The sequence below is a fragment of the Lactobacillus rizhaonensis genome, from assembly GCF_036246345.1.
GTDB classification, from domain to species: Bacteria; Bacillota; Bacilli; order Lactobacillales; family Lactobacillaceae; genus Lactobacillus; species Lactobacillus rizhaonensis.
On sequence record NZ_BTTV01000003.1, the window covers coordinates 57,672 to 173,014 of the forward strand.

At 36.2% G+C, this 115,343-nt stretch carries 115 protein-coding genes, 2 tRNA genes and 1 riboswitch (2 of these 118 cut by a window edge); of the genes, 103 read left to right on the plus strand and 14 right to left on the minus strand.

The features are described from left to right. Together AAA915_RS04835 and AAA915_RS04840 are read right to left on the minus strand one after the other, a co-directional pair. On the minus strand, window positions 1-186 hold the start of the coding sequence (locus tag AAA915_RS04835; RefSeq protein WP_338200906.1) for a GntR family transcriptional regulator. It extends 552 nt beyond the left edge of the window; the window shows 186 of its 738 coding nt (coding positions 1-186); the start codon lies at window positions 184-186; its stop codon lies beyond the left edge, outside the window. Between the two features lie 647 nt (window positions 187-833). Beyond that, window positions 834-2,192 (minus strand): HD domain-containing protein, encoded by a 1,359-nt coding sequence (locus AAA915_RS04840; RefSeq protein ID WP_338200904.1) that lies wholly within the window; start codon window positions 2,190-2,192, stop codon window positions 834-836. 197 nt (window positions 2,193-2,389) lie between these two features. Here AAA915_RS04840 and AAA915_RS04845 point away from each other — a divergent pair, with 197 nt between their 5' ends. From AAA915_RS04845 to scrK, 9 genes are all read left to right on the plus strand, one after another. Further along, on the plus strand, window positions 2,390-3,220 hold the full coding sequence (locus AAA915_RS04845; RefSeq protein WP_338200902.1) for a helix-turn-helix domain-containing protein: 831 nt from the start codon (window positions 2,390-2,392) through the stop codon (window positions 3,218-3,220). 630 nt (window positions 3,221-3,850) lie between these two features. After that, entirely contained in the window at window positions 3,851-5,455 is a 1,605-nt protein-coding gene (locus AAA915_RS04850; RefSeq protein ID WP_338200900.1) for an ABC transporter ATP-binding protein, read from the plus strand. Between the two features lie 131 nt (window positions 5,456-5,586). Beyond that, on the plus strand, window positions 5,587-6,792 hold the full coding sequence (locus tag AAA915_RS04855) for an MFS transporter (RefSeq protein ID WP_338200898.1): 1,206 nt from the start codon (window positions 5,587-5,589) through the stop codon (window positions 6,790-6,792). A gap of 96 nt (window positions 6,793-6,888) precedes the next feature. After that, entirely contained in the window at window positions 6,889-7,293 is a 405-nt protein-coding gene (locus AAA915_RS04860; protein ID WP_338200896.1) for a DUF1934 family protein, read from the plus strand. Between the two features lie 47 nt (window positions 7,294-7,340). Continuing rightward, a complete protein-coding gene (gene rpoE, locus AAA915_RS04865) occupies window positions 7,341-7,895 on the plus strand; it encodes a DNA-directed RNA polymerase subunit delta (protein WP_338200894.1) in 555 nt (184 codons plus the stop codon). Between the two features lie 126 nt (window positions 7,896-8,021). Next, window positions 8,022-9,641 carry a CTP synthase gene (locus tag AAA915_RS04870; RefSeq protein ID WP_046325416.1) on the plus strand — a complete coding sequence of 540 codons (1,620 nt, stop codon included), beginning with the start codon at window positions 8,022-8,024 and terminating at the stop codon, window positions 9,639-9,641. Between the two features lie 129 nt (window positions 9,642-9,770). Further along, window positions 9,771-11,045 carry a UDP-N-acetylglucosamine 1-carboxyvinyltransferase gene (locus AAA915_RS04875; protein WP_338200891.1) on the plus strand — a complete coding sequence of 425 codons (1,275 nt, stop codon included), beginning with the start codon at window positions 9,771-9,773 and terminating at the stop codon, window positions 11,043-11,045. A gap of 160 nt (window positions 11,046-11,205) precedes the next feature. Continuing rightward, window positions 11,206-11,832 carry a hypothetical protein gene (locus tag AAA915_RS04880; RefSeq protein ID WP_338200889.1) on the plus strand — a complete coding sequence of 209 codons (627 nt, stop codon included), beginning with the start codon at window positions 11,206-11,208 and terminating at the stop codon, window positions 11,830-11,832. A 270-nt stretch (window positions 11,833-12,102) separates the two neighbouring features. Next, complete coding sequence (gene scrK / locus AAA915_RS04885) at window positions 12,103-12,975, plus strand: fructokinase ScrK (RefSeq protein ID WP_338200887.1); 873 nt, start codon at window positions 12,103-12,105, stop codon at window positions 12,973-12,975. A 90-nt stretch (window positions 12,976-13,065) separates the two neighbouring features. Here scrK and AAA915_RS04890 read toward each other — a convergent pair whose 3' ends face one another. Beyond that, on the minus strand, window positions 13,066-13,884 hold the full coding sequence (locus AAA915_RS04890; protein WP_338200885.1) for an AraC family transcriptional regulator: 819 nt from the start codon (window positions 13,882-13,884) through the stop codon (window positions 13,066-13,068). Window positions 13,885-14,054: 170 nt separating this feature from the next. On the opposite strand from AAA915_RS04890, the gene AAA915_RS04895 reads away from it, so the two are divergent. Both AAA915_RS04895 and AAA915_RS04900 read left to right on the plus strand, forming a co-directional pair. Next, on the plus strand, window positions 14,055-15,353 hold the full coding sequence (locus AAA915_RS04895) for a PTS sugar transporter subunit IIC (RefSeq protein WP_338200883.1): 1,299 nt from the start codon (window positions 14,055-14,057) through the stop codon (window positions 15,351-15,353). A 23-nt stretch (window positions 15,354-15,376) separates the two neighbouring features. Then, window positions 15,377-16,852 (plus strand): glycoside hydrolase family 1 protein, encoded by a 1,476-nt coding sequence (locus AAA915_RS04900; RefSeq protein WP_338200881.1) that lies wholly within the window; start codon window positions 15,377-15,379, stop codon window positions 16,850-16,852. Window positions 16,853-16,914: 62 nt separating this feature from the next. Here AAA915_RS04900 and AAA915_RS04905 read toward each other — a convergent pair whose 3' ends face one another. Next, window positions 16,915-18,330, minus strand: coding sequence for a C69 family dipeptidase (locus tag AAA915_RS04905; protein WP_338200879.1), 1,416 nt, complete (start codon window positions 18,328-18,330; stop codon window positions 16,915-16,917). Window positions 18,331-18,531: 201 nt separating this feature from the next. Between AAA915_RS04905 and AAA915_RS04910 the strand changes: the two genes are divergently transcribed. Continuing rightward, complete coding sequence (locus tag AAA915_RS04910) at window positions 18,532-18,705, plus strand: helix-turn-helix transcriptional regulator (RefSeq protein ID WP_338200877.1); 174 nt, start codon at window positions 18,532-18,534, stop codon at window positions 18,703-18,705. Window positions 18,706-18,870: 165 nt separating this feature from the next. Next, a complete protein-coding gene (locus AAA915_RS04915; RefSeq protein WP_338200875.1) occupies window positions 18,871-19,749 on the plus strand; it encodes a phosphotransferase in 879 nt (292 codons plus the stop codon). A 78-nt stretch (window positions 19,750-19,827) separates the two neighbouring features. Here the strand turns inward: AAA915_RS04915 and AAA915_RS04920 are convergent, their stop codons facing one another. Together AAA915_RS04920 and AAA915_RS04925 are read right to left on the minus strand one after the other, a co-directional pair. After that, window positions 19,828-21,141 (minus strand): nucleobase:cation symporter-2 family protein, encoded by a 1,314-nt coding sequence (locus tag AAA915_RS04920; RefSeq protein ID WP_338200873.1) that lies wholly within the window; start codon window positions 21,139-21,141, stop codon window positions 19,828-19,830. Further along, window positions 21,141-21,719 (minus strand): xanthine phosphoribosyltransferase, encoded by a 579-nt coding sequence (locus tag AAA915_RS04925; protein ID WP_338200871.1) that lies wholly within the window; start codon window positions 21,717-21,719, stop codon window positions 21,141-21,143. The genes AAA915_RS04920 and AAA915_RS04925 overlap by 1 nt, the downstream gene beginning before the upstream one ends. 81 nt (window positions 21,720-21,800) lie before the next feature. Continuing rightward, window positions 21,801-21,898, minus strand: a riboswitch (purine riboswitch). Between the two features lie 183 nt (window positions 21,899-22,081). On the opposite strand from AAA915_RS04925, the gene guaA reads away from it, so the two are divergent. The 10 genes from guaA to AAA915_RS04970 all read left to right on the plus strand — a co-directional run bounded on the left by guaA (window position 22,082) and on the right by AAA915_RS04970 (window position 34,334). Continuing rightward, window positions 22,082-23,638 (plus strand): glutamine-hydrolyzing GMP synthase, encoded by a 1,557-nt coding sequence (guaA, locus tag AAA915_RS04930; protein WP_338207477.1) that lies wholly within the window; start codon window positions 22,082-22,084, stop codon window positions 23,636-23,638. A 187-nt stretch (window positions 23,639-23,825) separates the two neighbouring features. Then, the gene (locus AAA915_RS04935) at window positions 23,826-24,056 is read left to right on the plus strand and encodes a hypothetical protein (RefSeq protein ID WP_294830291.1); all 231 of its coding nucleotides are present in this window, start codon (window positions 23,826-23,828) and stop codon (window positions 24,054-24,056) included. After that, complete coding sequence (locus AAA915_RS04940; RefSeq protein WP_294830289.1) at window positions 24,041-24,460, plus strand: SIR2 family protein; 420 nt, start codon at window positions 24,041-24,043, stop codon at window positions 24,458-24,460. The genes AAA915_RS04935 and AAA915_RS04940 overlap by 16 nt, the downstream gene beginning before the upstream one ends. Window positions 24,461-24,489: 29 nt before the next feature. Next, window positions 24,490-24,564 (plus strand): hypothetical protein, encoded by a 75-nt coding sequence (locus AAA915_RS09230; RefSeq protein WP_366125387.1) that lies wholly within the window; start codon window positions 24,490-24,492, stop codon window positions 24,562-24,564. Window positions 24,565-24,632: 68 nt separating this feature from the next. Further along, complete coding sequence (locus AAA915_RS04945) at window positions 24,633-25,220, plus strand: hypothetical protein (RefSeq protein ID WP_294830288.1); 588 nt, start codon at window positions 24,633-24,635, stop codon at window positions 25,218-25,220. Window positions 25,221-25,516: 296 nt separating this feature from the next. After that, entirely contained in the window at window positions 25,517-27,433 is a 1,917-nt protein-coding gene (locus AAA915_RS04950; protein ID WP_294830286.1) for a site-specific DNA-methyltransferase, read from the plus strand. Further along, on the plus strand, window positions 27,433-30,057 hold the full coding sequence (locus tag AAA915_RS04955) for a DEAD/DEAH box helicase family protein (RefSeq protein ID WP_294830284.1): 2,625 nt from the start codon (window positions 27,433-27,435) through the stop codon (window positions 30,055-30,057). The genes AAA915_RS04950 and AAA915_RS04955 overlap by 1 nt, the downstream gene beginning before the upstream one ends. 50 nt (window positions 30,058-30,107) lie before the next feature. Then, complete coding sequence (gene budA, locus AAA915_RS04960; protein ID WP_294830282.1) at window positions 30,108-30,818, plus strand: acetolactate decarboxylase; 711 nt, start codon at window positions 30,108-30,110, stop codon at window positions 30,816-30,818. 347 nt (window positions 30,819-31,165) lie between these two features. Continuing rightward, entirely contained in the window at window positions 31,166-32,767 is a 1,602-nt protein-coding gene (locus AAA915_RS04965) for an ATP-binding cassette domain-containing protein (protein WP_338200865.1), read from the plus strand. Beyond that, window positions 32,757-34,334, plus strand: a complete 1,578-nt coding sequence (locus AAA915_RS04970) for an ATP-binding cassette domain-containing protein (protein WP_294830278.1) — start codon at window positions 32,757-32,759, stop codon at window positions 34,332-34,334. The genes AAA915_RS04965 and AAA915_RS04970 overlap by 11 nt, the downstream gene beginning before the upstream one ends. Window positions 34,335-34,378: 44 nt before the next feature. Here the strand turns inward: AAA915_RS04970 and AAA915_RS04975 are convergent, their stop codons facing one another. After that, window positions 34,379-35,458: a GntR family transcriptional regulator gene (locus tag AAA915_RS04975; protein WP_294830276.1), complete on the minus strand. Its 1,080-nt coding sequence runs from the start codon at window positions 35,456-35,458 to the stop codon at window positions 34,379-34,381. 381 nt (window positions 35,459-35,839) lie between these two features. On the opposite strand from AAA915_RS04975, the gene AAA915_RS04980 reads away from it, so the two are divergent. The 11 genes from AAA915_RS04980 (at window position 35,840) to AAA915_RS05030 (ending at window position 47,325) form a co-directional block, all read left to right on the plus strand. After that, a complete protein-coding gene (locus AAA915_RS04980) occupies window positions 35,840-37,444 on the plus strand; it encodes a xylulokinase (protein WP_294830274.1) in 1,605 nt (534 codons plus the stop codon). Continuing rightward, window positions 37,445-38,173 carry an L-ribulose-5-phosphate 4-epimerase gene (locus tag AAA915_RS04985; protein WP_294830272.1) on the plus strand — a complete coding sequence of 243 codons (729 nt, stop codon included), beginning with the start codon at window positions 37,445-37,447 and terminating at the stop codon, window positions 38,171-38,173. It abuts the gene before it with no gap. A 22-nt stretch (window positions 38,174-38,195) separates the two neighbouring features. Continuing rightward, complete coding sequence (locus AAA915_RS04990; RefSeq protein ID WP_294830270.1) at window positions 38,196-39,167, plus strand: glycoside hydrolase family 43 protein; 972 nt, start codon at window positions 38,196-38,198, stop codon at window positions 39,165-39,167. 17 nt (window positions 39,168-39,184) lie between these two features. Beyond that, window positions 39,185-40,471, plus strand: a complete 1,287-nt coding sequence (locus AAA915_RS04995; protein WP_294830268.1) for an oligosaccharide MFS transporter — start codon at window positions 39,185-39,187, stop codon at window positions 40,469-40,471. Beyond that, window positions 40,471-41,964, plus strand: coding sequence for an arabinosylfuranosidase ArfA (gene arfA / locus AAA915_RS05000; RefSeq protein WP_294830266.1), 1,494 nt, complete (start codon window positions 40,471-40,473; stop codon window positions 41,962-41,964). The genes AAA915_RS04995 and arfA overlap by 1 nt, the downstream gene beginning before the upstream one ends. Window positions 41,965-42,021: 57 nt before the next feature. Beyond that, window positions 42,022-43,446 (plus strand): L-arabinose isomerase, encoded by a 1,425-nt coding sequence (gene araA, locus AAA915_RS05005; RefSeq protein ID WP_294830264.1) that lies wholly within the window; start codon window positions 42,022-42,024, stop codon window positions 43,444-43,446. Window positions 43,447-43,572: 126 nt separating this feature from the next. Further along, a complete protein-coding gene (locus tag AAA915_RS05010) occupies window positions 43,573-44,610 on the plus strand; it encodes an aldose epimerase family protein (protein ID WP_294830262.1) in 1,038 nt (345 codons plus the stop codon). Window positions 44,611-44,776: 166 nt separating this feature from the next. Further along, complete coding sequence (locus AAA915_RS05015) at window positions 44,777-45,631, plus strand: ABC transporter ATP-binding protein (RefSeq protein ID WP_294830259.1); 855 nt, start codon at window positions 44,777-44,779, stop codon at window positions 45,629-45,631. After that, a complete protein-coding gene (locus AAA915_RS05020; protein WP_294830257.1) occupies window positions 45,632-46,477 on the plus strand; it encodes an ABC transporter permease in 846 nt (281 codons plus the stop codon). 1 nt (window position 46,478) lies between these two features. Continuing rightward, the gene (locus tag AAA915_RS05025) at window positions 46,479-46,928 is read left to right on the plus strand and encodes a LytTR family DNA-binding domain-containing protein (RefSeq protein ID WP_294830256.1); all 450 of its coding nucleotides are present in this window, start codon (window positions 46,479-46,481) and stop codon (window positions 46,926-46,928) included. Between the two features lies 1 nt (window position 46,929). Further along, window positions 46,930-47,325, plus strand: coding sequence for a DUF3021 domain-containing protein (locus tag AAA915_RS05030; protein WP_294830254.1), 396 nt, complete (start codon window positions 46,930-46,932; stop codon window positions 47,323-47,325). A 211-nt stretch (window positions 47,326-47,536) separates the two neighbouring features. On the opposite strand, the gene AAA915_RS05035 is transcribed toward AAA915_RS05030, so the two are convergent. Beyond that, complete coding sequence (locus AAA915_RS05035; protein WP_294830252.1) at window positions 47,537-48,844, minus strand: APC family permease; 1,308 nt, start codon at window positions 48,842-48,844, stop codon at window positions 47,537-47,539. A gap of 199 nt (window positions 48,845-49,043) precedes the next feature. Here AAA915_RS05035 and rbsK point away from each other — a divergent pair, with 199 nt between their 5' ends. Both rbsK and AAA915_RS05045 read left to right on the plus strand, forming a co-directional pair. Further along, the gene (gene rbsK, locus AAA915_RS05040; RefSeq protein WP_294830250.1) at window positions 49,044-49,949 is read left to right on the plus strand and encodes a ribokinase; all 906 of its coding nucleotides are present in this window, start codon (window positions 49,044-49,046) and stop codon (window positions 49,947-49,949) included. A gap of 147 nt (window positions 49,950-50,096) precedes the next feature. After that, complete coding sequence (locus tag AAA915_RS05045) at window positions 50,097-51,005, plus strand: L-lactate dehydrogenase (protein WP_294830249.1); 909 nt, start codon at window positions 50,097-50,099, stop codon at window positions 51,003-51,005. Between the two features lie 163 nt (window positions 51,006-51,168). On the opposite strand, the gene AAA915_RS05050 is transcribed toward AAA915_RS05045, so the two are convergent. Further along, window positions 51,169-52,590, minus strand: coding sequence for a PTS transporter subunit EIIC (locus AAA915_RS05050; protein WP_294830248.1), 1,422 nt, complete (start codon window positions 52,588-52,590; stop codon window positions 51,169-51,171). Next, complete coding sequence (locus tag AAA915_RS05055; protein ID WP_294830246.1) at window positions 52,583-54,040, minus strand: glycoside hydrolase family 1 protein; 1,458 nt, start codon at window positions 54,038-54,040, stop codon at window positions 52,583-52,585. Before AAA915_RS05055 ends, AAA915_RS05050 begins: the two co-directional genes overlap by 8 nt. A gap of 131 nt (window positions 54,041-54,171) precedes the next feature. Between AAA915_RS05055 and AAA915_RS05060 the strand changes: the two genes are divergently transcribed. The 10 genes from AAA915_RS05060 to alr all read left to right on the plus strand — a co-directional run bounded on the left by AAA915_RS05060 (window position 54,172) and on the right by alr (window position 63,217). Continuing rightward, window positions 54,172-54,948, plus strand: a complete 777-nt coding sequence (locus AAA915_RS05060) for a MurR/RpiR family transcriptional regulator (RefSeq protein WP_294830243.1) — start codon at window positions 54,172-54,174, stop codon at window positions 54,946-54,948. A gap of 435 nt (window positions 54,949-55,383) precedes the next feature. Continuing rightward, a complete protein-coding gene (locus AAA915_RS05065; RefSeq protein WP_294603917.1) occupies window positions 55,384-56,043 on the plus strand; it encodes an amino acid ABC transporter permease in 660 nt (219 codons plus the stop codon). Next, window positions 56,024-56,701: an amino acid ABC transporter permease gene (locus AAA915_RS05070; RefSeq protein ID WP_294830241.1), complete on the plus strand. Its 678-nt coding sequence runs from the start codon at window positions 56,024-56,026 to the stop codon at window positions 56,699-56,701. The genes AAA915_RS05065 and AAA915_RS05070 overlap by 20 nt, the downstream gene beginning before the upstream one ends. A gap of 5 nt (window positions 56,702-56,706) precedes the next feature. Beyond that, window positions 56,707-57,447 carry an amino acid ABC transporter ATP-binding protein gene (locus AAA915_RS05075; RefSeq protein WP_294830239.1) on the plus strand — a complete coding sequence of 247 codons (741 nt, stop codon included), beginning with the start codon at window positions 56,707-56,709 and terminating at the stop codon, window positions 57,445-57,447. Window positions 57,448-57,457: 10 nt separating this feature from the next. Next, the gene (locus tag AAA915_RS05080; RefSeq protein WP_294830237.1) at window positions 57,458-58,303 is read left to right on the plus strand and encodes a transporter substrate-binding domain-containing protein; all 846 of its coding nucleotides are present in this window, start codon (window positions 57,458-57,460) and stop codon (window positions 58,301-58,303) included. 115 nt (window positions 58,304-58,418) lie between these two features. Next, complete coding sequence (locus tag AAA915_RS05085; RefSeq protein ID WP_046325385.1) at window positions 58,419-58,667, plus strand: type B 50S ribosomal protein L31; 249 nt, start codon at window positions 58,419-58,421, stop codon at window positions 58,665-58,667. Window positions 58,668-58,797: 130 nt separating this feature from the next. Continuing rightward, a complete protein-coding gene (locus tag AAA915_RS05090; protein WP_294830235.1) occupies window positions 58,798-60,165 on the plus strand; it encodes a UDP-N-acetylmuramoyl-tripeptide--D-alanyl-D-alanine ligase in 1,368 nt (455 codons plus the stop codon). 10 nt (window positions 60,166-60,175) lie between these two features. Beyond that, window positions 60,176-61,657, plus strand: a complete 1,482-nt coding sequence (gene cshA, locus AAA915_RS05095) for a degradosome RNA helicase CshA (RefSeq protein ID WP_294830233.1) — start codon at window positions 60,176-60,178, stop codon at window positions 61,655-61,657. A 75-nt stretch (window positions 61,658-61,732) separates the two neighbouring features. Continuing rightward, window positions 61,733-62,086 (plus strand): holo-ACP synthase, encoded by a 354-nt coding sequence (gene acpS, locus AAA915_RS05100; protein ID WP_294830231.1) that lies wholly within the window; start codon window positions 61,733-61,735, stop codon window positions 62,084-62,086. A 3-nt stretch (window positions 62,087-62,089) separates the two neighbouring features. Continuing rightward, window positions 62,090-63,217, plus strand: a complete 1,128-nt coding sequence (gene alr / locus AAA915_RS05105; RefSeq protein WP_338200848.1) for an alanine racemase — start codon at window positions 62,090-62,092, stop codon at window positions 63,215-63,217. Between the two features lie 51 nt (window positions 63,218-63,268). On the opposite strand, the gene cbpA is transcribed toward alr, so the two are convergent. Beyond that, complete coding sequence (gene cbpA, locus AAA915_RS05110; RefSeq protein ID WP_294757198.1) at window positions 63,269-63,976, minus strand: cyclic di-AMP binding protein CbpA; 708 nt, start codon at window positions 63,974-63,976, stop codon at window positions 63,269-63,271. A gap of 226 nt (window positions 63,977-64,202) precedes the next feature. Here cbpA and pth point away from each other — a divergent pair, with 226 nt between their 5' ends. From pth to lysS, 12 genes are all read left to right on the plus strand, one after another. Further along, entirely contained in the window at window positions 64,203-64,769 is a 567-nt protein-coding gene (gene pth / locus AAA915_RS05115) for an aminoacyl-tRNA hydrolase (RefSeq protein WP_294830227.1), read from the plus strand. 1 nt (window position 64,770) lies between these two features. Beyond that, complete coding sequence (gene mfd, locus AAA915_RS05120; RefSeq protein ID WP_338200844.1) at window positions 64,771-68,265, plus strand: transcription-repair coupling factor; 3,495 nt, start codon at window positions 64,771-64,773, stop codon at window positions 68,263-68,265. A gap of 8 nt (window positions 68,266-68,273) precedes the next feature. Beyond that, window positions 68,274-68,516, plus strand: coding sequence for an RNA-binding S4 domain-containing protein (locus tag AAA915_RS05125; RefSeq protein WP_046325375.1), 243 nt, complete (start codon window positions 68,274-68,276; stop codon window positions 68,514-68,516). Between the two features lie 75 nt (window positions 68,517-68,591). Continuing rightward, window positions 68,592-68,969, plus strand: coding sequence for an FtsB family cell division protein (locus AAA915_RS05130; RefSeq protein WP_294603957.1), 378 nt, complete (start codon window positions 68,592-68,594; stop codon window positions 68,967-68,969). Beyond that, the gene (locus tag AAA915_RS05135; RefSeq protein WP_338200842.1) at window positions 68,969-69,334 is read left to right on the plus strand and encodes a S1 RNA-binding domain-containing protein; all 366 of its coding nucleotides are present in this window, start codon (window positions 68,969-68,971) and stop codon (window positions 69,332-69,334) included. The genes AAA915_RS05130 and AAA915_RS05135 overlap by 1 nt, the downstream gene beginning before the upstream one ends. Next, the gene (gene tilS / locus AAA915_RS05140) at window positions 69,324-70,580 is read left to right on the plus strand and encodes a tRNA lysidine(34) synthetase TilS (RefSeq protein WP_338200840.1); all 1,257 of its coding nucleotides are present in this window, start codon (window positions 69,324-69,326) and stop codon (window positions 70,578-70,580) included. The genes AAA915_RS05135 and tilS overlap by 11 nt, the downstream gene beginning before the upstream one ends. Before the next feature lie 86 nt (window positions 70,581-70,666). Next, window positions 70,667-72,922 (plus strand): ATP-dependent zinc metalloprotease FtsH, encoded by a 2,256-nt coding sequence (gene ftsH, locus AAA915_RS05145; protein WP_338200838.1) that lies wholly within the window; start codon window positions 70,667-70,669, stop codon window positions 72,920-72,922. Window positions 72,923-72,968: 46 nt separating this feature from the next. After that, entirely contained in the window at window positions 72,969-73,844 is an 876-nt protein-coding gene (hslO, locus tag AAA915_RS05150; RefSeq protein WP_294603944.1) for an Hsp33 family molecular chaperone HslO, read from the plus strand. 69 nt (window positions 73,845-73,913) lie between these two features. Further along, on the plus strand, window positions 73,914-75,488 hold the full coding sequence (locus AAA915_RS05155) for an ATP-binding cassette domain-containing protein (RefSeq protein WP_338200835.1): 1,575 nt from the start codon (window positions 73,914-73,916) through the stop codon (window positions 75,486-75,488). 111 nt (window positions 75,489-75,599) lie between these two features. Beyond that, on the plus strand, window positions 75,600-76,220 hold the full coding sequence (locus tag AAA915_RS05160; RefSeq protein WP_338200833.1) for a histidine phosphatase family protein: 621 nt from the start codon (window positions 75,600-75,602) through the stop codon (window positions 76,218-76,220). Window positions 76,221-76,331: 111 nt separating this feature from the next. Continuing rightward, window positions 76,332-77,351, plus strand: a complete 1,020-nt coding sequence (gene dusB, locus AAA915_RS05165; protein WP_338200831.1) for a tRNA dihydrouridine synthase DusB — start codon at window positions 76,332-76,334, stop codon at window positions 77,349-77,351. Window positions 77,352-77,368: 17 nt separating this feature from the next. Continuing rightward, window positions 77,369-78,910 carry a lysine--tRNA ligase gene (lysS, locus tag AAA915_RS05170; RefSeq protein WP_338207478.1) on the plus strand — a complete coding sequence of 514 codons (1,542 nt, stop codon included), beginning with the start codon at window positions 77,369-77,371 and terminating at the stop codon, window positions 78,908-78,910. Window positions 78,911-78,978: 68 nt separating this feature from the next. On the opposite strand, the gene AAA915_RS05175 is transcribed toward lysS, so the two are convergent. Continuing rightward, window positions 78,979-79,797 carry a DUF2785 domain-containing protein gene (locus tag AAA915_RS05175; RefSeq protein WP_338200827.1) on the minus strand — a complete coding sequence of 273 codons (819 nt, stop codon included), beginning with the start codon at window positions 79,795-79,797 and terminating at the stop codon, window positions 78,979-78,981. A gap of 194 nt (window positions 79,798-79,991) precedes the next feature. On the opposite strand from AAA915_RS05175, the gene AAA915_RS05180 reads away from it, so the two are divergent. The 6 genes from AAA915_RS05180 to AAA915_RS05205 all read left to right on the plus strand — a co-directional run bounded on the left by AAA915_RS05180 (window position 79,992) and on the right by AAA915_RS05205 (window position 91,167). After that, window positions 79,992-80,063, plus strand: a tRNA-Gly gene (locus tag AAA915_RS05180). Window positions 80,064-80,106: 43 nt separating this feature from the next. Then, a tRNA-Pro gene (locus tag AAA915_RS05185) sits at window positions 80,107-80,180 on the plus strand. 285 nt (window positions 80,181-80,465) lie between these two features. After that, entirely contained in the window at window positions 80,466-82,961 is a 2,496-nt protein-coding gene (locus AAA915_RS05190; RefSeq protein WP_338200937.1) for an ATP-dependent Clp protease ATP-binding subunit, read from the plus strand. A gap of 210 nt (window positions 82,962-83,171) precedes the next feature. Beyond that, window positions 83,172-86,810 (plus strand): DNA-directed RNA polymerase subunit beta, encoded by a 3,639-nt coding sequence (gene rpoB / locus AAA915_RS05195; protein WP_338200825.1) that lies wholly within the window; start codon window positions 83,172-83,174, stop codon window positions 86,808-86,810. A 16-nt stretch (window positions 86,811-86,826) separates the two neighbouring features. Next, entirely contained in the window at window positions 86,827-90,486 is a 3,660-nt protein-coding gene (rpoC, locus tag AAA915_RS05200) for a DNA-directed RNA polymerase subunit beta' (protein ID WP_338200823.1), read from the plus strand. A 165-nt stretch (window positions 90,487-90,651) separates the two neighbouring features. Beyond that, entirely contained in the window at window positions 90,652-91,167 is a 516-nt protein-coding gene (locus AAA915_RS05205) for an ECF transporter S component (protein WP_338200821.1), read from the plus strand. A gap of 66 nt (window positions 91,168-91,233) precedes the next feature. Here AAA915_RS05205 and AAA915_RS05210 read toward each other — a convergent pair whose 3' ends face one another. After that, on the minus strand, window positions 91,234-91,923 hold the full coding sequence (locus tag AAA915_RS05210) for a prepilin peptidase (protein WP_338200819.1): 690 nt from the start codon (window positions 91,921-91,923) through the stop codon (window positions 91,234-91,236). A gap of 184 nt (window positions 91,924-92,107) precedes the next feature. On the opposite strand from AAA915_RS05210, the gene rpsL reads away from it, so the two are divergent. The 39 genes from rpsL (at window position 92,108) to AAA915_RS05405 (ending at window position 114,484) form a co-directional block, all read left to right on the plus strand. Continuing rightward, window positions 92,108-92,515, plus strand: coding sequence for a 30S ribosomal protein S12 (gene rpsL / locus AAA915_RS05215; protein ID WP_046325359.1), 408 nt, complete (start codon window positions 92,108-92,110; stop codon window positions 92,513-92,515). A gap of 14 nt (window positions 92,516-92,529) precedes the next feature. Beyond that, window positions 92,530-93,000, plus strand: a complete 471-nt coding sequence (gene rpsG, locus AAA915_RS05220; protein ID WP_034980476.1) for a 30S ribosomal protein S7 — start codon at window positions 92,530-92,532, stop codon at window positions 92,998-93,000. A gap of 24 nt (window positions 93,001-93,024) precedes the next feature. Then, the gene (fusA, locus tag AAA915_RS05225; protein ID WP_338200815.1) at window positions 93,025-95,118 is read left to right on the plus strand and encodes an elongation factor G; all 2,094 of its coding nucleotides are present in this window, start codon (window positions 93,025-93,027) and stop codon (window positions 95,116-95,118) included. Window positions 95,119-95,593: 475 nt separating this feature from the next. Next, window positions 95,594-95,902, plus strand: a complete 309-nt coding sequence (rpsJ, locus tag AAA915_RS05230; RefSeq protein WP_045928455.1) for a 30S ribosomal protein S10 — start codon at window positions 95,594-95,596, stop codon at window positions 95,900-95,902. 24 nt (window positions 95,903-95,926) lie between these two features. Beyond that, window positions 95,927-96,556 (plus strand): 50S ribosomal protein L3, encoded by a 630-nt coding sequence (gene rplC / locus AAA915_RS05235; RefSeq protein ID WP_122026350.1) that lies wholly within the window; start codon window positions 95,927-95,929, stop codon window positions 96,554-96,556. A gap of 14 nt (window positions 96,557-96,570) precedes the next feature. Beyond that, window positions 96,571-97,203 (plus strand): 50S ribosomal protein L4, encoded by a 633-nt coding sequence (rplD, locus tag AAA915_RS05240; protein WP_338200810.1) that lies wholly within the window; start codon window positions 96,571-96,573, stop codon window positions 97,201-97,203. Beyond that, a complete protein-coding gene (rplW, locus tag AAA915_RS05245; protein ID WP_294955780.1) occupies window positions 97,200-97,511 on the plus strand; it encodes a 50S ribosomal protein L23 in 312 nt (103 codons plus the stop codon). Before rplD ends, rplW begins: the two co-directional genes overlap by 4 nt. A 15-nt stretch (window positions 97,512-97,526) precedes the next feature. Next, entirely contained in the window at window positions 97,527-98,363 is an 837-nt protein-coding gene (rplB, locus tag AAA915_RS05250; RefSeq protein ID WP_034980459.1) for a 50S ribosomal protein L2, read from the plus strand. An 18-nt stretch (window positions 98,364-98,381) separates the two neighbouring features. Beyond that, complete coding sequence (gene rpsS, locus AAA915_RS05255) at window positions 98,382-98,663, plus strand: 30S ribosomal protein S19 (RefSeq protein WP_034980456.1); 282 nt, start codon at window positions 98,382-98,384, stop codon at window positions 98,661-98,663. Window positions 98,664-98,682: 19 nt separating this feature from the next. Further along, the gene (gene rplV / locus AAA915_RS05260) at window positions 98,683-99,036 is read left to right on the plus strand and encodes a 50S ribosomal protein L22 (protein ID WP_034980453.1); all 354 of its coding nucleotides are present in this window, start codon (window positions 98,683-98,685) and stop codon (window positions 99,034-99,036) included. 13 nt (window positions 99,037-99,049) lie between these two features. Continuing rightward, window positions 99,050-99,721: a 30S ribosomal protein S3 gene (gene rpsC, locus AAA915_RS05265; protein ID WP_046325354.1), complete on the plus strand. Its 672-nt coding sequence runs from the start codon at window positions 99,050-99,052 to the stop codon at window positions 99,719-99,721. Next, a complete protein-coding gene (rplP, locus tag AAA915_RS05270) occupies window positions 99,721-100,161 on the plus strand; it encodes a 50S ribosomal protein L16 (protein WP_046325353.1) in 441 nt (146 codons plus the stop codon). Before rpsC ends, rplP begins: the two co-directional genes overlap by 1 nt. After that, window positions 100,151-100,348, plus strand: a complete 198-nt coding sequence (gene rpmC / locus AAA915_RS05275) for a 50S ribosomal protein L29 (RefSeq protein ID WP_046325352.1) — start codon at window positions 100,151-100,153, stop codon at window positions 100,346-100,348. Before rplP ends, rpmC begins: the two co-directional genes overlap by 11 nt. 18 nt (window positions 100,349-100,366) lie before the next feature. Beyond that, window positions 100,367-100,633, plus strand: a complete 267-nt coding sequence (gene rpsQ, locus AAA915_RS05280; protein ID WP_034980439.1) for a 30S ribosomal protein S17 — start codon at window positions 100,367-100,369, stop codon at window positions 100,631-100,633. A 32-nt stretch (window positions 100,634-100,665) separates the two neighbouring features. Further along, window positions 100,666-101,034 carry a 50S ribosomal protein L14 gene (gene rplN / locus AAA915_RS05285; protein WP_034980437.1) on the plus strand — a complete coding sequence of 123 codons (369 nt, stop codon included), beginning with the start codon at window positions 100,666-100,668 and terminating at the stop codon, window positions 101,032-101,034. 16 nt (window positions 101,035-101,050) lie between these two features. Beyond that, entirely contained in the window at window positions 101,051-101,314 is a 264-nt protein-coding gene (gene rplX / locus AAA915_RS05290) for a 50S ribosomal protein L24 (protein ID WP_046325351.1), read from the plus strand. A gap of 14 nt (window positions 101,315-101,328) precedes the next feature. Then, window positions 101,329-101,871, plus strand: a complete 543-nt coding sequence (gene rplE, locus AAA915_RS05295; RefSeq protein WP_046325350.1) for a 50S ribosomal protein L5 — start codon at window positions 101,329-101,331, stop codon at window positions 101,869-101,871. Between the two features lie 12 nt (window positions 101,872-101,883). Then, window positions 101,884-102,069: a type Z 30S ribosomal protein S14 gene (locus AAA915_RS05300; protein ID WP_034980430.1), complete on the plus strand. Its 186-nt coding sequence runs from the start codon at window positions 101,884-101,886 to the stop codon at window positions 102,067-102,069. 22 nt (window positions 102,070-102,091) lie between these two features. After that, complete coding sequence (gene rpsH, locus AAA915_RS05305; RefSeq protein ID WP_122037886.1) at window positions 102,092-102,490, plus strand: 30S ribosomal protein S8; 399 nt, start codon at window positions 102,092-102,094, stop codon at window positions 102,488-102,490. A 24-nt stretch (window positions 102,491-102,514) separates the two neighbouring features. Next, complete coding sequence (rplF, locus tag AAA915_RS05310) at window positions 102,515-103,045, plus strand: 50S ribosomal protein L6 (protein WP_034980425.1); 531 nt, start codon at window positions 102,515-102,517, stop codon at window positions 103,043-103,045. 23 nt (window positions 103,046-103,068) lie between these two features. Then, entirely contained in the window at window positions 103,069-103,428 is a 360-nt protein-coding gene (gene rplR / locus AAA915_RS05315; RefSeq protein WP_046325348.1) for a 50S ribosomal protein L18, read from the plus strand. Between the two features lie 16 nt (window positions 103,429-103,444). Continuing rightward, window positions 103,445-103,951, plus strand: coding sequence for a 30S ribosomal protein S5 (rpsE, locus tag AAA915_RS05320; protein ID WP_046325347.1), 507 nt, complete (start codon window positions 103,445-103,447; stop codon window positions 103,949-103,951). 13 nt (window positions 103,952-103,964) lie between these two features. After that, window positions 103,965-104,150 carry a 50S ribosomal protein L30 gene (gene rpmD, locus AAA915_RS05325; RefSeq protein ID WP_038523718.1) on the plus strand — a complete coding sequence of 62 codons (186 nt, stop codon included), beginning with the start codon at window positions 103,965-103,967 and terminating at the stop codon, window positions 104,148-104,150. A 23-nt stretch (window positions 104,151-104,173) separates the two neighbouring features. After that, a complete protein-coding gene (rplO, locus tag AAA915_RS05330; RefSeq protein WP_338200794.1) occupies window positions 104,174-104,614 on the plus strand; it encodes a 50S ribosomal protein L15 in 441 nt (146 codons plus the stop codon). Beyond that, window positions 104,614-105,909, plus strand: coding sequence for a preprotein translocase subunit SecY (gene secY, locus AAA915_RS05335; protein WP_338200792.1), 1,296 nt, complete (start codon window positions 104,614-104,616; stop codon window positions 105,907-105,909). Before rplO ends, secY begins: the two co-directional genes overlap by 1 nt. A gap of 10 nt (window positions 105,910-105,919) precedes the next feature. Then, entirely contained in the window at window positions 105,920-106,576 is a 657-nt protein-coding gene (locus tag AAA915_RS05340) for an adenylate kinase (protein WP_294955774.1), read from the plus strand. Window positions 106,577-106,641: 65 nt separating this feature from the next. Continuing rightward, a complete protein-coding gene (infA, locus tag AAA915_RS05345; RefSeq protein ID WP_034980408.1) occupies window positions 106,642-106,863 on the plus strand; it encodes a translation initiation factor IF-1 in 222 nt (73 codons plus the stop codon). A gap of 14 nt (window positions 106,864-106,877) precedes the next feature. Then, complete coding sequence (gene rpmJ / locus AAA915_RS05350) at window positions 106,878-106,994, plus strand: 50S ribosomal protein L36 (RefSeq protein ID WP_006729432.1); 117 nt, start codon at window positions 106,878-106,880, stop codon at window positions 106,992-106,994. 20 nt (window positions 106,995-107,014) lie between these two features. Then, window positions 107,015-107,365, plus strand: coding sequence for a 30S ribosomal protein S13 (rpsM, locus tag AAA915_RS05355; protein ID WP_034980405.1), 351 nt, complete (start codon window positions 107,015-107,017; stop codon window positions 107,363-107,365). Window positions 107,366-107,386: 21 nt separating this feature from the next. Then, a complete protein-coding gene (gene rpsK / locus AAA915_RS05360; protein ID WP_034980403.1) occupies window positions 107,387-107,770 on the plus strand; it encodes a 30S ribosomal protein S11 in 384 nt (127 codons plus the stop codon). Window positions 107,771-107,815: 45 nt separating this feature from the next. Next, on the plus strand, window positions 107,816-108,754 hold the full coding sequence (locus tag AAA915_RS05365) for a DNA-directed RNA polymerase subunit alpha (RefSeq protein WP_046325342.1): 939 nt from the start codon (window positions 107,816-107,818) through the stop codon (window positions 108,752-108,754). Window positions 108,755-108,780: 26 nt separating this feature from the next. Continuing rightward, window positions 108,781-109,164 carry a 50S ribosomal protein L17 gene (gene rplQ / locus AAA915_RS05370; protein ID WP_294835625.1) on the plus strand — a complete coding sequence of 128 codons (384 nt, stop codon included), beginning with the start codon at window positions 108,781-108,783 and terminating at the stop codon, window positions 109,162-109,164. A gap of 404 nt (window positions 109,165-109,568) precedes the next feature. Continuing rightward, window positions 109,569-110,420 (plus strand): energy-coupling factor transporter ATPase, encoded by an 852-nt coding sequence (locus AAA915_RS05375; RefSeq protein ID WP_338200782.1) that lies wholly within the window; start codon window positions 109,569-109,571, stop codon window positions 110,418-110,420. Next, window positions 110,396-111,241, plus strand: a complete 846-nt coding sequence (locus AAA915_RS05380) for an energy-coupling factor transporter ATPase (RefSeq protein WP_338200780.1) — start codon at window positions 110,396-110,398, stop codon at window positions 111,239-111,241. Before AAA915_RS05375 ends, AAA915_RS05380 begins: the two co-directional genes overlap by 25 nt. A 4-nt stretch (window positions 111,242-111,245) precedes the next feature. Beyond that, a complete protein-coding gene (locus AAA915_RS05385; protein ID WP_122026345.1) occupies window positions 111,246-112,043 on the plus strand; it encodes an energy-coupling factor transporter transmembrane component T family protein in 798 nt (265 codons plus the stop codon). After that, window positions 112,043-112,828 carry a tRNA pseudouridine(38-40) synthase TruA gene (gene truA / locus AAA915_RS05390; protein WP_338200776.1) on the plus strand — a complete coding sequence of 262 codons (786 nt, stop codon included), beginning with the start codon at window positions 112,043-112,045 and terminating at the stop codon, window positions 112,826-112,828. Before AAA915_RS05385 ends, truA begins: the two co-directional genes overlap by 1 nt. Before the next feature lie 106 nt (window positions 112,829-112,934). After that, window positions 112,935-113,378: a 50S ribosomal protein L13 gene (gene rplM / locus AAA915_RS05395; protein WP_045928442.1), complete on the plus strand. Its 444-nt coding sequence runs from the start codon at window positions 112,935-112,937 to the stop codon at window positions 113,376-113,378. Window positions 113,379-113,389: 11 nt separating this feature from the next. Beyond that, the gene (rpsI, locus tag AAA915_RS05400) at window positions 113,390-113,785 is read left to right on the plus strand and encodes a 30S ribosomal protein S9 (protein WP_034980394.1); all 396 of its coding nucleotides are present in this window, start codon (window positions 113,390-113,392) and stop codon (window positions 113,783-113,785) included. A 342-nt stretch (window positions 113,786-114,127) separates the two neighbouring features. Further along, the gene (locus AAA915_RS05405; protein ID WP_338200772.1) at window positions 114,128-114,484 is read left to right on the plus strand and encodes a DUF6176 family protein; all 357 of its coding nucleotides are present in this window, start codon (window positions 114,128-114,130) and stop codon (window positions 114,482-114,484) included. An 89-nt stretch (window positions 114,485-114,573) separates the two neighbouring features. Here the strand turns inward: AAA915_RS05405 and AAA915_RS05410 are convergent, their stop codons facing one another. Next, window positions 114,574-115,343 carry the 3' portion of an ABC transporter permease gene (locus AAA915_RS05410; protein ID WP_338200770.1) on the minus strand. Its footprint extends 496 nt past the window's final position, so the window shows 770 of its 1,266 coding nt (coding positions 497-1,266); its start codon lies off the right edge, out of view; it ends in the stop codon at window positions 114,574-114,576.

The window sequence follows — 115,343 nt, forward strand, 5'->3', positions numbered from 1 at the left end:
CGGTTTGCGAGAGATCAGCCCCTGCTTTTCCAGTCTTTTTAGCGCCATTCTGGCAGTTCCACGAGAGACTGAATAATTTTTGGCTGTAGTACGTTCAGTCAATTTTTGTTCATATTTAATGAAGCCTTGTTCAATTTGGTATTGAATATCTTTAGCTATCAATTCTTCTTTCCTTATAGCCGACAAGATAGCCACTCCTTAGATAGATTAATTCGGAATTAATTGAAAACATTTAGTTATATTTAAAGTAATTTTATCAAATTTATTTTGATACAGATGTGGTGTGTTGATAAATTATTGAAAAAATTACTTCTTTATAATGCAAAATTTATTATATCATGATTGAAAAAACTAGTGTGTCAATAAGTTAGACGGTGAACAACTTGTGTGTTGTTAAAAAAGCCTTATTTCGTTTTAAAAAGCGAGATAAGGCTTTTAATTGTTTGAGCTATTAAATCTATATTTATATAGATCGGGGTTATAGTATGAAACAAATACTCCTAGAGGAATCCGCTTACCAGATATTGAAACTGTATCAACGTTAGCTAAAGTTTTTAAAAGAAAGTCAACACTCAAATGTAATAAGCTTTTTTGCTTTTTTTTGCTCTAACTGCGTTAATTTCAGCGTAATTCTCAATTAGTGGTAACTTACATTTTTTCAAATATTGGTATAAAGACTTGTTCAAAAGAGCTAGATCAATATTTTGCATTACGTCAAAATTTAAATTTTATTCATTTATGGCTGTAGGCTCGTTATTATCTGTTCTAAGTCTTTTTAAATAATTAATTTTTTCACCTTTTTGTTAAATTGGAAGAATAATTCATGCAGACTTTTATTTTTTAGGTTTTCTTATATATCTTAACGCACCATTTTTAACGTAGCGTTGGAATTTTTGGTATAAAGGATCAAAAATCTGTGGTTCATCACTATTTGACATCATGATTTTTGGAAAAAAGAAACGTTCATCACCTTGAAGCGTGCCGTTCAAGGACCTTACAAGTGGGCTTAATTGTGACAATTCAATCAATTGTCCGTCATCCTGCATAATTTCAATTTGACTGTTGGCATTTTTGCCTGATGGCTTATAGGCATCGTATGGCTCGTCAAAAGCCGAATTGGTATCTGTATAATAGTTTGGATCAAAACCTGCTTGTTTAATCAATTCTTTCAATTTAGGTAGTAAATTTTTGGTTTCCTGATCAATACAAATACTGGCTAAGGGCTGTCTAAAAAGGTAACGTTTGGTTAAATCAGCCAGAATTGGGTCACTAACTTTAGTCCACATTGAAAAGTTAGTTTCCATGACACCATCATCTAGCTTCAAATAATCATCAAGCGTCCAGTCATTGGCTAAAAATTTGGCTAAACTGGGTGTTACTGGTAAATTACCCTGCTGGTAAATAATTTTTGCTCTTTCAAGCAAATGTTGTAAAATTACTTCCATTGAACGACCAACTCTATGAAAGTAAACTTGTTGATACATTTGATAGCGAGAAACAATATAATCTTCAACTGCATGCATACCAGCCATTGTGAAGCAAATTCCCTCATTGTATGGACGAATTTCTTGTAAAATTCTTGATAAGTCGAATTTACCATAGGTCACACCAGTAAAATAAGCATCACGCTGCAAATAGTCCATTCTGTCAGCATCTGCCTGACTGGATATCATTTTTACCACTTGTGGATTAGGATAAGTTTTGGCAATTACGCTTGCTACAAGGGATGGGAAATTGGGTGAAACAGACCTCAAAACCTGATTGATTTCGGTATCTGGATCAGTGATAATTTTTTGACCGATTTTTTCGTGATTTGTACCAAAAAGATGTTCAAAAGTATGTGAATAGGGGCCATGACCAATATCATGCAGTAGTCCGGCACATTCAACCAGGAGTCTGTTGTTATCGTCCCAAAGACCATCACCTGAGCGTTGAGAAGGATATTTCTTGGCAAATATATTACAAATTCTGCGTGTCAATTCATAGACACCTAAATTGTGTTCAAAGCGCGTATGAGTTGCACCAGGGAAAACATATGAGATTGGCCCAAGTTGCTTTATTCTACGCATACGCTGAAATTCTTTGGCTTTTAAAATATCAAGTATTACCTGATCTTCAATATGGATGTATTCATGAACCGGATCTCTTAAAACTACTTCTTTTTTAAGTTTTTTGCTGTAGAAATTTGGCATATAAAATCCTCGAAAATTACTAGATTAATCTTTAAAGGTTATTTAATACCTAAATTATAACAAACTTAAGCCTTTTAGTTTAATACAGTTGCCGCTAATATTATTTTTATTAAAATTAAATAATAAATTTTGCCAGTTGTGGCAAAACTGTTCATAATTATAAAGGCAATAATATTATTAAATAGATAGGAGATCATATGAACTATATAGGCAATAAGTTAAAAGCCTTACGTCAAGAATTAGGTTTAACTCAAACAGAAATGGCAGCTGGTGTAATTTCCGTTTCCTTTTATTCAAAGGTCGAGCGAGGCTTAAATGACATTGGTGTAAATGATTTTCTGGAAATTTTACACAAGCACAATGTTGAACCACAGAAATTCTTTAATGATTTTAAAGTCAAAAAAGACAACAGAAAATTAGTTTTATCGTTAATGAATAAATTTATTAAAGCTGCATACTCAGATAACAATAATGTAATAAAAAAAATAATAAAGGAATTGCAACTGATTAAGCCAAGGACAGCTTTTATTAAATTTTCTCTTTTACAAGCAAAGCTAATTGAACAAACTAAAGATGTAGATGCACTTAAAAAACTAGATAAATCTCAAAAAAATAAAATTAAAAAAATAATTTTCCAGAAAGATACGGATGAAAATGAGTATCATCGTATTTCTTTAATTGGAAATATTATTCAAATATATAGTTTTGATGAGGCCTCTTTTTTAGTAAATAGTATAACTAGACATTATCATAATGTTGATAAATTAGATAAAAAAATTATGATTGCATTAAGTGTGCTAATGATTAACTATATAGACTGGTGTTATAAGGAGAAAAAATACAATCTATGTACTGTACCAATTAATTTTTTGAAAAGATTGCCTAATGACATTGAATTAGCCTTTGGGAAAATTTTATGTAGATATTATGAAGACCTAATGAGTAATAAAAGAGAAGAAGCAAATAATATTAGAGATATACTCATTAAATCTGGATATGAGGCCAATGTTAAAAAAATGGTCAAATAATTTTTTCAAATATGAAAAAACAAATTACAATATCCATTATAAGAGTTATTATATTTTAAAAACAATCTAGGGAGGAAAATATTATGGACCTTTTAAGAAACGTAATTATTTATATAGCTGATATGTAAATTTAGTACTCAGAACTGAACTTTATCAATTTGAATAGAGATCGATCGTCTTCAGAAAATTAATTTACTTTTTCTAAAACGATTAAATTAAAGGCCAATGATATTATTTAATTTAACCATACAGGTTAATTAAGTAAATAATGATTGGCCTTTTTTGTAATAAAAAAGATAATTAAAGTTTAAATTTTAATAGTAATAGCTATAATATACTGTTTGCGGCAGCATTTATATTTAAATAGCTATACCAATATAATCATTCTGAAGAGCGGCAATAAAAAAGCTTTCCATAATATCAGGTCAAACAAAAAAATAACCATTTTTTAACCTAAGAAGAGTTTCAAAAGCTTTCAAGCTTTCGGAACCCTTCTTAATTTCTTAGAAATTTTTTACAAAAGTAATTTATTATTAAATTATTATGGTAAAATGAAGCACAAGTAGTCCTTAATAGGAATATTTCATTTTTTATTTTAGACACAAGACGTTGTGCCAGGAGAAAAGTTTTATGAAAAATTTGTTTAAATACGTTAAACAAGAACCGGCAAAGGTAACTTTAGTAGTAATTCTCCAACTAATTTGCTCAGCTTTTCGGGTTCTTAATTCACTAATTAATGTTTTCATTTTAGATAGTTTGATTAAACTTGATTTTCAGGCTTTTTTTAAATATATTTTGCTCAATATCTTATTATTTTTAGTAATGACCGTATTCTTAATTAGTGAACAAGTATTGAGCGTAAAAACGGTGCAATTTCTTAGCTTAAGGCTACGCCAGGATATTATTGAACACTTGGAAGATTATTCAGTTTCACAGTTTGAAAAGCATGATACTGGAGTATACACATCATGGCTGACTAATGACATGAATTTAATTGAAGAAAATGGTTTTACTAATCTATTTTCAATGGTACAAATTTTTGGTGATTCCATCTTTTCTCTAATTGCATTGATAAAATTTAATTGGACTTTTCTGCCTCTAGTAGCCATTTTGACCCTTTTTACTTTGGGATTACCTCAACTTGTGCGAAAGAAAGTCGCTACCAGCAACTTCACTACTAGTAAGGAAAATGAAAAAGTGGTTAATGTAATTAATGATTGTTTACAAGGATTTGCCACTTATAATATTTTTACTGCTGAACAGCAAATAGAAAAGCGTATCACCGATGCTGTAAAAAAATTAATTGGCGCGAAAGTACGACAAGCAAAGTACAGTTCATATAATGGCAGTATAGCCGGTGCCAGCAATGTTATCAGTCAAGTAGCTATTCAAGCTTGGACAGGTTTTCTGATTTTAGAAAAGCAGGTAACTATTGGGGTAATTAATTCATCTACTTCGCTTGCCTTTAATGTTTTTAATTCATTAGCGGTTATTGCACCGATTTTGACTGAGTTGCAAGCTCTCAATCCGATTTTTAGTAAATACCAATTAGACAAGCCACTTAAAGCTCATACTCAAGGCGGCAGTAAACTTACTGACATTAATATTACAGCTAAAAATTTACAAATTGCTTATCATCCAGGCAAGCCAGTATTTAAGAAGCCACTCAACTTTACTATTCATGATGGTCAAAAAATTGCTGTTGATGGTGAATCAGGTAGCGGTAAGAGTACATTATTAAAAATTCTAGCCGGTAGGTTGACCGATTACACAGGTGATCTTCAATTAGACCAAACTGAGATTAAAAACATTGATAATAATGCATTACGGTCTAACATAGTTTACATTGATCAAACTGCATATCTTTTTAATGATACAGTGCGCTATAATCTGGAACTTGGCCAGCATTTTACTGACGAAGAAATAGAATCTGCATTGGAAAAGGCTGATCTATGGGATTTTGTCAGCACTTTGCCTCAGAAACTAGATACCCCAGTTGGCGAAGGTGGCGCTAGTTTATCTGGTGGGCAAAAGCAACGTTTGGCTTTAGCTCGAGGATTGTTACGCAACCGTAAGTTATTCTTACTGGATGAATCGACTAGCAGTTTAGATAAAGCCGGAGCTATCAAAGTTGAAAATGACTTTTTAAATCAACCTAAAATTACTGTTGTGTTTGTTAGTCATCAGTTACATGAAGAAAATAAAGATAAGTTTGACCAAATCATAACTGTTTAACTTATTAAAAGTAACTCTTTTGTAAATCTAACATAAAACGACTCGGAACCATTTAAAAACAAGCGATTATTTATTTTAAGTACTTAATGTAAAATTATATTATTAACAAGCTGAGCTTTAGAGGAAAAATCATGTTAGAAAAAAGACCGTACTTACTTTCCCGATTAGTCAGTGGTTTAGGCAACTCACTTTTTGGTATGGTATTTATTTGGTGGATCCAAATACAATCTAAGAGTTCATCTGTTGTTGGTATTACCAATGCCATTTTCACAATAACTGCAGCCCTTTCTATTTTTTATGGGCCATTCATTGACAATCATTCTTTCAAGAAAACCAGTATCTATTCAATGGTGATCCAAGTAGTCCTACTTTTTATGTTAACAGCTGCAATGATTTACTTTAGTAAATATTACGCTTTTGCCATTATTATTGCCGGACTTCTGTCCATTTGTGATGAGTTTTTTGGTCCCGCTGATCGGGCTATTTTAAAAGAATCTGTGTTAGACGAAAGCGAAATGACCAGTATCATTTCCCAGATTAATATTGTTGATCAGCTAGTCAATGTTGGTGGTACTGCACTTTCTGGCGCATTACTGGCCTTTTTGACAAGTGGAGATATTATTTTAGCTTGTTCATGCTTAAGCTTGCTCGGACTTTTATTACTAATTAGAGCTCTAAGAAATATTCCTGTTCACAATGTAGTTAAAGAAAAAGAGAATAAAGATGAAGGCTTAACAAAATATTGGCAAAAAATTCTCAACGGATACCGTTACATAAAGGGAAACAGCTTTTTGTTTCACTATCTTTGGTCCAGCGTACTATATTCATTTGCACAACCTGCACTGATCTTGATCTTGCCTCGTATAGCCGCAAAGGCAGGACAACCGGCACTTTATAGCACATTTTACATTTGTATACTGGTAGGAATAATTCTTGGTGCTGTCATCGGTGGCAAAATGAAAGCTAAAATTAAAACAATTGGTTGGGCCTGGATTATCAGCGCTATACCTATCATTATTATGCTCTTTTTCCTAAAGAATATGGTTATGCTTTGTATCCTGCTTTTCCTGTTTGGCCCTGCAACTAGTATTCATAATGTCCTTGAAGAATCTATTATTCAAACTTCGACCTCTGATAATTACTTAGGACGAGTTTTGACAACCATCAGGACATTTGCCAATATTGGTGGACCAATTTCGTCAGTTGTTGCCGGAGTAATTCTTGATCATCTTGGTGAAAAATTTATTGTTGTTATTAGTACAAGCCTAATTATAATTGGTGGTATTAATATTTTGCTGTCAGCACCTAAAAAACTAATTAGTGGTGTTAAAAAATAATTTGTTTTATAATAATTTCTGCTAAAATTAAGAAGGATGTTAAATTATATTAGCTAATCGTGATGGTTGGCTTTTTTATTACAAAGAATTAAATAGATGACTAAAGTAAAAATTGATTTTACTAGTAGAATAACTCAAGGAAAAGAAAGCGAAACTTTTACTAAAAAATGCCAAGGAGAACTAATTGAATCAGGTGAAACTACCAGAGTTTCATACTTGGAAGATGACCAGGTACCAGTTAAAATACTGATTAGAGAAAATAATGTGATTATTAGGCGTGGCAGTGACCGGAATAATTATTCGCAATTACATTTTATAGTTGGCGAACGTAAAGATTGTCGCTATGTGGCACAAGGCTATCAAATGGATCTGCAAAGTACAACTGAATTTATTAAATTTTTTTCTAAAAATAATAATTCCCGTGAACTTCAGATTGAATATAACCTTTACAGTGGTCTATACTTAATAGGTAATTATACCGTCACATTGATTTTTACATGAACGCCTAGTAAAATAAAAAAGACTGTTTTAAAGAGAGGAATACAATTGTGGGATTAAACGACTTTAAAGACAAAAATCGCAATGAATTATCAATGATTGAAGTTGCTCGCGCAATTTTAGAAGATAACAATAAGAGAATGGCTTTTGCAGATATTGTTAACGCTGTGCAAAAGTACTTAGGTGTGAGCGATGAAGAAATAAGGGAACGTTTGCCCCAATTCTATACTGACATGAACACCGATGGTGAATTTATTTCAATGGGTGAAAATGTGTGGGCTCTTCGTTCATGGTTCCCATATGAATCTGTAGATGAAGAGGTTAACCATCCTGAAGATGAGGATGAAGAAGATACTCGGACTCACCATAAGAAAGTTAATGCCTTTTTGGCAAGTGCTACTGGCAGCGATGATATCATTGATTATGACAATGATGATCCTGAAGATGAGGATCTGGATGCCACTGCTGATGATGAGCCTGATGACTTTGATGGTGACGATGATTATGTCAATACTGATGATGACGATGATGAAGACTTACCGGATGGTATTGAAGGTCAATTATCAGAATTAAACGATGATGACGACGAAGATGATGATGAATAATTTTCTTGACTTTGCGTCCTAAAATAGATAGTATTTTATTTGGGCACGTTATGTGCGTTTAAGCTCCCGTTAGGGAGCTTTTTTATTTTTTGATTATTCTTATTTTTTGCAAAGGAGTTTGGGCTAATGACAAAATATATCTTCGTTACTGGCGGTGTTGTTTCTTCACTGGGTAAGGGAATTACCGCTTCTAGCTTAGGTCGATTATTAAAAAACCGCGGTTTAAAGGTGACAATGCAAAAGTTTGATCCATACATTAACATTGACCCCGGAACAATGAATCCTTATCAACATGGGGAAGTGTTTGTCACTGATGATGGTACTGAGGCGGACCTTGATTTAGGACACTATGAAAGAATTGTTGACGTACGTACCAGCAAATATTCAAATGTTACTACCGGTAAAATTTATAAAGAAGTACTGGAAAAAGAGCGGCGCGGGGACTATCACGGTGCCACTGTTCAAGTCATCCCCCATATCACAGACATGATTAAGCAAAAAATTATGCGTGCAGGTCTTACTACTGATTCAGACGTTGTTATTTCAGAAATTGGCGGTACGGTTGGTGATATTGAATCTACTCCTTTTATGGAAGCTATCAGACAGATGCGCCGTGAAGTGGGTGAAGAAAATGTAATGTACATTCATTGTACGTTAGTACCTTATTTACATGCGGCACAAGAAATGAAAACTAAGCCTACCCAACATTCTGTCGCTGAACTGCGCAGTATTGGTATTCAGCCTAATATGCTGGTGTTACGTGCTGAAATGCCAATTGATCAGGAGCATAAGGATAAAATTTCCAACTTCACTGATGTGCCGGTTGACCGTATTATTGAATCAATTAACGCACCATCGCTTTTTGACTTGCCGTTAGCTTTCCAAAAACAGGGAATGGATCAAAAAGTCTGTGATTTTCTCCATATCAAGAGTCCTAAGGATGAAGCTGATATGGCTGAATGGCAAAGGCTTGATGAACGGGTTAAAAATTTGCAACACACTACCACAATTACTCTTGTTGGTAAGTATGTTGAACTTGAGGATGCATACATTTCTGTCACTGATGCGTTAAAACATGCTGGTTACGCCTACAATACTGATGTCAAAATTAATAAGGTGCAGGCAGAAGATGTGACTGAAGATAATATTGCCGACTTTATGGAAGGTTCCGATGGTTTAATCGTTCCTGGTGGCTTTGGTTCACGCGGTTTTGAGGGAATGATTACAGCAATTAAGTATGCCCGTGAAAATGATATTCCGTTTTTAGGAGTTTGCCTGGGGATGCAAATGGCGACTGTCGAATTTGCGCGTGACGTTTTAGGATATAAGGATGCTAATACCACCGAAGCAGATCCTAAGACTAAGCATAATGTAATTGACATTATGGCTGATAAGCGTGACGAAGAAAATATTGGCGGAACTTTGCGTTTAGGTCTTTACCCAGCAACCTTGAAGAAGGGAACAAAGACAGCTGCTGCGTATGATAATCAAGATGTCATTCAGGAGCGTCACCGTCACCGTTACGAGTTCAATAATGAATATCGTGAAGCATTTGAAAAAGCAGGAATGACTTTTGCCGGAGTATCACCAGATAACCACTTAGTTGAAATTATTGAATTAACTAAAAACAAATTCTTCATTGCTGCACAATATCACCCTGAATTTTTGAGTAGACCGCAAAGGCCGGAAGGACTGTATAAAGCATTTATTGGTGCTGCATGTGGTCTTCCTGAAGAAAAGCTTTAATTGGCAAAGTTGAATAATACAAAAACCAGATTTTTGGGTGAGGGAAGGCAAAGGTCTTCTCTTGTTTTTTCTGTTAAATTCCTATAACATTATTATGACTAAACGAAATAGAAAAGGATTTTTTCGCCAATGAAGCAAATGATAATTCATGGTGGAAAGCCCCTGCAAGGTGATGTCTGGATTGGTGGTGCCAAGAATTCGACGGTTGCATTAATTCCAGCATCTATATTGTCGCGTACACCGGTAACTTTGGAAGGTGTTCCAAAGATTGCAGATGTTGACAACTTAATGGATCTGCTCAGTGAAATGGATGTTGTGAGTGATTTTCACAATACAACATTGCGTATCAATCCAGAACACATTAAGATGAGCCCATTGCCAAGTGGTAAAATCAAGAGTTTGCGTGCATCTTATTATTTTATGGGTGCTCTTCTTGGCCGTTTTGGTAAGGCTGTTGTGGGCTTCCCTGGTGGAGATGATATTGGTCCCCGCCCCATAGATCAACATATTAAGGGGTTTGAAGCCTTAGGCGCATGTGTAAAAAATGAGAATGATCAAATAAAAATTACTTCTCCTGCAGAAGGGCTCCATGGTGCTACTATTCATTTAGCAATGCCTTCTGTAGGTGCAACAATGAATATAATTATGGCATCAGTAACCGCTAAAGGACAAACTATTATTGATAATGCTGCTAAAGAACCTGAAATAATTGACTTGGCTACGTTTTTAAATAATATGGGAGCAATTATCAGGGGTGCCGGAACGGATTCGATTAGGATTGAAGGGGTTAAGCAGCTGCAAGCTAAAACCCCTCATACAATAATTCCTGATCGAATTGAAGCTGGCACTTATATTTCCCTTGCCGGTTGCATTGGCAATGGCATCTGTATTCATAATATTATTGAGGAGCACCTTGATTCTTATTTAGCCAAGGTAGAAGAAATGGGTGTAGTAATTGATGCAACTGAAGATTCCCTTTATGTTTATCCTGCTGGCGATTTAAAAATGACACAAATTCGCACGTCTTCTTATCCAGGATTTGCGACAGATTTGCAGCAGCCGGTGACTCCACTTCTGCTTTCTGCCAAGTCCGGTGAAGGCGTGATTATTGACCAGATTTATCCTAAAAGAATCGGTCACATTGAGCAGTTGCGTAAAATGGGTGCGGACATTAAAGTGGAAGATAATATTATTTTGATTCATCCAACTGCTAAACTTCATGGCACGAAGGTTTCAGCTGGTGAAATTCGTGCAGGAGCCTGCTTAATGATAGCTGGTTTGATGGCAGATGGCGAGACTATAATTGACAATGCTGATAATATTCTCCGTGGTTACGATCGCGTGCAGGAAAAACTCCGCCTACTTGGTGCGGATGTAAAAATCCAGGATGCACCTAATAAATAATTTAATATTAACTGAATAATAGTTGAGTGGGCTAATCATAATGATTAGCCTGTTTGTTTATATTTTAAAATTATAAAAAGTACTTTATTGTTTCTTTTGTAATAATAACGTAATATAATTACATTATTATTACTAAAAGATGAAATAATGAGGTATAAAAATGAAAAAGGACTTTCATAAATTTTCTAAAACTGTCATAGCTGCTGCTTTGCTAAGCGTTCCTGTCGGAGCAGTTTTTTCTGTCAACAATATTGAAGCAAAAACTGTTACTAGCGCAGAAACGGTCTTTCACTATTCTCAAAAGACTTTGTCCAAAAAGTTTGCTCAGGCCGGTTATGTTTTTAAACTAACTGATGCCACAAAGGGAGCCTTATATAAGTCTACTGGTAAACCCTATAGTACCAAAGTCATTAAAAAGATCGTCAAGAATAATACACTTTTTAAAGTTAAAAAAGTTTGGTCAATTCATAATGGCATGTTTGTTGATTTAGTTTCAAAAGATGGTAAATATAAGGGTTCTACTACATATCTAACTGGTATATATAACAAAAATACAGAAGATGAAAAGCTGAAACCTTTGGTGCAGGCAGAGCTGGATGTTACGACGGCTAGAGATAATAATAAGCAAACTGCAGAACTATTAGCTAAAGCTGAAACGTTGGCCAATGAATTGACAGGATACGAAAAGAAAATCGCACTGACATCTATCAAAGAACTAAAAGAATTCGTTAAGTATGGGACTATGGGAGAAATACCAGTGCTATTAATTGGAAAGTATCCTGATTAATTAAAGGAATAGATCAAGTATAGAATTATGTGGTAATACAGCTATTACCGATTGAAAATTGTTCCAAGACTTAATATAGATAAGGTAAATAATATAGTTTAAGTAAAATATAAAGCCTGAGGTATGATTGCTTCGGGCTTTTTTAATAACTGACTGTTTTATATGGCTTGCAAGAGAGCACACTTTTTATTTGAGAAAAATTTTTTAGATTCTGATTGAGAGTTATAATAAAAAAGTAATTAAAATGAAAGGTCAATTAAGGAGTTATAAATGCTATTAGGATCAATTGAAGCTGGCGGTACCAAGTTTGTTTGTGCAGTCGGCAATGAAAATTATCAAATTAAAGATCAAACAACTTTTCCTACCACGACACCGGAAGAAACTTTACAGAAGACAGTAGATTATTTTAAGCAATTTGCAGTAGATGCCATTGGAATTGCGTCTTTTGGACCGATTGAGGTGCGGAAAACAGCACCTAATTATGGCTTTATCACTGATACACCTAAAAAGGGATGGAACAATACTGACTTTGTAGGCTTCTTAACTAAAACAATTAAAGTTCCAATATTTTTTACTACTGATGTTAATGGTTCGGCTTTTGGCGAATATGTAATGTCACAGTTGTCAAATGAAGATGTTGACTCTCTTGTTTACTATACAATTGGTACTGGAGTAGGTGGCGGAGCTATTATTAATGGTAAGCTGGTCGGATCCTTAGGCCACCCTGAAATGGGTCACGTAAAAGTTAAGCGTCATCCAGATGACTTGGATTTTGCAGGAGTTTGTCCTTTTCATAAAGATTGCCTGGAAGGCTTAGTTTCAGGTCCTACTTTTGAAGCTCGCCTTAATAAAGCCGGTAAAGATGTGCCTCTTTCAGATCCTGTTTGGGATATTATGAGTTACTATGTAGCTCAGGCTGCCTTGCAAGTCACCTTAATTTTACGACCTGACAAAATTGTCTTTGGCGGTGGCGTTACCAGTGAAAAATTTCTAGAAAAAGTACGGCGTGATTTTGCGACATTATTGAATGAGTATGTCCACGTGCCACCATTGGAGCAATACATCACTATGCCGGAAATCAGTAATAATGGTTCTGCCACAGTCGGTGATTTTGCTTTGGCAAAACGGTTATTGAGAGAATAATTTGTTTTAATTTTTAATATTTTAAAAAATAACGAAGCCTGAAATTAAAAAATTTAATTTCAGGTTTTTATTATGAAGCATAATTTTTACTCAGTGGATTTCTTGCCTGTACTTTTTTGGATTGTAACCGTATTGTTTTTTAAAATAGGAACTAAAAGATCTAGAATTTGAAAAACCATTTTTAAATGCAATTTTATTGATAGATAAGTCTGTCATCGTTAAGTCAAAGTATGCATGTTTTAAACGTACCTTAGTTAAGTATTCTGAAAAAGAAATACCTGAATGCTTTTTAAAAAATTTAGAGAAGTACGTGCTAGAGTATGAAAATAGTTTGGCAGTTTCCGCTAATGTTATTGGATAATGATAATTTTCTTCGATATAAATCATTATTTTTGACATGATTTCTTCGTATTTTTGTGAGGTATTGATCATTTGTGTATCAAAATCTCCTACTTTAAATTCGGTCAACAGTAAAAAAATGATGTCATTAATACAAGCTTTTATCCTAAAACTTAGCTCTAGCCCTTGATTTCGTTCTTGAATAATATTTAATTCTTCCATATAATTTCTTAATTTTACTAAGGAAATATAATTTTTATCAGATAGTTTTGTGTCAAATTCATAAGTACTAAAAATATCTTTATATTCACACAAACACTCTTTTTCAATGGTTAGTCGTAATAGTTGAAATGGCACTTTTGATTTTATTGAATGACTTTTAAGACTATTTATAAAAAGTATCCTATTTTTTGTCAAATTATGATTTTTAGAACCAATTTTAACTGTTGCATTGCCTGAATAGCAAAGTAATAGTTCGAAAGAATTATGCCACCGACTTGATTGTGAAAAATTATTGCTTTTATTTGAAATAATATTAGTTGAATATAATTGTTTAACCTTATAGTTCATCGGCATGTAACTCATTTTTGTTTTCCTTACTTAATTATGTTGTAGCAAAAGTTTGCACAAAAGAAACTAATTATTTTGTTTTTGGTAGCGCTTTATTTTAATAAACTAAATTTAGATTAAGTGCTTAATTATTTTTTGTCAAAACAATTTTTTTAGAAAGGAAAAATAGAATGAACGAAAACAAAGCGACATTAACTGACAGATTTACTGCCGTGGCAGCTAAAATTGCTAATATTACTTACCTTAAGATTTTAAGGGATGCTTTCCAAGTTATTATGCCAATGTTCATCTTAGCTGGTATTGGAACATTATTAAATAGTGTAATTTTTCCAGCTTTAACGAATGGCGATCTGTTAGCAAAATTGCAAGTATTTGGAAATTTAGTTAGTAATGCAACATTAAATATTTCAGCAATGCTAGTTGCCCCAATGATTTCATATTATTTAGCAAAGGCTAGAAAATTTGATTCTCCAATGTCTGCAGTGATAGTTACAATTGGTAGTTTATTTGCCATTATGCCAATAGTCAATCAAGCTACGATAAAAGGAACCGAGAAAATGGCAGAAGTTACTGGAGTAGTAACTTTTGACAAAATAGGTACTAACGGAATGTTTGCAGGTATTATTATTGGCTTTGTGGCGACAGAAATATTTATTAAATTATCAAAATTAAAGGCCTTAAAAATTAATTTAGGACAAGGAATTCCTCCTGCTGTTGCTACTAGTTTTGAATTAATGATACCAATTTTTATTACCATTTTAATTATTTGTTTAGTATCAACTCTCTTAGTTGATTTATGGAATACAAGTGTAATTGATTTTATTACAATGGCTATTCAAAAGCCCTTAACTAAAGTTGGTAATAGCTTTATTGGTTTTACATTTTTATTTGCGCTTGCGAATTTTGTGTTTTCAATTGGTATCCACCCTTCAACCATTACAAGTTCAATTATGAAAGCGCCCCTTATGGTTGCTATGAATGAGAATATGACTGCAGCAGCAGCTGGTCGTCAGGCTCCTAACATAATTAATTATTCATTTAGACTTGTTTTTGGTCAAATGGGAGGAACGGGTGCTACACTTGGTCTTTTAATCGCTATTTTATTATTTACAAAATATAAGCCGTTTAAACAGGTATCAAAATTAGCTCTTGCTCCTGCAATCTTTAATATTAATGAACCAATTGTGTTCGGACTTCCAGTAGTATTTAATGTTTCCTTGATGATTCCCTTTGTCTTGGGGCCAATTATTGGAACAACAATAGGTTACGTAATGACAGCTATAGGTTTTATTAAGCCACTAACAGTATTAGTCCCATGGACTATTCCTCCATTCGTCAACGGCTTTTTAGCCAGTGGAGGAGATTGGAAAGTAGTTTTGGTGCAAATTATCATAGTAGCGGTTCACGTTATATTATATCTACCATTTTTGAAAGTATCAGAAAAGATAGCAAAACAACAAGTTGACTAAATATTTATAGTTTGAGGAGCATCATGAATAGTAAAGTTTTTCCAGAAAATTTTTTATGGGGTGGAGCAGTTGCCGCTAATCAGATAGAAGGTGCCTGGGATGAAGATGGCAAACTACCAAGTGTAATTGATACAGTCGTTGGTCTTCACTCTCGAAAACCAAGTATCAAATGGAATCAAAATAAGAAAATATGGGAACTTAATCTAGATCCTACAAAAACTTATTTGACCCATGAAGCGATCGATTTTTACCATCATTTTGACGAAGATTTAGAGCTAATGCATGAGCTTGGCTTGAAAGCTTTTCGAACAAGTATTGCTTGGTCTAGAATTTATCCAAAGGGTGATGAGGATAAACCAAATGACAAAGGATTAGAGTTTTATGATCAGCTTATTGATACCATTATTAGTAAAGGAATGGAACCAATAATAACGTTGAGTCATTATGAAACTCCATTTAATTTGGTAGCTAAATACGGCGGTTGGACTAACCGTAAAATGATCGATTTTTTTATTAAGTATTGTCAAACTGTTTTTGAACGATATAAAGGCAAAGTTCACTATTGGATGACTTTTAATGAAATTAACAATTTGATGAAATATCCTTATGTAGCGGGTGGTATATTACCGATACCACCTAAAAATCTAGATGATCCTCTATCTGATATAAGTTTAAAAGATTGTTTTCAAGCTAGTCATAACATGTTTGTGGCTAATGCACGAGCTATTCAGATTTTAAGAAAGATTGACAACAAAGCAAAGATGGGACTAATGTGTAGCTTTTCTCAGCTTGCACTATATCCTAATACCCCAAATCCCAAAAATGTTTTTGGTGCTTATCTTTTTACCAGAAAATCATTTTTCTTTAGTGATGTAATGTGCCGGGGACATTATCCTATGTATATTATTCGTTATTGGAAAGAAAATAATTTAGCTCCAGAAATTGAGCAAGGAGATTTAGAACTAATTCAGAATTTTACATGTGACTATATCGGATTTAGCTATTATAAAAGTAGTGTCTTTGATGTAGATAAAAAAATGAAAGTAGATACTGGAGGGCCTATTGGTATTGAAAATCCCTTTTTAAAGGTGAAAGCACCACAACCTTGGAACTGGCCGATTGATCCCGAAGGGTTACGTTATGTTTTAAACATATTAACCGACCGTTACGAATTACCCCTTTTTATTGTAGAAAATGGTCTAGGTATGGATGAGCATCCAGATAAGAAAGGTTGCATTTATGATAAAGAACGATGTGACTATCTTAAGATGCATATTGAGCAAATTGCTAAGGCAATTCAAGATGGTTGCAATGTAATTGGTTACTTATGGTGGGGGCCTATTGACATTGTTTCAGCTGGTACAGGAGAAATGAAAAAACGCTATGGTTTCGTTTACGTTGATAGAAACAATGATGGTAGTGGTACTTTAAGAAGAATCAAAAAATTTAGTTTTAGCTATTACAAACAAATCATTGAATCGAATGGGACAGATCTTTGATAAAATTGTGACAAACAAAAACGGCAGAGCTTATACTCTACCGTTTTTTGTATTTCACTATTTTAATCTAACAGGTCAAACTTAAGTGTTGCTAGATTATGGCCTTCATTTACCATGTTACCCAGTAGTTCAATGGTGTTGTTGTAAACTTGATCAGCCATCTTTTGGTTGGCCTCAGTTAATAAATCTTCAGCTTCTTTGCCTGACAGACCTGCAACTTTTTTATCTGTTTCGTGTTGAATGAGGTGACATTGTGCCAATGATTTTTGCTCAAAGTCATTTTCTAGTTCACCGTAGACTTTAAAGTTAGTGTCACCCAATTGTGCTGTTAATTTATTTAACCAAAAAATCTTGTTCAAATCGAACTTTGGACCGGTTTGGAAACTGGCCGGGGTGTCATTAACATTGGTATAGAATGGCACAAAGCTGTTAAAGGTATTTGGACCAAAGCAAAGCCATTGCACGCCAGCAATTTCTTCAGGGACATCATTTCTAACTTGGAGAATATGAGTTTCGAAGTTGCGGTTAAGTGCAATTGGACGGTAAGTTTTCTTTTGTTCAGGGGTACCCTGATCACCATAAGGATCAAATGGAGTATCTTGATAGTGAGAACTCTCGATAAAGCAAATATCCTCAATACTAATTTTGCGGTTAGCATGGCAAATAAATGGTTGATCTTGATCACTTGGCTTGCCGCCGAATTCTGGATCAAAGTAATTGTGAACAAACCAGGCACGAGGATTGTTGTAATGCGCATCCTTAATAGTTGAACTACCAAAGATGTGTCGCATGTTGTAACCTTCACGGTCAGGATTTAAGTGGTATTCCTTAATTAGGTCTTCTAAGGTATCATCAGTTAAGAAGCCATCTTTACCAAAGTGGAATTCATCGATGTTCAAACGGTTAGGAGCGACAACATAGGCGTCATCAGGAATACGGCGTGCAATCCAGTGGTGGCCACCAATTGTTTCCAGGTACCAGACTTCATCATGATCGGCAAAAGCCATACCGTTCATTTCATAAGTACCATATTTTTCCAGCAAATAACCAATGCGCTTAACGCCATCAAGAGCACTGTGGATATAAGGCAATGTTAAAGTAACAAAGTCTTCTTCTCCTAGGCCGCCCTGGGCAAGAAGTGGGTCAATACCTTGTATACGTGCATTTGTGGTAATAGTTTCAGTAGCAGTCATTGCTACGTTTTCTGAGTTAATTCCGGCTGCACCCCAGATGCCGCTTTCGCCAGAGACATCAGGTGCACTGGTATAACGCAAAGGCTTTTCCGCTAAATCTTCATCATCAATCTTTTGGTGACTAATAACACTTTCATAATGATTTGGTTGTTTTTCCGGTGTAATAAGTTCAAAACCTTCAGGAATTATTTCACGGCCACCGTCTTCACTTCTGGCAATCATAGCTGAACCGTCAATGGTGGCATTTTTACCGACAAGAATAGTCGTACATTCTGCTTTTTTCATCTTATCTGTCCTTTCAAATTACTTAATCTATATTGTATTAAAAAAGGCGGACTGTTTGCAAAAAAATGAGTAAACTTAAACCTAAATTATTATTACTTTTATCAATTATTGCTTCTAACTAAATTCTAATTTATGATTTATACAAAATATAAAAGAAGCTTTACTAAAAAAGTCAAATAAGTTTGACAGGAGAGTGAACTAGTGAAAAATAGAATTGCTCAATTGCGTAAAAAGCAAAGGTACTCACAGGCTCAATTAGTCGAAACTGCTCATGTTACTTGGCAAACGATCAACGCCATTGAAAAAGATAAGTATGATCTATCATTAGAATTAGCTTTTCAATTGGTGCAGATATTAGGGGTAACGGTTGACTGATTATTCTTATATGAAGGTGAGGATTAAAATGATTAATACTAAGAAAAACATAGTTTATGGTGCATTTTCATACTGTTACCTTGATTGGCAAGAAAATCGGTAAACTACTTTTGTGTTACATCGCTGTGGCATTGCCCGCATCGGTGAAATGAAAGAACTAAACTAATGACTATAGAAAAATTTTTACAAGAAAAATTGCAAGCTGACTTAACAAAGATCACGCACGAGTCACAAAACAGCACTTTTGTTGGTAATAGTGCAAAATTTGAGCAAAAAATTTTTGTCAAAGTCTTTGCACAAGAAGGAAAATTTTTAACTGAAAAAGCTGTTAACGAGCAACTAAATACTCGTGTATTAGACTCTTTTGTTGTCAAACAAAGGCAACAATTTGTTTTGGTCATGAAAGATTTGGCGCCTTCTGAAATTAAAGAAGAAATCAATCCTGATATGGCATTTAACATGGGAATAGAATTGTCTGACTTCCATCAAAAAGTCAAACCATTTTCTGGCGTATACCAAAATAATCAACTATTCAATAAGGCAAAACGCGACATTGATAACTTAAATAAGCCCGAAATCAAAAACAAGCTGATGAAATTGCTAGCGCTGTTTACAGCTAAAAGAGCAGGTATAGAAAAAAATTTGGCAGTTCATGCAAATACTGTTTTACACGGGGATGTCGGCTTGCGCAATTATAAAATTGTTGCCGGTCATCTTAGCCTAATTGACTTTGAACGAGCGCGCATGGGAGTAAATTATCAAGACTTCATTAAGCTTTTTTACCAGGACTTTGGTTTAAATAAAGAATTGATCGTTTCTTTTGTCAAAGGATATGAAAAGTGTGGGCAGAAAATTGTAGTTGCTCGAGTGACACAGGTCTTTCTCATTTTTATCACTGCTATTGGAATTATGAAGTATACAGAAAAGATTGTGGATAAGCCATTTGAGAAAATTGGAGAGCAAATGCTTGCAACTTGCAGTTCATTTCTAAATATAGGGAATTTGAATGAGAGCCTGACTAACATGAATGCTATTATCCTATAAAAATAAAAAAGCATCTTCTTGCCTGAAGATGCTTTTTTGGGGTAAATAGAATTGTCTCAAGGGTAAAGACAATTTCATTTACGTGATATTTGCAGTTTGAGTATTTTGTTTTGCTTTTCTATCACCTCCTTTAAGTAAAAAGTTTAGAATTGTTGCGGATAAGCTAGTAATCACGATTCCGTTGCTTAAAAACAATTGCACAGTAGCCGGTAGATTTTTGAAAAATTGGGGATAAATAGTAACACCGAGTCCAAGTCCAATTGAGATGGCAATAATTAAGACATTGTTATTGTCGCTAAGATCAACTTTGGCCAGTGTTTTGATACCTTGAACTGCAATCATAGTGAACATTACGAGCATTGCACCACCTAACACTGGGGTAGGAATGATAGTTACCATTGCGCCAATTTTAGGTAACAAACCCATAGCCATTAGTAGACCACCGGCCCAGTAAATCGGACGCTTAGTTTTAATGCCTGATAATTGTAAAAGACCGACATTCTGAGAAAAAGTGGTATAAGGAAAAGCGTTGAATAAACCACCAAAAATTTGAGCTATACCTTCTGCGCGGTAACCTTTTTTCAAATCTTCTTCAGTTACGTCATGATGTAAAAGGTCACCGATGGCGAAGAATACGCCGGTTGATTCGACCATTGAGACTAAAGCAATGATGATCATTGTCAGGCTGGAAGACCATTCAAATTTCGGTACTCCAAAATAGAAAAGTTGGGGTAAGTGGAACCAAGATGCTTCCATTACGGGAGTGAATGAAACAAGACCCATGCAAGCGGCAATAACAGTTCCGGCAACAAGACCGATTAAAACTGAAATTGACCTAATGAATCCTTTAGTCCAAATTTCTAATGCCAGGATGATAAACATCGTGCAAAAGGCTAGGAAGAGATTTTGACCACTGCCAAAACTTTTAGCGGCTGAATTGCCACCACCCATGTTTTGAATTGCGACCGGAACGAGGGTTAATCCAATAGTAGTAATTAACGTACCTGTTACTACAGGAGGAAAGAACTTTTTGATTTTGGCAAAAACACCCGAGATTAAAACTACGAAAATACCGGCAACTATAATGGCACCATACATGTCGTTGATTGAGAATTTCTGCCCAATCATTTGCAAGGGGGCAACCGCCTGAATGGCGCAACCTAAAATAACTGGGAAACCAATACCGAAGTACTTGTTGCGCATTAATTGTAATAGCGTAGCTAAGCCGCACATGAAAATGTCAATTGAAACAAGGTAAGTCATTTGTGCAGGAGAAAATTTTAATGCATTACCAATTAGCAGAGGTACCGCAACAGCACCGGAATACATTGCTAAGAGGTGCTGTAAACCTAAAACAGCTGCTTTTTGTTGGCTAACTTCTTTTTTTGCCATTAGTTTTCTCCCACGAAATGTACTTGATTATTGGCTAAACTATCGATTTCTGCCAAGGCTTCGAGGCGATAGCCGTGTTCTTTAATCCAGTCGCTGCCGCCTTGGAAAGTTTTTGCGACTACGATGCCGACACCAGCTATCTCAGCACCAGCTTGGTTAGCAATATTAATCATGCCTTTAACTGCTTCGCCATTTGCCAGAAAGTCATCAATAATTAACAAGTGATCATCTTTGTGCAAGAATTTTTGCTCAACACAAATTTGATTAGTGACTTTCTTAGTGTAAGAATAAACATCGGCCCAATAGACAGCATCATTAAGTGTAGCGGGCTTTTTCTTACGGGCAAAAACCATTGGCACATGTAATTCAAAGGCTGTCATTACTCCTGGTGCAATTCCCGAAGCTTCGCAGGTTAACACCTTTGTGATGCCACTATCCTTAAATAGTTGACTAAATTCTTCTCCGACTTTCTTCATTAGTTCGGGATCTACTTGATGATTTAAAAACGAGTTAATTTTTAAAACATTACCAGGTAAAACTTCTCCGTCACTGCGAATCCGGTCTTCTAATAATTTCACTTTTTCCTCCTTTAAGACAAAAAGGACTTTTTCTACCAAAACTATGGTAAAAAAAGCCCCTTAAACTAGTATTTTAACTACTTTAAATGCTACATTATCCATAGTTCAGAATTTACGGTTCTGAGTAGAAACTGCCGACCACATTACGGCAATATATAGATTTTTATTTTGCTATTGCAAGCATTGTAACAGAGTCACATAATATGTGCAAGATTAATTTTAAAATTAAATTACGAATTATATTAAGCAAAAGGGCATAAATGATTCGTAAAATCATTTATTAGAGCTAAAAAATTATTGACCACTGCTGCATTTCTTAGTAAAGTTGATATAGTATGAATTTAATCAGTAAAGGAGCTTGGATGTCGGTGAAAAAGAATATTAGTGATTTTGATGAAATTATTGTGCTGGATTTTGGTAGTCAATATAATCAACTAATCACACGCAGGCTGCGGGATTTTGGGGTTTATTCCGAGTTGTTGCCCCATGATATTAGTATGGACCAAATAAGAAAGATTAACCCCAAGGGCATTATCTTTTCAGGAGGTCCTAACAGTATTTATGACCAAAACGCTTTGAAAGTAGATCCCGCAATTTTTAAATTGGGTATCCCAATTCTGGGTATTTGTTACGGAATGCAACTGATGGCTTCTTATTTAGACGGTAAGGTCGAAAAAGCTGCCAATTCTGAATACGGTCGTGCCGATATCGAAGTTGAAGATACTAACTCCGTTTTATTTGCTGGCCTGCCTAAAGATGAATATGTCTGGATGAGTCACGGTGATTTGGTCACAGGGGCTCCTGCTGGTTTTGAAACAGTGGCTTCAAGCAAAAATTGCCCGATTGCCGCTATTGCTAACGATCAAGCAAAAATGTATGGTATTCAATTTCATGCTGAAGTGCGGAATACCCAGTATGGTCTTGATATTTTGCGTAATTTTGCTTTTAAAGTCTGCGGCGCTAAAGCTGATTGGTCTATGACCGATTTTATTGACCTGCAAATTGCTGAAATTAGAAAAACTGTTGGTGATAAGAAGGTAATTCTGGGATTATCTGGTGGGGTAGACTCCAGCGTCACCGCGACACTTTTACACAAAGCGATTGGCAACCAGTTGACAGCAATTTTTGTGGATCACGGCATGTTACGCAAAAACGAAGGCGATGAAGTAATGGCTGCCTTGAATCGTGATTTAGGCGTTAACATTATTCGGGTAAACGCTCAAGAGCGCTTTTTGAATAAACTCAAAGGTGTCACCGACCCTGAGCAAAAGCGGAAAATCATTGGTAAAGAGTTTATTGAGGTGTTTGCGGACGAAGCAAAAAAAATTAAAGATGTGGACTTTTTAGCCCAAGGCACCCTGTACACCGATGTGATTGAGAGCGGCACAAATACCGCCCAGACAATCAAGTCGCATCATAACGTTGGTGGGTTACCTAAGGATTTACACTTTAAACTAATTGAACCTTTGCGCAAGTTATTTAAAGATGAAGTACGTGAACTGGGTGAAAAATTAGGGATTCCGCACGATTTGGTTTGGCGTCAGCCATTCCCGGGACCTGGTCTTGGCATTCGCGTTATTGGCGAAGTAACGGAGGATAAACTCAAACTGGTGCGTGACAGTGATGCAATTTTGCGGGATGAAATTAAAAAAGCCGGTTTACAGGAAAAAGTATGGCAATACTTCACCGTTTTACCTGGTATCAAATCCGTTGGCGTGATGGGTGACGGTCGCACTTACGACTATACCATTGGTATTCGTGCCGTTACCTCAATTGATGGGATGACCGCTGACTTTGCCCGCTTGCCGTGGGATGTTTTGCAAAAAATTTCAACGCGCATTGTTGACGAAGTACCAAACATTAACCGCGTAGTCTATGATGTCACCAGTAAGCCACCGTCAACGATTGAGTGGGAATAAGAATGTAGTATTGATTAGAGTGGAATGCTGATAAACATGCATTAACTGAAACTAGGTATTAATTGACATGGTAGTGTACCAAATTAAAGCTCTTAGTTATTAAAATAAGGGCTTTTTTATTTCGGGAGATATTTTTCAATAAAATTAGTGCTCTGATATAATTAAGATTGTATAAGAGGTGAAAGTTATGAAGCAATCGTTTTTAGATAATTTAATTAAAGAGAATGAATTTCCTATAATATTTATTGGTTCAGGTATTACTAGAAGATACTTTAAAGATGCTCCTACATGGGATAAGTTATTATATATTTTATGGAATGAAACAAATCCAACTGATAATTATTACTCTGCTTTTCATAATCTGAGAAAAAAACTGAAGATTCTTTTTATATCTATACTAGTATGGCTTCTAAGATAGAAAGTAGATATGATGATGCTTTTTATGACGGAAAAATAAAATTACCTGATCTTACATTAGAGCGGGCACATAAACAAGGCATTTCACCTTTTAGAACCAGAATTGCAGATATATTTTCAAAATTGCAACCTAAGGATGAAGTTAATGAAATAAATCTACTGAAAAAGATGCTAGTTAAAGCCAGGTTTATTGTAACTACTAATTATGATGAATTTTTGGAAAATGAATTAAATGGAAATGTGAATATAAAAGTCGGAAATAAAGGTTTGTTTTCTACCGGAGCCGAGTTTGGAGAATTATATAAAATTCATGGGTCTACAAGTGATCCTAACTCTATAGTAATAACTGAAGATGATTACAAAAAATTAAAAGAATATCCGCAATTATCAATGCAAAGATTTTAAGTAGATTAACGGTATCTCCAATTTTATTTTTGGGCTATTCTTTAACCGATAAAAATGTCAAATCATTATTAAAGGATTTATCAGACAATATGCCTTTTCAATAAGGGAAGCTGCTGAAAGAATTGGAGTAGTTGAATATAATGAAGGGCATCAGGATATTGTTGAAACTGCAATGGAAACTGATGATGTTCATTATACGAATATTAGTACTGATAATTATTCGGAAGTTTATAAAAAAATAGCCAAAATCGATCAGGGTGTTTCTCCCATTGAAATTTCAAAGTATCAAGATATGATCAAACAGATAATAGTTACTAGGGGGAAAAGCGGAGAATTGAAGCATGTTTTAACATCTGTCGGAGATCTAAATAACTTACCCGAAAAATTAAAAAGACAAGATATTGTTGTTGCTATGGGAGACAGTAAGTATATTTATAAAATACCTAACTACGTCGATTATGTAAAGGATTACTATTTACATCCTGGAAACATGCCAGAAGAAATTGCATTGCCATTTATTCTTAAATCGCCGGTACGCAGCACATTGCCAATTTCAAAATATATCCATTTCAAGATGAAACTAGCTTCAAAAGAAAAAGATAAGATAAATGCTAGATTAAAAAGATTTAATTCTTTAGAAAAGCTTAAAAATGGAATTAGTATTTCAAGAAGTAATAATATTCAATTAGAAAAAGAATTTAAGGATACGGATAAAGCAATAGATTTTCTAAAAGGAAAAAGTAATGCTGAAAAAGAGTAAAGAGTGGCTTTTTTGACTAAGAAGATAGATAAAATTAAAAGAAATGAGTTAAGAGAACTTGTCATGTCATTATTGAGAAAAGAAGATGATTCTTTTTTGTTGAAGACTAATACTAGAAAATTTTTAATGGCATATAGCTTATTGACAGAAAAAATATATACTAAATTACCTTAATTATTGCTTGAGATGAAAGATTTATAGTTGCTATAACTAAAATATTTTTGTTATGTAAGATTAGCAATTAATAGTTGTTGATATAATAGAATTATTTATAGAAGTTTTAGGAGACGTAAAAGATGGCTGTAGAATCAAAAGCAATGGAACATATACGTAAAGTATTAGGACAATTTGGCGATAAGTATTTTACTAAAAGTTGTGCTTTGAAGAGAAACACTGTCATTGAAGATCTTGATAATTATGATAAAGATTTGATGACAGCTATTTTAAAGGATGATTTATTGCATAAGACATATACTTCCAAGATTGCTGATGTAGAGATATTTGAAATTAATAAATTTGTTGATATGTTACGTTACAAGGAATACTGGGAAGATAGTTTTACTAAATATGATAATAAGATAGGTTTGGCAGCGGGTGATAAATATCTTGATTATTCTTCTGATGTTGTTTTAGATTTTCCTTATAAGGATTGTGTCCTAAAAGCTGGTATGACAAAAGAAGATGTTGAACATTCTGGGGATGTAGATGAACCATTTCTAAATGAAACACTTGCTAAACCTGAAATTGATGAACTTTTTGAACCTAAGATTTTTATTAATGCTACTAAATATGATAAAAATGGCAAGACCAAAGCTAGTTCAATTTCAGACGATGATAATTTAATTATTAAAGGTAATAATTTAATAGCACTTTATAGTTTAGAAGAAAGGTATGCCGGTAAGGTAAAATTAATATATTTAGATCCGCCTTATAATACAAAAGGAAAATTTGGCTATAATGATAGTTTTAATCATTCATCATGGCTTACATTTATGAAAAATCGTTTGGAAATTTCCAAGAGGTTGTTGTCAAAAGATGGTTCTATATGGATTACCTTGGATAATACAGAGTTGAATTACTTAAAGGTATTAGCCGATAATATTTTGGGTCGAGAGAACTTTATTACAACTATTGCATGGCGTTCTAGCGACAACTCAAATAATGATGCTAAACAATTTTCTAATGACTTTAATGAGATACTAGTATATTCTTTGGCTGGAAGTTCATGGTTACCTAATAAAGTTAAAAGGAATTTGAGTCAAAGCAAACATTATTCAAATCCAAATAATGATCCTAGAGGTCCCTGGTTTGATGGTAATCCACTAGGATCACCAAATTATCGGGAAAACTTAATTTATGATATAAAGGCTCCTAATGGAAATGTTATTCATCCCCCAAAGAATGGATGGAGATGGAGTGAAGAAACTTTAAAAGAAAAAATGAAAACGGGGGAAATATATTTTAATAAAGATTTTACAAATATTAAAAGGAAAACATATTTATATGAACAATCCCCACTTCCACCATCAAATTTGTGGTTTGATTTAGAGGTCACTGGTCACAATCGACAAGCTAAAAACGAACAAAAAGTATTGTTTAAGGAAAAAGACAAAGATAAGTTATTTTCTACACCTAAACCAGAAAAGCTATTAGAACAAATTATACATATCGGTTCAGATGAAAATGATTTAGTTTTAGATTTCTTTATGGGGTCTGCCACTACACAAGCTGTTGCTATGAAAATGCATCGTCGTTTTATTGGCATTGAGCAGATGGATTATATTAATACCATTTCAGTGCCTCGTTTACAAAAGGTTATCGCTGGGGAGCAAGGTGGGATATCTAAAGCAGTCAATTGGCAAGGTGGAGGTTCATTCATTTATGCTGAACTTATGGAAAAAAATCAAGGCTATCTAAAAGACATTCAAAATGCAAAAGATATAAATGATCTAATGTCTGTTTATACTCGTATAAAACAAAATGGTGATATTGATTTTAGAGTAGATCTAGATAAATTTGAATCATCCCTCAAAGCTGGTGAACTACCGTCTTTTTCAGACCGTAAAAAGGAACTTATTAAAATTATTGATAAGAACCAGCTCTACTACAATTACAGTAATATTGATGATGCAGATGTTAAAGATTTAATATCTGATTCAGATTATAAATTTAATAAGAGTTTTTATTCTTCAAATGAAGAAGGTAAAGAATAGTGAAAAAAGTGATGAATATAAAGCCTTTTAACACTCTTGAAAAAGCTAAAAAAGCTATTAGTAGTTATTTTACTAAGCTTCCTGATTTTTATTACATAGATGAAAATTTAAAACATACTCTGAGACCATATCAACAGACTGCATTATTTTCTTTAGATTGGTCACAAAGACAAAAAGATGCAGATGAAAAATATAATCAATTAATGTTTAATATGGCCACTGGGTCTGGAAAGACAGATATAATGGCTGCTATTATTCTTTATTATTATAAAGAATTTAACTACACTAATTTTCTTTTTGTTTCTAATACAACTGCTGTAGTTGACAAGACAAAAGATAATTTCTTGAATACTAATTCATCTAAGTATCTATTTTCAGCTCCAATAAATATTGATGGTGAAAGAGTTGATCTAAAGGCGGTAGAATCTTTTCCAATAAATCAAGAAGCTAATACCATTTATATCAAGCTTGCTACGGTTCAATCATTATCTAATGAATTAAATGATCCTCAAGAAAATGCTTTAACCTTTGACGCTTTAAAGAAGCATAAGATCATCATCTTAGCCGATGAAGCACACCATTTTAATGCTGATACTAAGAAAAAGCAACGTGAAGAAAATTCTTGGGAAAATTTGCTAGATAGAATTAGGGATTCTAATAAGCATAACCGCCAATTAGAATTCACAGCTACAATTGATGTTGACAAAAAGGAAGTTTATGAAAAGTACAAAGACAAGATTATTTACAAATATGATCTTAGTCAGTTTATGGATGAAGGTTATTCTAAAAATGTTTTTAGATTACAGGCCAATAATGATAATATAACAAAACTGCTTAATGCAGTTTTGTTAAGTCAATATCGTAAAAGAATAGCAGAGAAGCTAAATATTCCAAACTTTAAACCAATCCTGTTAGTTAAATCTAATCGTATCAAGACCTCTAATGCTGTTAAAGATGAATTCTTAGCAATGATAGATAATCTATCTACTGAATCACTCCATGATTTTCTAGTGACTAATCAAAAGCTAAATGCAAAAAGTAACGCTTTATCGATGACTTATGAGTATTGGCTATCTAAAGATATTGATAAAGCAGTATCAGAGCTTAAGAGAGATTTTAATATCAATACTACGATCAATGTTAATGAGGGTGGTACTAAAGGGATCCTAACTAATAACACTGATTTTAAAAACTTGAATACTCTGGAAGACATCAACAATCCATTTAGAATTATTTTTGCAGTTGCTAAACTGACAGAGGGATGGGATGTTCTTAATCTTTTTGATATTGTACGAGTATCAGAGGAAAAAGAATCCAATTCACTTAAACAGACCAATTCTGAAGCACAATTAATAGGACGAGGTGCAAGGTACTATCCATTTAGCTATGAAGGCAAAAGGTCATATACAAGAAGATTCGATCAGACATCATCTCAAGAAAAGAAATTACTTGAAACGCTATATTACCATACGATCAATAATTCAAAATATATTGATAATTTGAACAAATCATTTGATAATATGGATTTAATTGTTAATCAAGACAGTAATTATCAGACTTTTAGTGCTAAGGTGAAACCATCATTCAAAAAGACGACATTTTATAAATACGGGAATCTGTTTTATAACAAAACAGAAGCAGTGCCTGATTCTGAATATAAAGATATTGGTGATTATGGGATTGATAACTTCAACATGGTTATTGATTACAATATGAGTACTACAGAGAATGAACTGCGTGGTGAGTATTCTTACGTCCGAGAATCAAATACTAGGTATGATAAAGTGGTTGATTTTTCTGATAAGAATGACTATCGACTGATTAGGAAAGCCATAGCGAGAAATAAATTCTATCGTTTTGATAAAATGAGAAAGTATTTGCCAATGCTAAAATCAGTAGATGAGTTTAGCAAATCACCTAATTGGTTGGGGCAATTAAAAGTAAGTGCTCAAGTTCCTGATCAGTATAAGTCTCAATTATCTATGTTAGAGAAGTTAAATGTTTTAGATATTGCTTTACATAAAATCCAAGAAAAAATTATCAAAAATTATCGTAAAGAACGAGGAACAGAGGAGTTTATGCCTGTTGCTGTAAAGGATGTGGTTAAAGATTATAGCAAGCTAGTACCACAAGCCTCTAATAAGAAGTTTATTAACGAACTTATCCGTCCGAAAAAAATGAAGGATAATGAATGGTTCCCTTATGATTATGCAATTACAGATCAGCTAGAATCTTCTTTGATTAATATGATTGGTAGTTTGATTAAAGATTTTAAGAAAAAATATGACAATGTCTATTTAATTCGAAATGAGGAAACTATTGCTAATTGGAGTTTGCACGAGTTTAAAAATGAAGATATTAAGCATTATGAGGGTTATATGCCTGACTTTATTCTAGTTTTAGATAATGGTAATATTATTTATCAAATTTATATCGAACCTAAAGGGGAACATTTACTAGAAAAAGATGAATGGAAGGAAAGATTGTTAGAAAGTATCCGTCCAAAAAATATTAATATTATTGGTGAAAACAGCGACATTAGATTGTATGGTGTTAAATTTTACACGCATGGAGATACCCGTGGTGTGGAAAAGGAATTATACAATTTAAAAATTCTGGATTAGTTGGAATTTTTAAAATTCCAACTAATTATATAAATTAATGGGACAGAAATATGACAAAAAATACATTATTTCAACATGGGACTATGCAAATGCTGGTTGAAGGCCTATTGGAAGGCACTATACCGCTATCAGAATTGTTAAGACACGGCAATATTGGTATTGGAACGGGTGATGGCGTTGATGGTGAATTAGTAATATTGGATGGTGTCGGTTACAAAATAGATATTAGTGGTCCAGCTGTGAAACTGCCAGATGACTTTAAAGTGACTTATGCTGACGTTAGTTTTGCGGATTATCACAAATTCAAAAGCTATCAAAATGTTGAATTGACAGAAATACTAAAAGATGTTTTAACAAAAAATAACGCTCAAAATCAATTTTTCGCAATATTGACTAAAGGTGTTTTCCAAAAAATTCGTACAAGGTCTTCCAAAAAGTCATGTAAGCCATATCCGTCTCTAGGAAAAATTGCGGAAAATCAAGTCGAGTTTGAAGCTGAAAATATCACTGGAACAATGATTAGTTATTACACGCCGCCTGTTTTTCAAGGTGTTGGGGTATCAGGATTTCACAATCATTTTTTGGCAGACGATTTAAGCTTTGGCGGTCATGTTTTGGCAGCAATGATGAAGGATGTAACAGTTAGCATCCAACCAATTGAAAACTTTGAATTGCATTTACCGATAGATAATCAAGAATTTTTAAATGCCAATTTAAGTGACACCAGCAAGTTGGACAATGTTATTTCGAAGTCGGAATAACATTTATTTGCAAATAAAATAAAGAGTGTTCAATTATAGTTAAAACTATAATTGAGCATTTTTTAATGACTCAAATTTTTTAAAAATAGAATAGCTAATAATTTTGGCAATACACTTCAGAAAGTAAGAATTTACCAAAGAAGTAAAAAAACCTTTTAATTACCGTCATTACTGTAAACCAACAAATCAAAAATTAAACACTTTCAAACTAATTTTTCATTGGAATTAGTTTTTATTTATAACCGGCGATTATATTTTACCTGCTAATTTGACACCCTTGCTCATTCATTTTATTATTAGATAAATTTAATAAAATTGATTTAGCATAAAGTGAAAGACGCAAGAACATGACATTAAAGGGACTGATTGGCTCTAATAAACAACGAGCAATTTTTATTATTTTACTTTATTTTATTTTCGCTGTTACCGGCTCACTTGACCAATATTTTTTTCAATTTGCAGTTAACGGACTAAGTGTTGGTAATTTACCGGTTTACATTCGCTGGCAATTAATTGAATTTATTCCGGTAGTTTGTGGTGTATTTATTCTGCCTTTAGCGACTTACCTTTTTAACGCACAGATTCAGGAATATCTTGATCAATTAAGAGGGCAAATGGTAGACCATTTTTATACTGAAAACGATGCGACAGTGGCACAAATGCAGAATTATCTGCAAAGCAATCTGGATACCTTAACTAGGGATTTTGCTCTGCCGTGGATTAATGTTCTTAGCAATTTATTCATTATCTTGCTTTCTGTTGGAGTCCTTTTTAGCCTAAATTGGTCTTTTGTTCTACTAACTGCAATTTTTGTTCTAATAGATTTAAGCTTGCCCAAAATAATGGCGCGTATGACCTCAGATGCAAGTAGAAAAGTGATGCAAAATACCAGTGCCTTTTTAACAGGAATTGGCGAGTGGATCAGTGGTTTAAATGAACTACGGCGGTACCATGCATGGACGATCCTAAATAAAGAAATGAGCAGCTACGCCGAGAAGTTAGAAAAGTCTAAAGTCAATCAAACCAATAAAAACTGTGCTTCCAATACAATTAATGGAATTGGCAATACCTTAGGGCAAATGTCGATTGCCTTTTTAGCTGGCACCCTGTTTTTAACTGGTCAAATAAAAATTGGAGCGGCATTAGCTTCGACTTCTTTTGCTTTTGGTATTTTTTCAGCTGTATCCTCCATTACAAGTGCTGCGGTCAAGATTAAATCTACTAAAAATATCAATCAAACTACGGCTAGTTTGATTTCTAACACTAAATCCAAGCCGAACGGATCATCTGCTCAAATTGCTCAAATTGAAATTAAAAATTTGGCGCTAAAATATCCTAATGGTCCAATAATTAAATATCCCGATTTTGTGATTAATAAGGGTGAAAAAGTTTTGCTTACAGGCGATAGCGGAACTGGTAAATCAACACTGTTCTACGCTATTTTGGGTAAGATCAGGCCTTATCAAGGTCAAATTATTTTTAAAAATAATGCGGGGCAGATTTTTCAACCAAATTTAAACCGGATCAGTTACATTGCTCAAGATCCGCAATTGTTTCCAGGAACGATTGCGGAAAATATCGTGATGTTTCACCAACAGTTGTTGGATCAAGTACCTAATTTAATTAATAAAGTGCAACTGCAGAGCGACATTGCGAGATTTCCCCAAGGAACCAACACACAGGTTGATTTGGATAAAAATAATTTATCAGGCGGCCAAAGGCAAAAGATTATCCTTGCCAGATCAGAAGTTTTCGCTGACGAAATTATTTTGCTGGACGAAGCGACAAGCGCCATTGATAGTCAGGCTACTAAGCAAATTATTGCCGAGCTGATTAACACTGATAAGACCGTGATCATGATTGCCCATAATCTTAATTTTGAAGTTAAAAATATGTTTGATAAAACGATTCGGTTAGCAAGCCAGAAGGAGAACAACCGTGACTTTTAAAAACTTCTTTCATACCAATCAAATTCGTTTCATATTCATTGTACTTTTTAGTTTCTTACAACCTTTTGTTTTAATCGGTGCATCATACTTAAATATGTGGGAATTTACCGCTTTGCGCCAGCATGACGGCCAAGCCTGGTTGTTAATCATTACTTTTACAACATTAGCTTATCTTTCGTCGTATGCTTTTGACTGGGGTTCTGAATATTTACTGGTACGACAAGTTCAAGAATTTAATCGCACTTTAAGAAGCAAAATAGTAAGCCACGTCTATCATGACCGTAAAAATTATCAAACTTCGCAAGTTAAAAATCGCCTGACCAATGATCTTAATACGGTTAACAATCAGTCCTTTAACTTAATTCCTGTCATTTGTAATTTTCTAGGCTATATTCTTTTCTCCGTAATTGCCCTGCTGACAATGCACTGGAGTTTGTTGCTACTTATCTTAATTTCGGTAGCCGTTTCCATTGTTTTGCCTAAAATAATTGAAAAGCCATTGCAAAAAGCTACGGAAAAAGTATCTCATCAAAATAGACAATATTTGGATCTGATTGAAAAATGGCTAAGCGGTATTGCTGAATTAGAGCGGTATCTTGCCGGTGATAAATTAACTAGCGTAATGCACAAGGGAGCGCAAGATTTAGAAAAAGCCAATCTCAAACAGACACAGGAACAACAAATTCTATCCATTATTACTAATGGTGTTGCGCAAGTTATGATCCTGATTTTGTTCGTCTGGACTGGTATTTTAATTAAAGGCGGTCTGGTTACGTTTGGTGCAATTGCAGTTATCGGTAATTTTAGTCATTATATTTCACTAGCAATCGAATACTTGCCATTCTATTTTGGCTTAATTAAGGGCACCAGAACTTTGAGATACAAAGTTACCGCAGCAACTGTACCAGTAAAAACTGATGAGCAAAAGTTAGGAACACCTGTTGCTTTTAGTACAAAAGATTTGGCAATTAGTTTTCCTAATGGTGAAACTTTGAATTTCCCTGATATCACTGTCAATTGTGGCGAAAAAATTTTGTTAACAGGTGATAGCGGAACAGGCAAGTCAACTTTGTTTAAACTAATTTTAGGGATTTTGTCACCGAGTTCGGGGAAAATAGCATTTAAGAATCAAGAGGGAAAGGTGATCGAACCGGATTTAGCTAAAATCGGCTACATTGCACAAGATCCTGTTTTATTTCCCAGCACCATCAAAAACAATATTACAATGTTCAATCCCAAATTAGACTTGCTGGCCGAACCTGCAGCTCTAGCAGTAGGTTTGGGCGCAGATATTGCCAAATTTTCTCATGGCATGAATACAGAAATAAACTTGCAAAAACTAAATGTTTCTGGCGGTCAAAGGCAAAAAATAATTCTTGCGCGTTCGCAAATACATGACAGTAAAATCTTACTGATTGATGAAGGCACAAGTGCAATTGATCAGGCAGGAACCAGAGAAATCCTGCAAGAACTCCTTAAAATGCCAGGCACTGTCATTTTTATCGCCCATAATTTTGATAAAAACCTGCAACTGCTGTTTGACCGCGAGATTCATCTAAGTAAATAGCAACAGTAAAAAGGCGTTAATCAAGTTTTTGATTAACACCTTTTTTATTGCTTCAGTGTAGCAACTGAATCGCGAATCATCATCTCAGGGTGATGTACCACTGAAGTAAATTTCTTACCATTTATTAAAGCTAAAATTCCTTTGCCTGCCTCTTGACCAACGGAAGTTCTCTGATAATTCATAGTCGTCAGGCTAGGGTTTAAGTAAGCAGATGAATCGTAGTTATCGAAACCAACCACAGAAATATCCTGGGGAATTTTGATTTTTAGCTTTTTCAACTTGTCAATGACTAAAACAGCCAATTCATCATGATAACATGCTATTGCCGTTGGCGGTTCGGGACCATTTAAATACAAATCAATTTTTTTACTAATAACAGAGAAAGGATCATGTGAGCTGTACATAATTAAATTACTACTTGCTAAATTAACATTATTTTCCTGATAAGCAGCGATAAAGCCCTTCATCCGTTCGACCCCTTGAAGATCGTCTGTTTGAAAGATACCTAAAATTCGGCGATGATTTTGCTGCAATAAATAAGTTGTCAATTCATTTTCTGACTCTCTATCCGAATTCACAATAGCAGGAAAATTAAATTCAGAGTATTCCGCATTAATGAATAATAAGGGTATTTTGCTTTTTGCAATTCGACGGTAAATATCTGAATTTTGGCAAGGCTTGGCACTTTCACTGGGTTCAACGATTAAACCGGCCACTTGTGAATCAAGCATTTTAATCAAACTTGATCGTTCAGTTTGAGGATAGTTATGAGTATTAGCTAAAAGCAAAGAATAGCCCTGTGGTTCAATTTCAGAATCAATTTGAGCAATAATCTTGGGAAAAATGTAATCAGCAATGTGAGTACAAATTAATCCGATGGTTTTGCTTTGTGGATTGGCTTGCCATTTTTTATTCCAATCCTGGATGTACATTCCGCTTCCTTGGACTTTGTAGATTAAATGCTCATTTTGCAATTCAGTTAAGGCTTTTCTAACAGCATAACGAGTGACCTTGAAGCGGCGCATTAACTCGTCTTCTGTGGGTAATTTTTGGTTAACTTCGTAATTACCAAAAGTTATTTCATTTTTAAGTGTTTCCACAACGTTTATATAATCGCTTTTCATTGTGTAACCTCCTAAAATTCATTTGAATAAATTTTAACTAATATTGTTAAAATCCTTATTCTTTTGATTAAAATCATAACATAGTTCAATTTTAAAAGGTAACTTATATTTATTTTTTGCTGAAATATTGGTATTTTTATAAAGAGCAAAGGTATAAACGTAAACAATAAATTTATGCTAAAAAAGCCCAATAAAAACAAATAAAATTTCTAAAATAGCTAAAATGCCGTGAAATTAAGAGTTTATAAACCTTAAAAATTTTCAAAAACATTCGAATGAATTTTTAAACCTATTGAATTGTTCAAATAAAAAATATATCATGAAAGTGCTTTCCGAAGAAAGCTAAGGATAGAATTCTACCGTGAGGAAAGAGGCGTTTAAATGAACATTACTAAAATTGTTCAACTCATTCAAAGGGGGCAAACAGCATTAGGGATTGAATTCGGTTCTACACAAATTAAGGCAGTTTTAATCAGCCCTGATTTTCAGCCGCTGGCTTCTGGCAGCTTTTCATGGGAAAACAGATTGCAAGATGGTATTTGGACCTATTCTGAAGGAGATATTTTTACTGGCTTAAGGCAAAGTTATGCCCAGTTAGCTGCTATGGTCAGCAGTAAATATCATGTCAAAATTGAAAGAATAGGAGCCATAGGTGTTAGTGCAATGATGCACGGCTATTTGGCCTTTGATACTAATGGCAAACTGCTAGTCCCATTCAGAACATGGCGTAACACCATTACGGAAGATGCAGCAGAAGAACTAACCAAGCTATTTAACTTTAATATTCCTTTACGTTGGAGTATCGCTCATTTATATCATGCGATACTGCAAAACGAGCATCATGTTAAAGATATTGCTTACATCACAACTTTAGCTGGTTATGTTCACTGGAAATTATCTGGTGAAAAAAATATTGGAGTTGGGGACGCTTCAGGAATGTTTCCAATTGATAGTGATGGTCAGTTTGACCAAACATGTCTTCGCAAATTTTCCAGTTTAGAAAAGGTGAAACAGTATCCGTGGCAAATCGAAGATATTTTACCTCAAGTTTTAAAAGCTGGTGAAGTTGCAGGCTATTTAACTGAAAAAGGTGCTGCTTTACTTGATCCAACTGGTACTTTAAAAGCTGGTAGTGTTATGGCACCACCTGAAGGAGATGCTGGAACCGGCATGATTAGTACCAATAGCGTTAGACGGCGTACAGGAAATATCTCTGTGGGTACATCAGAATTTTCGATGGTTGTTTTAGATAAGCCTTTGCAAAAAGTTCATAGGGACATTGATATTGTTACGACTCCTACAGGACTACCGGTGGCAATGGTTCACATAAATAACTGTTCTTCAGATATTAATGCTTGGTCGCAGGTCTTTCGCGAGTTTGCAGGCAGATTAGGTAAAAATATTAGTGCAGACGAACTATTTAGCACTTTGTTTTTAGATACTACAAAGTCAGATCCAGATGCCGGTGGCATAGTTAACTATAGCTACTTTTCAGGTGAACCAGTAACCAAAACCCAAGAAGGAAGACCTTTGCTAATTAGAACACCTAACAGTAAATTTACTTTAGCTAATTTTATGTTGGCACAGCTTTATTCAGCTTTTGCACCACTCAAGATTGGAATGGATATTTTAACTAATGAGGAGAAAGTGACAACGGATGTCATGATTGCCCAAGGCGGACTATTTAAGACGCCTGTTGTAGCTCAACAAGTTTTATCTAATGTTTTGAATATGCCAATTTCCGTTATGACTAATGCTAGTGCTGGTGGTCCTTGGGGTATGGCAATTTTAGCCCAATATGTATCATCCGGTGCTCAAGAAAAGCTGGAGGACTACTTAGATGAGAAGGTTTTTGTTGACTCGGAGATAATGACACTGAGTCCTGAACAAAAAGGAGTTGCAGGTGCGGGCAAGTACATTGAGCGTTACCGTTCGGCTCTATCTTTGGAAAATTCAGCGTCTATTTTGAAAGATGAGGAACGTTAAATGCTGGAGCAATTAAAAGAAGAAGTTTACAAGGCTAATATGCAGTTGCCTCGATTAGGATTAGTTACTTTTACTTGGGGTAACGTTTCCGGAATTGATCGTGATCAAGGATTATTTGTAATTAAGCCTTCAGGAGTTGAATACGATAAACTAAAACCTGAGGACATGGTGGTAGTTGATTTGTCAGGCAAAGTAGTCGAAGGAAAATTGAATCCATCAAGTGATACTCCTACGCACACATATTTATACAATCATTTTCCAAAGATTGGTGGCATTGTTCATACTCATTCACCTTGGGCAGTAGCTTTTGCGGCTGCTAAGATGGATATTCCGGCACTTAACACCACACACGCCGATACTTTTTACACTGATGTTCCAGCAGCTGATGCGTTGACTAAAGAAGAAATCGAAGAAGATTACGAAGGCAATACTGGCAAAACTATAGTCCATACATTTAATGAGCGCCACCTAGATTATGAAGCTACTCCAGGAGCCCTAGTTAGTCAACATGGTCCGTTTTGCTGGGGACAAACACCAGCCCAGGCTGTTTATAATGCAAAGGTATTAGAAGTTGTAGCCGAAGAAGACTATCATACGCTGCAATTGACTAGAGCAAACAGCAGGCTACCACAATATTTGTTAGACAAGCATTATTACCGTAAACATGGTAAGAGTGCATATTATGGTCAAAATAACGCGCAATCACAGACGCACGCTAAAAGAAAATAAGTGAAATTAGGAGGAAATAATTATGGAAACTAATACTTATACTAATCCCTTAATAATCCAAAGAGCGGATCCGTATATTTATAAGCATACAGACGGTTACTATTATTTTACAGCTTCTGTACCGTCTTATAATCGCATTGAATTAAGAAGAGCAAGAACCCTTGAGGGACTGGCACACGCAGCTCCCAGAACTATTTGGCGCAAACATGATAGTGGAGAAATGAGCCAGTTAATATGGGCACCGGAACTTCACTATATTGATGGCAAGTGGTTCATTTACTTTGCTGCAGCAGAAACAAAAGAATTAGACAAAAACGGTATGTTTCAACACAGAATGTTTTGCATCGAATGCGATGAGGCTAACCCAATTACCAAGGAAGAAAATTGGATTGAGCATGGACAAATAAAGACTGGTATGGACAGCTTTTCATTAGACGCAACCAGTTTTGAATACAAGAATATTTTGTATTATGTTTGGGCTCAAAAGGATCCAAATATTAAAGGGAATTCAAATATTTATATAGCTGAAATGGAAAATCCGTGGACATTAAAGACTAAGCCTGTCATGTTAACCAAACCTGAGTATGACTGGGAGACAAAGATTTTCTGGGTAAATGAAGGTCCAGCTGTAATTCATCATGGTGATAAGTTCTTCCTTACTTATTCAGCAAGCGCAACTGATGAAAACTATTGTATGGGTATGCTTGTGGCTTCAGACACAGCAGATTTGTTAGACCCTAACAGCTGGAAAAAGAGTTCAAAGCCAGTATTTCAAAGCGATTTAGCACATCATCAATATGGACCTGGTCACAATTCATTTACCAAGGCAGAAGATGATAAGACTGATATTTTAGTTTACCACTGCAGAGATTATACCGATATTAAAGGAGATCCTTTGTACGATCCAAACCGTCATACTAAGATTCAGGCTTTCACTTGGGACGAAAATGGCATGCCTGTTTTTGGTAAACCAGTTCCATATAACTATCAGTAATAAATAGAGGAGAAAAAATGAATAGTGAAGTAAAAAAAGAAAATAAACATTTTTGGGGTTTCCCGTTTACCCATTTTAGTTACTTCTTTATTTGGGCAACTGTAAATGGTTACTTGACTCTATGGATGGAGCAAGTAGGTCATCTAAATGGCGCACAATCAGGGCTAGTATTCTCAATGATGGCAGGAATTTCACTAATCTTTCAGCCTTTCTTTGGAGTAATCTCTGACAAATTACTTTTCAGGAAAGATTTGATACTAATTATTGGTGTAGTAGGAATTTTCATTGGGCCTTACTTCCAATGGGCTTTCATACCATTAATGAAAATTAATTCATTTTTGGTTGCCTTTGTTACCGGTGTTTTCCTCAGCTTTGTTTTAAATGGCGGTGTTAGTGTAGTTGAACAATACGTTCAGCGTGCTAGTTTGGCCAACGGCTTTGAATATTCCCACTCACGTTTAGGTGGTTCTTTAGCCGGAATTGTGGCTTCATTAGTAGCAGGTCGTCTGTTTCTATGGAAACCAGATTCAATTTTCTGGATGTGTTCTATTGCTGCTATAATTTTTGTTTGCTTGTTGTTGTTTAGCGATAAAATTAATATGGATAATGCATCAGCTGCCGGTGATACATCTAATTCATTGAATATGCAGATTGTTGGTTCTGTATTTAAGAATAAAAACTTCTGGTATTTATGTATCTTTTATGTTGGTGCATCAGCTATTTTTGATGTTTTTGATCAGCAATTCATTATCTTTTTCAAGACATTCTTTGCTACTGCAGCTCAAGGTACTTTAGTATACAGCTATATGTCATCTGCTCAAACTTTAATCGAATTTATCTTAATGTTTCCAATGCCTTGGATTATCAATAAGATTGGAGCTAAAAAGGGCTTAATTGCTTATGGCTTTTTAACTTGTATTCGTATTTTAGGTTCTGCTTTATCTCCAACTTGGGGTTGGATAGTTGTATTTAGACTGCTGGCTGGCCTGGAAATGCCGTTGCTTTTAACATCAATCATGAAATACATCGCCGGTGCGTTTGATATTAGATTATATGCTACTGTTTATGCATTAGCTTCAAACTTTGCCAAGCAAATATCTGTCTTTATCTTTTCATCAGTAGCTGGTCATATGTATGATGGCTTTGGTTATCAACATACATATGTCATGATGGGTATCTTCGTCTTTGTTATTACTCTCTTTTCAGCGTTTGCTTTAAAGAAAGAAGACCCAGTACAGGCTGGTGAAGTTGAAGAAAGTAATGCTTCAAGTAATACCCAATCAAGTTCTGTGGAGAATAAATAATGGTAAAAGCCTCTTTTAAAATTAATTCAGACAATATAATTGGTAAAATTGACCCACGTATGTGGGGCTCTTTAACTGAACAGCTAGGCCGTTGTGTTTATAACGGTATTTATCAACCGGATCATCCTTTAGCTAATAAAGATGGGTTTCGCACTGATGTGATTGAAGCTATCAAGAAATTAAGAGTTCCCCTAATTAGGTATCCAGGAGGAAACTTTGTTTCAGGCTATAATTGGGAAGATGGCATAGGTCCTAAAGATACAAGACCTGTCAGACTAGATTTGGCATGGAAAAGTATTGAAACCAACCAATTTGGTTTACACGAATTTTTAAATTGGTGTAAATGTATTGGTGCTGAAGCTGATATGGCTATTAATCTTGGCACCCGCGGAATAGATGCCGCTCGCAATTTGATCGAATACTGCAACTTCCCAGGTGGTACTTATTGGAGTGATTTACGCATTAAGAACGGACAAAAAGAACCATTCAATGTTAAATTATGGAGTCTCGGCAATGAAATGGATGGAGACTGGCAAATAGGTCATAAAAATGCCCATGAATATGGCAGATTGGCTCATGAAACCGCTAAGGCAATGAAAATAGTTGATCCTTCTATTGAATTAATAGCTTGTGGAAGTTCGCTACATACTATAGATACTTTTGGCTCATGGGAAGAAACTATTTTAGATAACGTCTACGAAGACGTAGACTACTTATCACTTCATCAGTATTATGATGATAATGATCACGATATTAAAAAATTCCTTTCATCCTCGGTTGATTTGGATAGTTTTATTAGTGAAGTGGTTTCAATTTGTGATGCTGTTAAAGCGCGCAAGCACATAGATAAGACCATGTATTTGGCTATGGATGAGTGGAACGTTTGGTATCATTCAAAGGAAAATGATGATAAACAAAAACCATGGCAAGTAGCACCACATTTGTTAGAAGATCACTATACGTTTGCTGACGCGCTTGTTGTAGGTTCACTGGCTCTAACTTTATTAAAGCACGCCGACAGGATTAAGATTGGCTGTTTGGCACAACTGGTAAATGTTATTGCCCCAATTATGACTAATAATGAAGGAAATCCTTCAGTTTGGTATCAATCAATCTTTTACCCATTTATGCAAATTTCAAACTTTGCACAAGGCGAATCGCTTAAGGTTGATAGTAAAGTAGAAAACTATACTGTAGTAAACAGAGACGTACCATATCTCAGTTCAGCTGCAGCAGTCAACAAAGCAACAAATGAAATAGTCTTATTTATTGAAAATAAGGCTGATGAACCGGCACAGTTTGAATATCAACTCGGCAATTTTCCAAGTGTCGGCTTAAAAGAAGCAACTCAATTTGCAGGGTATGATCTTGACGCAACAAATGAAAATCAATTAATGCATATTTCAGAATTAAAAGATGTTGCTATCGACAATAATACTGTGAAAGGAAAACTCGACGCATATTCATGGAATATGATTCGTTTAAGTCTTTAATTAATTATTGTTAAAGCTTAGTTTAGACATTTTTTTAAAATAAAAGGAGGACAAATAATGTTAAATGTACCAAAATATGAATTTTGGTTTGCAGTTGGTAGTCAACACCTTTATGGTGAAGAAACCTTACGCAGTGTAGCTGATGATGCGCAAAAAATTGCTGATGGCTTAAATGAAAAAGGCAATTTACCTTACAAAGTTGTGTTTAAGAAGGTTTTAACTACAGCTGATGAAATTACCCAGTTTATGAAAGAAGTCAATTACAGGGATGAAGTTGCCGGTGTAATCACATGGATGCATACATTTTCACCCGCTAAAAACTGGATTCGCGGTACAAAACTATTACAAAAGCCGTTGTTACACTTTGCAACCCAATTTTTAAATTATATTCCTTATGACACAATTGATTTTGACTATATGAACTTGAATCAAAGTGCTCATGGTGACCGTGAATATGGCTATATTAATGCTCGCCTGCAAAAGCATAATAAGATTATCTATGGCTATTGGCAGGATCCAAAGATCATGAAGCAAATTGCTGACTGGGAAAACGTTGCTGTAGCTTATGATGAATCATTCAAGTTAAAAGTTTGCCGTTTTGGTGACACAATGCGTAATGTAGCCGTTACTGAAGGCGATAAAGTTCAAGCTCAAATTCAATTAGGCTGGACTGTTGACTACTACGGCGTTGGCGACTTAGTTGCTGAAATGGAAAAGGTCAAAGAGTCTGACATTGATGATGAATATGCTGATTTAAAAGCAAAATATATTTTAGTCCAAGGGGCTATGGACCCAGATGCTTATAATCAAACGGTTCGCTACCAGTTAAAACAGTATATTGCAATGAAACACTTCTTAGAGCGTGGTGGCTATACCGCTGTTACCAGCAATTTTGAGGATTTGCATGGGCTAGAGCAACTCCAAGGTTTATCAGCTCAACTGTTAATGCGTGATGGCTATGGCTTCGCAGGTGAAGGTGACTGGAAGACTGCAGCCTTACTGAGAACTTTCAAGATCATGACTCATAATCAAAAGACTGCCTTTATGGAAGATTACACTCTTGATTTGCGTCCAGGTCATGAAGCAATTTTGGGTTCCCACATGTTGGAAGTTGATCCATCAATTGCTTCAGAAAAACCACGGGTTGAAGTTCATCCTTTAGATATTGGCGGTAAGGCTGATCCAGCAAGATTAGTTTTTTCTGGTTCTGAAGGAGACGCTATTGATGTTACTTTAGCTGACTTTAGAAATAACTTTAAGCTTGTTACTTATGCAGTTGATGCTCATAAGGCTGAAAAAGAAACACCGCACTTGCCTGTAGCTAAACAATTATGGACTCCAAAAGTTGGTTTAGAAAAAGGTGCTACTGAGTGGATCAAGGCTGGTGGTGGCCACCATACTGTCTTCTCATTTGCAGCAACAGAAGACCAAGTTACTGACCTTGCAACTATGTACGGAATTGATCTGTGCAGTATCAAATAAAATCAAATCGCTAACTAATAAATCCCAAACACTTATGATTAAGATTTCTTAGAAAAAATACACTATTTCAATAGTATAATTGAAGTAGTGTATTTTACTAATACTATTAAGTTAATTGGAGAAAAAATGGAAGACATTGAGGAAACATTTGAAAATTATCAAGGTAACGATGTTAAAAAAGTTACGTTAAAAAATGATCATGGTATAACAATTTCATGTTTATCGCTGGGAGCTACCTGGTACGAATTTTTGGTACCTGATAAAAATAAACAACAAAAGAATTTGTTGATGAACTTTGATCATTGTGCAGATTATTATTCTAACGGTTTATGTTGTTGTCAATCAATTGGACGTGTAGCTGGCAGAATTAAAAAAGGCCAGTTCACTTTAGATGGGTCTAATGTGCAAGTTCCCACGAATGAAAATGGCAACACTCTGCATGGTGGTAATAAAGGCTTTCGCTTTTTAAACTGGCAAACACAAACTGCTAAAACTGCTAACAGTGCGAGTGCAATATTTAAAAACCTGATTAAAGAAGACCATGACGGATTTCCTGGCGATATGCTGGTTACCATTACTTATACTTTAGATAATGAAGATAAATTAACAATCTCTTATAAAGCTGAAAATGGTACGAAAACAACACTGTTTAATCCCACCTGTCATGCTTACTTTAATTTAAGTGCCCAGCCTAATTTAAGTACGCACGAAATTAAGATAAATAGTGAGGAACATTTACAACTTGACTCTGAGTTAATTCCGACTGGAAAAATGCTGGCAAATGCCAATACTCCGTATGATTTTCATGATTTTAGCAATTTAGCTGCTGCATTAGAAGCCAATAAAGGTTTCGATGACGCGTTTGTTATTAATGGTAAAGAAAATCAAATGAAACCTGTGGCTACTTTGAGAGAAAAAGGAAGTGGCCGTCAAATTACTATTTCAAGTGAAAGTAATTGTTTAGTAATGTATACCATGACGCAGGAGCAAACTGGAGTAAAATTTAAGCGGGACAACGGTTCTACCGCACAGCCAAGTGAAGCTGTTGCTTTAGAAGCGCAAGTATTGCCGGATGCAATCAATCACCAAGATTTTGGAGAAATTGTTTTACCTGCTAATACTACCAAGGAACATCAAATCGTTTTTGCTTTTAAGCAGAATTAAGTTTTTAATAAATCTTATTTAGAAGGCTACTGATTGTAGCCTTTTTTATATTTCATGATTTAATTTTGTCCTTTTGTGTTAAATATTTGGTTGCTTATCTATAAGTTTGTTACAAATTTTTATTTTATTAGTATGATGGCTCTAATTAGAAAAGGAGATGCCAATTATGCTGATTGAAACAAAAGAATTAACAAAAAAATTTGGTAATAAGGTTGCTGTCAGCAAAGCTGATATTCAAATTAAAGAGGGCCAGCTTGTTGCTTATTTAGGAACAAACGGTGCGGGTAAGTCTACCACTATTAATATGCTAACCGGATTGTTAAAGCCAACTTCAGGTGTCATTTCATATGCAGCAGGTTTGAAAATAGGTTTAGTTTTTCAGAATAGCATTTTAGATAATGAGTTAACAGTTAAAGACAATCTTTATTTAAGAGCAAGGATGTACCGCAACTTTTCTCAGGAGTGGCTTGAACAATTAATTGACTTAATTGGCATCAAAAACTTTTTAAAGCAAAAATTTGGCACTTTATCAGGCGGCCAAAAGAGAAGGGTAGATATAGCCAGAGCTCTTATTTGCAAACCAAATTTACTGTTTCTGGACGAGCCAACTACAGGCCTTGATATTCAAACCAGAAATGCTATCTGGGAATTATTGACTAATCTGCAACAGCAACAAGGACTCACTATTTTTTTAACAACGCATTATTTAGAAGAAGCTGAAAATGCCGATCAAATGTATATTTTGGAAAATGGTCAAATACTAGCTAGTGGCTCTGCTGCAGAAATTAAGAACCAATATGCTCCTAATAAATTAATACTAACTGTTGATGATATTCAGGCTTTAGACACTAACCAAAAAGTTATTCGGCTTAATCATAAGCAAGTTGAAATTGACGCTTTATCGGCGCAAGAAACTGTTGAATTATTAAAAATCAATCAAGCAAATATCGCTGACTTTACTTATTCTAAAGGAACTATCAATGATGCATTTTTGCAGATTACAGGAAAGGAGATACAATAAATGGTTGCTTTATTTCGCAGAAATTTAAAAATCTATTTTTCTAATATTACTGGTGTAATTATGTCATGCCTCGGTGCATTGATATCTTTCTTTATTTATATTGGCTTTTTGCAAAACAATCTAGAAAAAAGTTGGCAAAATTTACCACATGTTACTAAAATATTAGATTTGTGGATGATAGCCGGTATTGTTGCAGTTTCTGGTATTACTACAGCTTTTCAAGCTCTCGGCCAGCAAGTTACTGATCAAGAAAGTCATGCTGTTGCCGATTTTCAACTAACGGGTTTATCACAATTCAAACAAAATCTTGCTTATGTTTTAACAGGGATAGTAGTTAGCTTCTTTATGCAAATAATTACGTTTATTGTGATGGCAGCTTATTTTGCTCTAGTAGATAAAGTAAGAATTCCTCGAGAAGCATACCTACCTGGGCTTGTATTTATTTTCGTGGGTGGAATTGCAGCAACTTTACTTGATGAGATAATTGTATTGTTCATGCATTCCAGCACCACTTTTAGTCGATTTTCTGCTGTTTTAGGAGCTGCTGCGGGCTTCGCCGTTGCGACTTATTTACCATATGGTATATTGGTTTCTGGAGCACAAAATTTGGTAAAATTAGTACCAAGTAGTTATGAAGCAGCTGCTTTAAGAGGCTTTTTACTTAAACAGACATTAGGTACTCTTCCAAATAATGTAAAACGGCATTTAATTAATTATTTAGGAATACAGTTCAAAATCAATAGTAACAGACTAAATAATATGCTTGTTTTGCTATTAATGATTGTAATACTAATTTTAGTGATTATTATGCTTTCGCTTATCACTGATAGAAGGCGCAATAGATAAAGTGAAAATTAAATTTAAGTCAGATCCTACTTTAAATGAAGAAATTGAAGTTGAAATTAAAGCAGCACCAAAAAATGAAACGGTAAATGATTTAATTGATTATATACACAAATTTGGTGAAAAGAAATATCATCTTTTACCCATTAAAACTGATGACCGGATTGTTACGATTAAACGCACTGAAATCATAAAAGTGGAAATCCAAGCAACAGACATTACATTTTATACTACTACAGAAGTGGTAAAAACGACTGGCCGGTTATACCAAGTGCTGGAAAAACTGGGAGATGGCTTTATTCAGGTTTCAAAACATGGCGTTATTAATATTAATTTTTTAGAATCCATTGAAGTTGGCTTTGCGGGAAATATGATTGCTATTTTAAAAAATAATCTGAAAGCTGATGTTTCCAGACTATATCTGCCAGCATTAAAAAGAGAGTTGGGGCTTTAAAATGTGGAAATTAAGTAATTTCATTAACTATTTCTTTACTGGTGTTGGCTTTGGTGCAGCTACTTATTTGCTCATTCTGACTTTTGCATTTCCTGGTGAGCCTGCTACTCCCTTAGGAGTTATTTCAGTTTTTATTATTTCTGGGTTAATTGGGATTTTATCAATGATTTTTGCCGCGGATGTTTCACCAGCTATTGCTTTTAGTGTTCACATAATAGGAACATTCTTGCTAGTTTTGTTAATGTACTGGATAAACAAGTGGTCTGTTACTTTTTGGTGGATATTGGGCGAGTTTTTGCTAGTCTATATCGTTATTTGGTTGATTGTGATTTTATCACAAGTACATACGGTGAATAAAATCAATTCTAAAATTAAAAAAAGGAATTCTAAAAGATAGAATCGGTTAATAATAAACAAATAATTTTGATAATAAACTTAAAAGCTTTTTAGCTGCACTGTATTAATATTTAAAAATCTAAAGATATTGAAAAGACTATTTTTTGGACCAAATAAAAAGGCAAATTACTTCATTGTGATTTGCTTTTTAATTTAGTAGGACGGATATAAAAATGCTTTACCTGATAGTAAGTATTACATTTGCTGAGTTTTTAGGTACGATTTTTCTTTTGTACATAAACATAAACTGGCCAGCCAGAGAGGGTTAGTAAAATACCTATAATTGCCAAAAGCGGTTGGGTTAACGTAGTGGTAATTACAATGAATAAAGCACCACAAATGGCTAATATGGGTGGAAGAGGATACCATGGAATCTTATATGGGCGCAAAAGCTCGGGTTCTCTTTTGCGTAAGACTAGAACACCAACAAATAATAAAATTGAAAAAATCCACGAAACATAGACTAACATGTTCGTTAATGAGTCGAAGGTTCCTGAAAAAATCATTATGGTGGCAATTACGCATTCAAAAATCATACTGTTTGTAGGCACGATAGTTTTAGAATTTAGTTTGCTGAAAAAACTTGCAGCTGGTAATTTCTTTTCTTTGCCCAAAACATAAGGCATTCTTGATCCCAAAAGAAGGTGTCCATTAATAGCGCCAAATACGGATACCAATATTCCTGTAGCGACCAAAGTGCCACCTACACTGCCAAACAATTTTTGGGCAGTAAGCAGAGCTGTTGTTTGGTTACCTACAACTTTAGACCACGGGATAACTCTGACATAGCTCCAATTAAGAAGAGTGTAAAAGATTGTTACTCCGAAAAGTCCCCAGATGATTGCTTTGGCCAAAGTTTTTGCCGGATTCTTAATTTCACTGGCCAAATTACCGATACTTAGCCAGCCGTCATAGGCAAAAAGCACGGCCAAGAGAGCTTGTCCAAAAGCCATTGCACCTGATGCAGATGAAATGTGTGGTGCAGGAGCCTCAGCTAATTGATTAGGTCCTCTGTAAAACAAAGCAAAAATGATAATTGCTACAATTGGGAGCAATTTAATAACTAAGGTTATTTTTTGCACTTGACCGCTCAATTTAGAACCGATCCAATTTATTAATAAGATTGTCAGCATAACAATCAGAGCAATAACAGTAGTAGACAGACTTTTAAAGTGTGGTATCTCTTTTAACTGGGTGGCAAACACGATCGAAAGCGCGGCAATATTTGCTGGATAATAGACAATTATCAGAGACCAGCCAAAAAGAAAGGCTATTTTAGGTCCATAGATTTCTTCAAGATACCTGACAGGTCCACCGTCTTTAGGATAGATCGACGCTAATTCAGCTATGCTCAGTCCTGCCATTAGTGTAATAAAACCGGCAAAAGGCCAAACGATGATACTAAGCCATGCATTATGAGTCAATGCCGAGACGTTTGCAATTTTAAAAAAAGCACCGCCACCAATCATGGTACCCATGACAGTTGCTAGTGCGGCGAAAAAGTTAAGTTGTCTTTTCATATTTTTACCTTGCTTATTTTAAGTTAAACTGTATTATATTCTTTCTCTGCGAAAATAAAAAGAACTGTTAACACCACTTTAACAAAAATAAATAAAAATCAAATGAAAAAATTACAAAATTTAGATTTTGTTGAAAACAGATTTTGGTATGATATGATTTGAATTGAATCAGGCAAAAATTTTTTCTTAAGGAGCAGAAATGAATAAAGTTACAGTTATTGGCAGTATTAATTTAGATACCAACTTGCGTGTAAAGAAAATGCCCAGACCCGGTGAAACGGTTCATGCCACAGATCACTATTCAGCTGCGGGAGGAAAAGGTGCTAATCAAGCAGTGGCTGCAGCTAGAGCAGGATCTGATGTAAGTTTTATTGGCGGAGTTGGTGATGATGCAGCTGGAAAAGAAATGCTGAACTTGCTTAAAAGCGAAAATATCAATACCAGTGGCATAATTACAGCCACTAAAGAATCCACTGGTCAAGCATTCATCACGGTTGATGATAGTGGTCAAAATTCAATTACCATTTATGCTGGAGCTAATTATGCTTTTGGATCAGATGAAGTTTTGCAAAATCAGGGATTAATTAAAAATGCAGATTTTCTCATTGCACAATTTGAAACACCGCTTGCCGCCACAATTAAGGGCTTTGAAATTGCTCATGAGGCAGGTGTCAGAACAATTTTAAATCCGGCTCCTGGGATGGACCAAATTCCAGTAGAATTATTAAAACTGACTGACATCATTACGCCAAACGAAACAGAAGCTGAAACCATTACAGGCGTTAAAGTAATTGATGAAAAAGCCGCACAAAAGGCTGCTGTTAATTTGCACGAGCAAGGTGTGAGAACAGTTATCATTACCATTGGCGATAAAGGTGCATTTTATTCTTATCAAAGTAAAAATGAGCTCATTCCTGCTTTTAAAGTTACAGCTGTCGATACTACAGCTGCTGGTGACACATTTATTGGAGCAATGGCTAGCGTATTACAGACAGATTTATCCAATTTAAAAGATGCCATTCTTTTTGCCAATAAAGCCTCGTCACTTACTGTTCAAAAGTACGGTGCCCAACCCTCAATTCCTTATAAGAAAGATATTAAATAAAAAATCAAAAGTATCTACCTTTTAAAAATTAAGATTTAACTTTTTTTCCTTAAATTGTGACTTTGAAAGCCCTATCTTTGTATAATATAGTAGTAATTGAGTTTTACTGACAATGTGTCAGATGTTTTAAGGGAAAGGTACTTAATTATGACAACAAAAATAGGTATTATTGGTGACGGTCACGTTGGTTGCACTGTTGCTCACGAGTTAATAATTTCGGGTTTGGTCGATGATTTGGTAATGATCGACGTTAATGAAGGTAAAGTTAAAGCCGACGCAATTGATTTTGAAGATGCCATGGCTAATTTGCCTAATCATGCCAATATCATTGTTAATGACTATGACGCATTGAAAGATGCTGACATTGTCATTAGTACTTTAGGTAAAATATCTTTGGAAACAAAAGGCGATCGTTTTCAAGAGCTGGAATACAATAAAAAGCAGTTGAGTCCGATTACAGAGTCTATTAAAAATAGCGGCTTCAACGGAATTTTGATTGTCATTTCCAACCCGGTAGATGCAATTACCAGTCTTTATCAGCAACTAACAGGCTTACCAAAAGAGCACGTAATAGGAACTGGAACTTTGCTTGATACAGCTAGGATGAAGAAAGTTGTTGCTAAAAAGTTTAACGTTGATCCTCGTTCTGTAAGTGGCTTTGCATTAGGTGAACACGGTAATTCGCAGTTTACTGCATGGTCAACGGTAAAAGTATTTGAAAAACCTTTGACTGAGCTGGCTAAGAATGAGTCATGGCAACCAAGTGATCTTGAAGATGAAATCAGATTCGGTGGACAAAATGTATTTATGGGCAAGCACTACACTAATTATGGGGTCTCTGCAGCCGGCGTTAGAATTGTACGGGCCGTTTTAACAGATTCTCGGACAGAATTGCCTGTTTCGAGTTACCAAGAAAAATACGGTACATATATGTCTTACCCTGCAATTGTTGGCCGTGAAGGAATTGTCCACAAAGTTGATTTACAATTAACTGCTGCAGAAGAAGAATTATTGCAAAAATCTGCTGACGCAATTAAAGAAAAATCACAAGCTTAAAAATCTAGAAAAAGTCATTTTATATGATAATACCCCCAAATTGTGAACAAATTTGGGGGTATTATTGTGGTTAAATTAGCTATTGACACAGTAAAATAGTGTCAAATAAAAATTGTTACTATTCTTTTCAATTGATTGCTACTCTATAAATGTTGTTATACTTTTAAGCTAATGCCTGAGTAGCCTGATTCTTTTTATTTGGTACATCTTCAAAGCCTAAAACTAAAGTCATAACAAAAGAGACAACTGCGGCAATAATCATTGAAATGATAGCTGTCCATAAATTATTTAAATTATTAGGATTTGCTGGATTAATCCACATTGGCAGGGTAATTAATCCTGGTGTCATAAAAACATATGCGTTTAGTCCCATAAAGCCAGCATATAATCCGCCACAAAATCCGCCAATCATACATGCATACATTGGTTTGCGTAAACGTAATGTGACACCATATAAACATGGTTCAGTTATACCGGCAAAAAGTGCTGTTAAACCTGCTGAAATCGCAGTACCTCTAAGTTCTGAATTCTTGGTTTTGAACGCAATCGCTAAAGTTGAAGATGCTTGGGTAATATTATGCATAAGCGTTAAAGCTCTAGTTAATGGGTCTACACCATTTTTATTGATTGCTTCAAGGCCAGCAATTGCGAGTGCTGAGTGCATACCGGTTGTGACTATCCAAGGATAAACTAGCGCTAACAAGGCCAATGACAAAGGTCCCAATTTGCCACTCAAGAAAAAGACAATTTTAGATAAGACAAAAGATACTGCTGTCATTGCAGGACCTATGGCTACCAATGTTAACGGAACAATAATTAGAATGGTTAATAATGGTGACATAAAGGGTTTAATGGAATTCCACAAATGCTTATCTAAGAAATGCTGGATATATGACATTATCCAAATTGCCATGATTGCTGGAATAATAGTGCTGCCATAACTAATAGACATTACTGGTAGTCCAAAGATAGATAACGGCTTACCGCTAGCTACCAATTTGATAAAATTTGGATTTAATAATGCACATCCAACTAGCGCTGCCAGATAAGAGTTGGCTTTGAATTGTTTTGCTGCTGCTAAGGCGACAAAAACTGGTAAGAAATAAAAGGCAGAATCAAATATTAACAACAAAATTTGATAAGTCATTTCCTTTTCGGATACGAGATGCACCATTTTAGCAATTAAAATTAAACATTTTCCCATACCACCTGCTACTAATACTGGTATTAGAGGAGTGATACATCCAACAATCGCACTTAAAATCTTAGAAATTATGTTTGTATGTTCTTTACTTTTGGTTTTAGGTACTTCTTGGGTTTCAGAATTGTTGCCATTTTCGCTTGCTATTAATTCTTGAAAATCGTTATAGACATCATCAACACGATTACCAATGACTATTTGAATTTGGTCTCCCTGCTTAACAACACCTATTACTCCAGAAATTAATTTGATTTTTTCAATATTTATTAATTCTGAATTTTTAGGGATTATTCGTAAACGTGTAGCGCAATGCCAAGTTTTTTCTATATTCTGTTTTCCGCCAACCAGTGGCAATATAGCTTGAGCAATTTCTTTACTATTCATTATTAGTTCCTTCTTTCTCAAACAAATTTTTCCCTTGAGAATCAATTACTTTACGATACCAATAAAAGCTTTTCTTAGGCCAGCGTTGTTGTGATCCCTGGCCTTTATTATTACGATCAACATAAATAAAACCATATCTTTTATCCATTTCTGCTGTGGAGGAGCTGACAATATCTATCAATCCCCAAACTAAATAGCCTATTACTTCAATGTGATCTACATTAATTGCTTTTTCTAGCTGTACAAGATGTTGCTGATGATAGCTGATTCGATAATCGTCAATAATTCTTTTATCATTATTTACAATATCTCTTGCCCCTAGGCCATTTTCAACAATAAACAGAGGAACCTGAAAGCGATTATATAAGTCTTGACAGAGAATTCTTAATCCTAAAGGGTCAATTTGCCAACCCCAATCGCTTTGTTTCAAATATGGATTGCTTTTGCTCTTAATTGTGTTACCTTCCACTTGGGCTACATCGTTTTCTGTTCCAACTGTTACTGACATGTAATAGCTAAAGGCTAAATAATCACAAGTACCTCCAGAAATTGTTTTTAAGTCCTGATTAGTGATATCTAAATTTAGATCTTCTGTTAACATCTTATAGGTTGATTTGGGGTAGCGTCCTTTTATTTGAACGTCACCAGACAGGTAAGTGTAATGCCTTAATTGTTGCGCCAGCATGTTATCTTGTGGTTTACAAGAATAAGGGTAAGCGGTCAAACCTGTAATCATACAACCAAAGTGTGCTTGAGGATCAATTTTTCTTCCATATTCAACAATCTTTGCACTAGCAACATACTGATAATGCATTGCTTGGTACTCATTCTTTTTGGTAATCAAGCTAGATGTTAATCCTGCACTAACAAAAGGATGCCTTAGCACGCTGTCTATTTCATTAAATGGTATCCAATATTTCACTAAGTCGTGAAATAAATCAATTGCTGTTGTAGCAAAATGGATAAAACTTGCCATAACTTCTCGATTAGTCCAGCCTTTATTTTCGACTACTAATTCAATCGGCATTTCATAGTGTGATAATGTGACAATAGGTTCAATATTATGATCTCGTAAGCTTTTAAATAAATTACGGTAATAGGTAACAGCTTTTTTATTAGGTTCAGATTCACTTCCCGTAGGAAATAATCTTGTCCAGGCAATCGACGTTCGAAAGGCATTAATATGCATCTGAGATAGTAAGGCAATGTCATCCTGATAATTATGATAAAAATCGATCCCCGTTCTTTTAGGGTAATATTGGTCATTATGATCTTTTAAAAGCGAATTGATTTGTTCAATCGAAAGATGATTTTGATCAGTAGCATTACATTGCATAATATCAGCAGTTGAGGGGCCTTTTCCGTCTTCATTCCAAGCACCCTCAGATTGGTTAGCTGAAATGGCACCGCCCCATAAAAAATTTTTAGGAAATAACTTTGTCCTTTTCATACAGAAACCTCTATACTTTTTAATATATGTTAACGCTAACATTATGGCTAAACTTTATCATTAAATTCAACTATGTGCAATGGCACAATATATAAAAATATATTGTGCAAAAGATCAATTAGGAGAATAATATGCTTGATATAGACACACTTATTAAATTAAATTATCAAAAAATGACGCGGCAAGAACGAAAAGTAGCTGATAATTTAATCAAATATCCCAGATTTGCCCTCGAAAAAAATATTTCAAATTTAGCTCTGAGCATAAATGTTTCGCGTAATACCATTACAAGGTTTTGCAAAGCACTTGGTTTTAGTGGTTACGCGGAATTTAAATATGAATATATTAAATGTATCAATCGCAACATACGAAATAAGACCTCTCCTAGTAATAACTTTATCCATGAGATTATCACTACATATAAGGACAAAATTGGTGAAATCGAAACTAAAGGAAAACTTGAAAATAAAGATATTAAGCAGTTAGCAAAAGATATTGTTCAATACAAGTCACTAAAAATTATTGGCACAGGTAAATCAAGTCCGGTAGCTCAGCAAATGAAATATAGTTTACAAACTCTGGGTATTTATGCTCAAATAATGGATTCAATCTACTATTCTAATGATTTTAGCTATTTGTTTAATAAAAATGATGTAGTTTTAGTTTATACTGTGTCTGGACACAGTATTCTAACCAATGCTGTTATGAAGGGTGCAATAGAGAAAAAAGCTAATGTCTACACGGTTACGACAAATGAAAACATTGAAGTACCTTTGAAGGCACTTTTCGTATTGCCTAATGTTAGTGTTAATAACTCTTTTTTATTCAGCAACCATACCTTGTTCTACATTTTTAACGATATTTTATGTAATTATATTGATGTTTTGCTAAATAATGAAAATTTGTAAGTGTATGTAAAAACTTTCAATCATTTGCAAAAGGACCAATAAATATTAATGTTGCTAAAGTGTTAAGCATAACTCAAGATTAATTGAGAATGCTTGACGCTTTTTTAATGCAGACCGGAATATTGTTGATAAGTAGCCAATTCAATTAATTGACAAAAAGTAAGTAAACGCATAGCATTAAAGACACTTATAGTTGCTAACAAAAAGGAAGTGAAAATAAGACACAGACAAGATCAGCTAATAAAAAGGGGAACAGTAATGGCAATTCCTGATAAAACTAGCTGGGCCTAGTCTTTTACTTATTGCATTGGGTGTTAGCAATTATGACATTTAAATCTACGAATAAGCTTGATTCGTAGATTTTTTATTTTTCTGACTGTACTTGATGCTCTGACCATGAGGTCAAGTCGGTTGTTTAAAAGTGGGAGGTAAAAAATGAGTTGGCAGATAATTACACAAAGTTTGCCTATTTTTTTAAAAGCCTTTGAATTGACCCTTTGGCTATCTGCCGTAGGTATCATTTGCTCAATTATTGTGGGTATTTTATGCAGTTTAGTGCAGTATTTTAAAGTGCCTGTTTTGCATCAAATAATTACGGCCTATGTGGAATTGGCACGAAACACACCTTTGTTAATTCAATTATTTTTTCTATATTATGCTTTTCCAGTCATTGGCTTAAAAATGTCAGCCCAAGTTTGCGGTATTATCGGTTTGGTATTCTTGGGTGGAGCATATATGGCTGAAGGTTTCACTGGTGGTTTTGCCGGGGTTAATTCAAGTCAAATTGATGATGGCAAAGCGTTGGGGATGAATAACCTCCAATTAGCGCGTTATGTTGTCTTTCCACAAGGTTTTGCTTTGAGTATGCCAGCCTTAACGGCTAACGTGATTTTTTTAATCAAAGAGACATCAATTTTTTCAGTCATTGCGATCCCCGAGCTGACCAATACTGCTTTGGACTTAATCGGGATGTATTACCGCTCCAATGAATATCTACTGGTGTTGGTCATAGCCTATGCCATTATTCTGATTCCGGTTATTTTACTTTTAAACTATTTAGAAAGGAAGGTTCGCTATGGCACATTCGGCGATTAATGTTTTCTTTGCCGGTAATAACTTCAGTAGAATTTTGCAAGGCCTGTGGACATCAGTTTGGATTGCTGGGGCCAGTTTAATAATTGGCTTAATTTTAGGCACGCTTTTAGGAATATTACGGACATTACCTAATAAAATAATTCGCTTCATTTTACGGCTGTATTTGGAATTCTTTAGAATAGTTCCAACAATCGTATTACTCTTCTTGTTCTATTATATTTTGCCACGTACCTTTCATATCAACTGGCCAGCCAGTTGGATGGCAGTTTTAGCTTTTTCTTTATGGGTTGCAGCCGAATTTAGCGACATTGTTCGTGGGGCACTTGAATCAGTCCCACTGGTGCAAAAAGAATCGGGCTTGGCCCTGGGCTTAAGCAGAGTACAACTTTTGCGCTATGTTTTGTTACCCCAAGCTGTGCAATTGGAATTACCAGCAACTATTAATCTGGCAACAAGAGTAATTAAAACGACCTCATTATTAATGATGATCAGCATCATGGACGTCATTGCTATTGGCCAACAGATTATTGAAGCTAATAACCAAAAATACCCGACAGCCGTTTTTTGGATTTATGGTTTGATTTTCTTCCTATATTTCATAATAGATTATCCGTTGTCAAAATGGTCTAAACAGTTAGCGGCAAAACAGAATAGGTGAGGTAAATGACAAAAGAAGTTTTACGAGTTGAACATTTAAATAAGTTTTATGGCGATTGGCAGGCTTTGCATGATATTAGTTTTACCCTCCATCAAGGCGAAGTTTTGACATTATTGGGACCTTCCGGCTCTGGTAAAAGTACTTTGATCAGATGCCTAAATGGTTTAGAAGATTTCAAGAGTGGCGCAATTTATTTTAAGGGTCAAAAGGTTGAGACGACCTCTAAGAATTGGCAAGAGTTACGTCAAAAAATTGGGATGGTTTTTCAAAGCTATGATTTATTTCCCAATTTTACAGTTCTTGAAAATATCTTGTTGGCACCGGTAAAGGTACAAAAAAGACCTGAAGAAGAGGTTAAAACTGAAGCTTTGCGGCTATTAAAACGTGTTGGACTAGAAAAGTACGTTAATTCTTATCCTCGTGAACTGTCAGGTGGACAAAAGCAAAGAATTGCTATTGTCAGAGCTTTAGCCATGCATCCCGAAATAATGCTGTTTGATGAGGTTACAGCATCTCTTGATCCCGAAATGGTTCGAGGAGTTTTACAAATTGTATCTGACTTATCCCAAGTCGATCATATGACGATGATTATTGTGACCCACGAAATGAATTTTGCGCGTCAAATAGCAGATCAGGTTTTATTTCTTGAAAATGGCAAAATTTTAGAAAACACTCCAGGAGAAGAATTTTTTAAACATCCCAAAACAAATAGGGCACGTGGTTTCTTAACTAGTATGGATTTCTAAGGAGAAAATAATGCAGAAAAATAAAAATAGAAATATTATCATTACCGTTTTAATTGTCTTGATAATTGCAGTGGCAGCTTTTTTTGGCATTAAGTCAAAAAATAATAGTAGTAAAAACGCTAATGAAAACAGTGTGAGCGCGATTAAGAAACGAGGCACTTTGCGAGTTGCCGTATTTGGTGACTTACCGCCATATGGTTGGGTTGATGATCACGGTAATCGCGTGGGCTACGACGTTCGTCTTGCTCGCCAAATGGCTAAAGATATGGGCGTTAAAGTGAAGCTTACCCAGGTTAATGCCAATAATCGTGTTGATACTCTAAATTCGAATAAGGCAGATATAGTTTTAGCCAATTTTACTGAAACACCGGAACGTAAACAAGTCGTTGATTTTGCAAAACCTTACATGAAAGTATCGGTTGGAGTTATTTCACCTAAGAGTGCTCCGATTACTAGTGCCCAACAATTAAAGGGCAAAAATTTAATTGTTAACAAGGGCACAACGGCAGAAAATTACTTCACTAAAAAGGGTGGAGTTGACTTGCTGAAATTTGATTCTAAAACGCAGCAGTTTAATGCTTTTAAAAATAAGCGTGCTGCCGCTTTAGCAGATGACAATTCATATCTCTATGCTTGGGTCAAAAAGAATCCTAATTATACGGTCGGAATTAAAAATATTGGTCCTAATCAATTTATTGCCCCCGCAGTTAAGCAGGGAAATAAGTCTCTTTTAAACTGGACTAATAAAGAAATTACTAGATTAGCAAACAGAAAGTTTTTCACAGACGACTATAATAAAGAACTAAAACCATATTTTGGCAAGGAAGTTAGACCAAGCGACATTGTTTTAAATTAACTCTGCTGCTATAATAAATAAGTCTTGAATTTTACTATTAAAAATGTTAAGGTATTAAACGTTAATCGATTAATCTATGACTTGAAATAGGAGTCATGGCAAAGGAGTAATAAATATGAAACAAGGTATTCATCCAGATTACCAACAAGTAGTCTTTATGGATTCAGCAACAGGTGCTAAATTTGTTGCTGGTTCAACATTAAAGTCCAAAGAAACAGTGGATTATGAAGGTAAAACTTACCCCTTAATTCGTGTTGAAATTACATCAGATTCTCACCCATTCTACACTGGCAAGCAAAAGTTTGCTCAGGCCGATGGTCGAATCGAAAAGTTCAACAAGAAGTATGGTATGAACAACAAGTAATATCTTCAATCTGGTGGAAGGCAGTCCCATTGGGGCTGCTTTTTTATGTAAAGCCTAATTGTTATACTACATAAATAAGGAGTATAATTACTACTTCAGCAAAAACTCTTTTCGGCTAGGAGATAAAAAGATGAAAATGCAACTGGCAGAAATAGCCAAAGCAATAAATTCAAAGTGTGAAGGCAATGATCAGACCGTTATCACTTCTGTTGCCTTTGATTCTAGAAAAATCGCCGCTGGTGGATTATTTGTCCCACTAAAGGGCGAAAGAGACGGTCATGACTTTATAAGCAGCGCAATTAGTAATGGTGCAAGTGCCACATTATGGCAGAAAGGTCATCCTAATAAACCCGACAATATTGCGGTTTTAGAAGTGGATGACCCATTAAGAAGTATGCAGCAACTGGCCCAATATTATTTAAATAAAGTCAATCCTACAGTTGTTGGCATTACGGGTTCAAACGGTAAAACTACCACCAAAGATATGACGGCAGCAGTTTTAGCAAAAAGGTTTAATGTGCATAAAACTGATGCCAACTTTAACAATGAAATTGGCGTACCCATGACAATTTTAGATATGAAACCAAATACTGAAATTTTGGTTTTGGAAATGGGTATGGATCATGCAGGGCAACTTCATCAACTAAGTAAATTGACCCGCCCAGATGTCACAGTCATTACAATGATTGGTGAGGCTCACATTGAATTTTTAGGTTCTCGCGCCGGAATTGCTGATGCCAAGATGGAAATTACCGATTTTTTACGAGAAGACGGTGAGTTAATATATAACGGGGATGAACCGCTTTTACGTGAACGAGCTGCTAAAATACCACAAGCAAAAGTTACCTTTGGTTTTGCAAAAAATGATACAGTTTATGCAACAGGTTATCGCAGCTACAAGCACCATGCTACTTTTACGATTAATAATTCTACTCACAAATTTACCATTCCTATGATTGGCAAACATAATGTCTCTAACGCCCTTTCGGCTCTATGTGTTGGCAGGTATTTTGGTGAAAGTGATGAGGAAATTGCCACAGCCTTAGAAAAGTTCACTCCGACAGCGGATAGAATGGAATGGGAAAAAGGCGATGTGGGAGAAGATATTATGAGCGATGTTTATAATTCCAATCCTACTGCTGTGCGTGCTGTAATAACCAGTTTTGGTCAGATCCAGGTTCCAGCTGGAAGTCGCAGGATCGCTGTTTTGGGTGACATGTTAGAATTGGGCCAAAGATCTGCCAAGCTTCACGCTGGGCTAGCAGATTGTCTTGACCCACAGGTAATTAATGAAGTTTATTTGTATGGTACAGAAATGAAAAATCTGGCCGATGCACTTAAAGAGAAGTATGAACCAGCGAATTTGCATTATTATACTCAAGAGCAAATGCAACACATGGTTTCAGATTTAAGAAATGATATTAAGCCGAATGACATTGTTGTTTTAAAGGGTTCGCATGGAATGCACCTGGAAAAAGTAGTAAAACGGCTTAGATAAGGAGAATTTAGTGAAATTTTCAGAATTAGGATTAAAAGATGAGCTTTTAAAAGCAATTAAGCGCTCAGGCTTTGAAGAAGCGACACCAATACAGGAGCAAACAATTCCTCTGGCTTTAGCAGGCAGGGATGTAATTGGTCAAGCTCAAACAGGTACTGGTAAAACGGCGGCCTTTGCGCTGCCTATCTTGCAGAATTTAGATAAGCATAATAAGGTAATTCAGGCTTTAATTATTGAACCGACTCGTGAATTGGCCATTCAAACTCAGGAAGAACTGTTCAGATTGGGACGCGATGAGAATGCTCGCGTGCAAGTTGTTTACGGCGGCGCTGATATTGGACGGCAAATTCGTTCACTTAAAAACCATGTGCCTGCGATTTTAGTAGGAACACCTGGAAGATTACTTGATCATTTAAAGCGCAAGACGATTGACTTAGAAAATGTTAATACCATTGTTTTAGATGAAGCTGATGAAATGCTGGACATGGGTTTTATCCAAGACATTGAAAGTATTTTAGGCTATGTTAAAAATCGGAAACAGACTCTATTGTTCAGTGCGACGATGCCTAAACCAATTTTGAACATTAGTGAAAAGTTCATGCATAATCCGGAAATTGTCCGGATTAAAACTAAAGAGCTAACTGCCGATTTAATTGATCAGTACTTTGTTCGGGCAAAAGATTCAGAAAAATTTGACATCATGTGCCGTTTGATTGATGTTGAAAACCCAGACCTGGCTGTAGTCTTTGTTAGAACTAAACGGCGAGTTGACGAAGTTACCCGGGGACTTCAGGCCCGTGGGTACAATGCAGCGGGAATTCACGGTGATTTAACCCAGGCCCGCAGAATTACTGTCTTAAAAAGGTTCCGTGCTGGTAAACTAGATATTTTAGTTGCTACAGATGTGGCTGCACGTGGATTGGATATTTCAGGCGTTACTCACGTCTATAATTACGATATCCCCCAAGACCCAGACTCTTATGTTCACCGTATCGGTCGTACCGGCCGTGCTGGACAAAATGGTAGTTCAATCACTTTTGTTACTCCAAATGAAATTGGTTATATGCGTACAATAGAGCAATTAACCAAGAAAAAGATGACCCCTTTGCGTCCACCATCTGATGATCAGGCTTTAAGGGGCCAACTTAAAGTGGCTAAATCTAAGATTGAAGATATAATGAAAGAGGACCTATCTAAATATACTGATGATGCCAACGAATTATTAGAAAATTATTCGGCGGTTGACTTGGTATCAGCTTTTCTGAAGAATTTGTCAAAAGATTCTTCAAATGTAGAGGTCAAAATTAGTTCTGAAAAGCCACTACCATATAAGGGTAATGGTCGGGGTAGCCGTGGTCGCTATAGTCATAGCAGAAATAGTCGTGGTGGCTATCGTGGTGATCGTAACCGCAGCCGAGGCAATTATCGTGGAAGCCATTCTCACCGCTCAGGTAATGGCAGAAATTTTATTATTAAAAATAAAAAAGGTTAATGTTTTTACTAAAAAAGAGTTGTGACGGTTTACAACTCTTTTTTGCTAATATACTTTTATTATGAGGATAAGAAAATGATTGTTGGAGTTGGCATTGATGCTGTTGAAATTGAACGAGTTAAAAAAATAGTTGCCAAAGGGGATAACTTTGCCCGCAAAGTTTTGACCCCAAAAGAATTTGCACAATACCAAAAACTGTCAGGCAGACGCAAAGTAGAATATTTAGGCGGCCGCTTTTCTATTAAGGAATCTTTTGTTAAAGCACTGGGAACTGGTTTTAGCAAAGAAGTTGGTCTGCAAGATATAGAAACTTTATGGGATAAAGTAGGACATCCGGTCACAACCTCACCTAAATTTGCCGGCAAGATTTTTCCTAGTATTACTCATGATCGGCATGAGATAGTTACACTAATCGTTTTGGAGAAATAAGAAATGGTACCTGGAATTCATAGACCTGCAGCTGTGTGTGTCGATTTAGCTGCAATAAGACAAAATATTCAAGAAGAAATTAAACATTTGGCACCGGGACAAAAATTGTTTGCCGTTGTTAAAGCAAATGCATATGGCCATGGTGCAGTAAGAGTAGCTCAAGAAGCTGTCAAGGCAGGTGCCAGCGGCTTTTGCGTTGCTATTTTAGATGAAGCTCTGGAATTAAGGCAAGCCGGAATTGTCCAGCCAATTTTGGTACTGGGCGTTACGCCCGCAAAGTATGCCTCACTTGCAGCTGTGAATGGTGTCTCACTATCTGTACCCAACTTAAAATGGTTAAAAGAAGCCGAGTCTAACTTAATTCAAGATCAACTGCAACTAAAAATTCATTTGGCAGTAGATTCTGGAATGGGACGCATTGGTTTTAGTGAAGATGATGAATTTATTGCAGCTAACGATTTTCTGTTAAATAATCCCAGCTTTGCTGTTGAAGGGCTGTTTACCCACTTTGCCTCCGCAGACAGTAGCGATGATTCATATTTTCAAGGGCAAGTCACGCGGTTTAACCACTTTAAAAAATTGTTGAAAATAAAACCCCAATGGATTCATGTGGACAATACTGCGGCTAGTGTTTTTGATAAGAAAGTTCATAGTGATTTAGTTCGTTTTGGTATTGGCATATATGGTCTGAATCCGTCTTCGAATCCTGCAAGCCCTGACTTAAAAACAGCAATTAAATTAAAGCCGGCTATGTCTTTTGTCAGTGAACTGGTACAAGTTCATACTATTCACCAGGGTCAGGGAGTGGGCTATGGCTCAACTTACATTGCTGACCAAGATCAAATTATCGGTACAGTTCCAGTAGGCTATGCCGATGGCTTTATTCGTAAATTTCAGGGTTTTAAAATTAAAGTTGGTTCCGAATACTGTCCTATTGTTGGTCGGATATGCATGGATCAGTTAATGGTGCAATTGCCATATGAAATGGCAGCAGGAACAAAAGTAGTTTTGATTTCAAATGATCCGGAAGCGCCAAATTCCATCAAAGAGGCAGCCGACTATGTTGACAGTATTCATTATGAAGTTGCCTGCTTATTGGATGATCGCTTGCCAAGAAAATATTATAATTAAAAGTAATAAATAAAAGCACATCATCTTGATGTGCTTTTATAGTGGCAATAATTAATTATTTTCATCCTGATTAATGTAAACACCAGGATTTTCATCACTCATAAGTGTCATACCGGCCTGCAAGTCTTCAATTTCAGCGACAACATAACCTTTTTTCTCAAGACGTTTAACGATTTCTTTTAAAACGTCCTCAGTGAGTCCAGCAGGTAATGTAAATAAAATACGCCTTACAGCATTATCTGTTTTACCAGCAGTAGGTGCGTCCAGGCTCATTACACCTGCAATTGCACAATATTTACTGATAATTTTACTCATTTTTGCTAAATTACCCCTTGAATTATCAGTTAAAACAGTGAGGACATATGACCCATTTTTAATATTCCAGGCATCTGACAACATATCAAGCAATCTTGAGTGCGTCAAAATACCATAGAATTTGTTCTCTTCGTCTAACACTGAAATGTAAGGCAAGTCCTTAATTGTGAAGAAAACTTTAAAGAACGGCGAATTAACCTTAATAGTTTTAGTGGCATTTTTTAATAAGTAGGTAACTGGCAAATTCATATCCTTACCTTGAGATTTATGGCGGTAGATATGCATTTTATAAATATTACCACGGAAAATTGTGCCAGTGTCATCTAGAATTGGCACACATCGGAATCCAGAATCTTCCAAAGTTTTTAAAGCTTCTTCAAGCGTAGCGTGTTCGTTGACTGTGGTTAAATAATCTTTTTTAATAACCAAAGATTTGATTAGCATTAAACTGCCTCCGTTGTAAAAATAATCTAAACGATTATATCATATAAATGAAAAAATTAGATTAAATGAAAATTAAAAGAAAAACATTATTCAGATTGATTTTAGCACTTGCCGTACAAATTAAAAAGCCTAATTAATCAATGAAATCAAAGTGTAATAGTCTTTAAGGAAATCAGAGCGATTGATTGTGCTATCATTAATAAGACTATAAATAAGGGGAAGTTAAATGAAAATTATAGCAGGTCTGGGTAATCCAGGCAAAAAATATGATGGAACAAAACATAATACTGGCTTTATGGCTTTAGATTACTTTTTACAAAAAAATGCTTTAAATTTAGAAAGAGAAAAGTTTGAAGGCAAATATACTAAACAAAAAATAGCAGGAATTGACGTGATTTTACTTGAACCACAAACTTTTATGAATGATTCAGGTAGATCTGTAGCTCAATTTGCCCGTTTCTTTAAGGTAGAGCCCCAGGACATTTTGATCGTTCATGATGATATGGACATGCCACTAGGTAAAATCCGTATTCGTGCAAATGGTAAATCCGGGGGTCATAATGGTATTAAGAGTATTATTCGTGATCTGGGCACCAATAATTTTAATCGACTGAAAATTGGCATCCGCCATCCTGCAAATGTAACGGAAGCAAGTGTAGTTTCCTGGGTTTTATCACCGTTTAATACCGAACAAAAACAACTGATGGATGAAGCTTTTGTTACAGCCAGTGAGGTCATAACTGACTTTATTGCTGGCAAAAGCACACAGTATTTAATGAATAAATATAATTAAAATGCGTTTAACAAACATTATTGAAAAAGATCATGATTTGATAAATTTTATTGCTAATACTAGCAATACAAAAAATTCTTTGATCACCGGAGCTAATGCCGGTGCTTTTGATTTACTTTTGTGCCAAATAGTTAAAACTTTGAAAAAGCCGTTAGTGGTTTTGGAAGAAAATGAAAACAAGGCTCAAAAACTTTATAGTGAACTCAATGCAATTATGCCAGAAGGCAGTGTGCAAATTTTTCCAGTAGATGCATCGATAGCTACTCAAACAGCAGTTACTTCACCTGACGAATTGAGTAGTCGTATTCAGGCGCTTAATTTTTTACTGAGTCAGAACAAGGGCATCGTGATTACTACTCCGCAGGGCTTACAGTATAAATTGTCTAAACCGCAAGAATACCAAGCAGCAAGACAAGAGTTTGAGCCCGAAAAAGAATTTGATTTAGCTGAACTGACTAACTGGCTGGTGCAGGTAGGCTTTCGCCGCGAAAACCTGGTAGCTAAACCTGGCGAATTTGCATTACGGGGAGATATTCTAGACGTTTACCCGCTTGACCGCGAAAATCCAATCAGAATCGAATTTTTTGGTGACGAAATTGATACTATTAAAGAATTTGATTTAGCCAGTCAACGCAGTCAAAAGCAGATTGATAAAATAGTCATTACTGCAGCTCAAGATCGCGTTTTTGACGCTGATAATTTTAAACTTGCTGCACAGAAGATAGCAAAAGCTATGGCAGATTCCCCTGCTGTTGAAAAGGAAGTTAAGGAACATTTTGCAGAGTCATTGGACGAACTAAATAATGGTTCATTACCTCAAAACTACACTTTTTTAACAGATTTTCTGATTGATAATCCTGATAATCTACTTGATTATTTAGCAAGTTCTGGCTTGGTTCTGCTTGATGACTGGCCGTTAATTGAGCAGGCTGTTAAAACAGTAGATGAACAAAATGCTGGTTTTATTGCTGATGAACTAAAAACTGGTGCTATGATACCAGGCCAACAGCTCTACAGTGACTTTCATAGAAATTGGGCGCAAGATAAACATAATCACCTTTATTTTTCATTATTTCAACGGAGTATTGGTCGCATTAAACTGGGGCAATTATTTGACTGGCAGACAAGAGAACCTGAACAGTTTTTCAGTCAGATGCCTCTTATCAAGTCTGAAATAGAATCATACCAGAAAAAACAGCAAACGGTAATTTTGCAAGCGGATAACAATAAAAGGGCAAAACAAATTAGTCAGACTATGGCTGAATTTGGCATGGATGTGCCAATTGTTAAGTCAAATGATTTAGTTGAGAAGCAAACGCAAATTGTGGTTGGCGGTTTTGCCAGTGGTTTTACTTTACCTAATAATAATCTGGTTTATTTAACTGAACGAGAACTTTTTAACAAAGTAACACACCACAGTCGCCGTATTAAAACCATGGAAAATGCCCAAAGGCTGCGTAGTTACACTGAACTGAAACCAGGCGACTATGTTGTTCACGTAAATCATGGAATCGGCCGCTTTGAAGGAATAAAAACTTTAGAAAATAACGGTGTCAAAAGAGACTATATTACTATTACCTACCAACATGGTGATCAATTATTTGTTCCCGCTGATCAGCTGAAATTAGTGCAAAAATATGTTGCTTCTGAAGGCAAAAGACCACACATTAACAAGCTGGGTGGCAGTGAATGGGCAAAGACCAAGAGTAGAGTTCAATCTAGGGTTGAAAATATTGCTGATGAATTAATTGATTTATATGCCAAAAGAGAATCGGAAAAAGGCTTTGCGTTTTCAAAAGACGATGATTTGCAGCGGCAGTTTGAAGATGCTTTTCCTTATGTCGAAACTCCAGATCAGCTGCGCTCAATTAAGGAAATCAAACATGACATGGAACAAGAAAAGCCTATGGACAGGCTACTCGTGGGCGATGTCGGCTTTGGCAAAACTGAAGTAGCCTTAAGAGCAGCGTTTAAAGCGATTGAAGATAATAAACAGGTTGCCTTTTTGGTACCTACGACTATTCTGGCACAGCAACATTATGAAACTATTCAAGATCGGTTTAAAAATTTTCCTGTTAATTATGCCGTTTTATCACGTTTTCAAACTCCAGCTGAAGCCAAAAAAATTACTGAAGGTTTAAAGAATGGCAAGATTGATTTAGTAGTTGGGACGCATAGATTACTGTCAAAAGATGTTAAGTTCAAAGACTTAGGTTTACTTATTGTTGATGAAGAGCAAAGATTTGGCGTAAAGCACAAAGAGAGGCTTAAAGAACTGAAAGCTAACATCGATGTTTTAACGCTGACTGCAACACCGATTCCTCGTACGTTGCACATGTCAATGATTGGCGTGAGAGATTTATCAGTTATGGAAACCCCGCCATCCAATCGTTACCCGATCCAAACCTATGTAATGGAACAGATACCGAGTGTAGTTAAGGAAGCCTGCCTGCGGGAAATTCAGCGTGGAGGTCAAGTCTTCTATTTACACAACCGTATTGGTGACATTGATGATGTTGTGCTGGAATTAGAAGCTCTCATGCCTACAGCCAGGATTGTCAGTGTTCATGGCCGTATGAGTAAAAACCAAATGGAAGATATTTTGTATCGTTTTTTAAATAGAGAATTTGATATCTTGGTTACAACTACCATAATTGAAACCGGAATAGACATGCCGAATGTCAATACCATGTTAATTGAAAATGCGGATCATTACGGCCTAAGTCAGCTTTACCAGTTGCGTGGCAGAATTGGTCGTAGTGCTCGCTTGGCGTACGCTTATTTTTTATATCAGCCCAATAAGGTTCTGACAGAAATAGGAGAAAAGAGGTTGGACGCCATACGTGATTTTACCGAACTTGGATCTGGGTTCAAAATTGCTATGCGTGATTTATCGATTCGTGGAGCTGGCAATATGCTTGGAGCAGAGCAGCATGGTTTTATTGACAGTGTCGGTTATGATCTGTATTCACAAATGCTTTCTGATGCAATTAAAAATCGAAAAAACAAAAAGAAGGTCAGAAAGAGTAACGCTGAAATTGATTTGGGACTTGAAGCATATATTCCAGAAAAATACATTAGTGATCAAGAAGAAAAAATCGAATTTTATAAGAAAATTAAATCTGCCAGTCCTGCTGATATCGAGCAAATTAAAGATGAGTTAATTGACCGCTTTGGTAATTATCCTGAACCGGTAGAAAACTTACTGGCAATTTCACAGTTAAAGGCTGAGGCAGATTTAGCACAAGTCAGAAATATTACTAAAATTAATAACCAGCAGGTAAAAGTTGAGTTTGGATTAGAGGCTTCAAAAGAATTACAGGGACCTAATATTTTTAAGGCTCTTGAACACGTTTCATTCAAAGCAAAAATCAATCTTTCTCCGGCTAAAAGACTGGTTGTGCTGCTGGAACTACCTGATAATCTGCGTCAGAGGCAGTTATTTACTAATTTAATTACTTTTATGACGGCTGCCAGTGATATTATTCAAAGATAGGAGAAAAAATGAGAATTGATAAATTTTTAAAAGTTTCGAGACTAGTTAAAAGGCGTCCGATAGCTAAAGAAATGGCTGATCAGGGTCGAATTAAGGTAAATGATCACGTGGTTAAATCCAGTTATGACGTTAAGATTGGCGATATTATTGAAGTAGGTTATGGTTCTAAACAGGTAAAAGCTAAGGTTTGTGCAATTAAAGAAACTACTAAAAAAGCAGAAGCCAGTGAATTATATGAATTAATAAATTAGTTTGGTCTTTAATGACATTTATAGGTGGTCTTGTTATAATTAAAATAGTATTTGTTTTTGGTAGTAGAGGTCAAAATTATGAACGGTCCACGTATATACAATTCAGTTAGTCCGGAGGAGCAACTGGCTCGTCTGAAGCGTAAACAAGAAAAAAGAGCAAAAGAAGTCCACCGTGTAAGACGTAATCGTATTGTTGCATTTTTCGTTGCCATTTTTGCGTTTTTAGGTGTACAGATTGGCGTTACGCACTCTCAGACAGAACATATTAACAGTCAAGTGCAAACTTCTAAGAAAGCATTGAAGAAAATAAATAATCAAAAACAAGTTTTATTAGCTAAGCGCAATGACTTGAAGGATAGTGATTACGTGGCTAAATTGGTTCGTTCTAAATTTTTGTACTCTAAGCCAAATGAAACAATTTACAATTTACCTGAAGGAAAAAACAATAATTAATGAAATATCAAGTTGGACAGAGAGTTACAGGTATTATCAATAATATTAATGACATAGGCATCTTTGTCACTCTTTCTCATCATCAAACAGGGTTAATTCATCATAGTGATTTTAACAATAATTGGTTGCGAGAAAAAAATAATTATCATGTTGGCGAACAGATTCGCGTAGTTGTCCTTCATAATTATAAAGGCAAAATTGCCCTTTCAAGAATGAGGGTTAATGATCCGGATTTAATTGATCATACTAACCCTTTTTCTGATACCAAAATGGCAGATTTTACTAAGACTTTAACGCAAACTATGAATGATGCCCAAAAAGAAATAAAAAAATTAGAACAAGATTTGGTCAGTTATGCGGATTGATGACTTTTTTAAGGTAAATCATTTGCCCCTGGCCGCTAAAACACTTGTAGTTGCAGTTAGTGGTGGACCAGATTCATTAGCTTTATTAGATTTGTTATATCAAATAAAGGAGCAATACCATTTTAGACTGCTAGCAGCTCATTTGGATCATCAACTTCGGCTTGACTCTTTTAAAGAGGAAAAAGTAATTTCTGCATATTGTCAAAATAAAAGTATCGAGTTAATTAGTGAAAAATGGCCTAAATCTTTACAACCTTTAGTTGGCGTTGAAGCTGCTGCCAGAAAATATCGTTATAATTTTTTAGTTAAAATAATGCGAAATTATCAAGGAGATTATTTACTAACGGCACATCATATGGATGACTTGCTTGAAAATATTCTGCTTAAATTTATTCGCTCTGGTAATCCTAGTGAAATGAACAGCTTGAGAGCGATTAGCAAAATGCAGGGAATGACTTTGCTAAGGCCTCTTTTGAATGTCCAAAAAACTGATTTATTAGAATATGATAAAAAGAAGCACATACCATACGTAATCGATCAAACTAATAATGAAGATGATACTTTGCGCAACAAGTTACGTCATCATGTGATTCCTTTACTTAAAAAAGAAAACAAACAAATCGGTCAAAATGCTCTTAGATTTAGTAAAGAGGTTAGTTTGTTGACTTCAATTGCTGATGAAAGATTTGCCCAAGTTGACCAGCCTGAAAAATTTTTAAGTGTAGCATACCGTCTAAAAACAAGTGCACTAAAAGAGTTGACTGGTGAAGAAAAGCAAGCTTTTTGGCAACACTTTATATGGCAGACCTGGCATGAGCGGGTCAATCAAAATTTGGCGAATTATACGTTACTTGTTTACCAAGGCTTTTTTTATCTTTTTAAACAGTTACCAGCTAAGCCAGCAAAAAAAGAAATTATTCTCGATCAAGAATTTTCATTTAATAAGCGTAAATTTTTACTTTCTTTAAAGGCAGATGAACCTCACAAATTGATTGGAAATTTTTGGTCAACCAATAAAAATCAATTTACCACAGGGTCAATTTTACCCGGAACAAAGCTTTTATTAAAAGATGGCAGCCATGTAAAGAGTAAGAAAAAGTTTGCTCAAAGCAGCATTCCCAATATTTTGCGACCATACTGTATCACTGTTTATGATGGTGATGATGTAGTTTTCGTTGAACAGACTTATACTAATCAACAAGTCGGTAGTATGGGAAAATGCTTTTATCTATATGAGGATAATTAATAAAAATTTTTAAATTATTAGAGTACAAGTGGAATTTGTGATAAACTTTTATTCGTATATCTCTAGAAACTTTGCGGAGGTTTTATATGAAAAATAACCGGAATCGACTGTTTTCAAACGGTTTATTCTATATAGTTGTTTTCCTGTTTTTAGTAGGAGGACTCAACTGGGCGATTGGCGGATCAAATAATTCGGGTAGTAGTGAAAATATTAGTTACTCCGAATTTGTTAGTGATTTGCGCAAGGGAAAAGTTAAAAACTTTAACGTTCAACCTGCAAATGGTGTCTATACTGTTTCAGGTAGCTATAAAGAAACACAAAAAAGTAAAAACCAGTCAGATAATAATTTTGACTTTTTTAATGGTAATTCAGGATCAAAAGTAACCCGCTTTTCAACTACGATGTTACAAAATGATTCCAGCGTATCTAATGTACAAGAATTAGCTCAAAAGAGCGGTACTAAGATGACGACTCAGGGTGAGTCACAATCTGGAAACTGGATCTCGACAATAGTTATGCTTGTACCGACCATTCTTTTCATTGTTATGCTTTGGATGATGGTCAGTCAAAGTGGCGGAGGTCGAGGCGGCAACGGCGGAATTATGAATTTTGGTCGTTCTCATGTTAAACCTGAGGACCCCAAGAAGAATAAAGTGCGCTTTTCTGATGTTGCTGGCGAAGAGGAAGAAAAGCAGGAACTGGTAGAAGTAGTTGAATTCTTAAAGAATCCGGCTAAATTTACCAAATTAGGCGCCAAGATACCTTCAGGTGTTTTGCTTGAGGGTCCTCCGGGTACAGGTAAGACATTGTTGGCTCGTGCCGTAGCAGGAGAAGCAAATGTTCCTTTCTTCTCAATTTCAGGTTCAGACTTTGTTGAAATGTTTGTCGGTGTTGGTGCCAGTCGTGTACGTGACTTATTCACTAATGCCAAGAAAAATGCACCAAGTATTATTTTCATAGATGAAATTGATGCTATTGGACGCAGACGTGGTGGTAACGCCAGTGGTGGCGGTAACGATGAACGTGAACAGACTTTGAACCAGTTGTTAGTTGAGATGGACGGCTTTGAAGGCAACGAAGGCGTTATTGTTATTGCAGCTACCAACCGTTCTGACGTACTGGATCCAGCTCTATTGCGTCCAGGTCGTTTTGACAGAAAAGTATTAGTTGGTACACCTGATGTTAGAGGTCGTGAAGCTATTTTGCGCGTTCACGCTAAGAATATGCCTTTGGCTAATGATGTTGACTTAAAGGAAATTGCTCGTCAAACACCAGGTTTTGTTGGTGCAGACCTAGCTAACTTACTTAATGAAGCTGCACTGCTTGCAGCCAGACGAAACGGTAATAATATTACTGCTGCAGATTTGGATGAAGCTGAAGACCGTGTCATTGCGGGTCCTGCTAAGAGAAACAGTTTGATTTCTCAAAAGGAAAGACGCAGGGTTGCCTTTCACGAGGCTGGACACTCCATTTGTGGTTTAGTGCTTAGTGATTCAAGAACGGTGCGTAAAGTTACCATTGTGCCTCACGGCAGAACAGGTGGCTATAACTTGATGTTGCCTAAAGATGATCAGTTTCTGTTAACTAAGAAACAATTAATGGAACAAATCGTTGGTCTGATGGGTGGTCGTGCTGGTGAAGAAGTTGTAGTTGGAGACCAGTCAACAGGTGCTTCAAACGACTTCGAACAAGCCACTCAGATTGCCCACAGCATGGTTGTTAATTACGGAATGACTGACTCATTAGGAATGGTTGAACTTGAAAAAGAGGGCGAAACTAATCCTTATGGTTTTAAACCATATAGTGAAGCAACTTCAGCTAAAATAGATGAAGCTGTCAAGAAGTTACTTGATGAAGCCCACGCTAAAGCAGTTGAAATTGTTAAAAACAACCGTGAAAAGCATCGCATTATAGCTGAAGCTCTACTTAAGTATGAAACTTTAGATGAAAAGCAGATTATGTCTCTGTACACAACTGGCAAGATGCCTGAAAAGACGGAGCAAGAATATCCAAGCGAATCCAAAGCATCAACTTATGAAGAAGCTAAGGCTGCTGCTGAAAAGAAAGAAAACCATTCGCAGAAGAAAAATATTGAAAATTCCGAAAAGGCGCAGGAAGAAAGAGATGTCTCTCTAGAGTCACCCGCCCAAAAGAATGAGGAAGCAGAAGAAAGTAATCCTGAGAATCCAGAAAAAGCTGAATTTCCCAAGGAGTCTGAGATAGATACAGAAGAAAAAACACCTGATTTTAATTCTTCTGAGTCGGAAAAAGATTCTGAGGATCAGCAAGATACAAAGGATACTGATAATTCACATAGTGAAGACGATCATCCTCAAGAATAATAATTAATAGGGCCTACTTTAGGCTCTATTTTTTTAGGAGAATAAAATGAGTGATTATTTAATTAAAGCAATTGATAAGACTAAAAATTTACGCTTATTAACGATTACTGCCAAGGATTTGGTTCAAGAAGCACAAACTCGGCACGATACATGGTCAGCTTCTTCGGCAGTTCTTGGACGTACTTTGCTTGCCGGGGTTTTACTGGCAGGAGCAGAGCTCACAGATAAGGAAGAGTTGACTATCAGACTTTTAGGCAATGGTCCAGTAGGTCCAACAATAGTTACAGCCAAATCAGATTTAACTGTTAAAGGTTATGTTAAAAATCCCCATATTGCTTTACCACCAAAAGAAAATGGCCATATTGATGTTAAAAAAGCTGTCGGTGAAGGATGGCTTGAAGTTACCAAAGATTTGGGATTAAAAGAGCCCTATACAGGTCAAGTACCTATTGTTTCTGGTGAGATTGCAGAAGATATTGCTTATTATTTAACCAAATCAGAGCAGATTCCTTCGGCTGTTGGCTTGTCAGTTTTTGTTAATCCCAACAATACTATAGGTGAAGCAAGTGGATTTATGCTGCAAGCATTGCCGGGTGCTTCAGACAGTTTAATAACTAAGACTATTGAACGCATCAATAATTTGCCAACACTTTCTAGTGCTTTTTTAGCTGGTTTGACTCCTGAAAAATTGGCAGCTATGATTCTAGGAGATGACTGTAAGATTTTAGAAAAAGATGAAGTTGCCTTCAAGTGTGATTGTTCTAAGGAAAAGTATGGTAAGATTTTAGCAACAATGAAGAAAAGTCAGCTTGAAACCATGATTAATGAGGATCACGGAGCAGAATTGACCTGTAGTTTTTGTGGTAATAAATACCACTATACAGAAGATGAATTAAAAACAATTTTGACTAAAATTAATTAATAAGTTATTGTCATATAAGTGATAAGTATGTTTTATTCATTTTAGTTAAAATTTTGAAAAGGAAAGAAAATGGTTGGGAAATATTTACGACAGGTAGTTGATAGAATAGGAATATTAAAAATAGTATTTTTTGGTGTATTTCTTTTTGTTGCCTATGCCGTGTATTTTGCACAACCATATTTAATTACTGCATTATTTCAAGCCCATTTAAGTACAAATTTTCAAATATTGTTAGTCCTTGCTCTTGCAGTCTCATTGATGATGATGCCGTTAATAAACAGTTGTAATAATTCATTTATTCAGGCTGTAAGAAAATTTTCTAAACAAATTTTATGGGAGTCAATTGTTAATAAGCCTTTTAGCTACTTTTCTGATAAACCAGTGGGAAAGGTTCAAAGCTACATTAAAGATGTTTCATTTGCATGTCGAGAGTTGGAGCAATCCGGCCTAGAAATAGTAGTGCAAATGTCTGTCATGCTTATTATGTATACAATAATGTTAAGTCTACAAAATATCTTTGTTGGTATTTTGTATTTATTATTCTTTATTAGTTATATGTTGATTTCGGTGTGGATGGCCAGACGAAATAGGGATAATGTAGCTGCATCGCTTAAAAGTGCTTCTAAAGTCAACGAATATATCATTGATTATTACAGTAACATTGAAACGATTTTATCAACTAATTCTAAAGACTTTGAAGAACAGAATATGGATAAAATATTGAATGATGAACAAAAGACTTTTATCAAAGTTCAAAGAATTACTAACGAGGCCTCTCTGTTCCAGCAATTTTTAATTGTGATTTTGGCTTGCATTATTACGGTTTTAGGGCAATTTTTAATTGGCACTAAAGAAAATCAAGCACTCTCTTTGATCCTGATTCTGCTATATTCTATTGTTAATTTGTCTGGCTTTGGCACCCAGTATTTAGCGATTGAAGAATTTTTAAACAGAATTCGTTCTGGTTTGTCGGAATTAAAATACGGGGAAAAGTCAATTGAGCATACATCACCTTTTCAATTTGATCCTAATAAAAAGGCTATTACCTTTGAGAAGATCAGTTATTCATATAAAAATAAACAAGATGTATTTAAAAATCTTAATTTAAAGTTTAAAAAAAGTAGAACGACCGCACTTGCAGGACCTAACGGCACTGGTAAAAGTACAATTCTTAAACTGTTAACTGGTTTTTATAAGCCACAAGCTGGTCAAATTATTTTGCCTTTTGCCAGTAAGCCACGTCTTATGTATTTGCCGCAAAACGCACAATTGTTTAACCGCTCAATATTGGATAACATTTGTTACCCTGATAATAAAGTCTCACCTGATAAATTGCTAAAACTAATTACTGAAATCAATTTAAACACTTTGATTCATTCAACAAAGGACTTAACAAGTAAAACACCGGGGGACTTTAAAAATAAAATATCTGGTGGTGAGAAACAAAAAATTTTGTTTCTAAGAGCACTTGTTGCAAAACCTCAGATTTTATTACTGGATGAATTTACCAGTAACTTAGACGAGAATACAATTACTATTGTTTACGATATGATTAAAAAATATTTGCCAGGGACCACTATTATTAGTGTTGTTCATCGCTTTGAAGAACTGCATTATTATGATGAAGTGGTGCGACTAGAATAGAATTAATACTAAAATTATGCCCGTTTTTTTTCTTTTATAGAGATTAAAAGTGCGGTTAGTATCAACTTTGCTATAATGAAAGAGTTGAATTAAAAGTAAAGGAGAAAATAAATGCTAAACGTATATATAGTTCGTCACGGCCAAACGGATACTAATAAAACTTTTGGTATAAATGGTTCAGGAACTAACTTACCATTAAATGAAACAGGCAGACAACAAGCCGAAAATTTACGCGACAGTTTTGACATTAATAAGATTGATTATGTTTATTCCAGTCCTTTAAAAAGAGCGCGAGAAACAGCAGAAATTTTAAACCAGGGTAAACATGAGATTATTATAGATGACCGTTTAACCGAAATGAATTACGGCAACTGGGATGGTAAAGATGTTCACGAAATAATTGAAAAGTATCCTCAAGTATTTGATGAACTTGGCTATTTCAAAGAGAACTACAGTGATTATTGCACAGGTGAAACCTACCAACATTTGGCAGACAGACTAATGGATTTCTGGCATGATCTAATTAATAATCATGAAAATGAGTCGGTTTTATTAGTATTTCATGGCACTGCTTCTCGTTCTTTGGTCCAGAATGTTTTGCAGATACCTAGAATTGCTTTAGTTGGCGAGATTCAAAATGCTGGTGTAATCAATATTTCTGTTGATGATCAAAGTAAAAAGGCATTTTTACGTTATTACAATAGGATTGCACCTGGTAAATTTTTTGATTAAAAAAGTGCATTATATTAGTAAGCTTTAACTTTTTATTACGAAAAGTACGATGAATTTTGCTTATATGAGCCTTTTTGTTAAGATATTAAAGTGTTTTGAAAGGGTGATTTAGTGGATAATAGTTGGAAAATTCGTGATATTACTATTCCTAACCGTGTTGTAGTGGCTCCGATGGCAGGAGTGTCAAATTCCGCCTTTAGAATGATTTGTAAGGAATTCGGGGCAGGCTTAGTTGTTTGTGAAATGATTTCAGATCATGGCATTATATATCGTAACAAAAAAACTATGTCTATGATGAAGGTTGACCCGCGTGAGCACCCCATGAGTATTCAAATTTTTGGTGGTACTGAAGATACTTTACTTGAAGCAGCACAATATATTGACCAACATACTGCTGCAGACATTATAGATATTAATATGGGTTGTCCGGTTCCTAAAGTAACCAGAACAGATGCGGGCTCCAAATGGCTGCTTGATTCTAATAAAATTTACCAGATGGTTCACAAAGTTGTCCAAAATGTGGAAAAACCGGTTTCTGTTAAAATGCGTATTGGTTGGGATCGTAAACACATTTTTGCAGTTGAAAACGCGCTAGCAGCGCAGGAAGCGGGTGCCAGCATGATTGCAATGCATGGTAGGACTCGTAAACAAATGTATATGGGTGAAGCGGACTGGAAAACGTTGCACGATGTAGCACAAGTGCTTGATATTCCTTTTGTGGCCAACGGTGATATCACAACTCCGGAATTAGCTAAAAAAGCTTTGGACGAGATCGGATCAACTGCAGTTATGATAGGTCGGGCAGCCTTGGGTAATCCCTGGATAGTTAAAAATATGGTGCACTATTTAGAAACCGGTGAGAAACTTAAACCGCAAACGGTGCGTGAAAAGGTTGCTACGGCTAAACATCAACTAAAAGGTTTAGTTGAATTAAAAGGGGAAAAGATTGCAGTTCCTGAATTTCGTCAACAAGCTGCCTACTATTTAAAGGGAGTTCCCCGCTCTGCACGTACTCGTGCTAAAATAAATGATGTTTGGACAGCACAGGAAGTTTATGATTTGCTTGATAATTTCGTTGATGATTATGAAAAAAGGCAAAAACCAAGGACTGTCAGAAGTGAAGTTAATTAATAATGGAGGAAATGTAATTGGCTAAAAATGAAATGAATGACCAATTAATCGTTCGGCGCCAAAAGTTAGATGAATTAAGAGAGAATGGTATCGAACCTTTTGGAATGAGAAAGTTTGATCGGCAAGATTTAGCGCGGTCTTTGAATGAAAAATATTCTCAAGATGATAAAGATGAGCTAAACAAGGAATTGCCTAAGACTAAAATTGCTGGCAGAATGCTGGCAAAAAGAGGAAAGGGTAAGGTCGGCTTTGCGGATCTCTATGATCGGACAGGCAAAATACAGATTTATGTTCGTAAGGACATTGTCGGTGAAGACAATTATAAGATTTTTAAAAAGTCCGATATTGGCGACTTCTTGGGTATTGACGGCGAAGTTATGAAAACTGATACCGGTGAGTTAACGATTCGCGCAACTCATGTTACCTTTTTATCTAAGGCTTTACGTCCATTGCCAGAAAAATATCATGGTTTAAAAGACGTTGAACAAATATATCGTCAACGTTATCTCGATTTAATTACCAATCGCGAAAGTTATGAACGTTTTGTAAATAGAACAAAAATTATTCAAGCTATTCGTGACTATCTGAACAGCAAGGACTTCTTGGAAGTTGAAACTCCTGTTTTGCATAACATTCCAGGTGGTGCAGAAGCACGGCCATTTATCACTCATCATAATGCTTTAGATATTGATTTGTACATGAGAATAGCTTTGGAATTACCTTTAAAGCGTTTGATTGTCGGTGATATGGAAAGAGTGTACGAAATTGGTCGTGTATTTAGAAATGAAGGCCTTGACACACACCATAACCCTGAGTTTACTGAACTTGAGACTTACTGTGCTTACTGGGATTTCCATGATGTCATGGATGAAGCAGAAGGCATCATTCGTGCTGCTGCTAAAGTCGTATCAGATGATGGTAAAGTTACTTACCAGGGCACAAATATTGATTTGGGTAAACCTTTCCGTCGCGTTCATATGGTAGATATGATTAAGGAAAAGACTGGTGTTGATTTCTGGCAAAAGATGAGCGTTGAAGAAGCTGCAAAGATTGCTGAAGACCACGACATCAAGGTTGAAAGTTTCTGGAAAGTTGGTCATATCATTAACGCTTTCTTCGAAAAATATTGCGAGGAAGCAATTGTAGATCCTACATTTGTTTATGGTCACCCAGTTGAAATTTCACCATTGGCTAAGAAAAATGCTGATGATCCTCGGTTTACCGATCGTTTTGAAATTTATATCATGGGTGAAGAATACGGCAATGCCTTTTCCGAATTAAATGATCCTGATGACCAGCGTGAACGTTTTGAAGCGCAAATGGCAGAGCGTGAAGCTGGAAACGATGAAGCTGATATGATTGATGAAGATTATCTGTGTGCTATGGAATATGGTATGCCGCCAACAGGTGGTTTGGGCATCGGAATCGATAGATTGGTGATGCTTTTGACAGATGCACCTGCAATCAGGGATGTGCTTTTATTCCCAACTATGCGTCCTGAGAAGGTTGAAGATATTGATCGGGAAGTTAAGGAAGACCTGAAGAAAAAGAGCAAATAATAATTAAGAAAACATTTTAAAAATGAGCCCTAAAAGAATATTACTTTTAGGGCTCATTTTTATTTTGTTTACAGTTGGTATCCCATTTGTTCGTTATATTCGGAAATCCTTTTAAGTAGATTATCTTTAACAGACTGGTTTGAAAAATAAAAATACCAGTTTTGAAGTAATTTGAGCCAGGAACTTAATCGATACCAGCTGATGCGATCATTTTCTGCGAGCTGCTGATAAATTTTTTCGTTATAGCAGTTAATAAACGAATTAAACTCAGCAGTCGGTATTTTACCGAAATGAACGCCTTCAAAAAAGGCAAAAGCTAACCGTTGCTCCTCATCATCAATAAACGGTCCTTGCATATTTTGAAAGACCGTTTCAATTATGGCAAAAATATCAGTAGTATTATTTGTTGTAAAATCTGGATGACTTAAAGTAGAGCCTAAAAGGTCGCTACCATGAGCAACGCTGTGAGCCCAACCTTTATCTTTAACATAACCGCGGAAATCTTTTTCTTCCTTCAAATAGGAAATACTCCAGTTAAAAAGAGTTTTTCGTTCGGTCGCATTTAAAATCAAATGCTTTTTATCGTCATCTAAAATTAGGGAACCCAGTAATGCACTGAATGTTCTGAGAAAAATTAAATCGTTTTCTGGCTGATCGATGCCCTTAAACAGATTTTTTGAATTGATAAAATTGGTAAAAATTTTTGCTTTCTGCTTTAAAGTAAATGAATTTTCAAAAAAGCCACGAGCAAAGAGTGTATAAATAACGTTATCACGAAGATGTGGGTCAAGGTTTCCGATGTTTTGCAACATATAGTCGATTTGACTATCATTAAAAGTGATTTTACCAGAATCTAAATTAACAAGTTTTTCCAGTTCTTTTTGCAATTCTGTAGCCTCCTTTTTATCTGACAGTGATATGATTTCATATTTGTGTATAACAGAATACTACCTTTTACTAGCAATTATGTTTTATAAACTCTCAAAAGGCAAGCTTTCCCGTTAAAATACTTATTTTACGGATTTATTTTACTAAAAAAGGTTGCAAAATGAGATTGGTTTGCTATAATAATATTTGTCTTGCGGAAGTAGTTCAGTGGTAGAACATCACCTTGCCATGGTGGGGGTCGCGGGTTCGAATCCCGTCTTCCGCTCTAGAAAAAAGACTCACCAAAAGCGGTGAGTTTTTTTAATAAACGGGAAATAGCTCAGCTTGGTAGAGCGCTACGTTCGGGACGTAGAGGTCGCAGGTTCGAATCCTGTTTTCCCGATAATATGCAGTTACATTCTCATGCTGGTAATTTATTTTTACTAGTATGAGATTTTTAGTTTTCTATAGTTATAACAGACCACTTGTATTCTTACACAGGTATTATATTGAAAAAATTATTTCTAATTTAAATAATAAGGGAGGATTGGGTCGCACGAACTGCATCTCTTTGGTATAATAGTTGCAAAGTTTTTTGACATTAATAATTCTGTTGCAAACAGAATATTTTACAAATTGTCAAAAAGGTTTATAGTGTATACACGTCATTTTTAAAGGTGGTGCAATGATGAAAAAATCTTATACAACCAGTGCAAATCAGGTATTAGAAATTGCACGTGAACAAGCACAGAATTTTCATCATCGTTTAATTGGTACTGAACATGTACTGCTTGCGATGGTAATTGAATCTGATGGTGAAGCCGGCAAAAATTTGCGGGCTTGGGGTGCAACACCGAAAGCGATTCGTGAAGAAATTGAACGTTATACAGGCTATGGTTCAGCTGGTAAAACCAGTTATATGCAAATGTCACCGCGTCTCAGCATGGTTTTGGCATATGCTGGCACTTTGGCTGAACGAGAAGGTTCTGCCAAAATTAAAACCTGCCATATTTTATTAGGAATGGTGCTCAATGAACAGATATTGGCATCCGTAATTTTGCGTAATTTAAACATTGATCTTGACGGTTTGCGTAATGACATCCTGCACAGTTTAGGTGAAGATGAACAAGATATGGATGAAAATGATCAAGATGATAATAGCTGGTCAAGCTTTAATGGTTCCGAAGAAAGTACTAGTAGAAATTCAAGCACACCAACTCTTGATCAGGTTTCAGTCAACCTCAACGAGAGAGCTGAAAATGGTGAGATCGATCCAGTCATAGGGCGTGACCGTGAAGTAGCACGAGTGGTTGAAATTTTATCTCGACGTAATAAGAATAATCCTGTGTTAATTGGTGAACCAGGTGTAGGTAAGACGGCAGTGGCAGAAGCTATTGCGAGCGCCATTGTTGCAAAAAAAGTACCACACGATTTATTAAAGAAGCAAGTGGTATCACTTGATTTAGGAGGCCTTGTTGCTGGTACAAAATATCGTGGTGAATTTGAAGACCGGATGAAGAAAATCATCAAGGAAATTACTGAGAATGGCAATATTATTCTCTTTGTTGATGAAATGCACACTCTCATTGGAGCTGGTGGCGCTGAAGGCTCAATTGATGCTGCGAACATTTTAAAGCCATCTTTAGCTCGAGGCGATATCCAAATGATTGGAGCAACAACTTTTGATGAGTATCAAAAGTATGTCGAAAAAGACCAGGCTTTAGCTCGTCGTTTCCAAATCGTGAGGTTAAATGAACCTTCTCGTGATGAAACTTTGGCAATTTTGAATGGCTTAAAACCCAAATACGAAAAATTTCATCATGTAAAAATATCTAACTCTGCTTTAGAAAATGCAATTGATCTTTCTAGCCGCTATATTTCTGACCGTTATTTACCAGATAAGGCAATTGATTTAATTGATGAGGCAAGTGCTGCAGTTAAAATTAAGTCAGGTAAGGGTTCTAACAATCAGTTATTACAACTTAATGATCAAATTGAGAAGATCATTGGCGAAAAGAATCATGCTGCAGTTAACCAAAATTTTGCCAAAGCTGCTCAATTGCAGGAAAGACAAAATAGTCTGCAAAGAAGACAAGATGAATTAACAACAAAGCTTGATGAATCAACTAGTAAAAGTGCTATAGTTCAGTCTGAAGACGTTGCTAAGGTAGTTTCTAATTGGACCGGTGTTCCTGTTACCCAAATGAATCGGGATGAAACTAAGCAACTAGCCAATTTAGAAAAGGACTTACATAAGCGCATCATTGGTCAGGACAAAGCAGTTTCTGCTGTCAGTAGGGCGGTAAGGCGTAGCCGCAGCGGTATTAAAGATGAAAATCGGCCAATTGGCTCATTCTTATTCTTAGGTCCGACTGGAGTCGGTAAAACTGAGTTGGCAAAAGCAATTGCTGCAGCAATTTTTGGCTCTGAGAACAATCTGATTAGAATTGATATGTCTGAATACATGGATCAAATAGCCAATAGTAAATTGATTGGTTCTGCTCCAGGCTATGTTGGCTATGATGAGGGTGGCCAGCTAACTGAACAGGTTCGCCGTCATCCTTATTCAGTAGTATTATTGGATGAAGTTGAAAAAGCTCACCCTGATGTATTCAACTTGTTGCTGCAGGTTCTGGAAGATGGCTTTTTAACCGATTCCAAGGGCCGTAAAGTAGACTTTAAAAATACTATTGTTATTATGACTTCCAATTTAGGTTCCCGTTCATTGTTTGAAACGCAGGCTTTAGGATTTAATGCTGATAACACTAGTCAAACCAAGCTGCGTCAAGATCGCGTTCGTCAAGCACTTAAAGAGTTCTTCAGACCTGAATTCTTAAACAGGATTGATGAAACTATTATTTTTGATGAGCTTAATCAAAAGCAATTACGTCAAATTGTTACGCTTTTAACTCGTAAATTGATTGACCGCTTGCATAAACAAGGGGTTCAACTGAAAATTTCCACTGCTGCTTTAGATAAAATTGCAAAAGATGGTTATAATCCTGAAATGGGGGCAAGACCACTGCGCCGCGCAATTCAGAAGGATATTGAAGATAAGATTGCTTCAATGCTGATTAAAGGTGACCTCAAGAATGGTGACATTCTTAAAGTAGGGTGCAGTCACAATCACTTAAAATTTGATGTTTTAAAACCAAAAGATAATAATTTAGTCGGCGCAAAGTGAATTAATTGACACACCAATTTTATTTTGTTATAGTAATGCGTGATTAAAAAGCTGATTTTCAGGATTTTGCTGATCTATTGTCCAGCAAAATAATAACAGACAAAAACGACAGAAGTTGTTTTTGTCTTTTTTATGCATAAAATTCCGGCTTTTTGAAATTGTAATCAAAATGTAATATTAGCTTTCTCTGACAGAAAGGGTGTTTTCTCCTTGTTAAACGGACACGTAGTGAATTTTGGCAAACATCGGACAAGGCGCAGTTTTTCCCGCATTAAAGAAGTGCTGGATCTGCCTAACTTGACAGATGTGCAAACCGAATCATACCAATGGTTTTTGGATGAGGGTATTAAAGACGTTTTTGATGATATTATGCCAATTAGTGACTTTTCAGGTAAGCTTTCCCTGGAATATTTAGGCTATAAACTGCAAAAACCAAAATATACCGTTGATGAAGCACGTGATCATGATGCAACTTATGCTGCACCAATGCACGTTACTTTAAAACTAACTAATCAAAAAACCGGTGAAATTAAAACTCAAGATGTTTTCTTTGGCGATCTACCATTAATGACTGAATCTGGCTCATTTATTATTAATGGTGCTGAAAGGGTCATCGTTTCTCAATTAGTTAGATCACCAAGTGTTTATTATTCTGGTGATTATGACAAGAATGGTCGGCAAATCTTTGGTACTACTGTGATACCAAACCGTGGTGCCTGGCTTGAGTATGAAACTGATGCTAAGAATGTTTCCTATGTTCGTGTTGATCGTACTCGTAAATTGCCACTAACTGTTTTAATCAGGGCACTGGGAATTAGTTCAGATGACGAAATTTTAGACGTTTTCGGTCAGAGTGATACGCTGCAGTTCACTTTGGATAAAGATGTGCATAAGAATCCGGCTGATTCTCGTGTAGCTGAAGCGTTAAAAGATATTTATGAACGTCTGCGCCCTGGTGAGCCAAAGACCACTGATTCTTCACGTTCACTTCTTTATGCACGTTTCTTTGACCCAAGACGCTATGATTTAGCGCCTGTTGGTCGTTATAAAGTTAACAAGAAATTATCATTAAAGAGCCGCTTATATGGTCAGACTTTAGCAGAAACTTTGGCAGATCCGGATACAGGCGAGATTATTGCTAAAAAGGGTACAGTTGTGACCCATGAAGTAATGGATACTCTGGAAAAGTATCTTGATCGCGATGACTTTAAGATGGTTACTTATCAACCATCTAAAGAGGGCGTTTTACCTGATCCAATTAATGTCCAGGAGATAAAAGTTTACTCCAAGGTAAATCCTGAACGTGTTGTTAAATTGATTTCTAATGGTCATATTGACAAAAAAGTTAAGTATTTAACTCCAGCTGATGTGGTTGCTTCCATTAATTATTTCTTCTTACTACAAGATGAAATTGGCAATACTGATGATATTGATCACTTAGGTAACCGTCGTATTCGTCGTGTTGGTGAATTGTTGCAAAACCAGTTTAGAATTGGTTTAGCAAGGATGGAACGTGTTGTTAGAGAAAGAATGTCAATTCAAGACCCTTCAACTGTTACACCGCAGCAATTAATTAATATCAGACCAATTGTGGCAAGCATTAAAGAGTTCTTTGGCTCATCACAATTGTCACAGTTTATGGACCAGCATAACCCGCTTGGTGAATTAACCCATAAGCGTCGTATGTCTGCTTTGGGGCCTGGTGGTTTAACGCGTGATCGTGCTGGATACGAGGTGCGGGATGTTCACTATACACAATACGGTCGTTTGTGCCCAATTGAGACTCCTGAAGGTCCTAACATTGGTTTGATCAACTCTCTTGCTACATACGCAGTCATTAATAAATATGGCTTTATCGAAACGCCATATCGTCGGGTTTCCTGGACCACACACAAGGTAACTAATAAAATTGATTACCTCACTGCTGACGTTGAAGATAACTACATTATCGCTGGTGCCAATACTCCACTTAATCCGGATGGTTCATTTAAAGATGATCTTGTTTTAGCACGTCATAAGGAAGATAACGTCGAAGTTAGTCCAGATAAAATTGACTACATGGATGTTATTCCTAAACAAGTTGTTTCTGTTGCTTCAGCATGTATTCCGTTTTTGGAAAATGATGACTCTAATCGTGCATTAATGGGCGCAAACCAGCAAAGACAAGCTGCACCTTTAATTAATCCTCATAGTTGCCTTGTTGGTACAGGGATGGAATATCGTGCGGCACATGATTCCGGTGCTGCTGTTTTGGCTAAAGCCGATGGTACAGTTGAATATGTCGATGCCAACACTATTAGAGTAAGACGTGATGACAGTACACTTGATAAATACACTCTGGAAAAATATCGTCGTTCAAACAATTCGAAATCATACAATCAGACTCCTAACGTTAAATTAGGCGACAAAGTTGTAAAAGGTGAAGTAATTGCCAATGGACCAACAATGGATCATGGCGAATTGGCTTTGGGTCAAAATCCAGTTATCGCTTTTATGACTTGGAACATGTATAACTACGAAGATGCCATCATGCTTTCAGAGCGTTTGGTAAAAGATGATGTTTATACTTCAATCAGTATAGAAGATTATGAATCAGAAGCTCGTGACACTAAACTTGGCCCTGAAGAGATTACACGTGAGTTGCCTAACGTTGGTGAGGATGCACTTAAAGATCTCGATGGTCAAGGTATTGTCCGTGTAGGTGCTGAAGTTCATGACGGAGACATTTTGGTAGGAAAAGTTACACCTAAGGGTGTTACTGAACTATCGGCTGAAGAAAGACTGCTGCATGCCATTTTTGGTGAAAAAGCTCGTGAAGTACGTGATACCTCATTACGTGTTCCTCACGGTGGTGGCGGTATTGTCCGTGATGTTAAAGTTTATACCAGAGAAAATGGTGATGAACTATCTCCTGGTGTCAATACTTTAGTCCGTGTTTATATTGCGCAAAAGAGAAAGATTCAAGTCGGCGATAAAATGTCTGGTCGTCATGGTAACAAAGGTACTGTTGCCGCAGTTGTACCAGAAGAAGATATGCCATATTTACCAGATGGTACTCCAGTTGATATTTGCTTGAACCCAATGGGTGTTCCTTCACGTATGAATATTGGTCAGCTTTTGGAATTACACCTTGGCCGTGCTGCAGATAACTTGGGTATTCATGTTGCTACACCAGTATTTGATGGAGCAAATGAAGATGATGTTTGGGATACTGTTCATAAGGCCGGTATTGATAAAGATGGTAAAACTGTTCTTTATGATGGCCGTACTGGTGAGCCTTTCCACAACAGAGTTTCTGTTGGTATCATGCACTATCTGAAATTGACCCACATGGTTGATGACAAGATTCATGCACGTTCAATTGGGCCTTACTCATTAGTAACGCAACAACCTCTTGGTGGTAAAGCACAGTTTGGTGGTCAGCGTTTTGGTGAAATGGAAGTTTGGGCACTGGAAGCATACGGTGCAGCATATACTTTGCAGGAAATTTTGACTTATAAATCAGATGATGTTGTTGGTCGTGTCAAAGCTTATGAAGCTATTGTTAAGGGTGAAAGAATTCCAAAACCAGGTGTTCCTGAATCATTCCGTGTTCTAGTTAAAGAATTGCAATCATTAGGATTGGATATTCGCGTTCTTGACATGAATCATAAAGAAATCGAATTGCGTGATATGGATGATGATTCAAATGAACATTTGAACATTGATACTCTTTCAAAGATGGCTGAAGAGCAACAAAAGAAGAAGTTGGCCGCAGAAACTGCAGATTCTGAAGATAATGAAGAAGCTGCAGAGGAATTGGATACCCCTGTAGATCAGTCTGACGATGATAATAAGATTTCTCAATAAGTAGGAGGTTAAACTTTTGATCGACGTAAATAAATTTGAAAGCATGCAAATTGGCCTTGCATCTCCGAATAAAATTCGCAGCTGGTCATACGGTGAAGTTAAAAAGCCGGAAACTATTAATTACCGTACTTTAAAGCCGGAAAAGGATGGTTTGTTTGATGAACGAATTTTCGGACCGACTAAGGACTGGTCATGTGCATGTGGTAAATATAAAGGTGTGAGATACCGCGGGATCGTCTGTGACCGCTGTGGTGTTGAAGTTACCTCCTCTAAAGTTAGAAGAGAACGGATGGGTCATATTGAATTGGCCGCACCAGTTACTCATATTTGGTATTTTAAAGGCATTCCATCAAGAATGGGACTCATTTTGGATATTTCTCCGAGACTCCTTGAAGAAGTTATCTATTTTGCGGCGTACATTGTAATTGATCCTGGTGATACCGATCTTGAATTTAAACAACTTTTAACAGAGGCAGAATACCGGGAACAGAAAGAAAAATATGGTAATCGCTTTACGGCCAAAATGGGTGCCGAAGCAATCCGTGATTTGTTGCGTAAAGTTGATTTAAATAAGGAAGTTACCGATTTAAAGAAAGAATTGGAAACTGCTACTGGTCAAAAACGTACACGTGCTATCAGAAGACTTGATATTCTGGATGCGTTTAAAGATTCTGGTAATAAACCAGAGTGGATGGTTATAGACGCTGTTCCAGTTATACCACCAGATTTAAGGCCAATGGTCCAGCTTGAAGGTGGACGTTTTGCGACTTCTGACCTAAATGATTTATACAGAAGAGTAATTAACCGTAACAATCGGTTAAAGAGACTGTTAGATCTAAATGCACCTAATATTATTGTGCAAAACGAAAAACGGATGCTGCAAGAAGCGGTAGATGCTTTAATTGATAACGGCCGTCGTGGTCGTTCTGTAGTAGGACCAGGTAACCGTCCACTGAAGTCTTTATCGCATATGCTTAAAGGTAAGCAGGGACGTTTTCGTCAGAACTTGCTTGGTAAGCGTGTTGACTATTCTGGTCGTTCCGTTATCGATGTTTCACCAAAATTGAAGTTTTATCAATGTGGTGTTCCGCGTCCGATGGCTTTGGAATTGTTTAAACCGTTTGTCATGCATGAGCTTGTTAAACGTAAGATTGCAACAAATATCAAGAGCGCTAAGCGGAAAATTGATCGTGAAGACGATGATGTCTGGGATGTACTTGAGGATGTTATTAAGGAAAGAACGGTATTGCTAAACCGTGCTCCTACTTTACACCGTTTAAGTATTCAAGCCTTCGAGCCTGTTTTGGTACCTGGAAAGTCAATTCGTCTGCACCCACTTGCTTGTGAGGCTTACAACGCTGATTTTGATGGTGACCAGATGGCGATTCACGTGCCTCTGTCAGATGAGGCTGTTGCTGAATCAAGAATGTTAATGCTGGCTGCTCATCATATTCTTGCTCCTAAGGATGGTAAACCAATTGTTACTCCATCACAGGATATAGTTTTGGGTAACTACTGGTTGACTCAGGCTGAAAAGGGTCGTGAAGGTGAAGGAATGATTTTCAATTCACCTGATGAAGCGACAGTTGCTTACACCAACGGAGACATTCATTATCACACTATTATCGGTATGTCTGCTGATTCAATGCCGAAGAAAGCATGGCCTAAAGGTTATGAACATGGCATTTTTGTTACTACATACGGCAGAATCATTTTTAATCAAATTTTCCCAGAAGACTATTTCTACGTTAACGAACCAACTGAAGAAAACTTGAATAATCCTCTTGCTGCCAAGTACTTCTTGGAGCCTGGCGAAGATATTCATGAGAAAATTGATAGCGTGGCAAATGACTTGATTTCTACTCCATTTAAGAAGTCCTTCTTGTCTGATTCTATTGCTACAATTTACAAGTATTACAAAGTTCAAAGAACTTCAGAATATCTTGATGATTTGAAGACTTTAGGCTATACCAGTTCGACCACTTCTGGTATTACAATTGGTATGACCGATGTTCCGGAAATTCAGGATAAAGATGAAAAAGTTGCCAAAGCCCACAAACAAGTTGATGTAGTGTCTAAGCAGTTTAGGCGTGGTTTAATCACCGAACAGGAACGTCACGATCGTGTAATTAGCATTTGGAATGATTGTAAGGATCAAGTTCAAGATGAAATTGCTCAGATCTATGATCCGCGTAATCCTATTACCATCATGGCTGACTCTGGTGCGCGTGGTAATATTTCAAACTTTACTCAACTTGCTGGTATGCGTGGCTTAATGGCTACTCCAAACGGTGGATTGTTCGAAATTCCAGTTACTTCAAACTTTAAGGAAGGCTTGTCAGTTCTAGAACTGTTCATGTCAACTCACGGTGCACGTAAGGGTATGACGGATACTGCTTTAAAGACCGCACAATCTGGTTATTTAACTCGTAGGTTAGTCGATGTTGCTCAAGACGTTATCATCCGTGAAGATGATTGTGGTACCGATCGCGGTATTGACGTTCATGCAATCATGGAAGGTGACGAATTAATTGAGCCGCTTTACGATCGTTTATTAGGACGTTTTACTGCCGAAACGGTTAAAGATCCTAGAACTGGCGCGACAATTATCGGTCGTAACGTCATGATGGATGAAAACTTGGCTCACCAAATTTGCGATGCAGGTGTAACTAACGTAAAGATTAGATCAATCTTAACTTGTGATACGCCACACGGTGTTTGTCGCAAGTGTTATGGTATGAACTTAGCTACAGGTGAAGAAGTTGAAGTTGGTGAAGCAGTTGGTACTGTTGCCGCTCAATCAATTGGTGAACCTGGTACACAGCTAACTTTGCGTACTTTCCACAATGGTGGTGTTGCCGGGGCTGAAGATATTACTCAAGGTCTTCCTCGTGTGCAAGAGTTGTTTGAAGCTCGTAACCCTAAGGGTCGTGCGATAATTTCTGAAGTTGATGGTGTAGTTGATTCAATCCAGGAAAATCCTGCTGAACACACTCGTGAAATCACTGTTAAAGGTAAAATCGATACCAGAAGTTACAGTGTTCCTTATACTGCATCAGTAGCAGTTGCCGAGGGCGATGAAGTTCAACGTGGTGATAAGTTAACTCTTGGTTCAATTGATCCGAAAGAGTTGATTCAAGTTACCGATACTTTAACTACTGAAGAGTACATTCTGGTTGAAGTCCAAAAAGCATATAGAATGCAGGGTGTTGATATTTCTGACAAGCACGTCGAAGTATTAACCAGACAGATGTTACAAAAAGTTCGTGTGCTAGATCCTGGTGAAACCGACTTATTGCCGGGCGAGATTATGGATATTGGTCAATTTAAAGATCGCAACAGATCTGTAATTATTTCTGGTGGTATACCTGCAACTGCCCAAAGTGTAATTCTGGGTATTACCAAAGCTGCCCTTGAAACTAACAGTTTCTTATCAGCTGCTTCATTCCAAGAAACAACTCGTGTCCTAACAGATGCTTCTATTCGCGGCAAGAATGATCCATTACTTGGATTAAAGGAAAATGTTATTATCGGTAAGATCATACCAGCTGGTACTGGTCTTCCAATTTATCGTGATATGGAACCTGAGTCAGATGTAAAAAAGCCTAAATCTGTTTACTCAATCGCAGATATTGAGAAGAAGATGAAGGAAGCCGATCAGGCTAGAGAATCATAAACTCATTTAATCAAAAAACTGTTCCGTTAGAAATTCTTAACGGAGCAGTTTTTTTGTTTGTTCAAATTCATTACTTCAAAATTTTGTAATTTGGGATTTTATGAATAATTAGTGATAACTTTATTAAATAATGTTATAATCAAAAAAGTCACAAGGGAGATGTTAATGGTGAAAGAAGACAATTTTTCTTTAAAACGATTGGTATTATTAGCGTTACTAACTGCAATTAATGTAGTTGTCAGTCGTATTTTCATAATTCCTATGCCTTTGACTCACGGTAATATCAATTTATGTGATGCAATTATTTATTTAGTAGCATTATTATATGGGCCAGTTGCCGGCGGTATAGTTGGCGGACTTTCAGGATTTTTACTTGATCTTCTGGGTGGGTACGGACAGTTTATGCTCTTTTCCCTTGTTGTCCACGGTTTAGAAGGTTTCTTTGTAGGATTAGTCTTTAGATACTGGAACTTAGGAAATCAAATAGTTAAGGGAGCTGTTGCCGGAGTTATAGGAGTATTTTTGATGGTTGCTGGGTATTTTGTAACTAACACAGTCTTTTATACTTGGGCTGCAGGCTTTGCCAGTCTTTTTACCAATACCATTCAAGGGGTTACTGGTGTGGTCATAGCCATTGTTTTGTTGCCAAGCTTTCAACATTTAATGGCAAGATACGGTTAGCATATATCAGAAAAGTATTTTAGATTATTAAAGTACTGCATTCTCAATTGTGGGGATGCAGCTTTTTTAGTTGCTCAAAAGCTGTATAATTAATCCAATATAAATGAATGGAATAAATGCTACAGGTTCTTTTTTGCTTACCTCATCCCCAATAAAAAAGCTGAGTAAAATAATTGAGGCAGTTAAAAAAGTTAAATTGGCAAATTTAGGGTCAAAACAAAAAGTTAAGACAAGATAGATTATTAAATCTCCTTTGCCAATTTTATTTTTTATTGTTTCATAAAGAAAAAGTAAAAAAATGGGGCAAAACTCCACTAAATCTGTGATATTGATTTGATGAAAAGTTTTAATTATACGCAAAGCTGAAATAAAAAGGGTAGGAGCAACGAACGCAATATCGAATTCTTTTGACTGATAGTCACTAATAGCAGCTAGAAGTATGTTAAACAAGACAATTGCTGTGATTGCATCATGAGGATTACTAAAATCGATCTTAAGAAAAGCAGCTCCTCCTAAAAATTCTGTTACAAAATATTCAGCAGGAATCTGAATTTTGCAATAACGACACCGACCTTTGAGTAATAAATAAGAAATCAATGGTATCTCATCAAATATGTTCAGTTGCTGATTGCAGTTAGTGCATTTTGAACGGCTAAAAATAAAGTCTTCTTTTCCAACCCTTTCGACAATAACGCAGGCATGAGAAGCTAGACAACTTCCAATTAAAAAATTACTAATTTCAAAAATCCAATCCATTTTATTACCTCACTAGAGCTAAATACGAAAAAACTGGTATGAATTTTTTATCCAATAAAAATAATTTGCATTTTTAATTCAAGCGAGTACAATAGTCATTGTGTATTTTGAAGATTTATCTGGGACCAAAAAAAGAAACTCCTGGATGTGTGAACAAAATAATATTTTTTAGGAGGAAAATTTAATGCCAACCATTAACCAATTGGTAAGAAAAGGCCGTCACACTAAGACGACTAAATCAAAGTCACCTGCTTTAAGCTATGGCTACAACAGTATGAAGAAAGAACTAGTAGCTAACCCAGCACCTCAAATGCGTGGAGTAGCTACTCGTGTCGGTACCATGACACCAAAGAAGCCAAACTCAGCTTTACGGAAATATGCTCGTGTTCGTCTTTCAAATTTAATCGAAGTAACTGCATACATTCCAGGTGAAGGCCATAATTTACAGGAGCACTCAGTTGTTTTAATTCGTGGTGGTCGTGTAAAGGACCTTCCTGGTGTTCGTTATCACATTATCCGCGGCGCGTTGGATACTGCGGGCGTTGATGGTAGAAAACAAGGCCGTTCTAAGTACGGTGCCAAGAAAGATTAAGGAGGAGTTAAATAATGCCTAGAAAAGGACATGTTGCTAAAAGAGATATTTTAGCGGATCCAGTATATAATTCAAAGCTCGTAACCAAGTTAATCAACCACTTAATGATTGATGGTAAGAGAGCTAAGGCATCTTCAATCCTTTATGATGCTTTTGACATTGTTAAAGAAAAGACTGGCAAGGAGCCACTCGATGTTTTTGAAGAAGCTATGAACAACATTATGCCAGTTTTGGAGGTTAGAGCACGCCGTATTGGTGGTTCAAACTACCAGATCCCAGTAGAAGTTCGTCCTGAAAGAAGAACTACTCTTGGTTTAAGATGGTTAGTTTCATATGCTCGTTTACGTAATGAACATACTATGGATGAACGCTTAGCTAATGAAATTATCGATGCTTCAAACAATACTGGCTCAGCTGTTAAGAAGCGTGAAGATGTTCACCGTATGGCTGAAGCCAACCGTGCATTTGCACACTATCGTTTCTAATTTTTTAGGGAAAGGAAAAAATCTATGGCTAATAAGCGTGAATTTCCATTAGAAAAAACACGTAACATTGGTATTATGGCCCACATTGATGCGGGTAAGACTACTACTACAGAACGTATTCTTTATTACACTGGAAAAATCCATAAAATCGGTGAAACCCATGAGGGTGATTCCCAAATGGACTGGATGGATGAAGAAAAAGAACGTGGTATTACCATTACTTCAGCTGCTACTACAGCACAATGGCATGATTACAGAATTAACATTATCGATACCCCAGGACACGTTGACTTCACTATTGAGGTAGAACGTTCACTTCGTGTACTTGATGGTGCCGTTACTGTTCTTGATGCCCAAGCCGGAGTTGAACCTCAGACTGAAAACGTTTGGCGTCAAGCTGAAACTTACGGTGTTCCTCGAATTGTTTTTGTAAACAAGATGGACAAGATTGGTGCAGATTTTGATAATTCTGTTAAGTCTTTACATGAACGTTTAAATGCCAATGCTCTGGCTGTTCAAATGCCAATTGGTTCTGCAGAAAGCTTTGAGGGTGTTATCGACTTACTCAACATGGTGGCTGATGTTTATGATGAAGATAAACTTGGTTCCAAGTGGGACACTATTCCTGTTCCTGATGAATATAAAGAAGAAGCAGAAAAGCGTCGCGGTGAGCTAATTGAACAAGTAGCAGACGTTGATGACGACATCATGGAAAAGTATCTTAATGGTGATGAAATTTCCGTTGATGAATTAAAGGCTGCTATTCGTAAAGCTACATTGGATTTGAAGATTTTCCCAGTATTTGCTGGTTCAGCATTCAAGAACAAGGGTGTGCAAATGATGCTTGATGGTGTGGTTGACTACTTACCATCTCCATTAGACGTTAAGCCTTATGTTGCTCACGATCCAAAAACTGGTGAAGAAGTTGAATTAGTTGCTGGAGACGAGAAGCCATTCTCTGCTTTGGCATTTAAGATTGCTACTGATCCATTTGTTGGCCGTTTGACCTATATTCGTGTTTACACTGGTTCACTTGAATCAGGTTCATATGTTTTGAATGCTTCAAAGAATAGCCGTGAACGTGTTGGTCGTTTATTACAAATGCATGCCAACTCAAGAAGTGAGATTCCTGAAGTCTTCTCAGGTGATATTGCCGGTGCTATTGGTTTAAAGAACACTACTACTGGTGATTCCTTAACTGATCCTGACCACCCGTTAATTTTGGAAAGTTTGGAAGTCCCAGATCCAGTTATTCAAGTTTCAATTGAGCCGGAATCTAAAGCTGACCGTGATAAACTTGATGTTGCCTTGCAAAAACTGACTGAAGAAGATCCAACTTTTAGAGCAGAAACTAATGCTGAAACTGGTCAAACTTTGATTTCCGGAATGGGTGAATTACACCTGCAAATCATGGTTGAACGTATGAAGCGTGAATTCCACGTTGAAGCAAAAATTGGTGAGCCACAAGTTGCTTATCGTGAAACCTTTACTAAGCCAGCTAAAGCACAAGGTAAGTTTGTTCGTCAGTCTGGTGGTAAGGGTCAATATGGTGATGTTTGGATTGAATTTACTCCAAACGAAAGAGGAAAAGGTTACGAATTTGAAGACGCCATTGTTGGTGGTGTTGTTCCTCGTGAATTTATTCCAGCCGTTGATGCAGGTTTGCAAGAATCTATGAAGAACGGTATCTTAGCTGGTTACCCGTTGATTGATGTTAAAGCCAAGCTTTATGATGGTAGTTACCACGAAGTCGATTCTTCTGAAGCTGCCTTCAAGGTCGCTGCATCATTGGCATTGAGAAATGCGGCTCCTAAGGCTGGTGCTGTTATCCTTGAGCCTATTATGAAAGTTCAAGTAATTACACCTGAAGATTACTTAGGTGACGTAATGGGTTCCATTACAGCTCGTCGTGGTACTATGGATAACATGCAAGACCGTGCTGGAGCTAAAGTGTTGAATTCAATGGTTCCACTTGCAGAAATGTTTGGTTATGCTACTACTTTGCGTTCTTCAACTCAAGGTCGTGGTACGTTTACAATGGTCTTTGACCACTATTCACCAACACCTAAATCTATCCAAGAAGAAATTATTAAAAAGCGTGGCGGCAACGCAGAATAATTTCTGATAGTTAATGGGGTATAATTTTAAAATTGATAAAAGAGCTATTGGTAGATCCAGTAGCTCTTTTTTATGTCAAATATAATTTGAATAATAAACATTGTCTCTTATAGACTAGATTTTGTAGTATCAACTTGACCGAATTACTTTCACCAAATTGAGCAAAAACTTTGCCTCAAGATGTTTCCTGTTGTATTTTAGTTGCTGCTAAAAAATATTACTTTATAAAAGTTAAAATTTTATAATTGTTGATATAAAGTCAAGAAAAATATCCTTTGAGCCTTGATATTCAAGCTTAAAACAGGTATACTATCTTTTGTGTGTCTAGGGCTTTTTCTGCCCTAAAAGCACATTTTGTTGTAAAGCGTTGATACAAAAGGTTGCGGCACACCAGGCTGCATTGCCACAGAGGCAGTGCCGGGAATTTTTGTGGAAGCTAGTCATCTTTTAAAGAAGACGTTGAGGAGGTAATTTAATGGCAAGTCAATCAATTCGTATCAGACTTAAGTCATACGAACATGGTATTCTCGATGAATCAGCTGCTAAAATTGTAGCTACTGCTAAGAGAACTGGAGCTGAAATTTCAGGTCCTGTTCCACTGCCAACAGAAAGGGTATTGTTTACTGTTTTGCGTTCACCACATAAGAACAAAGATTCACGTGAACAATTTGAAATTCGTACGCATAAGCGGTTAATCGATATTTTAAATCCAACACCTAAGACTGTTGACTCTTTAATGAAGCTTGATTTACCAAGCGGCGTTGACATCGAAATTAAACTTTAATTTTTAAAAGAAAGAGGTGTAATCATGACCAAAGGAATCTTAGGAAGAAAAGTTGGTATGACCCAAATCTTCACTAAAGATGGTATCCTTGTGCCAGTAACGGTTGTTGAAGCAACTCCTAACGTTGTTATGCAAGTTAAGACAGTTGAATCAGACGGTTACGAAGCGATTCAATTAGGATATCAAGACAAGCGTGAAGTTTTGAGCAACAAACCAGAAAAAGGTCATGCTGCAAAAGCAAAGACTTCGCCTAAGCGCTTCATACGTGAAATCCGCGGAGTTGAGCTTAAGGACTATGAAGTCGGCTCGGAAGTTACTGTGGACACATTTAAGGAAGGTGACGTAGTTGACGTCACTGGTACTACAAGAGGTCATGGATACCAAGGTAACATTAAACGTTGGGGCCAATCACGTGGACCAGAAACTCACGGTTCAAGATACCACAGAATTCCTGGTTCAATGGGTTCCATCATTAACCGTGTTCCTAAAGGCAAACGTCTGCCAGGACACATGGGAATGAAGAAAGTTACCATTGAAAACTTAGTAATTGAAAAAGTTGTAGCAGATAAGAATGTATTATTAATCAAGGGTAATGTACCTGGTGCTAAGAATTCATTGCTTACTGTTAGATCAGCTGTTAAGAATAATAAATAGGAAGGAGGACTAGAATGGCTAATTTAAAAGTTATCGATCAAAAGGGCAAAGATGCTGGTGAAGTTACTTTAAATGATGATGTATTTGGTATTAAACCAAATGAAAGCGTAGTTTTTGACGCAATTATCAGACAGAGAGCTGGCAGACGTCAAGGTACCTCGAAGGTCAAGAATAGATCCGCTGTTCGCGGCGGTGGTAAGAAGCCTTGGAAACAAAAAGGTACTGGACGTGCTCGTCAAGGCTCTATCCGTTCCCCACAATGGCGTGGCGGTGGTGTGGTTTTCGGACCAACTCCACGTTCTTACGCATACTCAATGCCAAGAAAGCAACGTCGCCTGGCTATCAAGTCTGTTCTTTCCCAGAAATTGATTGATGGAGATTTAGTAGTTTTAGATCAACTAACAATGTCAGCTCCTAAGACTAAAGAATTCAAGTCAATCTTGGACGGCTTAAAAGTTGAAGGCAAAGTTTTGGTTGTTTCTGATGATCAGAATGTTCAATGTTCTGCTAGAAACTTACCAAACGTTAAGGTAATCACTGCTAATGGCTTGAATGTTGAAGATGTTGTCAATTATGACAAATTAGTTTTGACTAAAGAAGCTATTGAAAAGATTGAAAAGAATGTTGAGGGGGCTTCAGCGAAATGAGTGCACATGATATCATTTTAAGACCTGTCATTACCGAAAAGTCAACGAACTTAATGGATGATAAGAAGTACACTTTCAACGTGCTTTTAACTGCAACCAAGACTCAAGTTCGTGATGCTGTTGAAGAAATTTTTGATGTTAAGGTTAAAAAAGTTAATATCATGAATGTTCGTGGTAAAGATAAGCGTGTTGGCCGTTATTCCGGCAAAACCGCTCGTACCCGTAAGGCAATAGTTACCTTAACTGAAGATTCAAACGATATCAAAATTTTCAAAGACGACAGCGACAATAAAGAAGAAAATAAGTAATAGGAGGTCAGTCAATTGGCTATTAAAATATATAAGCCAACCACAAATGGTCGCCGTAATATGACTACTTCTGACTTTGCTGAAATTACCAAGAGCAAACCAGAACGTACTTTACTTGAGTCACAATCCCACACTGCAGGTCGTAACTCTTATGGTCATATTACAAGTAGACACCGTGGTGGTGGACATAAGCAAAAATACCGTATCATCGATTTTAAGCGTAACAAAGACAATGCAAAAGCTGTAGTTAAGGCTATCGAATACGATCCAAATAGAACTGCTAATATTGCACTTCTTCACTACACTGATGGTATTAAAGCTTATATCTTGGCACCTAAAGGTTTAACAGTCGGCGATGTGGTTGAATCTGGTGCTAACGCAGATATTAAACCAGGGAATGCTTTGCCTTTAAAGAACATTCCAACTGGTACTTCAATTCATAATATTGAATTAAGACCTGGTAAAGGTGGTCAGCTTGTTAGAAGTGCTGGAGCCAGCGCTCAAGTATTGGGTAATGATGGTAAGTACACTTTAGTTAAATTACAAAGTGGTGAAGTTCGCAAGATTTTATCAGTTTGTCGTGCAACTATTGGTGTTGTAGGTAATGAACAACATTCATTAATCCAATTAGGTAAAGCTGGACGTAGCCGCTGGTTGGGCAGACGCCCACAGTCTCGTGGTTCCGTAATGAACCCTAACGATCACCCACATGGTGGTGGTGAAGGTAAGGCTCCTGTAGGTCGTCCACAACCGATGACTCCATGGGGCAAGAAAGCTCGTGGTATTAAGACTAGAAATAGTAAGAGAGCCAGCGAGAAATTGATTGTTCGTCACCGTAAGGGTAGCAAATAATAGAAGGAGGGTAATTTAATGAGCCGTAGTATTAAAAAAGGGCCTTTTGCTGATGCATCTTTATTAAAGAAAGTTGATGCACAAGCAGACACAGATAAAAAACAGGTTATTAAAACTTGGTCACGTCGTTCAACTATTTTTCCTTCTTTTGTTGGTTTGACTATAGCTGTTTACGATGGTAGAAAGCATGTTCCAGTATACATTACCGAGGACATGGTTGGTCATAAGTTAGGTGAATTTGTTCCAACGAGAACTTTCCGCGGACACAAGACATCTGACGACAAGGCTACTGCAAAATAGAGAAAGGAGAAACACTTAAATGGCAGAACAAGTTAGTTCAGCTAGGGCAGAGGCAAGAACAGTTCGTATTGCTCCAAGAAAAGCACGTTTAGTCGTTGATTTGATTCGTGGCAAAGACGTAGCTGAAGCATTGGCAATCTTGCAATTTACGCCTAGAGCTGCTTCCCCAATCGTTGAAAAAGTTTTACGCTCAGCAATTGCAAATGCAGAACACAATTACGATCTTGAAAGTGCTAATCTTTATGTGTCTGAAGCATACGTAAACGAGGGAGCTACTTTAAAGAGATTTAGACCACGTGCCAAGGGTATGGCTTCTCCTATTAACAAGAGAACTAGTCATGTAGTTGTAGTAGTGTCAGAAAAGAACGATTAAGGGAGGTATATTAATGGGTCAGAAAATTAACCCAAATGGTTTTCGTCTCGGCGTGATACGTGACTGGGAATCTAAATGGTATGCTGACAGAGGATACAAAGAAACCTTAAATGAAGACCTGCGCATCAGAAAATTCATTGATAAGAAATTAAAGAATGCCTCTGTTTCTACTGTTGAAATTGAACGTGCAGCCAATAGAATCAACGTATCAATCAATACTTCTAAGCCAGGTATGGTGATTGGTAAAGGTGGTTCTGAAGTTGAAGCATTGAGAAGAGAATTAAATGCTTTGACTAAAAAGCAGGTTCACGTTAATATTGTTGAAATTAAGAAACCAGATCTGGATGCTAAATTGGTAGCTGAAAGTATTGCTAGTCAACTTGAAGCTCGTATTGCTTTTAGACGTGCTACTCGTCAGGCAACTCAAAGAACAATGCGTGCCGGTGCTAAAGGAATCAGAGTACAAACTTCTGGTCGTTTAAATGGTGCTGACATGGCAAGAAGAGAATGGCATACAGAAGGTCGTGTTCCATTACAAACTTTAAGAGCTGATATAGATTATGCTTGGGTAAATGCTTACACCACATATGGTGAAATTGGCGTTCAAGTATGGATTAACCGGGGTGAAATCTTACCTTCTAAAAGTAAGAAGCCCGAAAAAGCTGCGAAGGGAGGAAATAAATAATGCCTCTAGTACCAAAAAGGGTAAAACACCGTCGTGAGTTTCGTGGTAAAATGCGTGGTGCCGCTAAGGGTGGTAAAACTATTGCTTTTGGTGAATATGGATTAGAAGCCCTTGAATCCCACTGGATTACTACTCAACAAATCGAAGCTGCTCGTGTGGCGATGACTCGTTATATGAAGCGTGGCGGTAAAGTTTGGATTAGAATTTTCCCTCAAAAATCTTACACTGCTAAAGGTGTTGGTGTACGTATGGGTTCTGGTAAAGGTGCACCAGCAGGCTGGGTAGCTGTAGTCAAGAGAGAAAAGATTATGTTTGAAATTGGTGGCGTTAACGAAGCAACTGCTCGCGAAGCTTTAAGACTTGCTGCAACTAAGCTTCCAATTAAATGTAAGTTTGTGTCTAGAAGTTCGGAAGTAGGTGGCAATTCTAATGAAGGCTAAGGAAATCAGAGCATTAACCACTGATCAAATGTTAGACAAAGAAAAGCAATATAAAGAAGAACTCTTTAATTTGCGTTTTCAACAAGCAACGGGTCAATTAGAAAATACCGCTCGCCTAAGCAAAGTCCGTAAAAATATTGCTAGAATTAAAACAATTCTTAGTGAAAAAGCATTGGAAAAAGATTAGTGGAAGGGAGTTATTAACTTGAGCGAATCAATCGAAAGAAATCATCGTCACGTATATCAAGGCCAAGTAATTTCTGATAAGAATGACAAAACTATCACTGTAGTTGTTGATACTTATAAGAATCACCCTGTTTACAAGAAGCGTATAAGATATTCAAAGAAATACTACGCACAAGATGATAAAAATGAAGCTAAAGTTGGCGATACTGTTCGTATCATGGAAACTCGTCCATTATCTCGTACAAAGCGCTTTCGTTTAGTTAAAATTGTTAAAAAATCTGTTTAATTTTGCGGATTTAGTGAGGGGAGGATTATATAGTGATTCAAAATGAATCCCGTTTGAAGGTTGCTGATAACTCAGGTGCCAGAGAACTTTTAGTTATTAGAGTCTTAGGTGGATCAAGACGTAAGACTGGTAACATTGGTGATATTGTGGTAGCAACTGTTAAACAAGCAACACCAGGTGGCGTTGTCAAAAAAGGTGACGTTGTCAAGGCCGTCATTGTTAGAACAAAATCAGGCGCACGTCGTGAAGATGGTTCATACATCAAATTTGATGAAAATGCTGGTGTAGTTATCAATGCAGATAAGAGCCCACGCGGTACTCGTATCTTTGGGCCTGTTGCACGTGAGCTGCGTGAGCACGACTTTATGAAAATCGTCTCTCTTGCTCCTGAAGTCTTATAATAAGTGAGGTGCACTGATGTTTGTTAAAACTGGTGACAAAGTAAAGGTTATTGCCGGAAAAGACAAAGGTAAAGAAGGTATTGTTTTATCTGTTAACGTTAAAAAGAACCGTGTAGTTGTTAAGGGCGTTAATAAGATTAAGAAACACCAAAAGCCTTCACAGACTAATGCTAATGGTGGTGTAGTTGAATCAGAAGGTTCAATTCACGCATCAAACGTTAAGGTCATTGCAAAGTCTGAAGGCAAAGCAAATGATAATAAAGAAGAAACTAAGAAGTAGAAGGGAGGACACAAATGGCAAATTATTTAGCTCAAGAATATAAAGAAAAAATTGTTCCTGCATTGCAAGAAAAGTTTGATTACAGCTCAGTTATGCAAGTACCAAAGATTGAGAAAATCGTTTTGAACATGGGTGTTGGTGATGCTGTATCCAATGCTAAAAATCTAGACGAAGCTGTTGAAGAATTAACTTTAATTTCAGGTCAAAAGCCTTTGGTAACAAAAGCCAAAAAGTCAATCGCTAACTTCCGTTTGCGTGAAGGTATGTCTATCGGTGCTAAGGTTACTCTTAGAGGAGATAGAATGTATGATTTCTTGTACAAGTTAATCAGTGTTTCACTTCCTCGTGTTCGCGACTTCCGCGGTGTATCAAGCCGTTCATTTGATGGTCGTGGTAACTACACTTTAGGTATTAAGGAACAATTAATTTTCCCAGAAATTGACTTTGATAAAGTTAATAGAACTAGGGGTTTAGATGTTGTTATCGTTACTACTGCCAATACAGATGAGGAAGCTAGAGAACTTCTAAGTCAATTTGGCATGCCGTTTGCAAAATAATGGAGGACATTAATGGCTAAGACATCACAAAAAATTAGAAATCATCGTCCTGCTAAATTTTCTTCACGTGAATACACTCGTTGCGAGAGATGTGGTCGCCCACGTTCTGTTTATCGTAAGTTTGGCTTATGCCGTATTTGCTTGAAAGATTTAGCTCACAAAGGTCAAATTCCAGGCCTTAAAAAGGCTAGTTGGTAATACGGATAGGAGGATAGCATAAATGGTCATGACAGATCCGATCGCAGATTACTTGACTAGAATTAGAAATGCCAATATGGCAAAGCATAGTTCAGTTGAAGTTCCTGCATCAAATATTAAAAAATCTATTTCAGAAATTTTGAAACGCGAAGGCTTCATCCGTGATTACGAAGTTACCGATGACAACAAGCAAGGTATGATTAAGATTTTCCTGAAATATGGTCCTGACGGAGAACGTGTCATTTCAGGCTTAAAGCGAATTTCTAAGCCAGGTCTTAGAACTTACGTAAGTGCTGAAAATTTACCTAAGGTACTTAATGGCTTAGGCATTGCCATCGTTTCTACTTCTGCTGGTGTAATTACCGACAAGGAAGCAAGACAAAAAGATGTTGGTGGCGAAGTTATCGCCTATGTATGGTAATTTTGACAGAAAGGAGAACAATCAATGAGCCGTATTGGTTTAAAAACAATTGAAGTCCCTGATAGTGTCACTGTTACCAAGAAGGGTGACAATATCACTGTTAAAGGGCCTAAGGGCGAATTAACCAGATATTTCGATCCAAAGATCACTTTTAAACAAGAAGATGGTAAAATTAACTTCTCACGTTCTAGTGAAAGCGATAAAGCTCTTCACGGTACTGAAAGAGCTAATTTGGCCTCTATGGTTGAAGGTGTAGTTGACGGATACAAGAAAACTTTAAAGTTAATCGGAGTTGGTTACCGTGCAACAGCACAAGGTAATAAGCTCACTTTAAATGTTGGTTATTCACACCCAGTTGTAATGACTGCACCAGAAGGTGTTTCAGTGAAAGCTACTTCAGCTACAGACATAGAAGTAGAAGGAATTTCTAAGCAAAATGTTGGACAATTTGCTGCTGAAATTCGCGATGTACGTCCACCAGAGCCTTACAAAGGTAAAGGTATTCGTTATACAGACGAGTATGTACGTCGTAAGGAAGGTAAGACAGGTAAATAGAAAATAATTTTTGAGGTGAAATTGTGATTTCAAAACCAGATAAGAACAAATTGCGCTTAAAGCGTCACAAACGTATTCGTAGCAAAATTTCTGGTACTGCTGAGCGCCCACGCTTAAGCGTTTTCCGTTCAAACAAAAACATCTACGCTCAATTAATTGATGACGTAGCGGGTGTAACGCTAGCAAGTGCCTCAACTTTAGATGATGCTGTAGCTAAGGATCAGACTAAAGTAGAACAAGCTCAAGCTGTTGGCAAGAATATTGCTGAAGCAGCGAAAGCTAAAAACATTACTAGTGTAGTGTTTGATAGAAGTGGTTATTTATACCACGGCCGTATTTCAGCTTTGGCAGATGCCGCACGTGAAAACGGATTAGAGTTCTAGGAAAGGAGATAAATACATGGCAAACCGCAACGATTCTCGCAATAATCGCAGAAATAAGGACGACATCGAAGATCAGTTAGTAGCAATCAATCGTGTCACCAAGGTTGTCAAGGGTGGTCAACGAATGAGATTTGCTGCCTTGGTAATCGTTGGCGACAAAAAAGGTCGTGTAGGCTTTGGTACTGGTAAAGCTCAAGAAGTTCCAGAAGCAATCCGTAAGGCCGTTGAAGCTGGTAAAAAGAACATGATCAAAGTTCCTAAGGTTGGCACTACTATTCCTCATGAAGTAATTGGTCATTATGGCTCAGGTAATATTATGATTAAACCTGCTCCAGCTGGTTCTGGTGTTGCTGCTGGTGGTGCCGTTCGTATCGTTATGGATATGGCTGGTATTGCTGATGTTACTTCTAAGTCACTCGGTTCTAATACTCCAATTAATGTTGTTCGTGCAACAATAGATGGTTTGAAGAAACTTAGAACAAGTGAAGACGTTGAAAAGCTTCGTCACGCTGAATTAGATTAGGGAGACAGGATAAATGACTGAATTAAAAGTTACTTTAATTAGAAGTGCTGCACACCGTCTGCCTAACCAAAGAAAAGTTGTGAAAGCTCTTGGTTTAGGTAGAATTAACAGTACAACTACTTTACCAGACAATGCTGCAACTCGTGGTGCATTGATGAAAATTGCCCACTTGATTTCAGTTGAAGAGATTAATAAATAGTTAATTGAGGAGGTGCCAAATTAATGAAGCTTCATGAATTACATGCTGCTGAAGGTTCACGCAATACTAGAAAACGTGTTGGTCGTGGTACTTCAAGTGGTTTTGGAAAAACTTCTGGCCGTGGTCAAAAGGGACAATTGTCTCGCCAAGGTGGTCATACCCGTTTAGGCTTTGAAGGTGGTCAAATGCCATTATTCAGAACTATGCCAAAGCGTGGATTTAAGAACGTTAACCGCAAAGAGTATGCAATCATTAACTTAGATGATTTAAACAAGTTTGAGGATGGTAACGAAGTTACAGTTGCTAGTCTTAAAGAAAAAGGTTTGGTAAAGAAAGAATTATCAGGCGTTAAGTTGCTTGCAAAAGGTGAGTTAAAAGTTAAGTTAAACGTAAAGATTGACAAAGTTTCCGCCGCTGCGAAGAAAGCAGTTGAAGATGCTGGCGGATCTGTTGAGGTGATCTAATGTTTTCGACCTTGAAGAACGCCTTTAAGGATAAGGAGATTAGAAATAAAATTTATTTCACACTCTTTATTCTTTTGATTTACCGAATTGGAGCTAATATCACTGTTCCAGGTGTCAACGCAAAAGCGATTACTCAAGTTGCACAAACTGGTTTGGTCCCAATGCTGGATACTGTTTCTGGTGGTGGACTTGATAACTATTCGATATTCTCTTTAGGTGTTTCACCTTACATTACTGCACAAATTGTTATTCAACTTTTACAAATGGACATAGTTCCGACGTTGGTAGAATGGGGTAAACAAGGAGAAGTAGGACGTCGTAAGACTAATAACGTAACCCGTGTACTTGCATTGTTTGTGGCATTCGTCCAGAGTATTGGTATCACGCTTGGTTTCAATGCTTTGACCGAGATGGGGTTAGTCAAGTCACAGACTTGGCAGTCCTACTTTGAGATTGCAATTGTAATGACTGCCGGAACAATGTTGCTAACCTGGTTAGGTGACGAAATCACTGATAAGGGTCTGGGCAATGGAGTTTCTGTTATTATTTTTGCAGGTATTATTGCTAGGCTACCGCGAGGACTGTGGCAGCTTTATAAAGAAGACGTTATTAACAACAGTGCGAGTGATCGTTGGCAAGGGATTTTGTTCTTCATCGCGATTATCATTGCAATACTTATCGTAACTCAATTAGTTACATGGGTAGAACAGGCAGATCGCCGAATTCCAATACAATATACAAGAAGAGCAACTATTAGTGGCTCTGAAAGTTTTTTGCCATTGAAAGTTAATGTTTCTGGTGTTATTCCAGTTATTTTTGCTAGTTCTTTCATCATCACACCGGCAACAATTTTAATGGCTTTCCAAAAGTCTCAAGGCGACCAGCAATGGTACAAGATAATGACTAATATCTTTAGTATGCAAACTACACCTGGGGTTATAATTTATACTGTTTTAATAATTCTGTTCACGTTCTTCTATGCTTTTGTTCAGGTTAACCCTGAGAAGCTGGCAAAGAACTTGCAGAAGCAGGGCGCTTATATCCCAAGTGTTTGGCCTGGTAAAGATACACAAGATTATGTTTCTAAGGTATTGATTAGATTATCAACAGTAGGATCTGTATTTTTAGGCCTTGTAGCTTTGCTACCACAGCTTGCTACTAATTTTTGGGATTTACCAAGTTCAATTGGATTGGGCGGTACCAGTCTTTTAATTGTTATTGGTGTCGTCTTGGAGCTATCTCGTCAAATTAACGGATTGTTAATGAAGAGAGAATACGTTGGATTCATCAGATAGGGACGGATAAATGATTAATATATTTCTTTTAGGTTTGCCTGGTGCTGGCAAAGGTACGGTATCAGAACAAATTGTCGATAAATATCATCTAACTCATATTTCAACTGGGGATATGTTTAGAGAAGCAATGGCTAATGAGACTAAAGTTGGTCTTGAAGCTAAAAGTTACATTGATAAAGGTGATTTGGTACCGGATGAAGTTACTGCCAAATTAGTTGAAGAACGTATAGGTCAACCTGATATTAAAGAGGGTTACATCTTAGATGGTTTTCCACGGACTATTGTTCAGGCGAAACTTTTTGAAGATATTGCTAAACGTGTCAATAAACAATTAACAAACGTAATTTCACTTGAAGTTAAAGAAGAAACTTTAGTAAAACGTTTATCAGCACGCTTTATGTGCAAAAATTGTGGTGCTACTTATAATAAGATTACAAAAATGCCCAAAGTTAAAGGGACTTGTGATCGTTGTGGCAGTCATGACTTTTATCAACGTGAAGATGACAAGCCTGAAGTAGTAAAAAATCGTTTAGAAGTAAATGAAAAGATGAATACACCGCTCAAGGACTTTTACCAGAAAAAAGGTTTGTTAACTGTTGTTGATGGTGAACAAACGCCTGAAGAAGTTTTCAAGAATGTTGATGCGGTTTTAAGTAAAAAGCAATAATTTGTATATTTACTTTTCCGTGTTATAATTTCAAAGTATGACTGTTTAAATGCGGAGGAACGGCTTTGGCAAAAGATGATGTCATAGAAGTAAAAGGTAAGGTTGTTGATACCTTGCCTAATGCTATGTTTAAAGTTGAATTGGAAAATGGAGCAGTGATTTTAGCACATGTTTCCGGTAAAATTAGAATGCATTATATTCGGATTTTACCTGGAGACCGTGTTACAGTTGAACTTTCTCCTTATGATTTAACTAAAGGTAGAATAACTTATCGATTTATAAAGTAATAACGGAGGGAAACATGAAGGTTAGACCATCTGTTAAACCAATGTGTGAACATTGTAAGATAATTAAAAGAAATGGTCGTGTAATGGTTATTTGCTCTGCAAATCCAAAGCACAAGCAACGTCAAGGTTAGAAAAATAGGAGGTGCAATTTATGGCACGTATTGCTGGTGTTGACTTACCAAGAGATAAAAGAATAGTTGTTGCATTAACTTATATTTATGGTATTGGTGAACCAACGGCACAAAAGATTTGTGCGGATGCTGGTGTTTCTGAAGACATACGTTCAAAAGATTTGACTCCAGATGACCAAGAGAAGCTTCGTGCAGAAGTTGATAAATACCGTGTTGAAGGTGACTTACGTAGAGAAGTCAGCATGAACATTAAGCGGTTAATTGATATTGGTTCATATCGTGGTATTCGCCACCGTCGTGGACTTCCAGTTCGTGGTCAAAATACCAAGAATAATGCTCGTACACGTAAGGGTAGTAAAAAGAATAAATAAAAATTTTAAGGAGGTTTATTGATGCCTAAAACAGCACGTAAACGCCGTGTGAAGAAGCACGTTGAAAAAGGCGTTGCTCATATCCATTCTACGTTTAACAATACTTTAGTCATGATTACTGACGTTCAAGGCAATGCAATTGCTTGGTCTTCAGCTGGTGCATTAGGCTTTAAAGGTAGTCGTAAGTCTACACCATTTGCGGCACAAATGGCAGCCGAAGCAGCAGCTAAGAGCGCAATGGATCAAGGCATGAAACATGTTGAAGTTTCTGTTAAAGGTCCTGGTGCTGGCCGTGAATCTGCTATTAGATCGCTACAAGCGACTGGGCTTGAAATCACTGCAATTCGTGATGTTACTCCAGTTCCTCACAATGGTTCTAGACCACCAAAACGTCGTCGTGTTTAATTTTGTTCTTAATGAAGGACATTGCGTTTTGAAAGGGGCCTAGTAATGATTGAATTTGAAAAACCAAATATTACCGTTGTGGACCAAGAAAAGTCGTATGGTAAATTTGTTATTGAACCACTTGAACGAGGCTTTGGTACTACTTTAGGTAACTCATTACGTAGAGTTTTACTGACATCTATCCCAGGTACAGGACTTGTTTACGTTCAAATAGATGATGTCTTACATGAATTCTCAACCGTTCCAGGCGTAAGAGAAGATGTCGCTAAGATAATCCTGAACCTTAAGAAACTTGAATTAAAGTCTTTTTCAGATGAACAAAAAATTATTGAAATTGACGTAGAGGGTCCGGCTACTGTAACCGCCGATGATCTTAAAGCTGACGCTGATATTCAAATCCTGAATCCTGATCAATATATTTGTACTATTGCTGATGGTGGTCATCTGCATATGCAAATTGCTGTCCAAAATGGCCGAGGCTATGTTGCGGCAAGTGACAACAAGAGTGAGGATATGCCAATTGGGGTTATTCCGGTTGATTCTTTGTTTTCACCAATAAAGAAAGTTAATTACCAAGTTGAATCAACTCGTGTTGGTAAAAGAGACGATTTTGATAAGCTCACCTTAGAGATTTGGACAGATGGTTCAATCAAGCCTAACGATGCCCTCAGTTTCGCTGCTAAAATTTTAGTCGCACACTTTAAAGTGTTTGAAACTGCTGATGCAAATACTAAATTCAATGATGTGATGGTTGAAAAAGAGGATGATACGGCAGAAAAGAAGCTTGAAATGACAATTGAAGAGCTTGATCTTTCTGTTCGTTCATACAATTGTCTTAAACGTGCCGGAATTAATACACTGCAAGAACTGACTGACAAGACAGAAGCAGATATGATGCGTGTACGCAATTTAGGACGGAAATCGTTGGAAGAAGTTAAAAACAAGTTAGCTGACTTGGGACTATCACTTCGTCAAGAAGATTAATATCGAAAAATAAAGGAGGTAAACTGATGGCATACCGTAAATTGGGACGAGACAGTGCACATAGAAAAGCAATGTTAAGAGAAATGACTACTCAATTAATCATGAAGGAACGCATTACTACAACTGAAACACGTGCTAAAGAAGTTCGTAAAACTGCCGAAAAGATGATTACTTTAGGTAAGCGTGGAGATTTAGCCGCAAGAAGAAGAGCAGCTGCTTTTATTCGTGATGAAGTTGCAGATATTCATGAAGAAAAAGATGCAGTAGTTGTTAAATCAGCTTTACAAAAGCTTTTTAGCGACGTTGCACCTCGTTATAAAGACAGAAATGGTGGTTACACCAGAATTATGAAGCTTGCTACTGCCCGTAAAGGTGATGCAGCTCCAATGGTTATTTTAGAATTAGTTTAATTCGAATAATCTAAACTTAATAGCTATTAAGAATTATCCGTGAGAGTGAGAATAAGCGTTAAGATGATGACGAAAGTTTAGTCTAGCTTAGATGAAGTAATTTATCCCTCCTCATGGGTGATTTTTTTTGCTTTAAATTTTAGTTGATTGACAGTTTGCAAATAAAACTTAATTGACTTTTACTTCATATTCAGATTTAATGCTTTAATTTAGTGAGGCAAAATGAATTACACTGCTGCAAACAAAGTAAAAATCACTTATTTAAAACTACTCCTCTTAATATTGCTAAAATTTATTAAAAAACATCTAGATAGTAATGATAAAAATAGAAAGATTGCAATCTTTGTTCAGAAATCATAATATTTTTGGTACAATTGAATCAGACTTTTTAGGATGGTGAGAGTATGACAACTGACAGTATTATCAAAATAAAAAATGTAAGCTTTACGTATCCAGAGTCAGCAACTCCTGCTATAGACAACATTAGTCTTAATATCAAACGGGGATCATGGACATCAATTATTGGCCATAATGGCAGTGGCAAGTCGACAATTATCCGGCTGATTAATGGCTTACTGGTACCTGATGAAAAAGGAAAACCGGAAATTGAAGTGGATGGCTTAAAACTAAATGATGATACGGTTTGGGAAGTTCGAAACAAAGTTGGAATTGTCTTTCAAAATCCTGACAACCAGTTTGTGGGAGCTACAGTAGCTGATGATGTTGCATTTGGATTAGAGAATCGCGGTGTTTCGCACTCAGAAATGGTAAAGATTGTTCCTGAAGCAATTAAGGCAGTGGGGATGAGCGAATACACCAATGCTGAACCAGCAAATCTTTCAGGAGGACAAAAACAGAGAGTAGCAATTGCCGGAATACTGGCTGTTAAACCCAAAATTATCGTGCTAGATGAGGCCACCTCAATGCTTGATCCTGAAGGTAGAGATCAAATATTATCAATAGTACAAGCTATGAAGAATAAATATGACATGACAGTAATTTCAATTACGCATGATATTGATGAAGCTAGTATGGCTGACCAGGTTTTAGTAATGAATGATGGTAAATTAATTACTAAGGGCAGTACTAAAGAAGTCTTTAGTCAAGTTGACCTGTTGAAAAAATTGGGTCTAGATGTGCCCTTTTATGAGCAAGTTAAAGCAAAGTTACTGGCTGACTCAGTTAAAATCCCAGCTGGTATTGATTCAGAAAAAGAGTTGATCAATTATTTATGTCAATTAAATTCGAAGATGTAAGCTACATTTATTCTCCAGACACACCACTTGAAAAAAAAGGTTTAGATAATGTTTCTTTTGAGCTGCAAGAAGGTTCTTTTAATGCAATAATTGGACATACTGGTAGCGGTAAATCGACTCTTATGCAACATTTTAATGCTTTAATTAGACCTACATCTGGAAAGATAGAGATAGCAGGTACAACTATCACACCGGAAACCACTAATAAAAATTTAAAAGAATTGAGAAGACATGTTAGTCTGGTTTTTCAATTTCCAGAAGCACAGCTATTTGAAAATACGGTAATAGATGATATTGCTTTTGGACCTAAAAACTTTGGTTATGATAATGAAAAAGCCCTTGCAAGTGCCAGGTTTTGGCTAAAAAAAGTTGGTTTACCTGAAGAAATTGGCAAGCGATCACCTTTTGAGTTATCTGGCGGACAAATGAGAAGGGTAGCGATAGCTGGTGTCATGGCTTATGAGCCAGAAATTCTCTGCTTAGATGAACCAGCTGCTGGACTTGATCCTGAAGCACGTAAACAAATGATGGCACTTTTTTCTGAATATCAAAAAGAAGGGCATACTGTAATCTTAGTTACTCATAATATGGATGATGTAGCCAATTATGCTGAAAATGTTTTAGTCATGGAACACGGTAAAATGATTAAACAAGCTGCACCAAGAGAAGTTTTTAAAGATCGCAATTGGTTACAAGAGCATCATTTAGAAGAGCCTAAGTCTTCCTTGTTTGCCACTAAATTGCAAAACTATCATTTTGCAAAATTACCATTAACTATAGCTGACTTAGTAAAAGATATAGAAACCAATTTAAAGGGGTGAGAATGTGAGTAAAATCTTAATTGGCCGTTATGTAGCTGGTGATTCGATAATTTATCGTATGGATCCCAGAGGAAAATTACTGGCAACTATCATTTTTATTTTATTCGTATTTTTAGCCAATAATCCAGTTTCTTATCTAATTGTAACCATTTTTAGTATAGCTGCTGTAGCTGCCACTAAACTAAAACCAAAAGTCTTTTGGGATGGAGTTAAACCCCTAATTTGGTTAATTTTGTTCACGTCCTTTTTGCAGTTGTTTTTCTCAGTTGGTGGTACTGTCTATTGGCAGTGGACAATTTTTGCATTGTCTAGTTATGGTATAACCAATGCTATTTATATTTTTATCCGCTTTACTGTGATCATCTTAATTTCTACAGTAATGACTGTTACTACTAAACCACTTGAAATTGCTGATGCTATTGAATGGCTATTAAAACCGCTAAAAATAATTCATGTTCCAGTCGATAAAATCGCTCTAATAATGTCAATAGCTTTACGATTTGTACCAACTTTATTTGATGAAACTTTAAAAATTATGAATGCCCAACGTTCACGAGGTGCAGATTTTAATAATGGCGGGTTAGTTACCAGAGCAAAGGCAATTACCCCTCTTCTGGTTCCGCTATTTATTAATTCGTTAGAAACAGCGATCGATTTATCAACTGCGATGGAATCACGTGGTTATCGTGGAGATCAAGGCAGGACAAAATTCAGAATTTTAAAATGGTCCAATGTTGATCTTATTAACTTGTGCTATTTCATTTTACTATTAGGGCTTTTATTAATATTTAGGACACATTAATGACAACAAGATATAAAATGACGGTTGCTTATGACGGACACCTTTTCCATGGCTTCCAGTATCAACCTCATCAAAGAACTGTGCAAGGAACGATTGAAGCTGCCTTATCTAAAATGACTAAGGGCAAGAATGTGGTTGTTGAGGGTTCAGGTCGTACTGATGCAGGAGTTCATGCATTGGGGCAGGTAATTCATTTCGACTATCCTGATAAACAAATTCCACCAGAAAGAATGATTTGTGCGTTAAATTCGCTCATGCCGCTCGACATTGTTTTTAAAAAATGTGACATCGTAGATGAAAATTTTCATGTGCGATATAGCGCTAAAGGTAAGTGGTATCGCTATCGCGTTAGTTTAGACAGATTTGTCGACCCCTTTAAGCGTCTATATACGGGACATTATCCTTATCCAGTTGATGTGGAAAAAATGAAAAAGGCTTCTCTTGATTTACTGGGAACACATGATTTTACCAGCTTTGCAGCTAGTGGTGGCCAAATTAAAAACAAGGTTCGTACCATGTTTTATGTAAATATCCAAAAAGATAAGCAGAATAATGAAATTGTCTTTGATTTTATTTGCTCTGGTTTTCTTTACAATATGGTCCGTATTTTAGTAGCAATGTTATTAGAAATTGGTAGGGGTAAACGTCCTGTTAATGATATTCCCCGGGTAATAATGGCAAAGGATCGTGAGCAGGTAAGAGAAACTGCTCAGGCAAGTGGGTTATTCTTATATCATGTTTTTTATGATGATATACCTAAAAAATATAGGCTCGACAGGGAATAATATTGACTTTTTAGTTGAAAAGAATTATTATATTAAAGTATGTTTGTCCACGATAGGCCCCGGAATCTTATTGTTTTCAAACAACGTATAAACGGAGGAAATTAAATTGCGTACTACACAATTAGCGAAACCTAATGAAATTGAACGTAAGTGGTATGTTATTGACGCAACAGATGTATCTTTAGGTCGTCTGTCAACTGCAGTAGCAACTATTTTAAGAGGTAAGAATAAGCCTCAATATACACCAAATGTTGACACTGGTGATAACGTCATTATAATTAATGCCGCTAAACTAAAGTTAACAGGTAAGAAAGCTACTGACAAGATTTACTACCATCACTCTGATTACCGTGGTGGCATAAAGGCCACTCCAGCCGGAGACTTGCTGGCTAATAATCCAGTTAGATTAGTTGAATTGTCAGTTAAGGGTATGCTTCCTAAAAACACTCTTGGTCACCAAGAATTTATGAAGATGCATGTTTATGCTGGTGCTGATCACAAGCACGAAGCACAAAAGCCTGAAGAATTAGACATTAACAAATTAATCTAGGAGGTTAAATAATGGCACAACAAGTTGCATATGCAGGTACCGGTCGGCGCAAGAATTCTGTTGCACGTGTTCGTTTAGTACCAGGTAGCGGCAAAATTACCGCTAATAATAAAGATATTGATCAATACATTCCTTTTCCTAATTTAGTTAAGGATTTGAAGCAACCATTGACTTTGACTGAAACTGAAAATCAATATGATGTTAAGGTTAACGTAAATGGCGGAGGTTTCTCAGGTCAAGCTGGAGCTATTCGTTTAGGAATTGCTCGTGCTCTTCTTGAAGTAGATCCTGATTTTCGTGGTCCACTGAAGAAGGCAGGTTTCTTAACTCGTGATCCAAGAATGGTTGAACGTAAGAAACCAGGTCTTAAGAAGGCTCGTAAGGCTTCACAATTTAGTAAACGTTAATCAATACGATTATATCAAGGTTTCAAAACACTTCATGGTTCACACCATGGAGTGTTTTTTGGTACTTTTTAGCTAAATTCACACCATTCAGATGAAGTTAGTTGAAATTTATTGAAACAGTGTTTTCAGAAAAGTTTGGGAATATCTGATATTAAAGGCTTCTTGAAATTTAGTCAAATAAACGTTATTCAAACTAGGCCTTAAGAAAGCGCGTAAGGTTTTACAATTTAGTAAGCGGTAATTATTTATTTTTGACGAATTACACCATTTATTATAAAAATTTAAGGCACCAACATAAGTTCGGTACCTTTTGTTTAGATTAGATAGGATTAAAGTAGAATTATGACAAAAACTGAATTAACCCGTTTTCGCATTAAAAAAGGGAAAGAAGCGAAGGCACAGGAATGGATGGACTTTTTAAATGAACATCATCAAGATACTGTAGCAACAATGGCGGGAGAAAGAATGTATATTGAGACTGTATTTAAAGAGGAGTGTGCGGACGGTTACACATACTTTTACTGGTATTCTATGCAAGGAGAAGGAGGAAATGCAGTCGAAGATTCGGATAGTTATATTGATCAAAAACACTTAGAATATTGGGACGAGTGTATAGATACTGCATATATGCCGGTGGATATGAAAGTGATGGAAAAACTAGTAGCACCTAAAATCAAATGTATTATAGATGCTGATTAAATAAAAAAGCTAATAAGGTGTAGTTATTTTAATAAAAGAAAACCAAAAAACGTCAGATATTATCTGGCGTTTTTTAATGTTACAATTATTTATTCATATCTTAAAGCAGTGATGGGATCTAGTTTTGCTGCTCGTTTGGCAGGCAGTGTTCCTGCTAAAAAGGTAATTAGACAGATGATGCCAATAATTAGTAAGCCGCTAGTCCAGTTGAACTGAATTAAGGTAAAACCATCCAGCCCTTTTAAGAATGACTTAGCAGCAAAATTGTTTATGGCACTACCTAAGCCAATTGCCAGTAATAATCCCAATGAAGAGCCAAACAAACCAATTAAGATCGCTTCGCAGCTGAAGATGGAAAATACTTTACCTTTACTAAGCCCTAATGCCTTCATAAGACCAATTTCTTTTGTACGATCTCTCACTGACATGTACAGGGTATTAATTACTCCAAAGCAGGCAGCTACTAATGCGATAGCTCCAAAAACAATTAAAACCCCAGTGACTGCGTTGAATGTTAGGAAAAGTTCATTGACTGCTTCTTTAAGAGTCATACCGGAATATCCTTTTTTAGTTAAATTATCCTCAACTTTCTTAATGCTGCTGGCGCTCTTGTTAACAGGAGTAGCAATGACACTAACATACTTATCTTTTAATGCATGCGGAAGACCTTTTTGGTTGGCGGCAATTATTTTTTGCCCTAAGCCATTACTGTAAATGGCAAAACCTTTTGATACTATACTATCATTTCTGACTCCAACAACCGTAGCAGATATTTTTGTTTTTTTCCTGGTAACGGGTGATTTTGTCACTAAAGTAACTTTTTTACCGAGTGCATCTTGAGCATTTTTGAAACCATAAA

Excerpts from the sequence above, each read along its gene's own strand:
- AAA915_RS04995 (WP_294830268.1), top strand. The coding sequence starts at position 39,185 with ATGAATAGTGAAGTAAAAAAAGAAAATAAACATTTTTGGGGTTTCCCG.
- rpmJ (WP_006729432.1), top strand. The coding sequence starts at position 106,878 with ATGAAGGTTAGACCATCTGTTAAACCAATGTGTGAACATTGTAAGATA.
- rplV (WP_034980453.1), top strand. The coding sequence starts at position 98,683 with ATGGCAGAACAAGTTAGTTCAGCTAGGGCAGAGGCAAGAACAGTTCGT.
- AAA915_RS05060 (WP_294830243.1), top strand. The coding sequence starts at position 54,172 with ATGCTTGATATAGACACACTTATTAAATTAAATTATCAAAAAATGACG.
- secY (WP_338200792.1), top strand. The coding sequence starts at position 104,614 with ATGTTTTCGACCTTGAAGAACGCCTTTAAGGATAAGGAGATTAGAAAT.
- rplP (WP_046325353.1), top strand. The coding sequence starts at position 99,721 with ATGCCTCTAGTACCAAAAAGGGTAAAACACCGTCGTGAGTTTCGTGGT.
- AAA915_RS04940 (WP_294830289.1), top strand. The coding sequence starts at position 24,041 with ATGGCTTCTAAGATAGAAAGTAGATATGATGATGCTTTTTATGACGGA.
- rpmD (WP_038523718.1), top strand. The coding sequence starts at position 103,965 with ATGACTGAATTAAAAGTTACTTTAATTAGAAGTGCTGCACACCGTCTG.
- rpsI (WP_034980394.1), top strand. The coding sequence starts at position 113,390 with ATGGCACAACAAGTTGCATATGCAGGTACCGGTCGGCGCAAGAATTCT.
- rplC (WP_122026350.1), top strand. The coding sequence starts at position 95,927 with ATGACCAAAGGAATCTTAGGAAGAAAAGTTGGTATGACCCAAATCTTC.
- AAA915_RS05340 (WP_294955774.1), top strand. The coding sequence starts at position 105,920 with ATGATTAATATATTTCTTTTAGGTTTGCCTGGTGCTGGCAAAGGTACG.
- AAA915_RS05300 (WP_034980430.1), top strand. The coding sequence starts at position 101,884 with ATGGCTAAGACATCACAAAAAATTAGAAATCATCGTCCTGCTAAATTT.
- AAA915_RS05210 (WP_338200819.1), bottom strand. The coding sequence starts at position 91,923 with ATGGATTGGATTTTTGAAATTAGTAATTTTTTAATTGGAAGTTGTCTA.
- rplQ (WP_294835625.1), top strand. The coding sequence starts at position 108,781 with ATGGCATACCGTAAATTGGGACGAGACAGTGCACATAGAAAAGCAATG.
- AAA915_RS05160 (WP_338200833.1), top strand. The coding sequence starts at position 75,600 with ATGCTAAACGTATATATAGTTCGTCACGGCCAAACGGATACTAATAAA.
- mfd (WP_338200844.1), top strand. The coding sequence starts at position 64,771 with ATGCGTTTAACAAACATTATTGAAAAAGATCATGATTTGATAAATTTT.
- guaA (WP_338207477.1), top strand. The coding sequence starts at position 22,082 with ATGTCGGTGAAAAAGAATATTAGTGATTTTGATGAAATTATTGTGCTG.
- AAA915_RS04900 (WP_338200881.1), top strand. The coding sequence starts at position 15,377 with ATGAATAGTAAAGTTTTTCCAGAAAATTTTTTATGGGGTGGAGCAGTT.
- AAA915_RS05190 (WP_338200937.1), top strand. The coding sequence starts at position 80,466 with ATGAAAAAATCTTATACAACCAGTGCAAATCAGGTATTAGAAATTGCA.
- AAA915_RS04890 (WP_338200885.1), bottom strand. The coding sequence starts at position 13,884 with ATGAACTATAAGGTTAAACAATTATATTCAACTAATATTATTTCAAAT.
- rpsL (WP_046325359.1), top strand. The coding sequence starts at position 92,108 with ATGCCAACCATTAACCAATTGGTAAGAAAAGGCCGTCACACTAAGACG.
- AAA915_RS05070 (WP_294830241.1), top strand. The coding sequence starts at position 56,024 with ATGGCACATTCGGCGATTAATGTTTTCTTTGCCGGTAATAACTTCAGT.
- AAA915_RS05365 (WP_046325342.1), top strand. The coding sequence starts at position 107,816 with ATGATTGAATTTGAAAAACCAAATATTACCGTTGTGGACCAAGAAAAG.
- truA (WP_338200776.1), top strand. The coding sequence starts at position 112,043 with ATGACAACAAGATATAAAATGACGGTTGCTTATGACGGACACCTTTTC.
- pth (WP_294830227.1), top strand. The coding sequence starts at position 64,203 with ATGAAAATTATAGCAGGTCTGGGTAATCCAGGCAAAAAATATGATGGA.
- AAA915_RS05015 (WP_294830259.1), top strand. The coding sequence starts at position 44,777 with ATGCTGATTGAAACAAAAGAATTAACAAAAAAATTTGGTAATAAGGTT.
- rpsE (WP_046325347.1), top strand. The coding sequence starts at position 103,445 with ATGGCAAACCGCAACGATTCTCGCAATAATCGCAGAAATAAGGACGAC.
- AAA915_RS05125 (WP_046325375.1), top strand. The coding sequence starts at position 68,274 with ATGAGAATTGATAAATTTTTAAAAGTTTCGAGACTAGTTAAAAGGCGT.
- AAA915_RS04905 (WP_338200879.1), bottom strand. The coding sequence starts at position 18,330 with ATGAAAAAAGCAGAATGTACGACTATTCTTGTCGGTAAAAATGCCACC.
- AAA915_RS04935 (WP_294830291.1), top strand. The coding sequence starts at position 23,826 with ATGAAGCAATCGTTTTTAGATAATTTAATTAAAGAGAATGAATTTCCT.
- rpsC (WP_046325354.1), top strand. The coding sequence starts at position 99,050 with ATGGGTCAGAAAATTAACCCAAATGGTTTTCGTCTCGGCGTGATACGT.
- AAA915_RS04945 (WP_294830288.1), top strand. The coding sequence starts at position 24,633 with ATGGAAACTGATGATGTTCATTATACGAATATTAGTACTGATAATTAT.
- AAA915_RS04920 (WP_338200873.1), bottom strand. The coding sequence starts at position 21,141 with ATGGCAAAAAAAGAAGTTAGCCAACAAAAAGCAGCTGTTTTAGGTTTA.
- AAA915_RS05020 (WP_294830257.1), top strand. The coding sequence starts at position 45,632 with ATGGTTGCTTTATTTCGCAGAAATTTAAAAATCTATTTTTCTAATATT.
- AAA915_RS05050 (WP_294830248.1), bottom strand. The coding sequence starts at position 52,590 with ATGAATAGTAAAGAAATTGCTCAAGCTATATTGCCACTGGTTGGCGGA.
- rplE (WP_046325350.1), top strand. The coding sequence starts at position 101,329 with ATGGCAAATTATTTAGCTCAAGAATATAAAGAAAAAATTGTTCCTGCA.
- AAA915_RS05035 (WP_294830252.1), bottom strand. The coding sequence starts at position 48,844 with ATGAAAAGACAACTTAACTTTTTCGCCGCACTAGCAACTGTCATGGGT.
- rplX (WP_046325351.1), top strand. The coding sequence starts at position 101,051 with ATGTTTGTTAAAACTGGTGACAAAGTAAAGGTTATTGCCGGAAAAGAC.
- rplO (WP_338200794.1), top strand. The coding sequence starts at position 104,174 with ATGAAGCTTCATGAATTACATGCTGCTGAAGGTTCACGCAATACTAGA.
- AAA915_RS04990 (WP_294830270.1), top strand. The coding sequence starts at position 38,196 with ATGGAAACTAATACTTATACTAATCCCTTAATAATCCAAAGAGCGGAT.
- AAA915_RS05205 (WP_338200821.1), top strand. The coding sequence starts at position 90,652 with ATGGTGAAAGAAGACAATTTTTCTTTAAAACGATTGGTATTATTAGCG.
- rplW (WP_294955780.1), top strand. The coding sequence starts at position 97,200 with ATGAGTGCACATGATATCATTTTAAGACCTGTCATTACCGAAAAGTCA.
- AAA915_RS05045 (WP_294830249.1), top strand. The coding sequence starts at position 50,097 with ATGACAACAAAAATAGGTATTATTGGTGACGGTCACGTTGGTTGCACT.
- AAA915_RS05080 (WP_294830237.1), top strand. The coding sequence starts at position 57,458 with ATGCAGAAAAATAAAAATAGAAATATTATCATTACCGTTTTAATTGTC.
- AAA915_RS04860 (WP_338200896.1), top strand. The coding sequence starts at position 6,889 with ATGACTAAAGTAAAAATTGATTTTACTAGTAGAATAACTCAAGGAAAA.
- AAA915_RS04950 (WP_294830286.1), top strand. The coding sequence starts at position 25,517 with ATGGCTGTAGAATCAAAAGCAATGGAACATATACGTAAAGTATTAGGA.
- AAA915_RS04875 (WP_338200891.1), top strand. The coding sequence starts at position 9,771 with ATGAAGCAAATGATAATTCATGGTGGAAAGCCCCTGCAAGGTGATGTC.
- rplD (WP_338200810.1), top strand. The coding sequence starts at position 96,571 with ATGGCTAATTTAAAAGTTATCGATCAAAAGGGCAAAGATGCTGGTGAA.
- cbpA (WP_294757198.1), bottom strand. The coding sequence starts at position 63,976 with ATGCTAATCAAATCTTTGGTTATTAAAAAAGATTATTTAACCACAGTC.
- rpsH (WP_122037886.1), top strand. The coding sequence starts at position 102,092 with ATGGTCATGACAGATCCGATCGCAGATTACTTGACTAGAATTAGAAAT.
- rplF (WP_034980425.1), top strand. The coding sequence starts at position 102,515 with ATGAGCCGTATTGGTTTAAAAACAATTGAAGTCCCTGATAGTGTCACT.
- AAA915_RS04855 (WP_338200898.1), top strand. The coding sequence starts at position 5,587 with ATGTTAGAAAAAAGACCGTACTTACTTTCCCGATTAGTCAGTGGTTTA.
- AAA915_RS05030 (WP_294830254.1), top strand. The coding sequence starts at position 46,930 with ATGTGGAAATTAAGTAATTTCATTAACTATTTCTTTACTGGTGTTGGC.
- scrK (WP_338200887.1), top strand. The coding sequence starts at position 12,103 with ATGCTATTAGGATCAATTGAAGCTGGCGGTACCAAGTTTGTTTGTGCA.
- rpsG (WP_034980476.1), top strand. The coding sequence starts at position 92,530 with ATGCCTAGAAAAGGACATGTTGCTAAAAGAGATATTTTAGCGGATCCA.
- AAA915_RS04850 (WP_338200900.1), top strand. The coding sequence starts at position 3,851 with ATGAAAAATTTGTTTAAATACGTTAAACAAGAACCGGCAAAGGTAACT.
- fusA (WP_338200815.1), top strand. The coding sequence starts at position 93,025 with ATGGCTAATAAGCGTGAATTTCCATTAGAAAAAACACGTAACATTGGT.
- AAA915_RS04915 (WP_338200875.1), top strand. The coding sequence starts at position 18,871 with ATGACTATAGAAAAATTTTTACAAGAAAAATTGCAAGCTGACTTAACA.
- acpS (WP_294830231.1), top strand. The coding sequence starts at position 61,733 with ATGATTGTTGGAGTTGGCATTGATGCTGTTGAAATTGAACGAGTTAAA.
- AAA915_RS04975 (WP_294830276.1), bottom strand. The coding sequence starts at position 35,458 with ATGAAAAGCGATTATATAAACGTTGTGGAAACACTTAAAAATGAAATA.
- AAA915_RS05055 (WP_294830246.1), bottom strand. The coding sequence starts at position 54,040 with ATGAAAAGGACAAAGTTATTTCCTAAAAATTTTTTATGGGGCGGTGCC.
- AAA915_RS05375 (WP_338200782.1), top strand. The coding sequence starts at position 109,569 with ATGACAACTGACAGTATTATCAAAATAAAAAATGTAAGCTTTACGTAT.
- araA (WP_294830264.1), top strand. The coding sequence starts at position 42,022 with ATGTTAAATGTACCAAAATATGAATTTTGGTTTGCAGTTGGTAGTCAA.
- arfA (WP_294830266.1), top strand. The coding sequence starts at position 40,471 with ATGGTAAAAGCCTCTTTTAAAATTAATTCAGACAATATAATTGGTAAA.
- AAA915_RS05405 (WP_338200772.1), top strand. The coding sequence starts at position 114,128 with ATGACAAAAACTGAATTAACCCGTTTTCGCATTAAAAAAGGGAAAGAA.
- hslO (WP_294603944.1), top strand. The coding sequence starts at position 72,969 with ATGAGTGATTATTTAATTAAAGCAATTGATAAGACTAAAAATTTACGC.
- rpsK (WP_034980403.1), top strand. The coding sequence starts at position 107,387 with ATGCCTAAAACAGCACGTAAACGCCGTGTGAAGAAGCACGTTGAAAAA.
- AAA915_RS04985 (WP_294830272.1), top strand. The coding sequence starts at position 37,445 with ATGCTGGAGCAATTAAAAGAAGAAGTTTACAAGGCTAATATGCAGTTG.
- AAA915_RS04965 (WP_338200865.1), top strand. The coding sequence starts at position 31,166 with ATGACATTAAAGGGACTGATTGGCTCTAATAAACAACGAGCAATTTTT.
- AAA915_RS04980 (WP_294830274.1), top strand. The coding sequence starts at position 35,840 with ATGAACATTACTAAAATTGTTCAACTCATTCAAAGGGGGCAAACAGCA.
- rpsS (WP_034980456.1), top strand. The coding sequence starts at position 98,382 with ATGAGCCGTAGTATTAAAAAAGGGCCTTTTGCTGATGCATCTTTATTA.
- AAA915_RS04840 (WP_338200904.1), bottom strand. The coding sequence starts at position 2,192 with ATGCCAAATTTCTACAGCAAAAAACTTAAAAAAGAAGTAGTTTTAAGA.
- AAA915_RS05010 (WP_294830262.1), top strand. The coding sequence starts at position 43,573 with ATGGAAGACATTGAGGAAACATTTGAAAATTATCAAGGTAACGATGTT.
- AAA915_RS05135 (WP_338200842.1), top strand. The coding sequence starts at position 68,969 with ATGAAATATCAAGTTGGACAGAGAGTTACAGGTATTATCAATAATATT.
- AAA915_RS04895 (WP_338200883.1), top strand. The coding sequence starts at position 14,055 with ATGAACGAAAACAAAGCGACATTAACTGACAGATTTACTGCCGTGGCA.
- AAA915_RS05155 (WP_338200835.1), top strand. The coding sequence starts at position 73,914 with ATGGTTGGGAAATATTTACGACAGGTAGTTGATAGAATAGGAATATTA.
- AAA915_RS04845 (WP_338200902.1), top strand. The coding sequence starts at position 2,390 with ATGAACTATATAGGCAATAAGTTAAAAGCCTTACGTCAAGAATTAGGT.
- tilS (WP_338200840.1), top strand. The coding sequence starts at position 69,324 with ATGCGGATTGATGACTTTTTTAAGGTAAATCATTTGCCCCTGGCCGCT.
- rpmC (WP_046325352.1), top strand. The coding sequence starts at position 100,151 with ATGAAGGCTAAGGAAATCAGAGCATTAACCACTGATCAAATGTTAGAC.
- rpsM (WP_034980405.1), top strand. The coding sequence starts at position 107,015 with ATGGCACGTATTGCTGGTGTTGACTTACCAAGAGATAAAAGAATAGTT.
- ftsH (WP_338200838.1), top strand. The coding sequence starts at position 70,667 with ATGAAAAATAACCGGAATCGACTGTTTTCAAACGGTTTATTCTATATA.
- AAA915_RS05065 (WP_294603917.1), top strand. The coding sequence starts at position 55,384 with ATGAGTTGGCAGATAATTACACAAAGTTTGCCTATTTTTTTAAAAGCC.
- AAA915_RS04870 (WP_046325416.1), top strand. The coding sequence starts at position 8,022 with ATGACAAAATATATCTTCGTTACTGGCGGTGTTGTTTCTTCACTGGGT.
- AAA915_RS05090 (WP_294830235.1), top strand. The coding sequence starts at position 58,798 with ATGAAAATGCAACTGGCAGAAATAGCCAAAGCAATAAATTCAAAGTGT.
- budA (WP_294830282.1), top strand. The coding sequence starts at position 30,108 with ATGACAAAAAATACATTATTTCAACATGGGACTATGCAAATGCTGGTT.
- rbsK (WP_294830250.1), top strand. The coding sequence starts at position 49,044 with ATGAATAAAGTTACAGTTATTGGCAGTATTAATTTAGATACCAACTTG.
- rpsJ (WP_045928455.1), top strand. The coding sequence starts at position 95,594 with ATGGCAAGTCAATCAATTCGTATCAGACTTAAGTCATACGAACATGGT.
- AAA915_RS05085 (WP_046325385.1), top strand. The coding sequence starts at position 58,419 with ATGAAACAAGGTATTCATCCAGATTACCAACAAGTAGTCTTTATGGAT.
- AAA915_RS04880 (WP_338200889.1), top strand. The coding sequence starts at position 11,206 with ATGAAAAAGGACTTTCATAAATTTTCTAAAACTGTCATAGCTGCTGCT.
- AAA915_RS05380 (WP_338200780.1), top strand. The coding sequence starts at position 110,396 with ATGTCAATTAAATTCGAAGATGTAAGCTACATTTATTCTCCAGACACA.
- AAA915_RS05075 (WP_294830239.1), top strand. The coding sequence starts at position 56,707 with ATGACAAAAGAAGTTTTACGAGTTGAACATTTAAATAAGTTTTATGGC.
- alr (WP_338200848.1), top strand. The coding sequence starts at position 62,090 with ATGGTACCTGGAATTCATAGACCTGCAGCTGTGTGTGTCGATTTAGCT.